Below are 115,343 nucleotides of genomic sequence, written 5' to 3'. Positions count from 1 at the left end.
CAGGAAGTTGCAAAACAATAGTTCCATTAGAGATTTACATGGTAAAAGAAATAATTATTAACTCATCCTCGTCACAGAACCGTGTAGCTATCACCGAGGATGGCAATCTGGTAGATTTTTTTGTCGACCATCCGGAAAAAAGAAGAATGGTCGGGGATATCTACCTTGGCAAAGTTGCACGGATATTGCCCGGCATTAAAGCCGCCTTCATCGACATCGGGATGAAGCACGATGCATTTCTGCATTTTTCCGATATAGGTGACCGCCTCGAAGGCCTCCAGAGCGTTCTGGATGACGATTCAGAGCTGGAAGACGTGGCCGACGATGTGGCAGAACATAACGCTCCTGCCAGAAATACACAGCAGCAGGTTGACGCAGAGGTAAGAAGAGAGCCTTTTATTCCCAAACTGCATAAAGGACAGGAAATATTAGTCCAGATCACTAAGGAACCTGTCGGCAATAAGGGCGTAAGGGTCACTTCTTCAATATCGCTGCCGGGCAGGTTCTGCGTACTGCTTCCTTTCGACAGCAAAATTGGTATATCCAAGAAAATAGCCGAGTTCAGGGAACGCAGGCGTCTAAAAAGCATTGCAAAGGGCATACTGCCCGAAAACTGCGGACTTATAATACGTACCGCAGCTAAAGAACAGTCGGAAGAATCCCTTTCGGATGACCTGAAATACCTCGTAAAGACATGGGAGGAAATTTCGGCAGCCGCAAAGACGGATACCCCGCCGGCACTTTTATATCAGGACTTAAGCACTACTTCAAGCGTAATAAGGGACCTTTTTACGCCGGACATTTCAAAGGTATTTATCGATTCGCGCAAGCTCTACAAACAGATTAAGAGCTATGTGCACCTGGTTCAGCCCGCGCTGATGGATAAAATTGAGCTTTTCAGGGAAAACCAGTCGATATTTGAAGCCTTTAAGATCGATGAAGCAATTAAAACCCTCATGGGAAGGAAAGTCCCTCTTCCCTCGGGAGGCTACCTGATAATAGACCATACAGAAGCTATGGTTGTAGTTGACGTCAACAGCGGGCGCTATGCGGCTAAAAAGGAGCAGGAGCTTAATTCACTTAAGACCGATCTTGAAGCCGCGCGAGAGGTTGCACGCCAGCTGAGACTAAGGGATATAGGCGGACTGATAGTCTGCGACTTTATTGACCTGGAAGACGAGAAGAACAGGAAGAAGATCTATGACGAGCTGAAGAAGGAATTCCGCAAGGACAGGGCAAAGGTTTCTGTTCTGCCGATGACAGATTTCGGGCTCATACAGATCACGCGTCAGAGAATAAGGGAGAATATTCTCCATACAATGAACGAGGTCTGCCCGTTCTGCAACGGATCGGGGCTTCTGACCAAGAAATCAAATCTTCTGCATGAAATTGAGACGTGGCTGAAGCGTTTTAAGAGCCAGTCGCCCGAGAAGTTCCTCGTACTCAACGTTCATCCTTCGCTTGGCATCAAGTTAAGGGAGGGCAGGGTAAAGAGGCTTACAAAACTTCAGTTCAAATATTTTGTAAAGATAAAACTTGTTGAGGATGAAAATTTCAATCCTGCAACATTCCGTTTCCTTTCAGCCAAAACAGGCAAGGACATAACGGCGGAATTTATTGGTTAAATAAAGTTTTAGTACGGTTAAATTTCAGTCAAACAAGCCGAAGCTCAGCTTCGGCTTTCTTATTTATGCTCAATCAAAAAAATGTGATCATTTATAACAACGCACATTGTAAGTCCTTCGAAGAAGTACGCAACCTTATTAGCCCCGGGTTACAAATCCACTTTAGGGGATGCCGTAACCCTGGGGAAATGAATCCCCCACACACCACAGAGCGCCGGCAGGGACGACACATAAGATTGTTCCCGGTTCAAAAGATAAAGATCATCACCGGATCTAATTGATCCACATTTCCCGAATAAAAATGAATGCATTCGCCGGATTAAATTCACATGCGGCGGATAAATTAAATTCATATCCTCCGGATATAATTCATCCACATTCAAAAACATTTGATTGGGACGGATTTTTATGTGACGCCCCTGCCCGGGGCTTGGGGGATTTTTTAATTATGTTACTATGCCGGTATGGTCAATTCCATGCCGGTGATATTAATTAAATTTTCGTAATTTGGAACTAACATATTTCTTAGTTGGGTGATTTATGAAAAAAACTACTTTCGTACTTATTGCTATTCTTTTTCAGCTCATCTCTACAGTGGTATTCTCTCAGGACAGCCTTCACTATGTTACTTCATTCCATGGGACTTCATTTGCTGACGGCCTTTGGAAAAGTTCCGGTGTGGGGGACGTAAATGGCGACGGGCTGTCTGACTTTATCGTGCAATATGTAAAGCACACTGAACTTTACTACGGCTCTAAGAACCTGAAGGACTTGAAGCCTGCCCAAGTGTTCTATTGTGAAGACATCGCCCCGATTGGTGACGTAAATGGGGATGGATTTAGTGACATTATGACAAGAGAAAAAGATACGGTTAATCCCGGTTATCCAAATCTACCAAACATATTCAGGATATATTATGGAGGTAAAGATTCCGATACTATTCCTAAGTTCTCCTATAAATTCCCGAATTACTTCAAACATCCTTACACAATGGGCAGGAACATTGGTGACGTAAACGGCGATGGATACGGTGACTACATTATATGTTCGGTAGACGACTGGGATAATGGAACAGGACGGATTTTTGTATTCTTGGGAGGAAGGACCCTCTCTGCAACTCCCGCTCTTCAGATTGACCTTCCCGTTGATTCATTAAAGCATAGGGGCTATTTATTCGGGAAAGAGATTATTGGTGTAGGCGACGTAAACAACGACAAGTATCAGGATTTCCTTGTAAGCGGTTCATTTAGCACAGGATCTTCAGGAATGGCTTTTCTCTACTTTGGAGGCCACACACTCAGTGATAAGCCCGGTAAAATACTCACTGACCCCCTTGGAATATCCGGTTTCACCCGTGCAATCAGAAACGCAGGTGACTTGAATAAGGATGGGCGGAATGATTTTATTATTACTGATTTTGCATATAATCACGTTTATTTTAGCCCAGACAGTGTGGTATCCTTTTCACATACGGAAAATAATGATGATGTTGCCTCTGGTGGGGACATTAATGGTGACGGTTACTATGATTTTATAATTGGAAATGGAGAGTATATAAACAAGGCCGGCGTAATGGTTGGAAAGGCTTTCGGGTATTATGGCGGAAGTGTCATTGATACCATGGAATCCTTTAGCTTGGAAGGAACTAATAAGTGGTTCTATTATTCATATAATATGTCAATTGTTGGAGATATAAACGGGGATGGATGTGCCGAGGTGTTGATTCATGAACCCCTATGGCCTGATTATAACGACTATAAATGTTCCGGAAGAGCAATACTCTATTCATATAAAAAGCTCACAGATGCCGTAGAAGAAAAAAACTTCAGCCCTGAGGAATTCAGCCTTCTTCAGAACTATCCCAATCCGTTTAATCCATCTACTACAATAAGCTATAATATGCCTTATTCCGGCCATGTGGAGCTTAAAGTCTACGATATGCTGGGAAAAGAGGTAATGCATGTTTTCAGCGGTGAAAAGCCTGCGGGAATTCATAAAACAAATATCAATGCCGCCAGTCTTCCAAGCGGAATATACGTCTGCAGAATTCACGTCATTTCAGAAAACAATTCCTTTGAGAAATCAATCAAAATGACCCTCCTTAAATGAGAATGTTGATCATATTTTTTCTAAAGAACCGGGTATTACCATTAATCCCGGTCCTTTTACTCTTAAGCAGTCTGCTGCACTCCGAGGATAACAGCGTTACATTGAGAAAGATAAAAGAACACGAAAAAGAAATCCTGAGGGCTTCAAAGCTCTTTGACATTAGCCCCCTTTACCTCAAGGTCATCATTTACACGGAAAGGACTCTCAACTATAACTGGGAAGACGAGGCTTTGGATGAAATCATTGCACGCTCGGGACTTAACAGTTCCCTCGGGTTCTGCCAGGTGAAGATGAAGACGGCATACTGGATAGAGTTTCAGTTGAGTAATTCTCAGAATGAATTCTACCCGGGCGATAAGTACAAGGGGGTACTCAGTTTAAGTAAAAGTCCTGAAGAGATAATCAGTAAACTAAGTAATGATTCCATGAACATACTTTATGCAGCCGCTTACTTAAGAATATTTCAGAGCTGCTGGAAGAAATCAGGCTTCCCGATTGATATGGCCCCCGATATTTTAGGTACACTTTACTCTTCAGGACCCTATGATTCTGAAGGGAAGCTCAGAAAACCAAACCGGAATCCAAGACCCAACTACTTCGGAAGCAAAGTCATTGAGGCTTTGAAGAACTTGCAATAGCAAAAAAGGTATTCATGACTGAGCTGTAGTGTCTTGTTAAGGCCATGAAAAATGATAAATATTTATTATGTTATCTAAAGATTTTGTGAAATTCATTCTCCTGGCTCCAGCTTGCTCTTACTACAGTTCAAGTATTTTGTAAAGATCAAACTTGTTGAGGATGAAAATTTCAATCCTGCAACATTCCGTTTCCTTTCAGCCAAAACAGGCAAGGACATAACGGCGGAATTTATTGGTTAAATAAAGTTTTAGTACGGTTAAATTTCAGTCAAACAAGCCGAAGCTCAGCTTCGGCTTTCTTATTTATGCTCAATCAAAAAAATGTGATCATTTATAACAACGCACATTGTAAGTCCTTCGAAGAAGGACGTAACCTTAGTAGCCCAGGGTTACAAATCCCCTTTAGGGGATGCCGTAACCCTGGGGAAATGAATCCCCCACCCCATCCAAGCTCCGATCAGGAGCGACACATAAACCATGATCAAAACATGATCCGGCAAAACACAAACCCAGGATCGGGACATATAATTGTGCCCCGTTTCACACAGTTGCAATTACAGCCGGATTAAATTGTTTCATATCCAAAGCCACATAATCCCTTTCCAAACCGCATAAATAGGAGCAGCTATGACGCAAACATTTAGCCAGATCTACATCCATCTGGTATTTGCAGTCAAATTAAGAAATTTTAGGATAAGCCCTTCTTTTTCTGATCACCTGGAGAAATACATTACAGGGATCGTAAAGAATAAGGGCGCTAAGCTGATGGCCATAAAGGCAATGCCAGATCACATGCATATATTCATATCTATATATCCGGATACCTCTATTTCTGGACTGGTAAGGGACATAAAGGCATGCTCATCAGGATACATAAAGAAAACCTTTCATTATAGTCTCTTCTCCTGGCAGACGGGCTACGGGGCATTCTCATACTCCAAGAGCCAGTCTAAAGAGGTAATTAAATATATTCTCAGCCAGGAGGAATTCCACAGGCACAGGTCCTTCAGGGAAGAATACACAAAGATCCTCATGGACTTTGGTGTGGATTATGATGAAAAACGCCTCTTTACCTGGATTTCTGAGGATGAAATGTCATCTCTCATGAATCGTTATCACCAATGACCCATCATCTTCATGAGATGTGTCGCTCCTGACCGGAGCTTGGATGGGGTGGGGGATTCATTTCCCCAGGGTTACGGCATCCCCTAAAGGGGATTTGTAACCCTGGGCTACTAAGGTTACGTCCTTCTTCGAAGGACTTACAATTTTTCTTGGCAAAATCGAAATACATTGTATTTGCTCTCTTTGAACCCTTTATCAGGAAAAGGCTGAAATTCCATCCAAATTAATGAACCTGCAAATCGCTTCTTTACCCCATTACTGCTTTGTACTTTGTCGGTGAATTTCGTAACTTTGTGCCTTAGTAATTCGTTTATGGGTAATAAGTTATCAATTTGATTTGACTTACACCTGACATATGCATGATGATTATAAAATGAGGAGCTGCTAATGAAATTTTTCATAGATACCGCCAGTATTTCAGAAATTAAAGAGGCTGCGGCCCTGGGTATTCTTGACGGCGTTACTACTAACCCCTCCCTGGTTGCTAAGGAAGGCAAAAACTTCCGCCAACTCCTGGATGAAATCCTTAAGATCGTAGACGGCCCGGTAAGCGCCGAGGTCATTTCTACCGATTACGACGGAATTGTAAAAGAAGGCCGCGAGCTTTCACAGATACATAAAAATATCGTTGTTAAGGTCCCTTTAATTAAAGAAGGCCTTAAAGCCGTTAAAACCTTAAGCCAGGAAGGCATAAATACAAACGTTACACTCTGCTTTTCACCTTCACAGGCACTCCTGGCAGCAAAGGCCGGGGCAACTTACATCAGCCCCTTCGTAGGCCGCCTGGACGATATTAGCCACGACGGAATGGAACTCATTAGCCAGATAGTCCAGATCTACCGCAACTACGGCTTTAAGACCGAGGTTCTGGTTGCCTCCATACGCCACCCCCTGCACCTTGTTGATGCAGCGCTCATCGGCGCCGACGTTGCAACCATGCCCTTTAACGTAATAGACAAGTTATTTAAGCATCCCCTGACCGACTCCGGCCTGGAGAATTTCTTAAAAGATTGGAAAAAATTGAACCAATAATTGAAGGAAATATGAAAAAGACCACATTATTCCAGGTTCACGAAAATCTGGGCGCCAAACTAATCGACTTCGCAGGCTATATGATGCCTGTGCAGTACAGCTCCATTATCGCCGAACATAAGGCGGTAAGAAATTCGGTGGGTGTTTTTGACGTTTCTCACATGGGCGAAGTTTTTATTAAGGGCCAAAAGGCGCTGGATTTCGTGCAGTATATTACTGTTAACGACGCCTCAAAGCTTACACCGGGCAGGGTTCAGTATTCAGCTATGTGCTACGCCAATGGCGGCATCGTAGATGACCTCCTGGTCTACAAAGTTTCCGATGAGGAATTCATGCTCGTTGTAAACGCATCCAACAAGGATAAGGATTACAACTGGATGAAGGAAAACAACACCTTCGGCGTCGAAATCCTCGACGAAAGCGATGAATATTCTCTTCTTGCCGTCCAGGGCCCTAAATCGCTGGAAACAGTGCAGAAACTCTGCGACAAAAAGATCGATCTGGAGTACTACCACTTCTTCAAGGCTAAAGTTGCAGGCGTAGACATGATAGTCTCACGCACTGGCTACACAGGAGAACTGGGATATGAACTCTATTTCAAGGGCGATACTAAAGTTGCCGAAAACGTGTGGAATAAGCTTTTTGAAGCCGGTAAGGAATTTGACATTCAGCCCGTGGGCCTGGGTGCAAGAGATTCACTGCGCCTTGAAATGGGCTTCTGCCTCTACGGGCACGACATAGACCAGACTACAAACCCTCTTGAAGCAGGACTTGGCTGGATTACAAAACTTAACAAGCCCAGTGACTTTATTGCAAAGGACGTTCTCTTAAAAGTTAAAGCTGAAGGACTTAAAAGAAAGCTCGTTGCAATGGTTTCAGATGAAAAAGCTTTCCCGCGCCAGGGCTATGAGCTTACAGTTGACGGAAAGAAAGTCGGCTGCGTAACAAGCGGAACCGTAAGCCCTGTGCTGGAAAAGCCTATTGCCATGGGTTATGTTGACGCGGAATACGTAAAGGAAGATGCCCAGGTTAATTTCCTCATCAGGGGAAAAGAGATCCCGGCACAGCTCGTAAAACTTCCTTTTGTAAAAAAATAAAATTAATTTGTATTTTGTGGCATGCGCCTCTGAGGCGTATGCCCGGTTATCTTTAGCGGTGATGCCTGTCTATAATCAGTGAATATTTCCGAAATTAACGCTAAGATTTGATTACAAAGTACCGGAATTGAACATTAAACTTAAAGACTATGAAACTAAACGTACATTTTTCACCCTCACAAACCGACGAGCTTTACTTTTCAGGTAAAACTTCAGTTGTTATTGATGTCCTTAGAGCCACTACAACAATTGTTACTGCTCTTTTTAACGGAGCAAGAGAAGTTATTCCCGTAAATTCAATTGAGTTTGCGATGAAAGTCTCAGGGAATGCTTTCGGAGGACAGACGCTTCTGGGCGGTGAGCGGAACACAAAAAAGATCGAAGGTTTTCAGCTCGGAAATTCTCCTTTTGAATACACGCACGAGGTTGTAGCCGGTAAATCTATAATTCTTTTTACTACAAACGGTTCGAAAGCTATTGTCAGGGCAAAGTTTTCGGAAAATCTCTATATCTGTTCCTTTCAGAACATACAAAGCATTGCTCAGCACCTTTTTGAGCTCGGTAAGGATGTTGAAATCGTCTGCTCAGGGCGCAATGGGAGTTTCTGCATTGATGACACCATATGTGCCGGGAAGCTGGTAACGGAAATTCAGAAACTCAAAGAAGACGTGGAACTTACGGATTCCTCCAGGGCCAGCGTGGTCTTAAGCAAATCCTATGGAAAAAGCATTCATAAAATACTTGCCGAATGCGAACACGGGAAGTTGCTCATTGAAAACGGGTTTGAACAGGATATTGCATTCTGCGCCAAGGCAGGCGGTATGGAAGTCATACCTTATTTTACGGGCGGAATGGTAAAAATCCTGAATAAGCCCCGTACTAACGAATTTCAGGGCTAATTGAGTATTTAGAATAATGGCAGTAAAGAAAAAGACCGGCAGCTCACCTGCAAAGGGAGAAAACTATTTTAAAATCTCCATGGAAAAAAAACAGAAGATACTCGGTATTTTTCTTGTGGTTTTTTCCCTGCTTATACTGCTGAGTATTATTTCTTATTCGGCCGCGGACGAGGCTTTCCTTACAAACAGCCTCTCAGATGTCTCGGCAGAAAGAAGCCAGTCTACACACAACCTGGTGGGGCTTGCCGGGGCTTATGTAGCCTCGTTTCTCGTTAACTCAATTTTCGGCTTTAGTTCCGTCGTTTTCCCCGTGATCCTTTTTATCTGGGGCTATTCAATTGCCGTAAGCAGAAACTACCGCCTGGCCTTAAATCTCTCAAATTTCCTTCTGGCCTCGGGGGCACTCATTTCCTCGTTTTTCGGCGTACTGCGCTTTAAGCTTAACCTTTTCCGCGACGTCAATGAGCTCTCGGGCAACGCCGGTGGATTCCTCGGTATCTCTTTAGGCAAAATGCTTGGAGGCCTGGGAAGCCTTATACTTATCTCCACCTTAATGCTCGTTACACTTATAATTGCCTTTGACGTAAAACTGGGCCCCATCCTTCAGTTCTTCAGGAGCCTTTTTGAGCATTCAGAGGCGATGCTTGAAAAAGCAAAGGAAAACCTGCAGGAGAAAAAGGAATCGAAGACTGCCGGGAACCTGGAGAAAATTAAAAACCTCAAGGCGGAAAAGCCTAAGAAACAGAAGCCTCAGAAGCTGGACATTGAGGACGTTTCTGAAGATCCTATGCTGGCCGCAGGAGAAGAGGAAGAAGAAACCACAATTAAAATTGTCCGTTCAAATGAGCCCGAGCTGGAAGCCGTGGAAGACCATGTGCCCCAGGTGCTCTTAGACGGGGAAGTTCCTGTAAAGGAAACGGGGAAAAAGGAAGAAAAAAAGAAATTTACCGACATTCCTGAAGACGTAATTGACAAGGATGAGGAAGCAAAGCTTCCGAACCAGTGGGAAGAAACAATTCCATATAAAAAGCCATCCCTGGCGCTTCTGGATCAGGCTCCTGAAGAAAGCTACAAGGTGGCTGAAGAAGAACTGAAAAGAAATGCCGAGCTCCTGAAAGAAAAACTGGCCCTTTTCGACATAAAAATTGAAGACATAACCGTTACCCCGGGACCTGTTGTTACTTTGTATGAGATTGTCCCTTCGCCGGGAGTTAAGATCAGCCGTATTGTAAGCCTTGAAAACGACATAGCCCTTGCACTTGCAGCACGCGGAATTAGAATTATTGCCCCTATTCCGGGCAAAAGCGCAATAGGCGTTGAAATACCGAATGCCGAGGCGGCACTAGTAAATGCCCGCTCCGCAATAGCAAAGATAAACGATGTTAAGGCTGAACTTCCGCTTGCACTTGGAAAAACCATTGCCGGCGAGGTCTATATTACTGATCTTGCCAAGATGCCGCACATGCTTATTGCAGGCTCCACCGGATCGGGCAAAAGCGTCGGTATAAACATGATAATTACAAGCCTTCTGTACGCAAAAGATCCCTCGGATGTAAAGTTTGTAATTGTGGACCCGAAGAAAATTGAGCTTTCCTTCTACGGGAAATTAAATAAGCATTTTCTTGCCGTTTCTCCCGACCTGGAAGAAGAGATAATAACAAGTCCGCAGAACGCCCTGCTTGCCCTGAAATCTGTTGAATATGAGATGGAAAAGCGCTATAATAAGCTTGCTAAGGCGGGTGTAAGGAACATTGTGGACTATAACCTGAAGGTATCAGATCCAAAGCGCAAGCCCAAGGATACCGAGGACATGCAGCACTACAAGCTTCCCTATATAGTAGTGATTATTGATGAGCTTGCAGATCTTATGATTACGGCGGGCAAAGAGGTTGAAGAGCCTATTGCGCGCCTGGCACAGCTGGCAAGAGCCGTAGGCATTCATCTGGTGCTTGCAACACAGAGGCCTTCGGTTAACGTTATTACGGGTGTTATTAAGGCTAACTTCTCGGCCCGCGTGGCCTACCAGGTAGCCACAAAAATAGATTCACGTACAATTCTGGACATGAACGGCGCCGAGCAGCTCTTAGGACGCGGCGATATGCTCTTCCTGCCGAGCGGAACCCCGAAGCCGATCAGAATCCAGAATGCTTTTATCTCCACCGACGAAGTGGAGAAAATTACAAATTACATTTATTCGCAGGAAGGGTTCTCAAAACGCTACTTCCTTCCTTCTTTATACGAGAAGAAAAAAGAAGCGCAGGGGGAATTTCTTGCCGATAAAGACCCGATGTTCGAAGATGCCGCCCGTGTAATTGTAAGGCATCAGCAGGGCTCGGTTTCTCTTCTTCAGAGAAGGCTTAAACTAGGATACTCCCGTGCGGCCAGAATTGTAGACCAGCTTGAAGAAGCAGGCATTGTTGGAGGCGCAGACGGAAGCAAGGTAAGGGCGGTCTTAATTGAAGATGAAGAACAGCTTGAAACAATATTAAGAGCTTTATAAAACAATAATATATTAAAGCAGAAATTTCAGAGTCAGAAAAATGTTTAAGAAAACTTCAGCAGTTTTAATTTTTTCACTGATCCCTTTTATGCTCTTTGCACAAAGTAATCAGGTATTGAAAAACCTGCAGAACAAGTATAAATCGATCAGCACACTTACGGCCGACTTTGTACAGACAGGCGCGCTTTCAAAGGACAGGCAGCTTTCCTCGGCAAAGGGCAGGCTATACTTCCAGAAAGACAATAAGTACAGGATAGAATTCCGCGGCCTTGAATTTGTATCCGACGGCAGTACCGTCTGGAGCTACAATAAAAAGAACAAGAAAGTAATAATTAATGACGTCAACAGCAGCGACGCTTCGTCATTTTCACTCAGGCAGCTTCTTTTCGACTACCCTGCAAACAGCAGTGTGGAGTCACTTCCCTCAGAAATGGTAAGCGGCACAAGGTGCGAAGTTATCCGCCTTAATTCCAAAGGGGGAAGAGGAAACTTCAAATCTGTCAGGATCTGGGCAGACAACAGCAGCATGGTAAGGAAAGCCGAGGTTACGGACAAGTCGGGAGCAGTATATGCTTTTGAGCTTTCCAACATCAAGGTAAACCCGCAGCTTAATTCCGGCATGTTCACCTTTGAAACACCTAAAGGAAGTGAAGTTATTGACCTCAGATAAGACTACACCGGTCAAGGGGAATAAAGCTAAGGCAAGAAGGTTTGCCGGCATAATATTCTCCTTCATACTGACGGGGATTTTTCTTTATATAGCCTTCTATGGTGTCCGCTTCCGTGATGTCATGGGAATTATAGGCAAAACCCAGTGGCACTGGGTTCTTGTACTTATAGTATCTCTTTTGTTTTCCCACTTTTTGCGTGCCGTGCGCTGGAAGGTTATCTTGAGATCCGTTAAACCCGGGGCCTCGGTAGTAAATCTTTTTGGCTCACTCATGGTGGGCTACGGCGTAAACTGCGTTATACCCCGCCTGGGCGAAGTCTCGCGTGCAGTGCTTTTAGGGCGCTGGGAGGAGCTTTCCGGGACCTCGATGTTCGGGACGGTGGTTGTTGAAAGGGTAATTGACGTGGTGGCATTTATTGCGGCCTTGCTGATAAGCGTGTTTATTTATCACGGCAACCTTTATGAAAGCTTCCCATGGCTTAAATCAAGTCTTTACCTGGCTTCAGTTTTTATGGCGGGGGTAATTATATTCCTGTTCCTGGTTATAAAGTTCAAGGAAAAATTTTACAGCATAATACTTAAGCTGGTAAGCCGCATTTCACTGAAAACAGCCCACAAGCTGGCTAATATTTTCAGCATGCTCATTGAAGGCTTTGCGAGCCTCAAGGGCTTTGATAACATCATTTATACGGTTCTTCTTACGGCATCAATTATACTGGCCTATTCACTCAACGCTTATCTGGGGTTTTTGTGCCTCGGGATGCAGAACATGAAGGACGTAGGCTTTACCACGGCCTGGGTGCTTATGGCAATCAGCTCGCTTGGCGTTGTAATACCTACTCCCGGCGGTACAGGTTCATATCACGTTATTACGCAGACGGCCCTTGTGATCTTATTCGGATTTACGAGCGAGATGGGGCTTGCCTATGCGGTCTTAAACCACGCCGTTTCCACGATTGTTTTTATTGTTGCGGCACTCTTCTTTTTCTTCTTTCTTAATTACAGGTATTCAAAGAAAAGCGGTAAAAAGGAAAAACTGGTAGATTTTATCGAAACTAACATGGACAGCTTATGAAAAGGATAATATTTTTTGTTCTTCTGCTGTTTTCAGTCAGGGCAAATGCCCAGAGTCAGCTTTTCGAAATCAACGCCGGAATGGGCATAGACATGAGCGCAACGCCCTCGCTTAATGATTATATTAATGCGAGTTTTGCCACAAGTGAGGATCAGCGTTCTTCCGTAAACACAAACGTGGAATTCTACGGCGAAGTGGGGCGCCAGATCTCAGAGCACTTCCAGATGGGAGTTGAGTACGCGCTTGCCGTGTCTTCCTACAATACGGTAAACTTCAAGGCGGGTAAATACGACATTTCCTACACCATTCATATGCCTTCACTAATGGCATATTATGTCATTAACGGGAATGGCTACAAGTTTAAGTTCGGCGGCGGCGCGGGCTACAGGCTGGCATCGGTGGATGAGACTCTTTCCTACTATTCTTCTGCCGTGAACTACACATCTTCAGGCATAGGACTCCTCCTTAAGGCCGACGGAAGCACGTCGCTTGGCGGCAACCTTTATGCAAACATCCAGGGGCTAATAAGAATGGATTTTATAGGCACGCCTAAAAGCGGCAATACAAGGCTGGCCTACAATAACATAGCTAATGAAGATGTAAATATGAACTCAATTTCAGCCGGAATAAGACTCGGCCTTACATACATGTTCTAAAAATGGAGTAATAGTGAACGTATTTGAAGCAATAATTCTGGGTATTATACAGGGATTATCCGAATTCCTTCCTATAAGCAGCACGGCACACCTCATACTTGCAGGCAAACTGATGGCCGGGCAGATGATTGAACAGTTTCCCGAGCGCTGGACCGCCTTTATGGCAGTCATTCAGCTTGGAACGCTCCTGGCTGTACTGGTTTATTTCAGGAATGATATCATTCATATCATCTCTGAATTTTTAAGGGATAACCTGACGCAAAGGAAGAAGTTTACCGAACAGAGCCTGAACTCGCGCCTGGGATGGTTCATTATAATAGGCACAATTCCGGTTGTAATTATAGGCCTTGCCTTCAAGCACCAGATTGAAGGGACTTTTACAAAGAACCTGATGGTTATATCTTTCAGCCTAATAATCCTGGGCATACTGCTTGCAATTGCAGAAAAGGTAAGCACCTTCAGAAAGGACATTAAAGAAATTACATGGCTCGATTCATTGCTGGCCGGCTGCGCTCAGTGCCTGGCACTGATACCCGGTTCATCACGCTCGGGCACAACAATTACAGCCGGGCTTTTCCTCGGCTTTACGCGCGAGACTGCGGCAAGGTTTTCTTTCCTTCTTTCTATTCCGGCCGTTCTGGCCTCAGGACTCCTGGAATTCAAGGAATCGCTCCCGTACCTGGATAAAGGTGCAGCCTTAAACCTCGTCCTTGCTACTGTTGCCGCATTCATATCGGGTTATCTGGCAATAGATTTTCTGCTTAAGTTTTTAAGAAAAAATTCTACTTTTATTTTTGTGTTCTATAGAATAATATTAGGAGTTACAATTTTAGGCTTAATTGGTTTTAGTATTATTAAACCCTGAAAAAGGAGAATTCAGAATGTACAGATATTTGGTCTCAATTCTTTTTATGGCACTGCTTCTTGGATGCCAGAAATCGGATTCATCTGGCAAGAAAGCAGAAAATGAAGCTCAGGTTCAGGATTCATCAAAAAAGAGCTTCGATATAGACATGGCGGCAATCGGCAAGCTCATGAGCAAAAGCCAGGACTCGATTACGGTTGCAACCGTTAAGACGAAATTTGGCGACATAGAAATAGAACTCTATACAAAAGAGGCTCCAAAGACCGCGGCTAACTTTATAGGCCTCAGCCTTGCCGGCTACTACAACGGTGTCATATTCCACCGCATTGCAAAGGGCTACGTGCTTCAGGGAGGCGACCCGACAGGTACAGGTGCCGGAGGATCGAGCATTTACGGGGCAACTTTTGAAGACGAGCTGAACCCGGAAACACTGAGCTACAAGGAAGGCTACGTCAGAGGCGTTGTGGCTATGGCTAACCGCGGCCCGAATACTAATTCCTCGCAGTTTTTCATCATTTTAGACGACGCTCCGCAGCTTCCTAAAAATTATACCATTTTCGGCAGGGTCATTAAAGGGATGAACGTTGTGGATAAAATTGCATCTGAGAAAATAAAGCCCCAAATGGGCCCCAACGACGGAAGACCTATAAATCCGGTTGCAATGGACAAGGTTACAGTAGAAAAAAGATTTAAGAAAGTAAACAGTATATTTGAAACCCGCTGATAAATGGCAAAATCGAAAGTTCCCGTACCGTCTATATATACAATAGGAAAGTTCCTTAAGAAGGATACTTTCCTTCCCGTTTACTTCTTCTATGGCGAAGACAGCTACAGCATTGAAAACGCTGCAAGAGCCGTTGAAGTGGCCTTGCAGCCTTATCTTTCCAGCGACTTTGACAAGGAAGTAATAAGCGGAAGGGAAAGAACCGCAATGGAGGTAATTGATGCAGCCTCCGCCTTCCCGTTCGGAAGTGAAAAAAAACTGATGATTGTAAAGGACTTTGATGAGTTAAAGGGGGATAAAAAAAAGCTGAAGGCTTTTGTAGAAAATCCTCCCTCCTTTACGACAGTAGTTTTTACAAAGCTGGGCAATATTACAAACGTAGAGGCCGAGCCTTATTTTACATTTCTTAAGAAAGGATACCTTTTCGAGGCCAACGAGCTCAAAGGGAATGAACTGGCTTCCTGGATTGTCAAATACGCAGCCAAAAAAAGCAAGGTTATCTCTCCGGAAAACGCGGCGCTTCTTATCGATACCATAGGGGAGAACAGGAGCCTCATTGAAATGCAGCTCCAGAAGATCTTTGCTTACCTTGGCGAGGGAAGGGAAATTACGCGTGAAGTGATTTTTAATATCTCTTCGGCCTTAAAAGAGTTTACAATTTTCGACCTTCAGAATGCACTGGGTGCAGGCAATAAAACAAAGGCTCTGGAAACAGCATATAACCTCCTGGACAAGGGGAAAGAAGTTCTTTTTATTATCTCCATGCTGAACAGGTACTTTACGGCAGTTGCACAGGTGCCTGAACTTACAAGGAGCAATGTACCCGATAACGAGGCTGCAAGAATTATTGGAACCCATCCCTTTTATTACAAGGACTACAAAAAGGCAGCCATGTATTACAGGGACCAGAGGCTCTTAAGAATTGCACGTGCCCTTTTTAAGGCTGATCTGACGGTAAAAACCTCTTCAGCCGACCCCAAAACCGTCATTACGATCCTTCTGGCGGAGATTTTTCAGTGATTTTGCCTGAAAACCGGTAATTTTACTGTAATGGGAACTAAAACCTCCGCTGTAATATTTTGATTTATAAATTCATTTGCTTAAAATTCTTACACTGTCTGAAACATTTTTTTAATTATTAGAGTATAAATATCAATTGGCAACCAATTTATCTGAACTAACGGACGAAGAGCTGATAGGTGAATTCCAGGCCAACAATAATGTTGAGGCCTATGAGCTCCTGGTTAAGCGATATAAAGATCCGTTAACTAACTTCGTCTACAGATTTGTAGGGGACCGCGACGTCTCTACAGATGTGGTGCAGGATACGATGATACGCTTCTACCTGCACAAGGATTCATATAAGTCGTTTGCCAGGTTTTCAACATGGATCTATACAATTGCCACTAATCTGGCCAAAAATGAGCTGAAAAGAAGGAAAAGAAAGAACCTCTTTTCAATTCACAGCGGCGAGGATGATGAAACTATCGATATTATGGATAAGTCAGCCACGCCCGATGTTCTGGCAGACAGTGAAATTAAAAACAGGATAATTCAGAAGGCGCTTTCAAAGGTTAAGGAAGTTTACCGTGAAGTCGTGATTATGAGGGATGTTCAGGACCTCTCATATGAGGAAATTGCTGAGATTACGGGATTGTCAATCGGAACGGTAAAATCGCGCATTAACCGTGGAAGGGCACAGCTGCAGAAATTATTAAAGCCAATTTATAAAGAGTAATGCCTATGACTAAAAGATACGATATTGAAGACGAAAACTTTAAGGGTGTAATCAAATCGCTTAAGGAACTGCCGCATGTTTCAGCTCCCCCGGATTTCGAGATGAATCTGAGGAGGAAGCTCAACAGCCTCGGCGCCCCGCATGAGGAGCGCAAAAAGCCGTTCTTTACGTTTAATTTGAGGAATGTCCTTATTCCCGCGGGTGCTTTAGCTGCAACTGTTGTTCTTGCTTTTCTAATCATTGGGCGCCCTGGGCCGGAGGCGGAAAACCCATTCATGTCCACCCCTTCGGTGCGCACTCAGGCACAGAATGAATCCCTTAAAAATGATGGAAAGCAGAACCTGCTCATCAGCCCGGGCGAGATTTCTTCAACCGATGTGGTTGTGAAAAAAACAGCCCCGAAGGCTAAAGAAGAAAAAGTAAATGCGCCGCAGAAGGATCAGGATCAGATGGCGGCCAACGACAGGCTCCTCAGAAGGCTGAGGGATCTGAATATGCAGGAGGATAACGGAGGCGATATAGACAGGAGCCTGCGCGAAAAACCCTCTCCCTATGGATCGGGCCAGTATGGAAACGGCACCAATACGGTAAATTTCGACGGTTTTAACATTTACCAGGGAGACGGGAGCATGGACCAGCTGCGTGCCCGTATGGACTCAATCCGCAGGATAATGAGGAGTAGAAGATAAGGTCCAACGTCCAAGGTCCGACGTCCGACGGTCAAAATGAAAATTAATTCACCCAATAGCCTCAAAGGCGGTTTATATGACTGCTTTTGGGGCTTTTTATTTTTTCCGGCTCATTTTTTAATTTTTAATTTTTTATTTTTTAATTCCGATTATTCTTATTATTGGAGTAATTAAATCCGGGTTCCCCCAATTTGCGCTTTATACGAAATAAGAGAGTTAACAATGAAAAAAAGCTATTACATCATAGGACTTATATTCCTGACATTCTTTGTCATTTCACTTCTTACAAATATTTTAGGTCCCATTATTCCCGATATAATTAAAAGTTTTAATTTAAGCCTTACGCTTGCTGCCTTATTCCCGTTCTCATTTTTTATTGCATACGGCGTAATGTCAATCCCTTCGGGTATGCTGGTGGATAAATACAAGGAAAAGCCTGTTATGGCAATAGCCTTTCTGGTAGCCTTTGCCGGTGCTTTCCTGTTTGCAGTTATTCCTTCTTACACCGTAGCAATTGTATCTCTGTTTTTAATAGGGGCCGGAATGGCAATGCTCCAGGTTGCAATAAATCCGCTATTAAGGGTTGCCGGAGGGGAAGAGCACTTTGCATTTAATTCGGTTTTTGCGCAGCTCATCTTCGGCCTGGCATCATTCTTAAGCCCATACATTTATTCCTACCTCGTACGGAATATCCATCAGCCGGTTGCGGAGAAAGGCTTTATAATTACGTCGTTTGAAAAAGTAGTGCCCGTGGAGCTCCCATGGATATCGCTATACTGGGTTTTTGCATTTGTTGCCGCAATAATGGTAGTGCTGATGGCTGCATCGAGGTTCCCTGAAGTTAAAAGAAAAGAAGATGAAATTGCAGGCGCCTGGGAGACTCACAAGAACCTCTTTAAGGAGAAGACCGTAATTTTATATTTCATCGGAATTTTTGCCTATGTAGGTACAGAGCAGGGTGTGGCAAACTGGATTTCACAGTTCCTTTACACCTATCACGGCCTCGACCCGCAGACCTCAGGCGCCTCTACGGTTGCATGGTTCTGGGGCATGCTGACGGCAGGATGCCTTTTAGGTATGCTCTTCCTTAAATTCTTTGACAGCAGGAAGGTTCTCTTAGGGTTTGTAATATCGGCTATCTTCTGGCTCTCGGTTGCATTTTGGGGAACCAGCACCATGGCGCTCATAGCATTTCCGATGGTAGGTTTTTCAGCCTCTGTAATGTGGTCAATTGTATTTTCACTGGCTTTGAATTCAATCGACCGCCATCACGGATCGTTTTCAGGGATCCTCTGCACAGCAATTATAGGCGGGGCTATTGTGCCTCTTGTTATAGGATGGCTGGGTGACAAGTTCGGCCTCAGGTTCGGAATGTTCTTCCTTTATCTTACACTAGGCTACCTGTTCAGCATAGGCATCTGGGCCAAGCCGATCATTACTAATGAAACTATCAGCATGAAGAAAAAGAAAGCCGAAAGCCTCCAGGAGAACAACTGATGAAGCTACTTGGTATAGATCTGGGCGGTACAAACGTAAGGGTAGGGCTTATTGACGAAAAGAGCCTGAAGAAAGTTGTCTCTTCGCCAATCAGTAAAAATTCAGAAGAAAGTGTGGTCCTGAATGAGATCTGTGCTCTTATAGACCAGCTGATGGATAAGGACATTTCAGGAATAGGTGTGGGTGTTCCAAGCGTGGTTGACACTGAAAAAGGGATTGTATACGATGTGCAGAATATCCCCTCGTGGAAGGAAGTTCCGTTAAAGGAAATCCTGGAGAAAAAGTACGGTGTGCCGGTTTACATAAATAACGACGCCAACTGCTTTGCCGCTGGTGAAAAGTACTTCGGAAAAATGAAAAACTGCCGTAACGGCGTGGGCATCATAATGGGTACAGGGCTTGGCGCCGGCATATTTACTGACGGAAGGCTTTATTCCGGCACAAACTGCGGAGCCGGCGAATTCGGAATGATTCCCTACAAAGAAAGCATATATGAAGCTTACTGCAGCGGCCAGTTTTTCAAAAACGAGTTTAATACTACGGGCGAGGAAGCCTATAAAAGGGCTGTAGGCGGAGACGAAGAGGCGCTTAAAATGTTCTGCCGGTTAGGTGAGCATCTTGGTAACGCCATAAAAGTAGTCCTTTACGCTTATGACCCGGAAATAATCATTCTTGGAGGTTCAGTCAGCCGTGCATTCAGCCTTTTTAAGGAAAGCATGTGGAAAGAAGTTAGGACGTTTGCATACCAGAACTCACTTAAGAAGCTTGTAATTGAGCCCTCTGAGCTGGATCAGGTGGCGCTGCTTGGTGCTGCGGCCTTGTATTATGATGCCGTAAGCAGGTAAATTTGTAAAATAAACTTAAGTAAAACCTTAAAAATATGGATTATGATTTTTTAGTCATCGGGGCAGGTGTTGTAGGCCTTGCGCAGGCGGAAATCCTCTCAAGGAACAACAACCGCGTGCTTGTAATTGAAAAGGAAGGGCGCATCGGCACCGGTGTCTCCAGCCGGAACAGCGAGGTGATACATGCAGGCATTTACTATCCCCCGGGATCGCTGAAGTCACGCCTCTGCATCAGAGGTAAGGAGCTCCTTTACGACTGGTGCCAGAGAAAGAGTGTGCCGTATTCCAATATTGGCAAATTTATTATTGCCGTTAATGAAGAAGAAATGGAGAAGCTTGAATCCGTAAAGCGCAACGCGGCCGAGGCAGGGATGTGGGACCTCCACACGGTTACAAAAGAGGAGATTAAAAAAGAAGAGCCTTACGTATTCTCCTCCGGAGGTCTTTATTCTCCTACAACCGGCATTATCTCAGCACACGGGCTTATGGACAGCCTTAAATGTGCTGCGGAAGAAAAAGGTACGGATTTCCTATTTAACGCAAAACTGACCGCATTTTCAAAGAATTCTTCTTCTGGATACATTGCAGAGATCAAGGACTCAACGGGCGAACTGACAAAAATAGAAATAGGCGGCGTAATTAACGCGGCAGGGCTCTATTCTGACCAGGTGGCTGAGCTTCTAGGCGTCAAAGACCCCTCGTATAAGCTGAAAATGGTAAAAGGGAATTACTTCCGCTTAGGAGGAAGTAAAGAAGTTTTCCATCATCTTATATACCCGGTTCCGATGCCAAAGCTCCACGGTTTGGGCGTTCACGTAACGCTCGACTTAAATGGCGGCGTCAGGTTCGGTCCCGACGTGGAAAAAGAGCCTGTGAAAGAGGAAAAGTACTTTGTGGACGAAAGCCGCAAGGGTGACTTCTTTAATGCAATAAAAACATACTTCCCATTACTTCAGTACGATGACCTCTATCCCGATATGTCGGGCATCCGTCCGCGCCTGGCAATGGACAGGGACTTTAATGATTTCATAATCAGTGAGGAATTGTCCCATGGGCTGCCTCATGTAGTAAATTTAGTGGGAATTGAATCTCCCGGCCTAACGGCCTCAATGGCAATTGCAGAATATGTATATGGGCGGTTTATCAGTTAAACTTTCTTAAGAAAGTTTCGATTAATTAATCTATTTTATATTTTGCTTTTTGAATTTATTAACAAAATCGAGCTTTTATGGCAGAAATTCAGTCCGGATTTGAAACAGAGATCAACACCTCAGAAAATACCCCTGGGCTTTTGCCTCTTTCACGTAATAATACTGCTGCAGGAAAGAGCCGCCCTAAAATCTTATCCGGAGCTGAAGCTGACCATGAGTCAGCCGAACTTAAAAAAGAGCTTGAAAAATACCGCAGAATAACCTCAAATATTGATGAATTCCTCTGGTCTGTGAATATTGAAAACGGGCTTGAAGAGGTGTTCTACACAGAATCCATACAGAAAATGACAGGCTATGCGCCCGAAGAAGTGATGAATATGCCCGGGCGGGGCCTTTCGCTTGTACATGCAGGGGATGCCTTCGAAGTCAGGAAAAGCCTTACCGCCTTTGAACAGGACACTTCGCTTAAAACGCTGAACCTGCAATACAGGATTGTTACCAAAAATCAGGAAATTCTCTGGATCAGGGAAAACATTGCCGTTGAGCGCGATATGAAGGGCCGGATTACACACTGGGACGGTATAGTCTTTAATGTAACAGAACTCAAGAAAACTGAAGAGGATTTAAGAGAATCTCAGGAAAAGCTCCTTCAGCTTAACGAAGCAAAAGACAGATTTATCTCAATTATTTCCCACGACCTGAGGGCGCCTTTTACAAGCATACTCGGTTTTGCCGAAATCCTTCTTTTTGAGGCCAGCCTTCCTGAGGCAGAAAAGCACGAATACCTGAACTATATTTATGAGGCATCGCAAAGCCAGCTTCAGCTTGTAAATTATCTCCTCGACTGGTCGCGCCTGCAGACAGGCAGCGTTAAAATTGTGCCTCAGCGCCTGAAGGCAATTACGCTTGTTTATAACTGTGTTTCTTCGCTGACCGGAAATGCCATAAGGAAGAATATAGATATAAAAATAAATGTACCTGAGGATATAAGCATACGTGCCGATGAGAAGCTGATTACGCAGGCTGTGGCAAATCTTTTAAGTAACGCTATCAAGTTTACAGAAGAAAATAAAAAGATTGAAATTACGGTAAACCACTTTAAGAAAGGGTTTATTGAGTTCACGGTTAAAGATGAAGGTGTGGGGATTTCCGAGGCCAACAAGAGCAAGATTTTCCGTTTCGACCAGAAGTTCTCTTCAGAAGGAACAAAGGGGGAAAAAGGCAGCGGGCTGGGCCTGACACTGGTAAGGGAAATTGTGGAAAAGCATGGCGGCGACATATGGTTTTATTCGGAGACAGGCAAGGGAAGCGAGTTTCATTTCATAATACCCGAGGCCCCGAATGTGGTGCTCCTGGTGGAGGATGACCCTCATGTGCGCTCCTTATGGGTAAAATTAGTTAAAAAGGCACTCCCTGATTTTGAGATCATACAGACCTCAAACGGCTATGAGGCAATAAGCATTATTCAGGAGAAGGTTCCTTCTCTTGTTGTAACAGATCACAGCATGCCTTTAATGAACGGAATTCAGCTCATTGAATCTATGCGCAAAAGGGATGAAAGCAACAAGATCCCGGTAATTGTAATTGCAGGAACGCTCACGCCGGAATTAAAGGAAAAGTATTACAGGCTCGGTGCAGAATCTGTATTGGCCAAGCCGGTTGACGTGAAAGAATTTATGAATGCCCTGGCGGTTCTAATAAACTAATTATTTATTTTTATATAAAATCATTCGTGTAAAATCACATTTTCCTTGTAAATTTCGGGTATTTGGGCTTATATTACCGGATAAGCTATTATAAACAGATATCATTCTAATGGAGTATAATTACAAGCCGGAAAATAACATCGGCCAGGCAAAACACTGGTTTGCATTATATACCAAACCCCGTCATGAGTTTACAGCCGCAGAGCATTTAAGCGACGTCAGTATCGAATATTACCTTCCGACTGTAGTAAAAATCAAGCAGTGGAGCGACAGGAAAAAGAAGATCATAGAGCCGCTCATAAAAGGCTACATATTTATACATTCAACCGAGAAAGAAAGAATTGTTGCGCTTCAGCAAAGAGGCATTGTAAGCTGCGTGTTTTTCAACGGGCGCCCGGCAACAATTCCTAACTGGCAGATTGACAACCTGCGCCTGATGCTTGAGACTGAATCCGAGTTCCAGATTACAGACCAGATAGAAGCGGGCACAAAGGTAAAGATAATTTCAGGCCCGTTTGAAGGCGTTCTTGGTGTTGTTAATGAAACCACAAACGGCAAAGTCCTCTCAATTACAATTGACCTTCTCAAGCGCTCCGTAACAGCAATCCTCCCCGCCGAAAGTGTCATAAAAGTTGTAGACGAAGAGCCGGAGAAGAAAAACAAAGAGTTTGAAGAGTAAATTTCTCTTCCATGAATAGCCGCAAGCCTCAGGGGGCGTGGCCATAAACCGTGATCTATTCAATTGAGCCCTCCTTGGAGGGCTTTCTCAGCCTGAATTGCCATGAGCTTTAGCTCGTGGAAACCTTCCGGAAATGAAACCCGTATATGGACAGATGAATTGCCAGTGAAAACAGCCTTGGGCGCCTGAAGAGCGACCAGAAGAAAAGCTTCCAGAAGTAAAACCTCTCTTTGCCCAGTACACCCATGAGTATTATCGATTTCCAAAATGCATTAAAGTAGGCAGACCTGAAATGAAAAATGTGCTTCTGCCGGGGCTTGAATTCCTTCAGGAAACTGAGAACCCTGGCATAATAATGCTTAGGAGAATAGATAGTATCAAGCACTTTTTTGTATCCCGCCATGAGAGTTTCAATGTTCATTCTGGGAATGAAATTTATTGAAAATGCATTGTCCCCCGAAAAGGCCCCAAGAAGCCGTCCTTCTTTCAAAAGGCGGTTATAAAGCTTTGTACCCTTGGGCGCGTTAAGCAGGCCTACCATTGCCGTTACAACTCCGCTTTCCTGAATAAAAGCCGTAAGGCGGTCAAATATTGCGGGGGGATCGTGGTCGAATCCCACGATAAACCCGCCCTGGACCTCGAGGCCCGAGTTCTGAATTTTCTTTATGTTAGAAATGAGGTCGCGGTTTCTGTTCTGACTTTTTTTTGCCTCAAGAAGGCTTTCCTCATTCGGGGTTTCAATCCCGATAAAGACCGCTTCAAAGTCGGCTGCGGCCATCAGCTTTAAGAGCTCGTCATCATCGGCAAGGTTTATTGACGCCTCTGTTGTAAACCAGAACGGATGGCCGTGGCTTTCAAGCCAGTCCTGGATGGCAGGAAGTATTTCTCTTTTCAGCTTCTGTTTGTTCCCTATAAAGTTGTCATCCACAAAAAACACCGGCCCCCTCCAGCCCATTTCGTACAAATTATCAAGCTCTGCAATAACCTGTTCTTTTGTCTTGGTCCTGGGGCGCCTGCCGTAAAGGACCGTAATGTCGCAGAACTCGCAGTCAAAGGGGCATCCCCTGGAGTACTGGATATTCATGGATGAATACTTGTTCATCCTGGCAAGCCTCCACATCGGAAGAGGAGTTGCTGTTATGTCTGCCCACTCCTGAGTGGTGTAAAACTTTTTCAGCTGCCCTTTTTCCAGGTCGCTTAAGAACATGGGGACGGTAATTTCCGCCTCATTTAAGACAAAGTGATCGACCTGGGGAAACGACTCGCAGCTGCTGGTAAAAAGAGGGCCTCCTGCAACAACGGGTTTATTGAAGCTATGGCACCTTTCAATTACCGATTTTGCCGATGCGGTCTGAATAGACATGGCGCTTAAGAAAACGTAGTCGGCCCAAAGTATGTCAGCGTCTTCAAGCGTTTCAATGTTCATGTCTGTAAGTTTCAGATCCCATTCCTTCGGGAGCATTGAGGCCACGGTCAGCAGGCCCAAAGGGGGAAAGGGGGCTTTTTTCCTGATAAACTTAAGTGCGTACTTAAAACTCCAGAAGGTTTCCGGATACTGCGGATAAACAAGAAGGACTTTCATGGGATCTTGAACTCCATATTATTTTACAACTTACATTTCTTCCGGTGAAATGAAAGCACAAAATTAGCACAGTGGCCCCGCGGAATCCCGAAAGGCGGAAAGAAATGTATTTTTAAAGGGCATTTTTTCGGAACTATTATCAAAAATTTATTATCTTATGCAGAAATAATAATTCGTATTAATTTCCAAAGAAAGTCTTCCAAACATTATGCTGAACCAGAAAGCCTTATCGAAACTAGTCAAAGGAGACAGCGTTCTTCACTTTTTGCTGCTGAAAAGATGCGAGCTTAAAACAAGTGCCAACGGGCAGAAACAGTTCCTTCTGCTTGAGGTGGGCGACCAGTCTGCTTCTTTTGCGGCTTTTATGTGGAGAAACTATGAAGAGCACCTTCGTTATCTGGCGCCTGGCTGCCTGGTGAAAATTGCAGGAACTGTTGAGGAATATAAAGGGCAGTTTAACATTAATGTAGCGAAGATCAGGGCCGCTCTTCCGCAGGACGGCGTTTCAACCGAGGATTTCCTTCCAAAGTCCAAAAGGGAAATCTCAACCATGGAAAGTGAGCTTCAGGCAAGGATAGAAAAGCTTAATACCCCCTGCCTGAGGGACCTCATGCGTATTGTACTTTCTGAAGATGCATATGAAAAGTTTATCAGGGTGCCGGCAGGAAAATCGTGGCACCATTCCTATCTTCACGGACTTTTGGAGCACACGCTTGAAATAGTGCGGATCTGTGACCTCATGTGCGACATTCATCCCGAGGCAAACCGCGACCTGCTTGTCTGCGGCGCTATTCTGCACGATTTCGGGAAAATTGAGGAGCTTACCTTTGAGCAGGGGTTCGACTATTCCGAAAAGGGAAAGCTTTTAGGGCACATTGTAATTGCGGCTATGGCGGTTTCAGAAAAATCCTGCCTCGTGGAGAATTTCCCCGAGAACTTGAAAAGCCAGCTCATCCACCTTATATTAAGTCATCAGGGGAAACTCGAATTTGCTTCGCCTGTTACTCCCAAGACTCTGGAATCCATTATCCTTTACCAGGCCGACGAGCTGAGTGCAAAGACAAACGCTTATAAATCTGCCATTATGGCAGACGCCAACGGGATAAACAGATGGACAAAATATCTGCCCCTTATAGCCTCTTCGCTCTATATACCCGAGAACTTTGAAAAAGAAGATGGCGAAAAAGAAGAGCTTGCAAAAGAAGATCCTGAAACCTCAGGACTTCAGGATCTGGAAAATATATCAAATGAAACAGTACTGGACTAAAAGAATGAGTAAGGAGACAATGTGAAAACTTTCAGGAGGGATTTTCTTGAGGTGTTAAAAGAAGCCGAAAATGTGGTCTTCTTTACCGGTGCCGGCATCTCTGCTGAAAGCGGTATCTCAACATTCCGCGGCACAGATGGCATATGGAATAAACTTAAACCCGAGGAACTGGCCAATTTCGACGCGTTCCTTAAAAATCCAGACCGCGTGTGGGACTGGTACCAGTACAGAAGGCATATAATAGATAACTCAAAGCCGAATCCGGCCCACCTGGCCATTGCAGAAATGCAGGATTACTTCAAAAGCCTTAGCGTTGTAACACAGAACGTGGATAACCTGCACAGGCGCGCAGGCAGCCGCACGGTTTATGAGCTTCACGGCAATATTGAAAGAAATTACTGCATTGAGTGCAAAACACCGTACAATTCGCCTGAATTTGCTTCGGGCGGTAAAGTGCCCAGGTGTGAAAAATGCGGGGGGCTCATAAGGCCCGACATCGTATGGTTCGGGGAGATGCTGCCGGAGGAGGATTTTTCGATGTCCGAAAAAGCCGCCGAAAAATGTGACGTTATGTTTGCCGTCGGGACTTCGGCTGTTGTTTACCCTGCGGCCAGAATTCCCCTGCTGGCCAGAAGGTTTGGGGCGTACCTGGTGGAGATAAACCTGGAGGAAACTGAGCTTTCACCCCTTGCAAACTACGTCCTCCTTGGCAAGGCAGGCGAAATACTGCCCGGAATACTTGAAGAGGTCAAAAAATTTAAGGGGGAAAAGCCCGAAAACGGCTGAAAATCAGGAAAAATAAATGTCAGCAAAAAAATAGTATAAAGTTGACATAAAATCAGTAAATGTATATATTTAATTTTCAAAATAAAAAAATTAAGGTAAGAGATGGCTCATCATAAGTCAGCGAAAAAAAGAATTAAGGTCAGCGAAAAAAGAAAAGTTGAGAATAAAGCTGCGGTTTCAAAAATTAAAACTTTAGTTAAGAAAGTTTTATCCACTGAAGATGTAACTGAAGTCGGCACAAGTTACACAGAAGCAGTTTCTCTTATTGATAAGAATGTCTGCAAAGGCAGATTGCACAAGAATACCGCTGCCAGAAGAAAATCTGCATTAACCAGGCACTTAAATACATTAAATTCTGCTGCTGCAACTGCTACAAAAGCAGAATAAGCTTTCTTTTTTATTCGTAGAAATTAAAAAAGCAATGTATGTGATGTTTACATTGCTTTTTTTATTTTCTGCCTATAGTTATTAAATTTACAGGTCTTCTATAGTATCTGCTCCTTCAGGCATCGGGAGATAGAACCTTACCTTCTGCAGGCTGCCGTCTTTCTTGTATAACCTTTCCACTTTCTTTCTTATAAGCACGCTGTGTTCGATAAAGATCTCGTCTTCAATTATTGAACCGAATATGTAGCTCGTTCCTTTAATAAGAACATTTTTCCCTATTACCAGCGGGTTTTCATCGCTGCCTGTCATGTTAACGCTTGATTCTATAACGGAGTTGTCGCCGATTATAATGTTTCCCTTAATAATGTCTCCCCAGAGGACTTCGACGTTATCTCCAACGATGAATGTCTGGTGCGGGAAGCACGACATGTGCACGTTTTCCCAGATGGTGACGTTTTTGCCGAAAGTTACGTTGCAGTTGACAAAAGCGTTTTTCTTCAGCGTAAGGTTATAGTTCAGCTTTACGCCTTTGCCTATATAAACCCCCTTGCCGATTTTAATATCAAGCGGAATACCCTTGCTGTCCATTTCCAGAATATCTTCAATAACGCTTTCATCGATAAAGAAATCTTCGGGGTCTGCTATCTCAATTACGTCCTTAAGTTTTTCATACGCGTTTTCACGCGCCACGGCTTCCATTTCCCTCAGGACCGACTTATTGTTAAAGCCCATAAGGACGTACTGCTGTTTCGGGCTTACGGCGTTAACAGAGTAGCCGCTCTTGTTGAAAAGGTCTATCAGGTCTGTAATATAAATTTCTTTCTGGACGTTATTGCTGCTCAGTTTTGAAACCAGGCCGATGAGTTTTTTATAGTCGAATGCATAAACGCCCGAATTGAACTCGTTATTTTTTATTAGCTCTTCTTTTGAATAGCAGTATTTCCTGTTGTTATAGAAAAGCTCGTAAGGTTTATTCTCGTCGAGGTGGAGTATGTCCTTGTGCTCAATAATTTCAATTACCTTTCCGCAGTCATCGCCAGAATGGTTGCCGTCGGCATCGGTTTCCTTAACGCGGACAATTCTGCCGTAGCTGTTTAGTTTAGGGTCGCCTGAATAGATGCCGGTTAGGACCATCATGTCGCTTTCCGAGTGGCGGAATTCGTCCCTGAACATTGCAATTGTCTCAGCGTCAATAAGTCCCATGTCGCCCGGCAGAACGTAGACGGTGCCTTCGTATTTTTCAGGAACAATTTTCTCTAAGGCCACCTGCAAAGCGTGTCCTGTACCGTTCTGCTGTTCCTGGAAAGCAAAGAGTGTACTTTCCCTTTTACCTATCACCTGCATTACGTCTTTGGCTTTAATGCCAACGACTAGAAGAATATTCAGTCCGTTTAATGCCTTGCGGCAGGCGTTGTAAACTCTTTCAACAGTCGGAACGCCCCAGATCTCATGAAGCATTTTTGAGGTATGCGATTTAATTCTTTTACCGTGGCCTGCTGCCAGGATAATGGCAACTTCCTTATAATTGTAATTGAACCTGGATGAGAGTTCCTCAACCATTCCCTGAACGCTTCCTGGTACTTCTTTCAATTCCATTAATTCCTCACTTTATTAACTAAAATATATTTTCGCTTACCTGTAAATTGTCGTTTGAAGGGCAGTTTAGCGGTAATTTGTCCGGTTCATTGTGACTTATTTTTCAAGTGACACAATTATAAAAATAAATGCTGGATAAATCAAAGACAAATTTTGTGGGGTAAACCGGCTCCATGGCCGCCAGAATGACCATAAGAATAGAAAAAAGTTGCATAAAATAAGAGTTTTATTATTTTATAGATAAAATGTACTAACGCTTTAGCGGCTACCTATTTATAGGGGTGAAATGGAGACTGAGAAATTAAAAGTGCTTCTTATCGAGGATAACCTCGGTGACGCCAGGCTGATCAGTGAAATGATAAGCGACGTGGCCGGAAGTAAAATTCAGATTGATCATGCCTTCAGGCTTTCAACGGGCCTCGAGAGGCTCTCAAAGTGCCAGTTTGACGCGATACTGCTGGACCTGGGACTGCCGGACAGCACGGGGCTGGACACGCTCAGGAAAGTGCACGCCAGGGCAGGCAGTGTGCCTATAATAATTATGACATACAACGAGGGGGAGGAAATTGGCCTTAAGGCCATGCAGACAGGCGCGCAGGATTACCTTATAAAGCTTCAGATAGACGGCGTACTTCTGGTGCGCTCGCTCAGGTATGCAATTGAGCGCATGAAAAGTGAAGAAAAGCTGATGGAAAGTGAAGACCGCTTCAGGGTTACATTCGAACAGGCGGCAGTTGGAATTGCGCACGTGGACTTAAACGGCAAATGGATCAGGGTGAACCAGAAGTTCTGCAGCATGATGGGTTATACGGTCTATGAGCTTCTCCTTCTTTCGATGGATGACGTGACATATCCGGCAGATATTCAGACGGTCCTTGAACTCAAGGAGAAACTTCTTTCAGGAGAAATTAAGTCCTGCACGCTGGAGAAAAGATTTCTGAGGAAAGATGGTTCGGTCCTGTGGGCGTCTTTGACGGCATCGCTATACTGCGGCCAGAACGGGGAAGCGAAATATTACATTATTGTTGCTGAAGATGTAACAGAGCGCAAGCATTCCGAAAGGAAGCATAGCGAAACAATACAGCTTCTTAAGGGCATCACCAGTCACATGAATATGCTTGTTGTCTCAATGGACAGGCAGTTTAACATTATAGAAGTAAACTCTGCTTTTACCGCAGCCTTTGGAGGCAAGGCAGAAGATTATGCCGGCCGGAATTTCTTCAGCATATTCCCAGTGGAAGAAGACAGGCTTCTTTTTGAGAATGCGCTTGAAAAGGGTGAAGGCTATTCCTATTACGGCAAAAGCATGCCTATGGATCCGCACCCTGAGAAGGCAGATCACCTCTGGGATTTCAATCTTATCCCGATTACAAACGAGGCAAGTATTTCAACCGGGGTGGTACTAACCCTCATGGATGTGACTGACAGGATGAAAGAATTAAAAATTAAAAATTAAAAAAAATCTGACATACAGAATCAAATTAACGATTCTATCTTACATATCTTCCGGGAAACTGCAAAGAAAACTTGACCAGGCCCATGTAATCAGATTAGCAAGCCCCGAAGGCAGTGCTCTGTTTGTAGCCCGGAGGTGAGAAAGCCCCCGGCCATGGCAGCACCCGTGGAAAATATTCAAATCCCCCAATTCCCCCAAAAAAAATATTTTCACAAAATTTTCCGAAAACGACTCTCGTCACCATATATATATTATGTAAGTTTACCTGTTACATTAAACTCTCTTAAAACGGCATGAAAAAAATACTTGGATCAATTACACTATTAATTCTACTGATTTTTAATCTTTCCTGCAGTAAAGATCCTGTCACAAGCGAACAGGTTGACAACTCCACTCCGGGAAGGAGGGATTACACATGGACCGTCGATACACTCAAAGGCGAGTGGCACGCTTACATCTCAGGACTCTGGGGTTCAGGTCCAGATGACCTCTGGGCTGTTGGAAGCGCCGGGGCAACTATTGATGCCATATGGCACTTCGATGGAACAAAGTGGGAGCAGAAATGGCCTGGGGTTTCGAGCAATTTAATGAGTGTATGCGGATTTGCTCAGAATAACGTCTGGGCAGCCGGTGCTCCGGGGGAGCAGATCTATAAGTTTGACGGGAGCTCATGGAAAGCTGCGGCAACTCTGAATATTCCAGGCTATGTACCGGGATTTAACCAAATCTGGGGCGATGCTCCATACAGTATCTTTGCTGTAGGAGTGGCTGAATCAACGGAGGGCAAGTCCTATAAAGGAATAATCGCTACGTATTACGGAAATGTGTGGAGCGTATTAGATATCCCTGATCTAAGGGTCGGCTTTACCGGAATAAAAAGAGGAATAAAGGAAAGCTCCAATTACTTCTTATCGGCTACACGTTATGAGAAAACAGGGTATACTAACAAGATCTATTTGTATGACAGCAAGTCATTAAAAGAATTATACAGCGGGGCGGATTTAGCAACGGTCAATGAAGTTGACGGTCAGGCATTTATAATAATAGGGAAAAAGATTTATAAGTATCAGGATAATAAACTGGTTCTCTGGAAGGATTTCACCGGGACACAATTTGCTGGACTGATGTATGGAAGAAGTACAAAGGACTTTTTCTCAGTAGGATACAACGGTCTTATGCACTACAACGGTACGGACATAGAAACAATCTACCCTACGGATATGGGTATCTGGGCAATGGCAATATTCCCGAACGATATATTCTTTGCCGGGAATAGAGGCGGCATTTCAATAATGGTTCATGGAAAACTGAAACAGAGGTAAATTGAATGATTAAACTGGAAATTGGAAACTTACACCATTCAATCAAAATGGCAGTATCCTGGCTTCCCGCCTTTCTTTTGCTGATAGCTTTATCAGGATGTGCGAGCACGACTGATATTGGGAAATATCAGAATAAGGATGAATACTATAATACCATAAATGAACAGTCTCAAGGCCGATATGCCCTGATTACATTGCTGGATGGGCAGTCCTTCAGGGTTCATAACCTGAACATAGGAATTGATGCCACTTCCTGGTCAGATGACAAAGCAGATGACATAAAATTCATTCAGACCAGTAAGCTTTACTCCATACAGGTTACGGACAGGACAGGAGGTTTAACACATGGCCTCGGTTACGGAGTACTGGCCGGAGCCCTGGCGGGTGCTTCTTATGCTCTTTTAATAGGTAAAACCTCAGAGGTGCAGGAGCCGCCTGTTTTACTTGGGGCAATTGGAGGTGCTTTGCTCGGTGCAGTTTCCGGCTCAATCATAGGAGTTACTGTTGGAGAACCCTCTTATTTCATTATCAATCAAAGGGAATCTAAATAAAAATAATAAAGAATTAATATGTGCTTTCCCTGTAAGCCGCTATTCTTAGGGCAGTGTGCGCAAAATCCCACTCTTTCCGCTGAAGAAAGAATATTGCCCGGAGACAGTTACTTTTTGCTGATTCCGGGCTTTTTGTATTCTGAAACCCACCAGGACTTACCCAATTGCGCCTTACCTTTTAATTTTGCATTGGGACCAATTAAAATTTTTCGAACCTTTTTTTATTTATTTTCACAAAAAATTTCCGAAAACGACCCGCGTCACCATAAATATAACAAAATAATCTCCCGGATTATGTTGCCGGGGGAGCTTTTTAGGCTATTCATATGTGCCGCAATACCCGGAATGGTATATAGAAATAAATACAACTATAATTTCGATCTGTAATATAATTTATTATTAATAACTCAAACCTATATTGGGACATTTGTTACGAAAATAATCATAACTTTAGGATTATGGTAAATAATATTAGAAAAATGAACGAATTAGCCTTGGATTATGTTACAAATTTGAGTATTATATAATATATGTTGCTATTTTGTAACAAAACAATTATTTTTCCTACCCTTATGAGGAGGTAATATGGAAAAACAGACTATTATTGGGGAAAATCTTAGGGCATTTCGCGAGAAAATGGGATTGTCGCAGCAGGAGGTGGCAGATTTTCTTGGAATTCAACGGGCAAATATCAGCTATTATGAAACCGAGGCAAGAAATATACCCCTCAAACACCTTGAAAGCTTGGCTGACCTCTTTGGGGTCGAACTGGCAGACCTCCTGGAAGAAAACCCTTCTCAGAAAAATGTAAATATTGCTTTTGCTTTCAGAACCGGTACTTTGAATAGCCGGGATTTGGAGGCTATTGCGGGTTTTAGAAAAATTGTGAAGAACTATATTAAGCTTACTAATATTGAGAGAAAACATGCAGTCAAAGCTGGCTATTAAGAAGGCCGCAATTGAGTTCAGGGAACTAAAAGGATTTGGATCCTGTGATTCAATAGACACACATAAATTGCTGAAAGACAATAATGTGATTACAGTTTTCAGAAAACTGGACCCCGACTTCTCCGGAATGGCTCTAAAAGCAGATGAAATGAATTTCATCCTGATCAATGCATCCCATTCAATAGGCCGGCAGAACTTTACAATTTTGCATGAGATGTACCATCTTTTTATACAGACAAGCTTCAGCTCTATGTTATGTAATGCCGGTGCATTTGATAAGCAACAGGGCATTGAGTATGAAGCCGACTGGTTTGCGGTCAATGCTTTAATGCCTGAGCAGGGAATACTCGAACGAATTCCCGCTTCCGAACTGAAGAAAAACATCTCTCTTGCAACAATATTAGACATCGAACAATATTTCGCATGCTCACGCTCGGCTTTACTAATTCAATTGAAGGAAATGAATCTTATTACATCAGAGCAGTTCCATGAATTCAAAAATAAGGTAAAGTATAATGCGAAGCTTTATGGGTATGATACTGCATTGTATAATGAAGGCAATGATGGCATGGTAATAGGCGATTACGGGCTAAAGGCCAGAACCCTGTTTGAAAGGGAATTTATTTCGGAATCAAACTATGCTTCATTAATGCGGGAAATCGGAATAGATGTTGATTCTGAGGAAAGTGAGTAATGTCGGGAAAGCAGCCGGGAAAAACCATACTGCTGGATGCGGATGTAATTATTCACTTTATGAAAGGGGATAAAATATTAAAGTTAGCTGGCATCTTTCCTCATAGGCTTGCCGTTCTGGATGTAGTAAAAGACGAAGTGTGCAAATGGCACTCGCGAATTGCAATGTTCGATCTCTTTGTAAGGAGTACGAAGGTGCCAGTAATTCCTTTTCCCACCGGAGATATTGAAATATTCAAAGAGTATGCTTTTCTGCTAAAAAGTTTTGGCCCTGGTGAATCTGCGTGTATGGCTTATGCCCGGTATAAGAAAAACATTATTGCAAGCAGTAATTTAAAGGATATAAAAGAATACTGCGAGCATAACGGAATCAAATATCTGACGACTATGGCAGTTTTAGCTGAGGCTATTAACGGGAAAATAATGGATGCTAAAGAGTGCAATAAATTTATTGCTGAGGTAAAATCTAAAGGGAGCAAGCTGCCTTTTGATACTATTGAAGAATACATGGCTTCCCCGGAGTATCAACCCTTTGAATAGCCGCATCTAAAATTAATGTCCGACGCTAAATATTTTACTTCAATTGCCACCTAAAAAATCATACAACGTTCCCCAATCCAGCAAAAAAATAATTATTTTCACAAAAATTTTCCGAAAACGCCCCCCGTCACCATATATATTATAAAGGAGTCTCCCGAATTATGTAACCGGGAGCGCTTTTAAGCATAAATATTACTTTTAACCGATAAAAAATGTAAATTATGCTCCGTAATTTCAGTATTTGGCAATGAATAAGAATCCGGAACAGGAAGCTAGAGATAATATCGACCGCCAGCTAATAGCCTGCGGCTGGGTGATCCAAGATAAGAAGAAAATTAATCTTTCTGCCGCCATGGGCGTTGCCGTAAGGGAATACCAGACCGATGCAGGCCCGGCCGACTATATCCTTTTTGTGGATAAAAAGCCCGTAGGGATAATTGAAGCTAAAAGGGAAGAGGAAGGGCTTCACCTTACATCCGTGGAGGACCAGTCCTCCGGGTACGCCGAAAGCAAACTCAAATTCCTGAACAATGATCCTCTTCCGTTCGTGTATGAAAGCACAGGACTCATTACGCGCTTTACCGATTACCGCGACCCTATGCCCCGCTCCAGGAATACATTTTCATTCCATAAGCCTGAAACTTTCCGCGAGCACATTAAAAGGGGAAATTCGCTCCGCAGACGACTGAACGACCTGCCCGGCCTTCCAACAGACGGCCTGCGCTACTGCCAGATAAACGATATAAACAATTTTTAAATAAAGAAATTAATGAGGTTATTTCAATGAGTAACTTTATTCTTTAGATCGAAAATTCTTTCTAATTCAAAATTACAACTAACTATATTCGTTAAATACTCAAAAGTGGGTGATAATAATGGCAAATCGTGGTGGAGTAGCCGGTGGTAGGGGGTATAGCTACCAATACTGGTTTATTGCATACCAATTGGGGAAAATGTTTTTTGACCAGTCGATGAAAATACAGGCAGAAGCCAATGTCGTTTATTCCAACGCCGATCAAGAAAATTCCAAACAAAATAGTGCTAGTCGTAATTTTATTGATGATCTAATAATATATAAGAAGAATGAGATAACTTCCTATAATATTAAATATATCGCACCTTCTGAAACAAAATGGACTTCAGGCCGGTTGAGTAATCAAGGGGTGATTTCTCAAATCAAAAATCAATATAAGAATAATCCCAGCGTTAAAATTACCTTTGTAAGTCAAAGCCCTTGCCCCTTATTTAGCTCTATTTTCCCTCAACTTTGTGAATGCAACTCGCTTAAAGAAATAAAATTACGTGTTTCAGCACAAAGTGATTTTGCAGAATTAGAAAAGTTCAAACATTATATAGGCCTTAATTATGAGGAAATTATCGAATTATCAAAGCTCGTAAGATTTAAGCGTGGATATGAGCAAGATGAATATATAAATCTGATCGGAAATTTATTTAAAGGCAGGATTACAAATGAATCGGGAATTGCATATTATTTATATCAACTTGCTAAAGACATTGGAGGCAGGGGGATTGTTGATCAAGAATATTTAAAAAAGATGTTAGAGAAGGAGGGATTTTGCTTATTAAGTTCCATTGACTTTTCGGAAATTAAGAAAGAGTTTGATAATATTTCCCGCTCATTGATTAATTGGACAAATATTTTTGGGAAATTATCAGATTCGCATAAGATTAGAGAAGAAGTTTTAAAAGTTATTGAATGGGTTGATAAACCCAAAGAAGAACTTAGGAAACCGATATTACTATTAACAGGGAAAGCTGGTTGTGGAAAAACAATCATATTACAAGATGTTGTTAAGAAATTGAAAGAAAAAGGCAAATGTATACTGGCTATTAAAATAGATCTGATAGGTGTTACAAATTATAATGAATTAAAACTGAAATTAAATCTAAGTGATGATTTAATGAAAATTGTTAATACGATTACTGAAAAAGAAATGTGTGTTGTGATAATAGATCAAATTGATTCATTATCATTAGTCCTTTCAAATGATAGAAGTTCTATTAATTTTTACTTCGATTTTATAAACCGTATATCAAATATCAAAAATCTAAGAATAATTATTTCTTGTCGGGACTATGATTTAACTTATGATCCGTTATTAAGGCACTTAGATCAGCAATCTAGAATCTCAATAGGCGAATTGCATGATGAAGAAGTCAAGAGTGTTACAGATATGCTGGATATAAATTATGATCAAATTCCGAAAGTCCTAAAAAAGTTAATTGCCAACCCCCAGAATCTAAATATATTTTGTACAATTTATGGAAAAAATATAGATCTAGATTCAATACATACTTTGCAGGATTTGTACAATGAGTTCTGGATAAAAAAAATTCTTTCAATTCCTGAAAAATCAGGAGAGTATGTTCAACTTTTGGAGAAAATTGCTATTGAAATGTCAGAAGACCAAAAGTTAAATGTTCCGAAATTGATATATGAAGATGAATTTACCTCTGCATTAAATTATTTATTAAGCGAAGGAATTTTGAAAGAGGAAAGAAATCAGCTGCAATTTTTTCATCAGTCATTCTTTGAGTATTGTTTCTCAAGAGCGTTTGTAAAAGGGCGGAAGAATATATCGGAATATGTTTTAGAACAGCATCAAGGCCTGTTTGCTAGATCAACAATAAAAAATGTTTTAAGTTATTTAAGAGGAGTCAATCTAGAATCGTATAACGAAAACCTAATTGTATTACTTACTTCCCCAAAAGTACGATTTCATATAAAATTACTCATACTTAATCTATTGGGGTCGGAAGAAAATGTGCTCCCATCTGAATGGGAAATCATTAAAAACAAAGTATTAACCAATAATAAGGATGTAAAGTATTTTATTGAGTCCATTTGCACTATTGAGTGGTTTTATTATCTCGATAAAGAGGGATTTATCATGAAATTTCTTAACAGTTGCGATAATTTGTTAAGTCGCTCATGTGAATGGATGATAGAATACAGGCTGATTGAAAGCAATCCGGGTCCCATCCTGAAATTTCTATTCTCCTTAGAGAATAATGAACGAAACAATAGTATTGTATATTATACAATACTATATCTTAAAGAATGGGATAATCCAATAGCATTACAACTATTTGATAGAGTAAGGGATTACTTCTTTTCAAGAAATCAATACCATTTATCTAAAACGTTATCTCGAATTACTAAAATATCGCCAACTTATGCAATAAAAATTCTCAATGAACTTATAACTAAAAAAATATCATCTTCTGAGTTTAGACAATCTGTTGATAGAAATATTATAGGATATGAGATAGGTGAAACCTTTGAAATATTAGCAAAGGAAGAACCAGTTTTGTTTTTGGAATTTGCATTACCATTGATAAAAGATATTTCAGAAAAGACCAGACTATTGGAATTAGAAGGTTATTACATAGATAATGCATTTTTCCTTCACGAAGAATTTGATAACTTAAAAACACACTGGGGTTTGATAAAACTTGCATCCCAACTTCTATTTGATAATGCAAAAACTCCAAAAATATTTAAAAAATTCTTTGAGGAATATAAAGATGATTATGCATTAAGTATTTTGTATGTACTAACTGAAGGACTTCTTTGTGATCCCGTTTGTTATTTGGATGAAGTATTTTATCTGCTTATAAGAGAAAATTTAATTAAGCATTGTGATCTAAAATCAGGATTAAAATACAATATTTTAAAATTATTAAATCAAACCTATGCCTATTTTGATGGTAGTAGACAAGAACAAATCAACTTAGTCATTTTAAAATCAGAGGATCTAAGAATTCATAAAGGTGACTTAAGAAAGTATAAGGGAGCCAGTATATTTGCACTACTTTCATCCATCCCCTTATCCGAACGAAATAAATATTCCCACATTAGAAGAATATATTATGAATTGGAAAGAAAATTTGGACAATTTCAAAATATGAAACCAAAACCCGCTCAGATTTCGTGGGTGGGACCTCCTATTCCTGAAACGGCATACTTTAATATGCAATTGGTGGACTGGGAAAATTCATTTAAAAAATATAATGATAGAACTGGATGGGATAAAGGCTATCAAAATAAAAAAGGTTTTCAATATGGTGGGTTAATTGAGCATTCAAGAATGTTTGGTAGATGCATAAAAGAAGACCCCGATAAATTCTTCCCATTTTTGCTTGATCTCAAGAAGGAAACAACTGCAAATGAATACTTTGCGGAGGCTTTACGCGGATTGTTAGCATGTAAATACGATTATAAAAAAATAAAAGAATTGGTGACTTACCTAATTAATTTTAATAATGATAAGTTTCTTCGAACGGTAATTATAGATTGTATCAAATACATAGATGAATTTGAGATCTTAGAGCCATTTCTCTTTACAAAGATATGTGTTTATTCCATCGACTTTGAAGAAAATAATAATTTGGAGCCGGAAGAAAGTATAAATGACTCCTTACAAAAAGGAATCAACACATTACAAGGCTATGCTGTGTTTACTCTTGTTACACTTAAGAGTTGTGCATATTATAAAAAACAGATTTTGGGAACATTGAGTAAAATAGCAAATTGTAACAATATTTCTGTGAAATGTGCAGCAATAGCTAATCTACATCATTTGGTAAATCTAGATCCAGAAAAAATTTATGAAATTTACAAAAGGTGTTCAAACGACTTAAATGACGATATATTAATAAATTCAGTTTATTTGTTAGGCTACTATATAAATGAGAAATTCAACTATTTGAAAAACCACCTTAGAGCTATTGTTAGGATTAAAGGAAGTGATAGGGTGAGAGAAAGACAAAATTATGTTGGCCAAATCGTAATGTATTTATATATCAAAAACGTTAGGGGTGCTAAAAAATTACTGGAAGAATTGTATAATGACTCGATTGATTTTCAAGCGGGTTTATTAAAACAGGCAATTTATAATATTCCACATCAAAATGACACTGCATTAAAGAAAGCAGAAACTATATTCAAGAAATTGTTATTATCCGAATCCCACATAATACAAAATGAATATACATATGCTTTTAGAGAATTTAAACCTGAGGATTTTAATAAGCTATATAATTACATATTACTCTATTCAAAAAATAAGTCGGGAAAAGGTAATAGAACAGATAATCGAATATTTGAGTATTTATTGCAATGTGTTGGATATGAACCTAAAAAATGTCTGGATGTTTTAGAAAATTTATTAGAAACGAGTAATTTTGATCTTCAGGAAAGTTCCATTTCTGATGAACCTGTACAAATATTAATAGGAGCATATAATAAATTGCTGCTTTATTCCAAGGAGTCCTATTGTGAAAAAGCAATGGATATCTTTGATAAATTGTTACAAATTCCGGAACTTCAATTCAGTGTACGTAAAGTCTTAGAAAGTGCGGATTATAGCTGAAAGGATTTTGCGAAAATTCTTTTGGCGAAGTCTTATTTTTTTTCTGATTGACTTAATAAATTATGAGGAGTATCAGTTCTGTGTTTGTCGCAGAAATTATATTTTCTTTAGTTCTTTTTACATATAATAAATCGGGAGTTAAATTATTTGATTGGTAAAGACGAATGAGTATTAAACTGTTTGAACTGAATATCAGGCATGGTGGCGGCAAACGAATTCCCCAAATCCTAAAAAGAATTATAGGATACAATGTTGATGTTATTGTCCTTACTGAGTTCAGACATAACCAGAATTCTGATACTATAAAAAATAAACTGCTTGACGAAGGCTACCGGTGGCAAACCACCGTACCGGAAAGCCGCAGGACGAACACAGTATTTATAGCCTCAAGGTTGCATTTCGAATCTGTACCTTTGATTGATCTGCCTGTTGAATGCACCGAAGAGCAGTTCTGATAAGATTTGAGCAGTTTTCTTTAATGGGTGTTTACTTTGCTCAAAAAAAAGGAAAGAAGCTTCTTTTCGATTTTATCGTAAATAATATTATTCCGGCCTTGGGAAGCAGATGATTGATTATTGGCGACTTCAATACAGGCAGGCATTACATAGATGAACCCGGCATAACATTTTATTGCGCTGTTTCCTTTGCTAGTCTGGAAGGTTCCGGCCTGATTGATTCCTGGCGAAAACGGAATGTGGATAGGAAAGAGTTTAGCTGGTACAGTCCTGCGGGAAACGGCTTCCGCATAGATCATGTGTTCAGTACGAAAGAATTTGATAAAAACATTTCATATGTAGGAAATGACCATGCTCCAAGACTGGAAGGGGAAACGGACCATTCCGCATTAATAACTGAATGTAATAATCTGTTCGAAATAAATTATAACCTTATAAGGTTATAAACTGGAATTATAACCCTGTGAGATTATAACATGAAATAAGTTAATGAAAAATATGTAGCCCATTTGCTTCATTATTCTTTTACCAAATACATAAACAAAAAATCCTGATTCAACTAAAAATGAAAAAACTCATTATTTTGTTTGCCCTTTTTCTTGTATCTAATTTAACTGCACAAGACGGTATGACCCTGATGTTTGGTTCATCATTTAACAGACAAAATAATTATAGAATGACATTTGGCCTTTCTGATGCTCATGAATCACCATATATGGAAATATATTTGCCAAATCTTTCTATTTCAGTAATCCGGGATCCTGAAAATGAAAGGAAGTATTTTGTTTCGGCAAATTCTTTGATTTGGCCAATTGTAAAAATTGTAAACCTGGAAGCTCCAAAACGTTCTCCAATAAATGCTCCTTTTTACTTAGCATTAGCGTTGCTTCAGGAAATGCCTAATATAAAGTTTGAACCATATCTGTATAAAAATAATCTTAGATTAAGGTTCGGCTTTAATACTGACTATTATCTGTTTCAAAGTCCTTCAAAAGTGTACTCGGAAGTTATATTGGGATTAGCCTATTCAAATAATAACATCAAAATTCTTTGTGACGGCAGTTTCCCTTTACTCAAAGGATACCTTAAAGATAAAAACAAGGGATTCCTAAATTTAAGCCTGTCTTATACCTTTGATGAAACCCCATTGACCCATAGCTTAATCTACCTGGATAAGGAAAGAGAAACAGACAATTGAAGTCTTCGAGATAAGTTCGTTCACTGTTGATGATGGTGTGGGCGCAAACATCAGCAGCAGAGCAGGTAATCCTAACACCTATATAAATTTTGTTTCATTCTATTCTTTTTGAGTACCAGAGTAGTATGAAATGTTACAACAATGAAAGCTACCATCGCAGCAGTGAAACGGGAGAAAATGAAAAAATTAATACAGGTCCTGAGGGAATTTCTTAATTGAACTGGAGGGGGAAACAGATCATTCTGCATTGATAGTTGAATGTAATAACCTGTCCCCGTTATAAATTTACATTCAAATCAAACCCGTACTTCTGATAGCTGATAAAACCCTTCTTCTGGTTTTCATTTATCCAGCCGGTCTCTTTGTGACTCATCTCTTTTAACTCTTCTGTGGAAAATCCTTTGAACTTTTCATATACCCCGCCTAAAATTGCAAGCTCCTCTTTTGTGAAAACACTTTCATCAAAATCCTTTGCCCCGGCAAATTTTTCGTGATACTCATCTTTAATTAAAACCGACCCGGCTTCCAGGTACCCGTTCTCCTGCAGAAGATCGAAATTTGAACCGTACCTGTAAACTACGGGTCCCATCTGTATGGCCTGATATCTTAAACCCGATATTGAATACCCGCTGTACTTGAAATTAAGGAAGTCGGCGTAAAATAATAATTTATTCAGCCTGACCTTGAATTGTGCAATGCTTAAAAAGTAAAGCACCATGTTTGCAAACTTTTCAAAGGAGGGAATTGTATATCCCGTATACTCATTCGGAATTTCTGCTTCATTCCATAAGACGCTGATTTCAGCCGGACATTCAGGCTCGTTTTCAATAAGGGAGTTTATGTAAGAAATCACCCTGGCGTATTCGTGGCTGTCAAACAGCTCTCTTTTCATTTCAAGAAGCTTTTTGAACTCTGCTGGCGACTGAATAAGTTTCAGCAGTGTGGCGTTGCTTTGATTGGGAACTTCACCTTTTTCATAATTCTTGTATATGTTAATGCCGAAACCTAATATTTCCGACATCTTTGGGGCCGAGAGCCCAAACTTTTCTCTTAAGGATTTGATCTGAACGGGGAAGAGAATTTTGTACTTTTCCCTGTATTGATTGTATACCTGGAGAGTATCAATCTCGTCGAGTTCTGTGGTTGTAAAGTCCTCACCGCAGGCTGTACACTTATAATAATGTTCCGAAATTGCAAATTTTTCTTTCCTGAACTCTCTTTCCCTTTTCTCTGTAACCAACTCTGCCTGCCCGTCACATAAGCCGCATTGAACTATCCTGTCCATATTATCCCTCTTATGCATTTTTATATGGGTACGTTATCTTTCTTTCTGCTAAATGAAATGACATGCAAATTACTGGCCTTGCTGCTTTGCCAATGGAAATTTTTATGTATACTTCACGTGCTTTTACTGTAATTCCAAACTCCCAGTAATCCGGCAGGGTGACGTCATTTGTATCCGGCTTGGGACCGCCAAAGTAATCCTCTGCTTTCAGGTTCCTGATAAACTCATCCCTTTGCAAAGGAGTAATTTCCAGGTCTAATAAAGCCTGTTTATTCTTTTCTCTGTTATAATAGAAAATCTTGTAAACCGATAATTTAGCACGCAAATCATTAAGAAATGATTCTACCTCATCTTTACTTGTCATCTATAACTCTAAAATAATTAAAATACAATCTAAAATCAACCATAAAGTGAGAAATGGATTTAAAAATGCCTCATATGTCACTATGAAGTGAAATGCTCCCGGAGTTATATGCATTCCACATAGTGAGGCATAAAATAAGGAATTTGGGATACAGACCCAAATTAATATTTAGCGGTTTGAATATTTCGCCCGCCAATGAGGGGGTCGCCAAAATTTCAGGGCCATGAATAGCGGCATGCCCGGTCCCGATCCATACATCGCGCCCCCTCAGGGCTTCATGGGGTTGGGTGGGCGCTCCTTGCTATAGACAGAACGCCCCTTCGGAGCTTCTTGGTGTAGGTGGTCCGGCTTTTCTCTGGTAAAATCTATCACTCCCCCGGAAAATCTGGGGCTGAAGCCCCGAAGGAGGGAAGGGAATTCCCGGGTACCCCGCGACCTGAAGGTCGGGGTTAGTCATAAAACGTTGAACGTTGAACATCGAACGTCTTCCTGAAATCGTTTGGAATTTTATCCTTTTTTTGATATTGTTACAGCTAACTTCCCGGAATATTTTTATATTATAGAGAAGTTTAATAAGGAGTACATAAGATGGAACATACTTATAAAGAACCCGCTCCTATTACCGATAAAATGAATCCGTTTGAATCTATGATGGCCCGCTTTGAGAAAGCAGCTCAAATCCTCGGCCTTGAAAATGGTGCTTATCAATACTTAAAGTCTCCTGTTAAGCAGGTAATTACCTCAATCCCTATAATAATGGATAACGGCAATATCCAGGTCTTCGAAGGCTACCGCGTGATCCATAACGATATTCTCGGCCCTTCAAAAGGCGGCCTGCGCTTTGCTCCCGACGTCAATCTGGATGAAATGAAGGCCCTGGCGGCCTGGATGACCTGGAAATGCGCCGTGGTCAATATCCCTTTCGGAGGCGCCAAGGGAGGCATCAGGTGCGACCCTTCGAAGCTTAGCATGAATGAGCTTGAAAAATTAACCCGCAGGTTTACTTCAAACCTGCTGGACATTTTCGGCCCTGAAAAAGATATACCTGCTCCCGATATGAATACTAATGAGCAGGTTATGGCCTGGGTTATGGATACATACAGCATGCATACCAAAACCACTACCAGGGCCGTGGTTACGGGTAAACCGCTCATTTTAGGCGGCTCTCTAGGCAGAAGGGAGGCTACAGGAAGAGGCGTCACCATGGTCTCCATTGCGGCCCTGAAGAAAATGGGCATTAACCCCGAAAGTGCAACGGCCGTGGTTCAGGGCTTCGGCAACGTCGGAAGCGTCTCGGCACAGCTCCTGCACGAAAAGGGTATTAAGATCGTTGGCCTCGGCGACATAAGCGGCGCTATCTATAATAATAAAGGGATCAGCATCCCTCAGGTAATGGAGTATTTTTCTAGGAATAAGGCGCTTTCGGGCTTCCCGGAGGCCGAAGAAATAACAAATGAGGAGCTTCTGGAACTTCCCTGCGACGTGCTAGTGCCGGCGGCAAAGGAGGACCAGATTACAAAGTATAATGCGCCTAAGCTCCGCTGTAAAATTATTACCGAAGGCGCAAACGGGCCCACTACCGCTGCAGCCGACCCGATTCTGGAGGATAAGGGCATTCTCGTTATTCCCGATATCCTTGCCAATGCGGGCGGGGTTACTGTATCCTATTTTGAATGGGTGCAGGACCGCACCGGCTATTTCTGGTCGCTTAACCGCGTAAACAGGCGCCTTGAAAGAATGATGCATGAGGCTTTTGACAACGTTTATCATCATGCCGAAACTTATAAAGTGTCCTTAAGACTGGGCGCCTATGTGCTCGCAATTAATAAAGTAGCCAATACACTGAAAATTCGCGGTATCTATGGCTGATAATAATTCCGGCAGAAAGACTTTTTCATTAAAAAGTGAGTAAAATGAATTTTTATAAAAGGAGAACGAAAGTACAAACAGGAAATTCTAACTTCTTTTGGACTTTTTCATTGAAGGGGCTTAAGGCTTTTATAGCCCTAAGCCTGTATTTTTGCCTGCTTATGCCCCATGAGGCCTTTTCGCAGAGCCAAAGTAATCTCGACGTTTTCTACAGACTTGCAGATTCTTCTGTTGTAAAGGTTATAAAAGCATTGCCCGGTGAAAGCACGAAGCTTCATCTGAGGCTCGACATTCCCGAAGGCTATTCGGTTTTCAGAAATAGAATAATTCAGGATTTTAAGCAGGAAGGAAAAGATGTCCTGCTTTCAGGCGACAGCCTGGCCTCTTCTTTGAACATAACCATAGACCGGGCAAAGGTAAGTTATTCAGACCTCTTCCGTCAAGGGCTCTTCGGGAGCTACAGGGCAGAAAGAACTTTTACCTTTGGCGGCAGCTACGTCCTCTCTTCAGAGGGAATGGTAAGAAAGACTGACAATTTCACTTTTGCGGTAAAGGACACAGTTCTTTTTGATGAGATCCGCCAGCTGGAAAACCCTTCAATCCCTTTTACGCAGGGAAATATCCCATCCGAGCCCTTGTTCTCGACGCTTTGGGAGCCCGTTGTGGCCCTTGGAACCGCCGCCGTTGCGGTCTACCTGTTCTTTACCGTAAGGAGTAAGTAGATTGCCTGTGTTCTTTTTAAGGAGAGGAAAAATTCTTTGACAGGAACTTAATTGTGCCCTGCGGTTTATAATCTGTGCGGCTTCGGCTATGAAAAACTTTTGCCTTTGAAGATGGCGCATTTTTCTTTAATTTTGTTAATTATTTATTACCTAATCAACACTTTGGATATATGAAAAAACTTTTGGCTTTGGTTATTTTATCTGTTGCTTTATGGGGCTGCGCAAGTACCGTAAACACAACAAACATGAACGCAGATGAACATCTGAACTATGCAATGAAACTGTTTAACGACGGCGATTATGTGGAATCTATAAATGAGTTCCAGGCCATCCTCCTGCAGTTTCCCGGAAGCGCCGTTACAGACCAGGCACAGTACTACCTAGCTGAAAGCCATTTCAAAAGAGGTGAATATATTCTTGCGGCTTACGAATACAGCCGCCTTATTAAAGACATCCCGGCAAGCAAACTTGTTCCGCAGGCCCAGTTCCAGCTCGCAGAATCTTATTATAAGCTCTCTCCCGATTTTCAGCTCGACCAGCGCTATACAAACAAAAGCGTTGAGGAATTTCAGGCGTTTATTGATTTCTTCCCCACGGACCCCAGGGTGCCTGAGGCTGAAAAGAAAATTAAAGAGCTGAATGACAAACTCGCTGAAAAGGAATTCCATACGGCTGAAATCTACGAAAAGATGGAATATTACGAAGCGGCTATTTATTATTATAATATAGTTACCGATACATATCACGATTCCAAGTACGCCCCGTCGGCACAGTATAACAAGATCAGGACACTCGTCCAGATCAAGGAAAACAAGACTGCGCTCAAGGAAATTGCCTCTTTCTTACAGAGGTATCCTTCAGACGGAAACGTAACGGCAGTTAAGAAACTTCAGGAAACTTTAAACAAAAACGGTTGAGCTTAAAAATAATGGGAACTGAGGGAAAGAGGGCTTCTGACTCTGTAATAACAATGACCGAACTGGTCCTGCCTAATCATACAAATCAGTTAGGCAATCTTCTGGGCGGGCAGCTTATGCACTGGATAGATATCTGTGCGGCTATGTCTGCTGCAAAACATACCAACAGGGTATGCGTTACCGCCTCGGTTGACAGAATAGATTTTCACCACCCTATAAAACTTGGTGATGCCGTAACTTTAACTGCCTGCGTCAACAGGGTTTTTAATACTTCACTCGAAATCCAGGTTGAGGTTTTTGCCGAAAGCTTCAGAAAAGGAACCAGGGTGCACGCAAATTCCGCATACCTGACTTTTGTTTCTGTCGACGAGGAGGTAAGACCCGTAAAGGCCGTTAAGGTTATTCCGGAAACTGAAGATGAAATACGCCGCTACAATGAAGCTTTACACAGAAGGGAAAATAGACTTAAGACGCGTAACCTTAACAGCAATTAGCCTTTTACTTGCAGGATATTTCCTTGTTCCGGTAAATGCCCAGATCCCGGTAAATGGCTTCTGCAGGTATCAGAGCTTTCCTGTCCGCGAAGGCTTCCACAGCTTTGCCTCACTTAGCTTTAATGGCGATGCTTACACCGACCTTGCCATGTTCGATCCCCTTAAAAAAGAAATTTTTACCTTCGCAGGCCAGGCCGAAGGCTCATTTAAGCCGGGCAAAACGAGCCGCCTGAAAAATGAAATATCTTTTATTGAACCGATTGACAAAAACCTGCCAGGCACACTCTGCGCCTTTATTTCCAGGAAAAACAGAATTGCGGGCCTTCTTAATTTCTCCAATTCCGGCAGCCCGAATATCCTCTCTGAACTGAGGCTCGATTCTTATCCAGGTGGCATGAGCCTTATGGACATAAATTCCGACGGGCATGAGGAGATCCTTTTATACGGCGAGGCCTTTAACGGGCTTTCAATTATCTACAGGAATCAGGGGCGCCTCAGGGAAAAAAAGATTCTGAATGGAAAGATCTATTCGCATGCCGTCTGGACCGACTTAAATCACGACTCATACCCGGACATAATAGCTGTAGAGCTTGTAACCAACTCGCTGAAATTCCTTTATAACAATTCCAGGGGTGAGTTCTATGAAGCCCGTGAAATGAAAGGGCGCGGAAAGATCACTTCTTTGCTTGCCTACGACTTCAACCTGGACGGGCTGCAGGATATTATTGCTGTGCAGGGAAACGGGATTTATATTCTTTATGGCGATTATGTCTCCTCATTTAACAAGACACAGACCATAGCAACAGATTTCAGGCCCGATGAGGTTGTAATCTCCGACTTCAACCGCGACGGACTTAACGACATCGCCTACCTGGACAGGAGCCGTTCAGTGGTATCTGCGGCCTTTTCCAGGGAAAACGGTTCTTTCTTCAGGGAGATAAATTACCTCGCCCGGCAAGGGATATCCCATATAGCACCATATTACAGTAAGTTTCTTACAGGGCTGTTGTCCCTGGACTCCGGTGGCAAATTGTACCTTATCAGCAGCTTAAGCGTAATTAAGGATAACGTAAGCCTGTCGCTTGGAGCCTCCCCTTCGGATATTTCTTATTTTGACGCCGGGAACAATGACATCATCGACCTCTGCGCCGTTGACCGCTTCCGCCCGGCACTAAACATAATGCTAAGGGACAAGAGCGGCATCCCTTCGCATTATTATTCTGTCGATCTTGTGGAGGCGTGTACAAATCTGGAGATATACGATAAGAAAACTTATGAGAAGACATTTTACTGCTACACAAGGGGTAAGCGCCTCATTCAGGCTGTTACCGTAAACTTTAAGTATAACCGCATTTCAAAAAATAACTTTTACGCTGCCGGCCCCATCTTTGACCTTAAGGCAATTGACGGCCAGGGGGCAGACAGAACGAAGCTTTTCGCCGCGCTTATCAGTAACGGAAACCTCAGGCTTGAGGTGTTTGACTACGTTAACTATAAATATGCATCTCTTATCTCAAAGACACTGGAAACCGGAACGGCTGACGCTAAAATAGACCAGTACAGCCCTTTTTCCATCTTCTACTGGAAAGAGGGGAAAGGCTGCTTTTATTTTAAGAAGCTAATCCTCGACAGGGAGCTGAAGCAGCAGAAATACCTGAATGAGTTTACCCTGAAGTCAAAGGTGCCTGCCTGGATTACGGGCGATATACTCAACCAGGATGAGGGCAGCTCGGCAAATTTTATATTTGATAGTAATAATTATTATGCTTTTATTTCAAACATAAATAAGAACGTAAAGTTTAAGCTTAAGGGGAGTTTTTCAGCCTTTAAGATCAGAAACAGCAATATGCTCTCTCTCGGGGAAGTCCGGTTCAACGGCCTGAAAAAACTTCTGGTCTATAATGATGCCGACAGAACTTTAGAAAAACTGGATGTATTAAATAAGTCCGGAATCCTTCTTACAACCAGGCTTATTGAGGCCGGGGATGTTGAAAGCTATTTTGTGAAAAACATGAACTTCAGGAAGTACCACTTCGTTTATGCGGATAAGAGTGAAAAATGCGTGACAATAAAAGAACTGCCCTGATAGCGGCATGCCTGCTTCTTTTTACATGCTGCATCCAGCCTTTGATGGCGCAGGAGAACAGCGTAAAGCCTAATCTGGATTCTCTTTACAATGCTTATCTGGGCCTGAGGGGGATGCAGAACATGATTCCTCCGGCGGGTAGACCGGGCCAGACAATGACGCAGAAAGGTGAAGTTCCGGGTAAATGCGGGTTTTCACTTATGGCCGCGGTGCGCAATAACCTCAATAGCTTTTCTTCAGGACAGAAAATTGTACTTAAAAAACTTCTTGAGGACCGCCCCGTGCTCCAGAGGAGCATTGTATCGCCGTCGGGATTTTTCAGGATCCATTTTAACACCACAGGCGACAGCATTCCAGCCTACGATTCATCGCTTTCAGTCATGCAAAACATCAGCCGGGTGGCCTTTGCCATGGATTCGGCATATAATTATGAGGTGAATTACCTGGGCTTCCTTCCTCCTCCTTCGGATAACGGGGCCGGGGGCGATAACCTATATGACGTTTATATTATGGATATTCCCGATTACGGCTACACACAGACCGGTGAGGCCCTGGATTCCAGGGGAATGACGGTTACAAGCTACATGGTAATTGACAACGATTTCAACCGGAGCGAACATTACTATTCCTCAGGAGTGAAAGGACTTTATGTTACGGCTGCACATGAGCTCAACCATGCAATACAGCTGGGAAATTATAACGCCCTCATGCAGGACAAGGATATCTATTTCTACGAGGGCACATCCTCCGCAATGGAAGAACTGGTCTTTGATGATGTGGAGGACTACTACCAGTACCTCAGAACCTACTTCAACCAGCCCGATAAGCCTTTTTATCTGTATACCGGCAACCAGACATATACAACAGTTCTCTGGATGCTCTTCCAGCATTACGGTTTTGGAAAGGATATTATTAGGGAGGAATGGGAAAACTTTAACCACGAAGCGAGCCTTAAGGCTATGAATACCGCCCTGGCCAGCCACCGCTCATCCTTAAAGCAGGCGCTGAATACTTTCGGCAGCTGGACATTTTTTACGGGCTACAGGGCTAAGCCCGATAAGTACTTCAAAGAATCTGCAAATTATCCCGTACTCAAACCCAACTACTCACTTACACTTACGGGAAGCGAGCAGATGGTGGACCTTTTTACAGATCCGGTTTCCAATAACTTCGTCCGCTTTCTTGCCGATAATGGACAGACAATTGACACCACGGTAATAATTCTGACCAACGGGGATATTCAAAGCGCTCTTACAAACCAGGATAATACCTCCGGCGCGCCCGACATAACGGAAAATGCAAGGCTGACCTTCTACAATTACGCGGCTCCGGGCGCAAATAAGGTGGCAAATAACTACTATTTCAATCTCAGCGCCGAAAATCCAGACATTTTCCTCGAAAGCGATATTTTCAACAATAACCCGGCCGGCGGCGGTACATTTTCAGTCGCGGAACTGGATTTTGCTTTCCCAAATCCTTTTAATTACAGCAAAAACCAGTATGTTTACCTCCCGGTAACCCCAAATAAACTGAACTCGGCCTCTCTTATCATTTTTACTTCAAGCATGGATTTAGTATTTTCGGGCAATAAGAATATTATCCCTATGTACGACTCTTATACACTGCAGTGGGATGGCAAAGATTCCAAAGAAAGGCGCCTGCCTTCGGGAGTTTATTTTTTTGTTACTGATTCAGAGGGAAACCTGAAGAAAGGGAAAATAGTAATTCAAAATGAGTGATTACCAACTGACAGCCGAGGCTGTGGGCAAAACATTCGGAAGAAGGTTAATTTTTAAGGACGTTAATTTTTCATTCGAAAACCAGGGCACATTCGGTATTGCCGGCCATAACGGCAGCGGAAAATCTACACTGGTTAAAATTATAACAGGCATACTGGGACCATCCAAAGGGACAATTTCACACCTTAATGGGGGCAGTAAGATACCGGTTGAAAAACTTCACGATTATATAGGTTTTGTAGCCCCTTACCTTGTACTCTACGACGAGTTCAGCGCCGAGGAAAACCTGCGCCATTTTGCCAATATACGCGGCGTTGAGTATAATAAAGAGAGAATTGACTACCTTTTTAACGCTTTCCTCCTTTACGACCGTAGGCTCGACGAGGTTAAGGCTTATTCCTCCGGCATGAAGCAGCGCCTTAAATATATCTTCGCCCTCATGCACAGCCCGAAGCTCCTGGTGCTCGATGAACCGACCTCAAACCTGGATTCTGCGGGCAAGGATACGGTTTATAAGCTTATTGAGGCTGAAAGCGCGTCTGCCGTGGTGCTTATTGCATCAAATGAGGAAAGCGACCTTGCGCTCTGCAAAAGCGTTCTTCAGCTTGAAAACTATAAAAACAATTCAAAATAAAATTTACATACAAATGAAATCATTTGCTCTTTTTAAGAAAGACCTGCATTCTGAACTCAGGACCCGTTATGCCATAAATGCCCTCGTCATGTTCATACTGGTTACAATTAGCGTAATACTGTTCTCAATCGGGAGTGAAAAGATCTCGGAGACCTTAACAGGGGGGCTTTTCTGGGTCGTAATCTTCTTTTCGGCCATGTCGGGCCTGTCGCGCGCCTTTGTTTCAGAAGAGGAAAGGGGCACAGTCCTGACCCTTCACCTCATAGCCTCTCCTAACACCATATTCTCAGGCAAGCTGCTTTTCAATTTAATTCTTGTCTTTGCAATGAATTTAGTAATAGCCTTGTTATATTCCGCGCTTTTTGATTCCTTTATTATAAGGAACTTTGCCCTGTTCTTGCTGGCATTTGTCCTTGGGAACATCGGCATTGCAGCCGCCTCAACAATTATTGCGGCAATTATTGCAAAGACCGGCTCCAAAGGAACTTTATACCCGGTTCTTTCATTTCCTATATTATTACCCCTTATTTTAATTTTGCTGGAGCTGACCAAGTTTGCAATTGATGGCACGGTAATTGGGGAATCAATGGTAGAGTTAACCGTTCTTGTCTGTTATGATGTGGTAATACTGACAGCCTCTTACCTGCTGTTCGATTTTATTTGGAAAGATTAGTATATTTAAAGACAAAATATCGGAATTAAATATGATTTGGAAAACCGTCCTTTTTCTGTTGATGCTTTTTGTTATAATCGCGGGAATTTCCTTTCCAATTGTTGAGAATCCTGCTGCCTGGTACCAGTTCCCGATTATTCCGGGTCTGGAAGAAAAGGCCAAAATTATATTCTTTCACGTCCCAACGGCCTGGCTTACGGTGGTCGCATTCCTGGTCTCTACAGTTTACTCCATAAAATACCTGAAAAACAAGGACCTCGATGACGATGCAAAAGCCATTGCCGCAGCGCAGATAGGAATTATGTTCTGCATTCTGGCTACAGTTACAGGCTCCATATGGGCCAAGTTCAACTGGGGCAGCTACTGGAACTGGGATCCGAGAGAAACGAGCATATTTATGCTGCTTTTAATTTATGGTGCCTTCTTTGCCCTCAGAAGTGCAATTGAGGTGGAGGAGAAAAGAGCAGCGCTTTCAGCCGTGTATTCAATTATTGCTTTTGTTACGGTTCCGTTTTTTATCTTTATAATGCCCAGGATCATGACCGGCCTTCATCCGGGCAGCGCCAACGACACTAATGCCGGTCCGGTAGTCAATTTCAAAATGAACGGCAATATGATGATAGTTTTCTTTACTTCGCTTGTTGCCTTTACGATACTGTTCTTCTGGATGTGGACGCTTAACTACAAATCAATTATCTATAAAGATAAACTAACTAAAAACATACTTTGAGGTAAATTTTGGAAAGTCTATATAAATTCCTGGAAACAAACTCCATCTACATAGTACTGTTTATTGTCCTTGTCATTTGGGTCGGAATCTTTTTATTTTTGTCCAGCATGGATAAGCGAATTAAGCAGATTGAAAAGGAAATTAAAGGGAGTAAGGCTTAAATATGAAAAATAAATATATGTTCGGCGGTGCTATTATTGTAGTTTTCCTGGGCGTAATGATATACCTCTTTACACAGACAAACGTGCAGTATGAAGCCGATTTTGCCAAGATTCAGGCAAAGTCAAAAACCTTCAAGGCTACAGGCACCTGGGTAAGGGAGAAAAACTACGAAGTTAACAAAGACGACAGGACTTTTTCCTTCTATATGAAAGACTATACAGGCCGCGAAATGAAGGTGGTTCTGGCAGGCAATATGCCTAATAACTTCGAAAGCGCGCAGAGCGTTGTAGTTACTGGCAAATACAAGGACGGCTGCTTCTATGCTTCCGACGTACTGACAAAATGCCCGTCCAAATACGAGGGTAAGCCGCAAATAAGCTCCGGTATGTAAGTTTTATATAAAGTCTCATTCCGGGAGAAGATAGGGCACAGATTCTCCCGGACCTTTTCAACAATATCAATATGACAATAAGGATGTGAATAAATGATAGGCAGTATTTTTCTTACCCTGGCTTTAGTAGCCGGACTGGCCTCGACGATAATGTATTATCTTACATTCCGCGGGCAGGAGAATACACTGAAAATTGCCAGGGTGAGCTACCATGCCATGGCTATTTTCGTGATTGTGGCTGCAACCCTGCTTCTCCAGGCAATTCTTACTCACCAGTACCAGTATAAATATGTTTATGAGTACAGCGGAAGCGGGCTTTCTTTGGGTCTTTTAATTTCCACTTTCTATGCCGGACAGGAAGGAAGCTTTTTCCTCTGGACGTTCTTTACCGTTGTCTTCGGCCTTATACTCCAGCAGTACGCTTCAAAAAGAGGCGACCTGGAGCCGCGCGTAATGAGCGTTTACACTCTTGCAGCCTCGTTCCTTCTTATGATGATCTCGCCCATGCTGAAAAACCCGTTTGCCTACATCTGGAGCGAGCCTAATTTCATTCAGGCCGCAAACATCAATCCCGCAATCCTTAATATGCCTTTTATGCAGAACTTCTTCTTCCAGGACGGGCAGTCGGGACAGAGTTACGTCAAGATGAGTTCTGAGCTGCATGCAATGCTTGTTCAGAGCGGCATAGCAATAAACGATTTTATAATTCAGGGTAAGGGCTTAAACCCGCTTCTGCAGAACTTCTGGATGCAGATCCATCCGCCAATACTTTTCATGGGCTTTGCTCTTTCAACTGTTCCTTTTGCATTTGCAATCTCGGCCCTGATGAAAAATGAATATAAGGAATGGATTAAGCAGGCTTTCCCGTGGGTGCTTGCAGGATCGATGGTCTTAGGGCTTGCAATCATGCTCGGCGGCTACTGGGCCTACGGCGTTTTAGGATGGGGCGGATACTGGGGCTGGGACCCGGTTGAAAATTCAAGCCTTGTCCCGTGGTTAGTCGGCGTGGCCTCGATCCACACGATGCTCGTTCAGAGAAAGAGCCTCCAAAGGCACGACAGCGACGGAATAGGTGAATTTGCCAGGACAAACCTGCTCTTATGCATTCTGACCTTTGTGCTCGTTCTTTACAGCACATTCTTAACCAGAAGCGGAATTTTAGGCGATGCCTCGGTGCATGCCTTTACAGACCCCGGCAAATCGGTTTATATCTTCCTCGTAATTTTAATACTCAGCTTTACGGTCCTGGGACTTGGAATGATGCTCTACCGCTGGAAGTTTTTAACCAAGCAGGTTGAGCCTTACAAGAACCTCCTTAACCGCGAGCTTGCGCTTTTTACCGGTTCAATCGCCCTTATGGCCTCAGCCGTAATAGTAATTGTAGGAACGTCGGCTCCCTTGTTCAAGACCTCGGTTGAGACAAAGTTCTACAACGATATGAACCTGCCTATTGCAATTATAATAGGGCTCTTAAACGGACTGAGTCTTCTTGTAAAGTGGAGATTTACGGAAGGGAAGGAAGTTTTTAAGAAGTCGGCCTTCTCCGTTGGGGCCTCGGTTGTTCTTACCATTCTTATGGCCACTTTAGGCGGCGTGCACGGCCTTATGATGAACATTCTGACGTTTGCCTCGGCATTTGCGCTTTTTGTAAATATTGAAGTGGCTTATAAGATCATACGCGGCAACAAGCTGATGCTTGGTGCATACGTAGCTCACATAGGAATTGCGGTATTTTTGCTGGGTGTTGTGGGCTCTTCAGTTGCAAGCGATCAGAAAGCCCTGGAGCTTCCGAAGAATGAGCCCAGGCAGGCATTCGGCTACACGCTGACATTTAAGGGATACCATCCGATAGAGAACGGGCAGAAGTTCGGCTTTGACATTGAAGTTGCAAAGGGAAACAATAAAAAAGTTGTTTCACCCGTAATGTTCTTCAGCCAGTTCAACAACGGGCTTATGAAAGAGCCCGACATAATTTCAGAGCTTTCAAAGGACTTCTACGTATCTCCTGTTGGTTTTGATGACGGTTCACAGCAGCAGAAGGGAAGCCAGCTGACCTTAAACAAAGGTGAGGCTGCGCAGTTTGAAGGAGCAAAGATCACCTTCTCGGGCTTCAACTTCCCGAAAGACGCAATGAACACAATGATGTCGGGAGGCGACTTCCAGATCGGTGCCAAAGTTGCAGTTGAATACAACGGCAAATCCTTTCAGACCGAACCTTTAATGAAAGCCGCAGGCGGGCAGAAGGAATTTATTCCTGTTGAAGTAAAAGATGCAAACCTGAAAATTCAGATGGAAGGCATGGATGCATCAGGCAAAGTCAACCTGATAGTAACAAAGCTGGACGGCCAGGCGGTTATGAGCAGTGCTCCAAAAGAAATCCTTTCAATTGAAGCCAGTGTAAAGCCTTTCATAAATCTTGTCTGGACGGGTGTTCTTGTAATGGTGCTCGGTTTTATAGTTTCCGTTGTAAGACGCTCCAGAGAATCCCTCGCATAAAGCCATTCATAAATAAATTCTAAAAAAAGAGCGCCTATGCAGAGGCGCTCTTTTTTTACTTCATCTTTCCACCGTACATTTTTTTGTTTATAAGTTTCATCACTTCCGTAAAAGCTATGCTTACGAGTGCTGCCAAAAGGCATGTAAGCAGGTCGTTCATATGGAGGTAGCTGAAGCGGAACAAAGAGTTAAGCTGCGGCACAAATAAGGCGGCAAACAGAAAAGTAACCGCCCCAATGGCAATCCAGTTAAATGCCGTGTTGTTTTCTCTCAGGAGTGTAAACGCATCCACGCTCCAGGACCGGTTGGATAATATCAGTCCCAGGTTTGCCAGTATTAAGGTTACAAAAACCATTGCTCTTGCCTCATCCTGCCCTTTATTGCCGGAATCCGCGATAAAATATACTGCAATTGAAACCGTCAGTGCCGTTATTCCCTGCAGCAGGCTGAAAAGCACATTTTTCTTCCCGAAAAGAGGTTCCGTTACCTTCCTCGGCGGCCTTAAAAGCAAATCTTTTTCTTCCTTCTGGACTTCGAAGACAATTGAGCAGGCAGGGTCTATTATAAGTTCCAGGAAAACTATGTGAACAGGAAGAAGGATAAGATCCCTGTTAATTACCAAAGGCAGGAGTGACAAGCCTGCAATAGGAACATGTATGGAAATAATGTATGACATGGCCTTCTTCAGGTTGTCGAAAATTCTTCTTCCCATCTTAACCGCGCCTACTATTGACGAGAAATCGTCATCCAGCAGCACAAGCGATGCCGACTCGCGCGCCACGTCAGTTCCTCTTCCGCCCATGGCAATACCTATGTGTGCGGATTTTAACGCCGGGGCGTCGTTTACGCCGTCGCCTGTCATTGAAACAATTTCGCCCATGGATTTAAGTGTATTTACAATCTTTAACTTCTGTTCCGGCACCACGCGGCAGAAAATGTTCGTATCCTTAATTCTTGAGGAGAGTTCCACTTCGTTCATTTCCGAAAGTTCCTGGCCGGTTATAACCCTGTCGAAATTTCTCAGGCCGATCTGCTTTGCAATGTTCCTGGCCGTTCCCGGGTGGTCGCCCGTAATCATAATTACTCTTATGCCGGCCTTATAACATTCTTTAATTGCCCCGGGTACGGCAGGCCTTGGGGGATCTGCAAAGCCTATAAAGCCTATAAACCTGAAGTCAAAATCGTGCTGATTATCCGGAAGGCCGGATATGCCAAATGTGGCGTTTGCCACTCCCAGTACCCTCAGCCCCTCGCTGCTCATTTTATCGATAACAGATAAGAGTTCCTTTTTTTCCTCCCCGCTCAGGTGGCAGAGGTCCAGTATCGCCTCCGGAGCCCCTTTTGAGGATATGGTAAACTCCTTTCTGCTTTCCGACTTCCAGACATTTGACATTGCCAGGAGCTCTCCCGAAAGAGGATACTCCTCCACCAGCTGCCAGCCGTTATGCAGATGCTCCGTTCCGGAGAGCTTAAGTTCGCCTAAGACTTTTAATGCCTTTTCCATCGGATCAAACGGGTCGGGACGGCTGGCAAGAATGCCGTATTCAACCAGCGAGTGGAATCCTTCAGGGATGGGGCATTTTTCAATGGACTTTGCATCCAGGTATTCTCCGCAGGAATAAAACATCCCTATCCCCATTTTATTTAATGTAAGCGTGCCGGTTTTATCGACGCATAAAACAGTGGTTGCGCCAAGTGTTTCAACAGCCGGTATCCTTCTGGTTAAGACGTTCCTTTTGGAAATCCTCCATGCCCCAAGTGCCAGGAAGATTGTAAGCACTACAGGAAACTCCTCCGGAAGCATAGCCATTGCCAGCGTCAGGCCTGCAAGAAAACCCTGAAGCCACTCATTTCTGACGAGGCCCATAATGAGGATTACGGCAATGCAGAGCGAGGCGCCTATTACTGCTATATTTACTACCAGTCTCCCTGTCTCTTTCTTTAACGGCGTATCCTGAATTTCAATACTTTTAAGCGCCTTGCCGATTTTACCCAGTTCAGTGTATTGCCCCGTTGCAATTACGCGTGCAATTGCCTGACCCTGAACGATCATCGATCCGGAATATATATATGGCTGGTCGTCCCCGCCCGGGGGTACATTAGCAAAAAGGAGGGCATTACACCCAAGATCGGCTTTTCTGACCGGGACGGATTCTCCCGTTAGAAGAGACTCATCGGCACTTAAATTAATGGACTGCAGCACAACGGCATCTGCCGGCACCCTGTCGCCCTCGCTGATTACAATGATGTCATCTGGTACAACTTCTCTTCCTGCTATTCTTTTTTCCATTCCGTTTCTTATTACCAGTGCCCGCGGGCTCGAGAGGTCCCTTAAAGCTTCAAGCGCATTTTCAGTTTTTCTTTCCTGGAAGAACGTAATTGCCATTATTACGAATACAAAGCCAAGGAGCAGAAGAGCTTCCTGCATATCGCCCAGTACGAGGTAAAGGACGCCGCAGGCAACAAGTAAAATGAACATCGGTTCTTTAATCACTTCCAGAGCGACCGTAAAAATGCCCCTTTTCTTTGCTGCGGGCAGTTCATTGTACCCGTTTTTCTGCAGCCGTTCGGCTGCTTCGTCTGTAGAAAGGCCTGGAAAAGCTGAGAGATCAAAATTTTTCATAAATATTCCTCCGGGAAACTTTATCTCTTTTCTGGCGCCGCCAAATTATTATCTTACGGCAGCCAGGTCTGAATAAGTCCTTAAATGATTGATTCCATCTTCTGTAATCTGAACCTTCTTTACTGTAAGTCGCTGGTTCAGTTTACCGGTAAAATTCAGCCCCGAATGAAAGGGACGTCTTAGTACCGGGAAGTATTACTTAATCTGTAATAAGCAGAATTGTTTTTAGCAGGAAATACCGGATATTACCGCGGGGGTTGAAATATGTTGCAGATTTCATCATAAAAAGCCTGCCCCTGAGCATTTGCAATTTTCAGATTACAGGAAAACGAGGTATTGAACAAATAAGAATAAATCATTCCTTCTTCATAATCCGGGTGTGCTGCTTCCTTTTCCATGGCACCTGGCATTTCAGAAAGAATTGAATATTGATCTGGACACAAGTAATTGCCCGCCCGGGCATCCGGCTTTCCGCATGAAATAATAGTAATTAAAATTACAGAGGCAAACAGCAGTTTTTCCATTTTTTTTACCCCGGGGTGAACTCATAGTCCGTTTGTTGATGCAAAAGAAAGTTTATTCACTATACATGTCTTCAAAAATCTTGAATATTGAACTATTTGGCTATATTTTAATCTATCGTTAATTTGCTCAATTAATTGCTTTTCTCTGGTATTATAATAAGTAAAATGCGACTTAATTTAAACATATTTTTTCTTTTTGCATTACTCCTGCTGGCAGTATCGGACCCCGGGCGCAGCCTTCTTTCTGAAGGTCAGTTTCACGAGTCTGCTGAAAATTCCGGTATAGCCTATGATGACGAGGGGCACGATATCCAGGAGGACGATTACTCATGTACTGAGAGCTCCTATAGAAAAATATTTTTAATTCCCGGAGCAGCAGCGTTTTGTGATAAGGCATTTAAGACAACAATTCTTGATCTTGAAATCTGGAATCCTCCCAAAAACAACCCGTAAAACCCTTACCGGAATAAATAACGTGCACCAGTCAATTTCCATCAGTTTGCGGTGCACGGCAGCACTTAATTATTAATTACAAATCAGAGGAGAACCAAAATGAAGAAGTGTCCTTCATGTGACGTATTCATGAATGAGGTAATAAAGACAGATGTTCTGATAGATATTTGTCCCAAATGCGAGGGGATCTGGCTGGACAAGGGGGAGCTTGACAAGATAATTGCCAGGAACAGGCAGTTTGAGGAAAATAACACGTCCCGCTACTATGATGATGACCACCATGAAAGGCATCATCATGATGATGACGACGACTATTATGAAAAGGGCCGCCACAGGAAAAGGACGGGCGGGTTCCTGGAAAACTTATTTGATTAGGAATTTATTGTTCCTCTTCCAAAAGTAAAGTAATTTGAGTTATTTACAAGAGCGCCTGAAAAAGGCGCTCTATGTTTTTGGTGACATTATTATTTAACGAGAAGGATTTTCTGAACCTTTGCAAAGCTGCCTGAGCTCATCCGGCAGATATACATTCCCGAGGTTAAATCCCGGCCGTCGAAGGCAACTTTATACTGCCCGGCTTCCTGCACTCTGTCTACAAGTGTCGTTACCTCGCGTCCCAGAATGTCGTAGATCCTGACTTCAACGTGAGAGCGCTTGGGGAGCCCGTAGCTTATCACGGTTGACGCGTTAAACGGGTTGGGGAAGTTATTGTAAAGGATGTAGTCCGCAGTCGGGATGCGGAGTGTATAATCCTCCTCATCAGAAATCTTATAGCGGTAGTCGCCAACAGCAAATGCAGGCACCAGAATCCACTCAACTTTCTGTTTGGATAAAGACTGTGTCACTATCTTAAGGTCGATTAAGGTGGAATCGGTTTCTAAAAATTTCCCGATGTCTGCTGTGCTGGTAAGCGTCGTGTCCTCACTGAATGTCCTTTTTCCTATCTTAACCTGCTCCCATTCCTGCGAGCCGTTTTTCTTCAGGTAAAGTCTTGTCCAGCTGGTATCTATCTTATTCTTAAAATTCTCATCAAGTGATGAAACACTAAAGGAAATTTTTCCCCTTCTTCCTGCAGTCAGAATTCCGGAGGGTGTGCCATTAGAGTTCAGAATCTGCAGTGATACAATATGGGGCAGTTCAGCCTTATTCTCTGCGGAACTCATTTCGGTATAGTAGCGGCCTTTCCCTTTTACTCCTGCAACCATAAAATTACTTGTTGTGAATTCCAGCTTGAACCTGCCTTGCGGAAATTCCATTGCCGATAGAGGTCCATATGAAATTATATTCCCGTTTTCGTCGTAAGATGTATAAGTTGTATAACTTTCGTCACCTGTCCTGAGCTCATTCATCCTGCCGTAAATGGAAACATGGGGGCATAATTGGATGCTGGATCCCATGAGCGCCATTCCATAGTAAAGATCGGCATAAACCGGGCCTTCACCGAAACTGATTGCCTCATCAGGATCGGTTATGAATGGAGCTGGCGTGTAGTAGCCCATTGGCGTAACCCCCACGGCACCGTACCGGGCCAGGAGGCTCCCGCTCGTCCAGTTAGGGACTCCGTTTTCTTTTAAGGACTGAATAATTGCCGAGTGTGCAAAACTGTTATCCGTTTCAGGAGTCATATACAGAACCCCTTTCCATTTAGGGCTTTTAATTCTGCTTGATGGATCATCAATAATAATTTTATTCAAGGGGGCGTTGAAGCAGTTGCTGATTGAGGCTTCCGATCCTTCCGGCTGGTTAATTGTAATAGTTCGCTTCAGAAAACCGGAAGGGGAGTTCGTAAGGTTAACGCTGTCAGTCACGTTGGACATGAGCGGGAAACGAAGAATTCTTACGGCGTTATCCATTGCCGGGTCGAACTGAAACTGCCCCGCATTAATTGCGGTAAAAATAGTTGTATTGGAAACTTTCAGTATATAATCGGAAGAAAATGAATAATAGAGCCCCTGCCTTGCGTTTGAGAAAACTCCGTAATTTGGAAACGAAAAAAAGAAGTTATTCCGCGAGTTGGGAAGGCTGCTGAATTTTCTGCCCGATTCATCCACCCCGTTGACTCTTATGGAATTGCCGGCATCAGATGGCCCCGCATAAATGCTACTGAATCCCCCTAAGCTGAAGGGCTTGTCAACAAAGTACAACGCGGGTATTCCGTTCTCAGTGTCTGAAAATATAGAGATCAGTGAATAGCTTCCTTTAGAAAGAAGAATTTCAGCCTGGTTGAGATCATTTGACGTCCACTCATTTTCAAGTGTACGCCAGTCGTGGGTTCCATAGATGAATGAGAAAACGGGAGGTTTTGCAAAATTCACCTGAACGAAAGGACCCCTTACAAACGCCCAGGGTATGGCAAGTGTGTCTGCACTACCCCGGATGTTAACTTTCCCGCCGTATGAGTAAGACTCCATGTACATATGTTCAATAGTCTTGTTGTCCACACTGAGTGTAAAGACTACTTTGCCAGATTCCCCGGGCTGAAGCAGGAGCACGTTACGGTCCACGTCGAGCGTGATACCTGAAGCAAGTCCATCTACGGTGATATTGTAGCTCTGTGTTGAAGTGGACTCATTGAGTATTGAAATGGTATCTTTTCTTATCCACGCTCTGCTGTTCATGCTGTCTATGCCGAAGCTTAATCCTGAAGGAAATGCAAATGACTTCACATCCATTGCCTTAGGTGCATTTAAGAATCCCGCCCCGTAGCTCATGGGGCACAGGTTATAGTCCTTGGCCGTAGCCATTATGGCCGACTTTATCATTTTTGGGGTCCAGTTCCTGTGCATGTGTTTAAGAAGGGCGCAGACGCCTGCTACCATGGGGCTTGCCATGGAAGTGCCATCTAAGGTCTTATAGTCCCCGTTAAGAAAGCAGGAGCGGATGCCTACTCCAGGGGCAAGGATTTCGGGCTTAATGGCAAAAAGTCTTTTTGAAGGCCCTTTTGAGCTGAAGTAGGCCAGCCTGGTCGATTTGTCGGTTGCTCCAACGGTAATTGCGAGCTCAGAGGATCCGGGGCTTGAGATGCGGTAATCCCGGCCGCTGTTGCCGGCTGAGATGCAGAATGTAACACCGAGCCTTACGGCGTTATTTACAGCCTGGCTCATGGGGTCAAAAGGGTTGCCCTCTTCAGCCCCCAGACTCATATTCACAACGTCCAGCATGTCCTCAGTGTTATTGTCCTCATTCGGGTCAACGGTTCTTTCCACGGCTGCAATGCAGTCAGATTCAAAGCCTTCGCCATCTTTGTTTAAGACCTTATAAGCCATAAGAAGAGCCTTTGGAGCAACGCCCTTAATTTCTGTGCCATCAGCGGCGGCGATGCCTGCAACATGTGTCCCGTGCCCGTGGTCATCCATAGGGTTATTATCCCTGTTTACAAAATCATATCCTCCCATAACCTTAAAGCCCTTTCCAAATCCGCCTCCCAGTGCCGGGTGCAGATAGTCGACCCCCGTATCAATTATACCAATAACTATGCTGTCGCCCTCATCGTTAAATTTACTCCAGACAGAATCTGCGCCTATAAGCCTTACGCTTTCACGGAGATTAACTTTGAGAATTTTATCCATGTATACTTTTCTGACATAGGGGAGCGAAGAGATCATTGAGATCATTGCCCTTGGAACACTGAGGCTTGCGCCGCTGAAGAGCTTGAAATATTCTCTTTTCTTCTGCGGAAGCCCGAGCTGCACGTTATAGGCTTTGTTTGCTTTTTCATAAAGCCCCGGGAGGTCTGAAGAAAACTGCGTCTGCCTCGACATGTATGAAGCAGTTACAGGCTTTTTGATTTTGCTGTCTATCTGCAGCATGAACAATGGGGTATCCTTGTACTCAACAATTATATTAACCATTTCGGTCATATCGGTATCAATTACCTTAACGCTGTCATTGATAATAAGAGCGCCTGTGATATGGCCTGGTTTTTCCTGTATAAAGCTCTGAGACGCGGAATTTCCGGAATAAGGAATTGCCTCCTGTGCCTGTGAAATTCCGGTAATAAATAAAACGCTGGTGATAAAAAGAAGGAAAACAAAACGCATTATTAGCTCCTTATTAAAATAAGATTAAAGCCCGGGGTAAGTTCTGTTTTCAAGGATTACTAATCCTTTTCAAAGATTCTACAGGTGCAAAATAGTTAAATTACTATTTAATGTGAATAATTCTTTTCTATCCCTTAGGGGAAATGTTGAATTTCCACCGCCTAAAGCTTAGTTTTGGCAGGAAATATCTTTATTCAATTATCTAAAGGCACCCGGGAATGAAAATTTTTACTTTTATCTTACTCCTGGCTCTTCAGGCAGCTATTTCGGCACAGATTAAGTTCGACGCAAATTTCGAAAGCGGAAATATAAATTCTGTGGCAACTATGGACTCTGTAAACTATACCGTTACAACAAACAGTACTGATGATATCGGCGGCAGATGGTTTTACTTCCGCATTTCCGGGGTGAAAAACAGGCATATTTCTGTTTATATCCCGACAACTGACGTGAACAGACCATTCTATTCTTACGACAACAAGGAGTTCTACCGCTTTACAATGTTCGAAAGCCCAAGGCAGAACTACTTCGAAAAAACATTCGAGCAGGATACGGTCTATGTCTCCTATTACATACCTTATAACTACAGCTACCTCCAGCAGAGAATTAAGGAGTGGGAAAAACATAGCGACGTAAAGGTGGATACAATAGGTTTTACAAAGCACAATCTGCCGCTCCAGATGCTCACCATAACAGATAACTCGGTCCCACTGAGCGAAAAACGCGCAGTCTGGATACACGCCCGCACACACCCGAGCGAGACCCCGGGCTCCTGGCACCTCGACGGAATTGTGCAGGAACTCTTAAGCAATAATGACGTGGTGAACTATTACAAAAAGAAACTGATATTCTACATTGTGCCTTTTACAAATCCCGACGGCGTTTTCTACGGCAAGTCAAGGACTAACCCTGACGGCGTCGATGTTGAATCCAACTGGGGGCTTCCTGACGACGGGACTACACTTGAAGTCGTGGCTTTAAGAAATAAGATGAAAGAAATTAACTCTAAGGGACAGCTGGCGGTTTTTCTTAATATTCATTCCCAGGCCTCAAAGTTTGCAACTTTCTGGATCCATACTGCCGCCTCGACAACGCAAAACTTTTACTTAAAGCAGAACCAGTTTGCAAACCTTAATACTTCAGACAATCCGTACTTTACAAAGACGGACTACAGCTATTCGAATATCGGATATTACTTCCCCGAAGGATGGCTGTACCAGAATTACGGGCAGTCCGTTATGGCGCTTACTTATGAAACCCCTTATGACCAGTATTCAACGGGCTTCTGGGTTACTAACGAAAGCCTTTTCCAGATAGGGCAGCGCACGCTTTATGCGGCTGCGGAATACCTGGGGCTCTCACATCCAAAACACCTGCAGTTGGATAACTCGCAGGCCGTAGTTGAAGGCGCGGCAAAGGCTGATTCATCGGGACTTTTATTCTTTGGTAATAATTATCTTTTTATGAATAAGAGTACCACAAAGGCTTCAGTATCTTATCATACGGAGAGCCTTCCTGCCGGAATTTACAGCATCTCCGGATGGTGGCCTTCAACTGCAGGAGTATCCACAAATACAAAAATTGTAATGGAAGCAAACGGCAATAGTGTAACTGCCTACAGAAGCCAGCAGAAAGACGGCGGGCAGTGGAACCTTCTGACCGACAGCCTTACGCTTTCTACTCCTGCCTCAATTACAATCAGGGTGGAAAATAATGAAACTGCTGCCGTGGCTTCAGACGCATTCAGGGTAATCTATAAAGGGCAGTTGAGCCGCGTTGAGGAAAAGCTGATACCAACGGATTTTGCCCTTTACCAGAATTATCCCAATCCCTTTAACCCTTCTACTACTATCAGATATAACCTCACCCAGGGCGCAAATGTCAGACTTACGGTTTATGACATTCTGGGAAAGGAAGTTAAAATAGTTGAAGAGGGCTACAGGTCAAAAGGCATGCATGAAGTTCATTTCAGCGCCGGGGACCTTTCAAGCGGCATTTATATTTATCAACTTAATGCCGGCAGCATGTCGCTGTCTAAAAAGATGCTGTTCTTGAAATAAATCCCTGCCGCATAAATTAAAGGAAATAATCCTATATTTGAAAACTGAAACTTATAATTATCCATTGCAGAGGAATATTAAAATGTCTCTTAAACTTAAAAGTGTAATATTTCTGATTGTCTTTTCGCTCCAGGCAACTTTTGCACAGACAGTTAAGATCTCAAAGGTGGAACCCCCTAACTGGTGGAGCGGCATGAAATATAACCATGTGCAGCTTATGGTTTATGGGGAAGGTCTTAAAGGCGTTAAGGCAAGCTTCAACTCTCCAAAGCTCAAAGTGGTAAAGGTTAATAATACGGATAACCCGTCATATGCTTTTATAGATATTGTTATTCCGGATAATACAACTCCCGGCACTTACACTCTTACGCTAAGAAAAGGAAATGAGAAAGCTTCAGTTGATTTCCCGGTCCTCAAAAGAGAAAACCCTTCCGGGCGCTGCCAGGGTTTCAGCCCTAAGGACGTAATTTATATGATTACACCCGACCGCTTTGCTAACGGCGACAGGACGAACGATGAAGTCTCCGGAATGAATGACCACTACCTGCCCGACTCTGCCTACGGGCGCCACGGGGGCGACATTCAGGGGATAATTGACCACCTTGATTATATTAAGGACCTTGGTGTAACAGCTGTCTGGGTTAACCCTCTTGTTGAAAACAACACGCGCCTAAGCTATCACGGCTACGCTGTAACGGACCATTATAAAATTGACGCACGCTTCGGTACAAATGAGTTGTATAAAACGTTTGTTGAAGAAGCCCACAAGCGCGGCCTTAAGGTTATTTTAGACCACGTGAACAACCATATCAGCAGTTATCACCCGTGGATGAAGAACCTGCCGGCCAAAGACTGGCTTAACGGCTCTAAAGAAAGTCACAATATTACGCGCCACATCAACTCCTCGGTCTACGACGTCCATAGCGATCCTGCCGTAAGGGATTTTAACAACCACGGCTGGTTCGTCAATGAAATGCCCGACTTAAACCAGAAAAACCCGTATCTTGCAAAGTACCTGACAGAAAATACACTGTGGTGGGTTGAGTTTGCAGGGCTGGATGGAATAAGGGAAGACACGTATCCTTATCCCGATCAGGAGTTTCTGTCCGGGTGGAATAAGACCATCCTTACCGAATATCCCAATTTTAATATAGTGGGCGAGGTCTGGATGGGAGATCCTGCGTTCCTGGCACCCTTCCAGGCAGGAAGCTTTATCCCTCAGAAGTTTAATACTAACCTGCCCAGCCTTACCGACTTTTCTTTCCGCGATGCCGCGGCTGACGCTTTTGCAAACGGACGGGGTCTAAGAAGAATGTATGACGACATTGCCAAGGACTACCTTTTCCCGAACCCGTCGAACCTGGTTACTTTCCTGGATAACCACGACGTGGAAAGAATAATGTACCTTCTGCATAGCGACATGAACCAGTTCAAACTGGCCATGGAGCTTTTACTTACAACGCGCGGAATTCCGCAGATCTACTACGGAACAGAGATAGGTATTGTAGGCGGACCCGATGACGGGCGAAAGCGTGCCGATTTCCCGGGTGGATTCCCTAACAGCAGCCACGACGCTTTTACAAAACAGGGGCGTACAGAAAAAGAAAATGAAACGTACGACTTTGTGCATAAGCTCCTTGAGATTAGAAAAAACAGCGAAGCCATTCAAACGGGAAAGCTCATTCATTTCCCGCCCTTTGATGAAGTCTACCCTTACCTCAGGGTTTCGGATAATGAGACCGTGCTCGTTGTCTTAAACGGCAATAAGGAGCCTCAGAAACTCAGCATAGCATCCCTCGGGGATCATTTTAAGAATGCAAAAGTCTTAAAAAGCCTTATGACTGGAAAAGAGATTAAATTTACTCCCGATCTCAAGCTCGAAATGCAAGCCCTTACCGGGGACATATTCGAGGTAAAATAAAATTGTTCTTCCTATGACTAGCCCCGAGCTTTTAGCTCGGGGTTTAGGAAATGCCCCTATCCAGCGGGGCTTCAGCCCCCGATTTTCCTCCGGTATCTCACCCAAAAATCAGCCCTGTATTTTGCCATGGATTACCAGCCATTTTTTCCGTTTCTTTGCCGCTTGTAAGTTGAACTTTTTCTTTGTAGAATTGTTCAAATTTATAGCATGTTGTCTTTCAATTTATTTAATTTAAGATATGACCAACCAGAATAAACCCGTTTTTTCAAGCGAATCCGATAAAAGATGGAGAGCTTTTAAGGGAACAGTACGCTTTGTCCTCGTCTTAATTCTCCTTGCAGGCTTTGCGCTTGCTGTAGATGTAATAAGCGAAAGCGGCACCTCGCTTCCAAGGCTGCGCGAGCAGAACGAGCTCTACAGAAAAGTGCTCAACCCTGAGCATATTACAACGATCTCCACAAAGGAAAATAAACTCTACCATAAGAGCCGCAGGGAGCTGATGAAGCTCGTTTCACAGAACCACAGGCTGAACCATAAGCCGAGCCAGATGAAAACTAACCAGATCCGTGCCGGGTTCTATGTCAACTGGGATGCGCAGTCATTCTACTCGCTGAGGGACAATATAGATAAAATGAATATGGTTATGCCCGAATGGCTCTTCGTTTCCGATTATGCCGATACGGTTGCCGCAGATATTGACTTCCGCGCCCTTGCCCTCATGGAAAACCATAAAATAAAAATCCTTCCCATGGTCTCTAACTACTTTAATGAGAAATGGAACCCGGGCAACGTGGAACGGATTATTTCATCGCGTGAACGCCGCACAAAGTTTATTGAAAGCCTGCTTAGAATGCTGGGCAGGTATAAGTTTGCAGGGGTGAATATAGATTTTGAAAGCCTGGATGTGAAAGATAAATCCAACATGCAGGAATTCCAGAAGGAGCTTTATGAAAAGCTCAGCCGGCAGAATTACATTGTAACGCAGGACGTTCCCGTTGGCGATAATGCCTATGACTATGGCGAGCTCCAGAACTATAACAATTATCTCATTCCCATGGCATACGACCTGCATTACGCCGCCAGCAATCCGGGCCCTGTTGCAGACATTAAATGGGTTGAATACAACCTCTTAAACATCATTAAGAAAACCTCACCCGGGAAAATAATACTCGGCATTCCTGCCTACGGCTACGACTGGCCGCAGAATGACGAGGGGGAGGACATTACATACCAGGAAGCACTCGTAAGAGCCAAGGAGTCGGAGGGAAAAATAGATTTTGACAACAATAATTATAACCTCGACTATACTTATTACGACGACAACGATAAGCCCCATACAGTCTGGTTTACAGACGCCGCAACTTGCTATAACCTCATCAGAACGGCTGAGGACTTCGGAACCGCCGGCGTTGCACTCTGGCGCCTTGGCGGGGAGGACCCGAGGCTCTGGACGTTCTACAACAAGAGCCTGAGCCTGGATTCAGTAAGCCGCAGGCCCCTGGACTTATCGAAGCTTGAGACGATTGACCATACGACTAGCCTGGACTTTGAAGGAGAAGGGGAGATCCTGGACATAGTCTCAACGCCGCAGAAGGGCTTAATAAACATTGAATATGACAAAAACGACCAGGTGATCTCGGAGGAAAACTACAGACAGCTGCCGTCTTCATACCTGATCCGTAAGTTCGGCAACGCCGCAAAGAAAGTTATTGTGCTTACCTTTGACGATGGTCCCGACAGGCGCTACACTCCGGCCATACTGGATATCTTAAAGCGCGAGCACGTCCCGGCTGCGTTTTTTGTCCTGGGCGTTAACGCCGAGAACAACCTGGGCCTTATTAAAAGGATGTACGACGAGGGCCATGAAATTGGCAACCACTCATTCATGCATCCGAACCTTGCAATTACAAGCCTTGAAAGAACACGCTTTGAGCTTAATTCCACCAGGCGCCTGATTGAAAGCATTACGGGGCACTCCACTGTACTCTTCCGCCCCCCGTACGACGCCGATACGGAGCCCGAGCACATACAGGAAATACTTCCTATTATTGAAGCCAGGAACCAGAACTATTATACCGTGGGGGCTTCTATTGACCCCCTGGACTGGCAGGAAGGCGTTCGGGCAGATTCTATAATGGCAAGAATTAAACGCGAGGAATCCTTCGGCTCCATTGTGCTTCTGCACGACGCCGGGGGCGACCGCTCGCAGACCGTAAAAGAGCTGCCCGCAATAATCAAATATTTTAAGGACAGGGGATACACATTTTCTTCAGTTGCCAGCCTGCTCGGCAAAACACGCAACGACGTGATGCCGCCTCTAACGAACAGAAAAGACGTATTCTTGTCCAAGGTTAACTGGTCCATTGCAGAAGTCATATACTGGATGAACCGTTTCATATTTGCCCTTTTCTTCCTCGGGATCATTCTTGCATTAGGCAGGCTTATTCTGGTTGGAATATTTGCCGCAATGCAGAAAAAGAAAAGAGAAAGTGAAGAGACGGCATCAGCAAAGAATCAGCCCGGGGTGAGCCTTATTGTGCCGGCATTTAACGAGGCGGTGCATGCGGTTAAAAACGTCAGGAACCTATTAAGGTGCAGCTATCCGTGCTACGAAATTGTTTTTGTAGACGACGGCTCGAAAGATGAGACATATAATGTGGTAAGTGAGGCTTATAAGGATAACCCCAAAGTAAGGGTTTTTACAAAGCCAAACGGCGGCAAGGCAACGGCCCTAAACTACGGAATTGCTCAGGCCAGGGGTGAAATTGTGGTATGCATAGATGCCGATACGCAGCTTTTGCCCGATGCAGTTTCAAGGCTCGTTGAAACTATCCTGGAAGATGAAAACATTGCAGCCGTTGCAGGCAACGTTAAGGTTGGCAATGAGAGGAACTTCATCACTAAGTGGCAGTCGATTGAATATATTACAAGCCAGAACTTCGACCGCAGGGCTTTTGATCTGCTTAATGCAATTACCGTCGTGCCGGGTGCAATAGGGGCTTTCAGAAAAAAGTATATTCTTGAGGCTGAAGGCTTTACTTCAGACACGCTGGCAGAGGACTGCGATATTACGATCAGGCTTTTAAGGCAGGGGCACGTTGTGCGCTACAATGAGCACGCTCTGGCCTATACTGAGGCTCCCGAGACGATAAGGATGTTTTTGCGTCAGCGCTTCCGCTGGTCGTTTGGAATTATGCAGAGCCTCTGGAAGCACAGGGATGCAATATTCAACCATAATTATAAGAGCCTGGGGCTTGTTGCCCTTCCTAACATTCTTCTGTTCCATTTCCTTCTGCCTCTTTTTTCTCCCCTGGCAGAACTGATGATGGTGCTTGGAATAATAGGCGGCTACTGGCAGCAGATACTGGGATATTATGCATTGTTCCTGATACTGGATTTTGTTTCGGCCGCGGTGGCTTTTATGTTTGAAAAAGAAAAGATGAACCGCCTCTGGCTCATTTTCCCGCAGAGGTTTTTATACCGGCAGCTGATGTACTGGGTCTTAATTAAATCCTTTGTTGCCGCAATTAAAGGTACCCTCGTCGGCTGGGGAATATTAAAAAGAACGGGCAAGGTACAGGTGGATCCTTCACCAACGGGCGGAAGAGCGTAAAAGAAGTTCAGGACGTGATGGGGCTGGTGAGGCTAGTCGAAATCCAGCCCATCTCCATACGACTCGTAAAACCTGCCCTTTAAGCCCATGATAAGAAACTCAAAGAATAGAACTATTACAGGGATGAATGTGAGGGCCATTGCCATGTACTCAAGTATATTCGGCCCCCATGCCCCGTCTGTAATTGTCCCGATTGCATAAACTATAGCCGAATACATCATAACGCTCAGGTTCAGAAGCCCCACAATAAGGCGCCACCTGGAATTTGCAAAATACCCCCAGACGAAGACCAGTGTGAGAACAATATTAAGTGCGTCCATTATTCCCATTGCAATAAGGAAGTTGCCCGCCTGCCAGTGCCACCCGTCTGCAGGAGGGGAGGCGGGGAAGACAAAAATCTTATACTGGATAAGCAATTGTGCCGCCCTTAGCAGGAATGTTAAATGTGCCATCTGAAATACTGCGTACCAGATTACGAGGAACCTTATAAAACTACTGTTGAGATTTTTCATACCTAATTTATTGCTGTTACAAAAGCTGTCATACGCACCTGTTACAGTAAAGAAAAAAAGAATTTGATAAAACGAAAGGCGTAAAGACGGGTCCGATGTCCGAAGTCCCGGGTCCCGGAAAAAGAGGAACTATCGGGAAAATATTCGGGTTTGGATTATCGAAATAATTCCTTATTTTTTATCGTATTTTTGTTAAATTTGACAAAAGTAAAAAAATAAACCGGACAATATGGGTTACAAGAAACAATTTCTGCTTTTATTTCTGCTCATTGTTGTATGCGGAATTCTTTTTTATTCTACATACAGCGACGTAAAGCGGGCAACAATAGATCAGTTTGATTATGAGCAGACTATCCATGCCAGGCAGGCTGCTACAGGAATCCGGACTTTCTTTAGCCATTATAAAGATATGCTCGATTATTTCTCCGCTCAGGATGAAATCGTCAACATGAACCAAAGCGGCAAAGAGCTGCTTACGCATTTTTATCTGAGCCACTCCCATGAAATAAAAGCCGTAACCCGCATCGATTCATCCGGCAAAGTACTTTTTACAGTCCCATACAATAAAAATCTTATCGGGCGCAATATATCATACCAGGAACATGTAAGAAGATTTCTGGACAAGCGTAAAAATGTACTGAGCGACGTTTTTGATGCCGTTCAGGGCTATAAGTGCGTGGCATATTATGAACCCATATTCGAAAACGGAAAATTCAAAGGCGGAATTGCTGCCCTGGTGCCCTTTGATAATTTAAGCAGAAATTATCTGAAGGATATAAAAGTTCGCCAGAGCGGTACGGCTTGGATCGTAAGCCACGAGGGAACGATTCTCTACGGTTCTGCTGCGGAAAATAACTTCAAGCCGGTTTCTGAAGTTTTCAAGGAATCCCCTTCCGCGCTTTCGATGATAGGAAAGATCTTAAGCGGAAAAGAGGGGGCGGATGATTATTACTACAGCCCCGGCAAAGGCGGTAACAAGGAGGTGCTTATGCGCTCTTATTACCTGCCGGTTCATATAGCCGACCAGTTCTGGTCGATAATAGTTTCAACACCCGAAAAGGAAGTGCTCGCAACTATGAGCGGCTTCATTATAAAATGGCTCATCGTTGTAATTCTTCTCTTTAGCGGCATTCTGGTTTATGTGAATTATGCCATTAAAGCAAAGGCAATCATAAAGGAAGAAAAAAGGCGCAGAATTGCCGAGAAGGCACTGAAGGACTCCGAGAAAAAGTTCAGAACACTTGTTGAACTTTCTCCTGATGCCATTACGCTCCTGGATATGGATTCAAAAATACTGGCCTGTAACCAGCAGGCAGCACGTATGCTGGGTTATAATGCGGCATATGAGCTTATTGGAAAGAATTCACTCGACATGGTGGTCCCCGGTGACAGGCCTGAAGTAGAAAGAAAGATGAAGCAGCTTTTAAGAGAAGGAAGCCTCAGAAATGTTGAATCGAGATTTCAGCGCACGGACGGGCAGGAGTTTCCCGTTGAATTCAGCCTTGGGCTTGTCTACGATTCAAGCGGAAGGCCAATCTCTTTTACAACGGTCGCACGCGACATTACAGGCCGCAAGCAGGCCGAAGAGGAACTCCTTCTTGCCAAGGAAAAAGCTGAAAAGTCAGATAAGCTGAAATCGGAATTCCTTGCCCAGATGTCGCACGAGATCCGCAGCCCAATAAATTCCATACTAAGCTTCTCAAGCCTCCTGGAAGAGGAGCTGGACGGTAAAATGCCCGAGGACCTTGAAACCAGCTTCTCCATCATTAGAAATGCGGGGAAAAGGATTATCAGAACGGTCGATCTCATTCTTAACATGTCTGAAATTCAGACGGGGACCTATGAGCTGCTGCCGAAGAAGTTTGATCTTATGAAAGATATACTTGAAAAGCTGCACATGGAATTCTGCCATCAGGCAAAGGAGAAAGGAATTGAGCTTACGCTTGAGAATAAAACCGGCAAAGCCGATGTAAGGGTTTTTGCTGATGAGTACACGGTAGGACAGGTCTTCAACAACCTGGTCAACAACGCCGTTAAGTATACCGAGCAGGGTAAAATAAGCGTTATCGTTGAAAAGAATGAAAAGGATGACCTGGTAGTCAGCATCCGCGATACAGGAATTGGGATTTCGGAAGAGTACCTGCCGAATCTTTTCAAGCCTTTTTCACAGGAGGAGCAGGGCTACACTAGAAAATACGAGGGCAACGGCCTCGGCCTGGCACTGGTCAAAAAGTACTGCGAAATGAATAACCTTTCAATTGAAGTGGACAGCAAAAAGGGTGTGGGCTCGGTATTCAGGGTAGATTTTAACTAGGAAAAGCCATTAATACGTTTTTATTCCGGATATTTTGCTTTAATTAATTCTTGTATTTATTATTAAAAGCGTATATATTCATTATATACATCCTGAGCATTTGCGACATGTTAAAGATTACGAAATCGACCGAATTTGACTGGGATATCGGGAACTGGGATAAAAACTACTACAAACATAATGTTACTAGAACAGAGGCGGAGGAAGTGTTTTTTAATCGTCCAATTTTGCTTAGTACTGACAAAAAACATTCTACTACAACCGAGAGACGATACCTGGCGCTTGGTAAAACTAATAGGGAAAGGAAATTATTTATTTCATTTACTGAAAGAGAAAACATGGTGAGAATCATATCTGTCAGAGATATGACTCCCAATGAAAGACAACGTTATGAAGAGCATGAAAAGAAAAGAACGCAAACTTAAGGAAATTCCAGCCTTCAGGAATGAAGATGAGGAAAGAGAATTCTGGGCGGAAAATGACAGCACCGATTATATCGATTGGGATCAGGCAGAGGAAGCTGTATTTCCCAACCTGAAACCTTCAACACAAACTATTTCTATAAGACTGCCTGTTTCTCTTTTGGATGATTTAAGATCCATGGCCCATCAGCTGGACGTTCCATATCAGTCCTTAATAAAAGTAATGCTGGATGAGTCTGTGAAGCATAGATTTAATAAAACCCGTAAATCATCCAGAGGCAGAATAGCAGAATAAGATTAGGGAATTTAATATACAAAGGCATGGCTGAATGAATTACAATCAGCCATGCCTTTTTGTTTTTTAAAGGATGGGTTATAACTTAAATATTTTGAATCTGTCCTTAGGCGTCATTGAAATTCCGCACCTGTTCGGGGCGGGGCCGTCGTAAGTGTTGCCGCAGGTTGTGCATACGGCATAAGTGCCTGAAAGCGAGCTTTCCTTGCCTGCCTCAAGCTGTTCAAGAGCGTTTTTATACATCTCCTTGTGCTTCTTTTCTGTAAGGTACGCATAGTTAAGCGATATCTTTTCAATATTCTCATTGGCGGCTTTTATAAAATCAGGATACATTGTTGTTACTTCGTATGTCTCGCCGTTGATTGCATCCTGCAGGTTTTCCTTTGTGGATTTAACTTCAAACTTCGGGGTTATTTTTCCTACCGACTGCCCTAATTCTGAAAGAGCCGATTTATGATTGTTTGCATGGGTTGCCTCCGAGAAAGAGGCGGCTTCAAATAACAGCGCGATCTGAGGATGACCTTCTTCTCTGGCTTTCTTTGCATAGGCTGCGTACTTGGCGCTAGCTGTGGATTCCCCTTCAAAAGCAGCCTTCAGGTTTTCAATTTTTAATGCCAGGGCATTATTTGGCTTTGCGGCGTAAGTAATGGAAGCGGCGAACATCATGGCAATTAAGATAATGAAAGATCTTCTGAACATAGTTTTTCTCCTTTTGTTATTAGTGATTACTTAATAATTATACCAGTTTTCCTAAAAAGGAGGTTAATGGATTCTTAAAAATTGCTTAAAATCTTCAGGCGTGTCTAATCATTAAAATAGATGGAAAAAGTGGTGCCATTGCCGGGTTTACTTTCTACTCTGAGGCGGAGCTTCTGCAGGTCGGCCAGTTTTTTAACTATTGCAAGGCCAAGCCCGCTTCCGCTGATCCTGGAGCTGCGCGATTCATCTATACGGTAGAACCGGTCGAAGATCTTTTCAATTTCCTCTTCTTCCATGCCGATACCGCAATCCTGAATTGTGCAGACGGCCTTTCCGTTATCGGTCTTCAGCGTTATGTTTATTGACGTATCCATTCCCGAATATTTTACCGAGTTTGAAATTATGTTGTCCAGTATTATCTCCAGCATCGCCTCGTCAGCGCTGGCATAAACAGGGGCTTCGCTGTCAAAACTGAGTGAGATCCTTTTGGCGTTTATACCGTGCTGCATTCTTAAAATTGTGTGCTCAATAATTCCTGCAATATCTATCTTCTGCATCTTAGGCTCTGTTTTGCCGCTTTCATATCGCGCCAGCATAAGGAGCTGGTCTACAAGGTTCGACATGCGGTTAACCTCATCAATGCAGTATTTAATTTTTGTCTCGTACTGCTCAGTGCTGCGGGGTTTCCTCACCAAAACCTCCAGCGTTCCTTTTAATACTGCCAGAGGCGTCCTTAGCTCATGTGAGGCGTCTGAGGTAAACTGCTTTTCCCGCAGGACCGCATCCTGCAGGCGGTCCAGAAGATCATTTATTGTATATGTCAGTGTGTAAAGCTCATCCTTGTGCACCGGGAGTTCAATTCTCTTATCAATGTTTTCCTTTGTAATCTTCTCTGCCGTTGAAATTACTGTGTCTATTGGAGCCATGCTCTTGCCTGCAATAAACTTTGTTATGAAATATAAAAGTATAAGTACAAGCGGAATTGCCACGGCTAAAACGTTGCGAAGGTTTCTTAGTACAAGAGCCGACTCTTCAAGTGGGATTGCAATAATAAGGTATCCAAGCGTCAGGCCCGAAGGGTTCTCAATCGGCATCTGAAGCTGCCTTATGGGGGCTCCTGAAAGCCTGGCGTCAAAAAACTTTTTTGTTTTAATTGAGGGATCGAATTTAAGGCTTCCGTAGAGCAGGTTGCCGGTTTTCTTTGTGAGGTTCCCATTCCTGTCAACGATCTCAACAAAGGTGGGGTTTACCTCTATCTGGCGGTGCTCTTTTTCCATCCACTCTTCTGAATTCGTAATTACAAAGCGGTCGTTTAAGATTACAAGATTCCTGTGGACTTCAATTGATTCTGCCTCGAGATCTGAATCCAGGTGGTTAAAGACAGTATTATACACCACAACGTAAATGGTTGCAAAAAGCAGTGTAATCAGGACAGCCGTAGCGATCATGAAGAAGAGGGCTATCCTGTTTTTTATGCTTAAATTATTCTTCACGTGCAATATAGCCCGAGCCCCTTACGGTGTGAATAAAACTTTTGCCGCTTCCATTATCCAGCTTTTTTCTCAGGAAGTTAATATACACGTCTATAACTGAAGTATCGGCTTCAAAGTGAATATCCCATACGTGCTCAATTATCCGGGTCCTGGTGCACACCTTCCCTTTGTTTCTGAGCAGGAATTCAAGAAGTGCAAATTCCTTCTGCGTTAAAATTACTTCCCTGGAGCCCTGGAAAACCTGGTGCGTATCAAGGTTAAGTTCCACTCCTCCGAGCCTCAGGATTGAATGCTCCTCAGAGCCTGATCTTAACTGCACTCTTATTCTGGCCAGCAGCTCCTCGAAGGCAAAGGGTTTCCTTATATAATCATTAGCACCGCTTTCGAGCCCGAAGACCGCGTCCTGTGCGGTATCTTTTGCAGTAAGAAAAATTATGGGAGTATCATTTTTCTCTTTGCGGAGCTGCCGGCAGAGTTCAATTCCGCTGATCCCCGGGAGCATCCAGTCCAGGAGTATTAAATCGTAATCGTTTACTTCAGCCATCTGCAGGCCCGAGCGCCCTTCGGGAGCCAGGTCCACCGCGAAGGCTTCTTCTTCAAGTCCATCCTTTAAGAATTCGGCAATTCCTTTTTCATCCTCAACAACCAGAACCCTCATATATTTCCCGCTCCGGAATAGTTCAATAGTGTTATTCTTTTTCGGAATCCCCCGCACCGGAATCAAGGCCAAGATTAAACTGGACTCCTGCTGCATGGCGGAACACCAGGTCCCCCCCGTAGTAGCCGGTTCTTGCTATTGCCAGCACGCCAAGTAAAAAGAGAAATACAACGGCATACTTAAATCCGCCTTCATATTTCTTTGCAATTACGAGGGCAATCCTTACAACAGCAGTTATTATCATGAGCCAGAGGGCCAGTTCTGCCGCCCCTTCATGCGTTTCAAGAGCCTGCTTAAGCGATCCCGCCTCGCTTATTCCGCCCCCGGCATAAGAGCCGGTAAAAAAGGCCGCAACGACGCCAAGCGTACCAAGTATCAGCAAGTAGAAGCCCGCGGTGCTGAAGAATTCTTTCTTTACAAACAGGCTGACTGCATCAAATAAAAATCCGACTATCAGAAGTGCAATAGGGAAGTGCACTATCATCGGGTGCAGGTGTGACGTATCAAACATTTTATCCTCCTTTAATGTGTTTTAATTTAAGGTAGAAATGATTTCTTAAATATCTCTAAGGAGAATCTTAAAATTTGATTAAAAATCGTGCCCGCTGCATCAGCCCGCTTCAGATAAAAGATAGCGCATAAGGGTATAAATATCAAATTCCACGGCGGAGATAATTTCAATCCTGTTATGAATATTGTGCTTATAATTAAAAATTAATACTCTTTACCGGGATTAATTCCCCTGATTTTCATATTTTTGCAAATAATTGCATACCTGAAATCGCGCTCACAAAATTTATTCTCTTTTTATGCATAAATGTGCGCCTAATAGGTATAATTATGTATAATAATGCATAATTAATTTGACAATTCTGCATAAAGGCCATATTTTTATGTATATGAAAATCAGACACTTACATATTACCGGATCAGAGTACTCTTGCAGCAAACACTCCTGCATCCGTCTTCTACGACGACCTATCAGGGCCTAGCACACAGGCTTCACCGGTTCATTCTAACGTTTAATCTATTTACATATTTACTTTTTATTTTCAGGAGAACAGATCCTTAATGATTTCTATTGGAATTATTGGCGGCAGCGGCTATGCAGGAAAAAAATTAGTTGAGATTTTATCTCTGCACCCTTTTGTGGACAACTTCACCATATACGGAAATTCTACGGCAGGCCAGAGCCTTTATTCCGTTTTCCCCGACCTTTACGGCAAGACGCCCGACAGCGTTATCCTCCCGGCGGAAAACGTCTCTTATGACCACGACCTTTATTTCCTGGCCCTCCCGCACGGGGAAGCACTGAAGTATGTGCCTGAGCTGATTGCAAAGAATAAAAAGATAATTGACATAGGCGGCGACTACAGGCTCGATACAGCTGAACTTTATGAGAAGTGGTATAAGCTTAAACACACTTCACCCAACCTCCTGAAGGAAAAACTTTACGGACTTGCAGATTTCATCGGCGATGAATATAAAGGCGTAAGTTTAGTTGCAAACCCGGGATGCTATCCCACTGCAACACTGCTTTCGCTGCTTCCCCTTGCTTCAAAGTTCGGCGGGGATATTCTCTCTGCCAGCACAATTGCATACTCAGGCACAAGCGGGGCAGGCAAGTCGGCAAAAACAGAAATGCTAATGTCTGAGATGGACGGCAACGTCAGGGCATATAACGTCAACGGCCACCGCCACCAGCCGGAAGTGCTGCAGATGCTGAACAAAAACGGTTTTAATTCACCGTATTCATTTACAACGCATCTTCTTCCAGCGGCAACAGGAATTTATGCCACTTCCTCAGTTCATCTGAAAAAGGATATTTCTGAAAAAGACGTGTTAAGTGAATACAAAAATATATACGGCAATTCAAATTTTGTAAGACTTCGCAACGTTCCGCCGAACCTCAGCTGGGTGGTGGGAACAAATTTCTGCGATATCAATGTGTCGGTTTCAAACAGGGTTGTTGTCGTTACTTCAACTATCGACAACCTCGTAAAAGGCGCTGCCGGACAGGCAGTACAGAACATGAACAAATTATTCAATTTTGACGAAAGACTGGGGATATTACACACGGGAGAAAAAAATGTATCAATTTATTGAAAACGGAACTGTAACAACCGTTAAGGGCTTTAAGGCAGCAGGCATCCACTGCGGAATCAAAAAAAGAAAGAAGGATCTTGCTCTAATATATTCGGAACTTCCATGCTCGGCAGCCGGAACATTTACAATCAACAAGGTTAAAGCCGCGCCGCTTCTTATTTCTAAAAAAGCCATCGGCGGCAAAAAACCGGTAAAGGCCGTTCTGGTCAACTCCGGAAATGCAAACGCATGCACCGGCGATGAAGGCCATGAGGATGCAAAGATTACACAGAAGCACTGCGCTGAACTCCTGGGCATCAAACCTTCAGAAGTCCTTATAAGCTCAACCGGCGTCATAGGAAAAAGACTTCCTATGGATACATACCTTGCAGGAATTGACAAGATTGTACCCCATCTTTCTGAAGAAGGCGGGCTCGATGCGGCTCAGGCAATTATGACAACCGACAAGAAAATGAAATCCTATGCCCTCAGGGTCAAGCTTGAAGGAGGATCGGTTAAGATCGGCGCCATTTGCAAGGGCAGCGGAATGATCATGCCGAATATGGCAACAATGCTCGGATTTATTACAACCGATGCAAAGGTAAGCCAGGCACTACTGCAGAAGATGCTTAAGAAATCAGTTCAGAATTCTTTCAATAAGATCTCTGTTGACGGCGAGACCTCCACAAACGATATGGTAGTCATACTTGCCAACGGTCACTCGGAACTTAGCATTAAGGCAGGCTCAAAGAATGAAGCCCTCTTTCAGGAAGCTCTCGATGCTCTCACAAAAAAAATGGCAAAGGCAATTGTCTCCGACGGCGAAGGCGCAACAAAGCTCGTTACAATTAACGTAACAGGCGCAAAAACAGAAAAGGACGCGGACCTTATAGGTAAGTCGGTTGCAAATTCATCGCTCGTTAAAACAGCAATTTACGGCCGCGACGCCAACTGGGGACGCATTATGTCGGCTGCCGGAATGAGCGGCGCAAAGCTCGACCCCTCAAAGGTGAGCATCAGCTTCGATAAGGTGCCGGTACTTCTTCCGGGCTACAAGATCGTACTCGATGAGGAGAAAGCCCTGGAAGTTCTCTCAAAAGATGAATTTGAAATAAACATCAGTCTTGACTCCGGAAAGAAGGCAGCCACTTGGTGGACATGCGACTTTACAGAAGAATACATTAAAATAAATGCTGATTACAGGACATAAGGAGAGGAGAAAATGAAGATAGCTGTATTGAAGATAAGCGGAAAGGCATTAAATGAAGTGCTTACCGATGATGCCTGGGTCAACTCAATTAAGTCGCTGCAGAAAAGCTACGGCGGCGTGGTAATAGTGCACGGTGCAGGAAGAACAATTTCAGAATGGTCAAGCGCACTGGGCCTCGAGGTTAAATTCCATAACGGGCAGAGGGTTACCTCCGCCGGCATTATGGAAGTGGTTGCTGCCGTTCAGGCAGGCGTTCTGAATGCCAAGATCGTAAGCCGACTTATTACTGCTGACATTAATGCCGTGGGACTTACAGGAATTGACAGAAACACTTTTGTTGCAGAAAACGTGAACAAGGACCTGGGATTTGTTGGCGTACCCCGCCAGGTAAATTCAACTGGCTGGATTGAAGAGCTCCTGAACAAGAACATTGTCCCGGTTTTCTCCAGCGTGTGCCGCGACTTTGAAGGCAACCTGATGAACGTTAACGCAGACTTCTTTACAGAAATTCTTGCCGAGTCGCTTAAGGCCGATTCAGTATTCTTTGTTTCGGATGTGCAGGGCGTAAAGCTCGGCGGCTCTTTTCAGCATTTGATAGATGAAGGTAAAATTGCCGAAGGAATTAATAGCGGCGAAATAACAGATGGTATGATCCCAAAGCTCAACAGCTGCGTGGAATTATTAAACAAAGGAATTAATAAAATCTGGATTGGATCAAAGAATCCCGAGGAGATGACAAATGAGAACAACAGCACTAAGGGCGGTAGCGGAACCTGGGTCGTCCAGCATTCAGCCTGAAAATATTGCACAGGAAATACAGAATAAAGAAAATAAACCGGCAGGCACAAAAGCCTTAATGCAGAACTATTCACGCTATAGCGTGGAATTTGCAAAAGGCAGCGGCGCTTACCTCTGGGATACCAATGGAAAAAAGTACCTCGATTTCTTAAGCGGAATTGCAGTTACAGGCTTCGGCCACAACCACCCTGTAATTAAAAGAGCAGTTGAAAACCAGCTTAACAATCTGTGGCATGTATCAAACTTATTTGAGGCTTCAGGACAGGAATCACTTGCTTCAAAACTGGCGGAAAAGTCGGGCCTTTCAAGCGTGTTTTTCTGCAACTCAGGAACCGAGGCAAACGAGGCCGCAATAAAATTTGCAAGAAAGTGGGGTAAAGGAAGAAGCCACATCATAACCGCCGTCGGAGGATTCCACGGAAGAACAATGGGAAGCATGTCGGCTACAGGACAGTACAAGGTGTGGGATGGATTTCAGCCCCTTACACCGGGCTTCAGCTACCTCCCCTTCGGCGACAGCAGTGTGCTTGAAGACGCATACGACAGGAACCTCGTGGCTGTAATGGTTGAACCGATTCAGGGTGAAAGCGGCATTATAGTTCCCCCGAAAGGCTACCTAAAAGCCCTCAGGGAATTCTGTGACAGGCACGACCTTCTGCTCATATTCGATGAGGTGCAGACTGGCATGGGAAGAACCGGCAAATTCTTTGCACACCAGTGGGAAGAGTTAAAGCCCGACATCATTACGGTTGCAAAAGGCATCGCCAACGGCATTCCGCTTGGAGCCGCAATCTGCTCTGAGAAAGTTGCAAAAGAGATCACCCCGGGATGCCACGGCTCAACGTTCGGAGGCAACCCGCTGGCAGTTGCGGCAGCAAACGCTGTTGTTGACATGCTGGACAGTGAAACGCTCTTAAAGAATGAACGCCTGGGCAATATGCTCATGAATGCCATTGAATCGCTGAACCTGGAGTCCATAAAAACCATACGCGGCAAAGGCCTTTTAATAGGGCTTGAGCTCACCGAAGGATGCTCGGCAAAGCAGGCCGCTAAGAAGCTCCTCGAAAAAGGAGTCATCGTCGGCACCTCAGGCGACACGGTAATAAGAGTGCTTCCTCCTTTTGTTATTTCAATGGAGGAGATTGTGGCATTTACGCAGGCGCTTAATGAAGTGCTGAACGAAAATTAAATAAATATCTTAACTGGTAGAATATATGTCTGCAAAACTTAAAAGACAGAACAGAATAAAAGAAATATTAAACAACAAATTCATCTCCAATCACGAGGACATGCTGAAGATCCTTGAAAAGGAGGAGGTGCACATAACACAGGCCACCTTAAGCCGTGACTTTGCGGAGCTCGGTGTTATACGTACCTTTACAGATACCGGCACCCGTTACGTCCTTAACCTTTATGAATCGGGCAAGCAGATTGCGCGCCTGATAGGATTTGAGATACTGAATGTTGAGAATAACGAATCCATGATCGTTATCCGCACGCTTGCCGGAAGGGCACAGGGTGTGGCGCATTATATAGACCGTCTGAACCGTGTTGAGATACTGGGTACTGTCGGAGGTGACGATACGGTAATTGTAATTCCAAATTCACACAAAAATGTAGATAAAGTTGTTGCACTGATAAAGAATATGATGATGCAGCAGCCGGACTTTAAACTTAAATAGGGAGAATAGATCAATTGGCTAAGAAGAAAATTGTAGTAGCGTATTCAGGAGGATTAGATACTTCCGTAATGGTTAAATGGCTGAATGATAAATATGATGCCGAGATAATTACAGCAACTGGAAACCTGGGCCAGCGTTCGGAACTGGAAGGCCTGGAAGAAAAAGCCTTGAAGACCGGTGCGGTAAAGGCTGTTATAAAGGACTTAAGAGAAGAATTTCTTACAGAATACGTATGGAAGGCTCTGAAAGCAGGCGCTCTTTACGAAGGTGTTTACCCTATGGCATGCGCAATAGGCCGCCCGCTTCTGGCAAAGATGCTCGTTGAAATTGCTCAGCAGGAAGGCGCCGATGCAGTCTCCCACGGCTGCACAGGAAAAGGAAACGACCAGGTGAGAATGGAAGTGGGAGTTCAGACACTCCTGCCGGGAATTGAAATTATTGCCCCGCTTCGCGAATGGGAATTCAAAAGCCGCGAAGAGGAAATTGACTATGCAGTAAAGCACAATATACCGGTTAAGGTTACAAAATCATCACCTTACTCAATTGATGAAAACCTCTTCGGTATAGCAATTGAATGCGGCGTTCTTGAAGATCCTACGGTTGCACCGCCTGAAGATGCATACCAGCTGACAACAAGCCCCAAGAATGCTCCTTCGGAGGCTGAGGCTGTAACAATTACTTTTGAAAAAGGTGTTCCGGTAGCAATAAACGGCGTAAAGCTTGGCGCAATTGAACTTGTTGAAAAGCTCAACGTCTTAGGCGGAAAACACGGCGTAGGCAGAATGGACCAGATTGAAAACCGCGTCGTCGGCATCAAGTCGCGCGAGATCTATGAAGCCCCTGCAGCAATAATACTCCACAAGGCTCACGCTGAGCTCGAAAAGCTTATACTTGACAAGGAAACATTCAGGTACAAGCAGGACGTTTCAAACAAGGTTGCTAACCTGATCTATGACGGCCTCTGGTTCAGCCCGCTTTTTGACGCCCTCATGGCATTTGTTGATTCAACACAGGAAAACCTCTCAGGCGATGTAACGGTTGAACTCTACAAGGGCGGTACAAAGGTCCTTTCAAGAAGCTCAAAATACAGCCTCTACAGCGTTGAACTGGCAACATATACAGACGAAGATCAGTTTGATCACAAGGCAAGCGGCGGCTTCATGAAGATCTACGGCCTTCCGTACAAGACCATAACACAGGTCAAACAGTCAGCCGAAAAGAAGGAAGTTGCCTGATGCTCTGGGGCGGAAGATTTAAAGACAAGCTGGATAGTGCAGCAATGAAGTTCTCCAGTTCTCTTTCCTTCGATAAGACGCTGGCGCTGGAGGACATTCAGGGAAGCAAAGCCCACGCTCAGATGCTCTGCGCGATAGGTATACTTACTGAAGCTGAATATAATCAGATTACAAACGGGCTTGATCTCATTGAGGCAGAATGGACTGCAGGCACCTGGAAGCCCGATGAAGATATCTTTGAGGATATTCATTCGGCAATTGAAGCCAGGCTTGGAGAAGTTATAGGCACGGCTGCCGGAAAGCTCCACACCGGGCGCAGCAGGAACGATCAGATTGCTACGGCAATGAGGCTCTGGGTTAAGAAAGCATGCAGTGAGGTCTTAAGTGACATAAAGCTCTTCCAGCGCTCACTTGTTGAAATTGCTTCCGCCCATACCAGGACACTTATTCCGGGCTATACGCATCTTCAGAGGGCTCAGCCTATATCCTTTGCATTCCACCTGCTTGCCTACGTGGAAATGCTGGAACGGGATAAAAGCCGCTTTGAATTTGCTTTGGAAGAGGCAAATAAGATGCCGCTCGGATCGGGCGCTCTGGCAGGCTCTACACTTCCTTTGGACAGAAATCTTACTGCAAGGCTCCTCCAGTTTGAGGAGCCCTGCAGAAACGCTCTTGATGCGGTCTCGGACAGGGATTTCCTGCTGGACTTTCTTAATGCCTGCTCAACGGGAATGATGCATCTAAGCCGCCTTTCCGAGGAGATTGTGCTCTGGTCAACCGCGGAATGGAAGTTCATCAGGCTTTCGGATAAGTATTCAACCGGTTCATCTTTAATGCCGCAGAAGAAAAATCCCGATATGGCTGAACTCACCCGGGGCAAGACAGGCAGGGTATTTGGAAACCAGACTTCGCTTCTTACGACGATGAAAGGGCTGCCTTTAAGCTATAACCGCGACATGCAGGAAGACAAGGAGCCTGTTTTTGATTCCTTTGAGACCTATCTGAACAGCCTTCTTTTGGGAAGAATGATGGTTGAGACGATGGAAGTAAATACAGGCAGGTTTACCGAAGAGTTAAAGGGCGATTTTTCGCTTGCAACGGATCTTGCCGACTGGCTTGTATTAAAAGGGATTCCCTTCCGTGAGGCTCATAAAATTGTAGGGCATCTTGTAGCGTATGCAGAAGGTAAGGGCGTCAACTTCAGCAGTATAACGCTTGAGGAGATGAAAGGGATAAATCCCGTTTTTGACTCCTCGGCAGTGGAATGCCTGAATATTTCTTCGGCGCTCGAGCGGAAGAAAACCTACGGCTCGCCCAATCCTGATATGGTTACCAATCAGATAGATCTATGGAAGAAAAAATTAGCAGGGTAATTAAAAATTACCTTTAATATAGATCCATCAATGCCCGCCCCAGGCGGGCATTGATGTTTTAAATACAATATGACTACCCCCGATCCTTCGTTCGGAATCTGGGGCTAAAGCCCCGGGGGTGTGTCTGGGGTCATTAAACCCCGACCTTTTAGGTCGGGGTACCCGGAAATTCCCCTCTCTCCCATTTGGGGCTTCAGCCCCCGATTATCCGTTCGGGAACTTGTCTCCCCGGCTAATTAAACACGATTTTGTCTTTATGACTAGCCCCTAGCTTCAGCTAGGGGTATCGGATAATCATAAATGAAATCAATTAACCGGAAAAATATAAAACAATTAGTGCTAAAAATAGAAAAGGCGGAACCTGTTGGTGATCCCGCCTTTTTTTTCGCTTATTCTTCTTTAATGAAAGAATTTCATTATACTCCGGCCACTCTTTTCTTGTATTCTGCAAGAGCTTCTGTGAGCCTGTCTTTTGCAGTTGTGTCGCCTGGAACGTTGTGTGAAGGATGAATGTAGAGCTTAACACCGCGGTCAGCCAGAATTTCAGCTACAGTTGTAATTGTCATCCATACGGCTGTTACAAATGCCAGTGTGGAAATAGGTCCGATCTTATCCTGATGGTTCTTCAATGGAACTGAAGCATCTTCAATCGGAGCGCATGAATCAACTACGATGTCAGCGATATCAAATATGGTTTTGCCTGATGAGTGTCTTGTCTTCTTGCCCTTTGCAGCTGCAGCTGAACCGAATACAATTACCTTCATGCCGCGTTTTTTAGCTTCAAGTGCAATGTCGATATTGACGTTGTTGATTCCTGAGTGTGAGAATATCCACATGCAGTCGTCAGAATGGAAGTTGTAGCTTTTCATGATTTCAACACCATAGCCTTCAACTCTCTCTAAGAATACGAACTGATGGACGCCCATTTCGCCTACAATATGTGTGAAGAATCCAAGGGGAAGTTCAACCATAGGATGAAATCCTACGAACCCGCCGATCCTGGGGTACATTTCCTGAATTGGAATTGTAGCGTGACCGCATCCGAATGTATGGACCCAATGACCCTTTTCTATTGTGTCGGCCATGGCTTCTGCAGCCTTTCTGATGTTTTCCATCTGAGTCGATTCAATATTATCCATCACGCCTCTTGCGTTATCTAACCACTGCTTTGCTAACGACATTTCTTATCTCCTGATATACTTTGATTATTTATATTGTTGTGAAAAAAATCCAGCTTAATCTTTCTGAACTACAATCGAAATTTATCTGATTGCATAAAAAATCGGCAGGAATAATTTTCTTTAAAAAACTTATTGACATTTTCTACTTAAATAATTAAAACTTTTTCATCGCCAGGTTCCCGGCCCCTATAAGGCCTGCATTCGAGCCCAGCTGAGAGCCTACGATCTTAACCTGCTTCATAAAAAGGGGCTGTGCCCATTTTGCAGTCTCCTGCTTTATCTCTTCCAGGAACTGCTGCGCCGGTCCGAAGACGGAGCCTCCGAAGATTATCATCTCGGGATTAAAAAGGCTGATCAGGTTGGCTGCGGCAATGCCCCAGTATTTCTGGCTCTGATGGAGGACTTTCCTGGCAATTGAATCCTTGAGGCGGTATGCTTCAAATATGTCGTGCAGTGTAATCTGGCGCGGGTCCTTCTGCGCAAGCACGCCTGAGGAATCCTTTTTCTTTTCGAGCTGCGTCCTTACAGAATTCAGTATGCCGTTGCCGCTGGCGTGGAATTCGAAGCTTCCGCGGAGCTTATAGTCAGGCACAAATGAATCGTTAAGAGCAAGCCAGCCCGCGGCGCCCACGCCGTCGTTAAAACCGTGGAGCACGTTGCCGTCTACAAGTATCCCGGCGCCGATGCCTTTACCAATAGAAAGGTAAATGGCGTTTCTGGACTTCTGTGCGGCCCCCAGCCACATTTCGCCTAAAATATAACACGTCCTGTTGTTTGCAATTTTTACGTTAACGCCATGCTCGATAAGAAAGAACTTCATTTCCTGCTTAAGGGGATATTCCTCCCACCCTTCTATGTTGGGCGCCCAGACGCAGCCTGTTTTTGAATTATATATGCCGGGGACAGAAATGCCTGCTGATTTTATCTGTATCGGCTTGTTCTTGTAAAGATTTAATATTTTTGTTATCTGGCCTTTGATGAGGCGGCTTACTTCCGCTCCCTTCAGACCCTCAATACTAAGAGATTCTTTGAACAGGACTTTGCCGGAGTTTCCTAAAGCCGCACTGGTAAGACCCGTAGACACCAGATCGATTGCAATTACAGCCAATTTATCTCCTGATTAGTTTTAATTATTTATGGCAAAAATAAGCGCTTAAACCTTAAAAAAGGCAAGGGAAAATTAACATTTATTTCACTAACTTGTTCAGTCTAAAATTAGTATATTCTTTAACCTGTTAATAAAACCGGCGGCAGAATGAAAAGAGGAAAACTTTCACTTCACGTTAAAATTTTTATCGGGTTAGCGGTTGGCCTCCTGGCTGGACTCCTGTGCAATATTTTCTTCAACGGCAGCCCCGAAATTCAGTGGATCGTTTCAAATGTCTCATATCCTTTGGGACAGGTTTTCTTAAGACTGATCTTTATGATCATTATTCCTCTCATATTTACTGCAATTGTCCTTGGCGTGGCAGATTTCAGCGACGTGCATAAAATTGGGCGCGTCGGCGTTAAATCGCTTTTCTTTACGGTCATCATAACGGCGCTTTCAGTCCTTATCGGAATTTCCCTGGTAAACCTTGTACGGCCGGGTGCGGGGATCTCAGGCACAAGCCGCGACCTTCTAATGCAGACACTGAACAATAACCAGGCTGTCTCGGGCATTGTCACCTCTGCACGGGAATCCAAAACTTTCCTCCAGATACTTGTGGATATAATACCCCGGAACCCGTTCGTGGAAATTGTAAGCGCATTCGACCCTAATTACCAGGGCGGGGGACTTTTATCCATCATGTTCTTTGCCCTCATCTTCGGCATCGCCATGACGCGCTGCCGTCCGGAACGCATGGAGTACCTGACAAAAACGATGCAGGGCGTCTACGACGTCGTAATGAAAATAATTGATTTTGCAATGAAGCTTGCGCCCTACGGCGTGGCGGCGCTCATATTTTCAACCGCCTCACAGCTGGGCTTCCAGATAATATCAATGCTCTTAAAGTATGTGCTCGTAGTAATGGGGGCTCTTACAATCCACCTCCTCTTTACCTATGGTTTCATAATTAAATATGCCGCCAAGAAAAGCCCGGTGCATTTCTTTAAGAATATAACGGAAGTCCTGGTCACCGCCTTCTCCACCAGCTCTTCAAACGCCACGCTTCCAACCTCAATCCGTGTAGCAATTGGCAAGCTGAAGCTGGATAAAGACATTACAAACTTTGTCTTAACCGTGGGCTCCACGGCAAACCAGAACGGGACGGCACTTTATGAGGGGATTACGGTGCTTTTCCTGGCACAGTTCTACGGAATTGACTTAGGCCTCGGGCAGCAACTCATGGTGGTGCTCCTGTCCATCCTGGCCGGCGTCGGTACGGCAGGAGTGCCGGGCGGGTCACTTCCTATGGTTGTAATGGTTCTTCAGACAATAGGCGTCCCGGCAGAGGGAATAGGCATAATCCTGGGCGTGGACCGCCTGCTTGACATGTCGCGCACAGTGGTTAATGTAACCGGCGACATTGTGCTTGCCAGCTGGGTGGATACAACAGAGAAAGGGTATGCCGCTGAGGCTTCACAAAGCGGCGCCTCCGGCAGCTAGTTTGCCCTTTGCATAAATAAAGGATTTATTTATTTTTATACATGAATAACACATCCCGGGATAAGAAATATGATGTTTCTTAAAGAATTATTTACAATTGGGAACGTACCTGAAGAGAGTGAAAACCCGGAGGATCTGAATTATATAAAGAGGATCCAGATTGCCACATGCGCTCTGTTCCTCGAGATTGCAAACGCCGACAATAATTTTGACGCCGGTGAAAGGGCAAAGATTGTCTCTGTTATGAGGTCCACATTCAAGATTGAACCTGAATACGTTCAGGAGCTGATGCTGCTGGCCGAGAACTCGGTTAAAAAAAGCAGCAGCATTTATGAATATACTTCACTGGTCAAAAATAGTTTTAACAGGAAAGAAAAATTCGATATACTGGAAAACCTGTGGCGGCTTGTTTTTATTGATGAGCTTCTGGACAGGTACGAAGACAAGATGATGAAAAGTATAGGCTATAACCTGGGTTTCGACACCAGGGAGATCCTCAGCGCCAAGCTTGGTGTTCTGGATGAGATGAAAAAAAAGAAGGAGCTTTAGGCACACACTAGATGCGTGTGTGCCCGGAATTGCTCACTTATTCCTATGCAACCTTTTCAGTCTCCTTTTCGGCTCCCTTCCCGATTTTTTCTTCTTCATACGGGAACAGTTTATCCAGCAGTTTGATTGCAATATAAAAGAGTCCCATAAATATGAATATTCCTGACATTCCCTGCCCCGTAATAACAAGGGCGTTCCAGAAGTTGTTAAATGCCTGCTGACTGATCATTTTATACTCCTTTTTACAGCATTGAGCCGACTAATGCCAGAATAAGGCCGCCTGCAACTACAGAGCCTATCTGGCCGGCAACGTTTGCGCTTACGGCATGCATAAGCAGAAAATTAAACTGATCCTCTGCCTGACCCATATTATGTATTACGCGTGCAGACATAGGGAAGGCCGAAATGCCCGCGGCGCCTATCATGGGGTTCATTTTTTTCTTTAAGAAGAGGTTAAGGAACTTGGCAAAGAGGACTCCGCCCGCGGTATCGAAAATAAAGGCAACAAGTCCCAGGGCAATAATAATGAGCGTCTGGGGCTGTAGGAATCTTTCGGCGGTCATCGTGCAGGCAATTGTAATTCCAAGGAGAATTGTAACCAGGCTTGCCAGCTCATTCTGCGCCGAAAGAGAAAGTTTATTTAAGACTCCGCATTCGCGGATAAGGTTTCCAAACATCAGAAATCCGATCAGTGCTGCCGATGAAGGAGCAATGATTCCGGCAAAAATTGTAATTATAATCGGGAAGCAGATAAGCACTGTTTTAGAGACGCTTTTGGCGTGGCTTTCCATCCTGATCTTTCTTTCACTTTTTGTTGTAAGGGCCCTGATTACAGGAGGCTGAATTATCGGCACCAGCGCCATGTATGAATATGCCGCAACCGAGATCGGCCCCAGGAGCTCCTTGGCGAACTTTGTGGCTACATAAATCGACGTCGGCCCGTCAGCTGCTCCAATGATGCCTATTGAGGCTGCTTCCTTCAGTGAGAAGCCGAAGAGTGTTGCAACCATCATTGTAAAGAAAATACCAAACTGTGCCGCTGCGCCGAATAAGAGCAGGTAAGGCTTCTTTAGAAGCGGCGAAAAGTCTATCATTGCGCCTACGGCAACAAAGATAAGAAGAGGGAATATTTCTGTAAGTATACCCGCATCAAAAAATATGTTAAGTACCCCTTTTTCCCCTCCGTGCGTAATTGCGGCAGAAAGGGGGATATTTGCAAGTATTGCTCCAAAACCTATTGGCAATAAGAGTGAAGGCTCATATTCTTTTGCAATTGCCAGGTATATCAGCAGGCTGCCTACTCCGATCATGACAATCTGCTGCCACGTGATGGACATCAGCCCGACGAATAAAGAACTCATAATAAAGATCTCCTAAATACTGAAAAAAGAATTAGACCAAAATAAAATTTCATAACCGGGCTTATTCAACAGCCTTTGCTTCTTTGGGTTTAATAATAACCGACATAAGTATTGAAGCGCTCAGGGTTAAAACGATAAAAAGAAGAGAGAAACTAATCGGAATCTGAATCCATCCCGAGATGATCATCTTAATGCCCACAAACAAGAGTATAACTGCAACACCCTGCTTTAAGTACCTGAATATGTGCATTATTCCTTCAAGGGCAAAGAAGAGGGAAATGAGCCCCAGTACTGCAAAAACGTTAGAGGTAATTACTAAAAATGAATCTGTTGTAATGCCTAGAATTGCCGGAATGGAATCCAGGGCGAAGACTATGTCTGTAGTACCTATAAGAATAAAGATCAGAAAAAGCGGAGTTGCATGGATTATACCTTTCTTTCTTATAAAGAAATGATGTGAATCCGGGTTATTCTCAATAGGCAGATATTTTGAAACTTTCTTGTAGAAGAAATTATTGTTCGGATCGATCTCTTCGTCGCCGGCAAAGGCCATTTTATAGGCCGTAAAAAGGAGCACAACGCCGAATACATAAATAAGCCAGTGGAATGTATGCAGAAGGCCTACTCCGAATAAAATAAAGAGTATCCTCAGGATTATTGAAAGCAGAATACCAATTTTAAGCATTCTGGGCTGGTTCTTCTGGCTTATTGCCATGGCAGAGAAGATCATAATAAAGACGAATAGGTTGTCAACAGAAAGTGAGTACTCGGTAAGGTACCCTGCCACAAATGCCGTGGCTTTCTCGTTTCCTCCCGGATAAAAAAAGTATATTGCAGCTCCGTATAAGAGTGCAACCGAGATCCATACGGCTGTCCAGCTTAGAGCCTGCTTTATGCCTATGGACCCATTTCTGTGGTCGGTGACAAACATATCCACCGTAAAGACTATAATAAAGACGAGCACAAATGCCGCCCAGAATATCATTTCAATTGTCATTATAATTCTCCATTAGTTACAAAATCGAATTTTCATGAAAATAGTTCATTTCCTTTCTTACATCAGTCTCAGGGAACCCTGTTGAGCAGACGGGCAGCATTCAGTATAAACATATGCAGGCATAAAGATGAGAAATGAGTCCCCTTTGGGCTGGAACTAATTCCAAACTGTTCCCGGTTTTTATTGAAAACTGAAATGGCGCTGTTTGAAACGGTACTATTTATTAAGTGAAGAAGCATTATTACCACTCATTTCTGCCTGAAGGAACGTTTATGTTAAAATGCTCTGATTCTAAGCCCGGACGAAAGAACGCCGGGGCTTTATGTATGCAACTTATTTCAGGAACGCAGGAATCAGCGTTATGTATATACCTGCTATAATTGCCGTAGTTATAACCCCGCAAATGTTTGCGCCAATTGCCTCTGGCAGGATGAGCGCTTCGGGGTTTACCTCGTTGACGGATTTCTGTGCCACCTTGGCTGTTGTCGGCACGCAGCTGACTCCTGCAATGCCTATTACAGGATTAAACTTGCCTCTGGTGATAAAGTACATTATATAGCCCCCTAATATGCCTCCTATTCCGGAGAGAAGAAGGGCAATTATGCCGAGAACAAGAAGAATTAAAACCTTGGGATTAAGTATTAAATGAGCTTCACAAAGCACTCCAAGCAGGAACCCTAAGAAGAATGTTGATCCGTAGAGGAGCGGGCCCCCTATAAAATCTATGAAATGCTTAAGACCCGACTCCCTTATTGCAACGCCCAGGAAAAGTGAAACAAACAGCGGGGCGGCAACGGGGAAGAGAAGGCACAAAACCGTATTTACAACCGCTGCAAAGGCCATCTTTTCTCCCGAGGTGACGGCGCGTGAGGCTTTCTTCGGGGGCATCTTTATTGCCCTCAGCTTCTTTGGCACCATCAGCTTAATTAAATACGGGTAGCCCCCGTACGTAAGCCCGAGATAAAGATAAGCTACTACAGTAATAGGTACAAAAAGATCTTTTGAAAGGCTAAGAGAAGTAAAAAGCACCATGGGCCCATCTGCTCCTCCTACCATGGCAATAGAGGCGGCGTCATTCAGACTGAGGCCCAGTGCTTTAGCGATTGGAATTGTTGCAAATGTGCCAAGTTCTGCGCACAATGCAAGAAACATGCTTAAAAACGGACGCGCAAGTAAAAACCCAACGTCCAGAAGAACACCTATGCCCATAAAAACAAAACATGCAATCAGCCCGTTGCTGAATGTAAGCGTATAAATAGGCTGAAGAAAGTCAATCTGCAGTATGTCAAGCAGAGCCTTGGGATCTGTAATTAGCGGATCGACAAAAAGGTTCCCCTGCTGCCCGTTGCTGAAGAAAAGCACTCCTGCGTTAATTGCAGACATGCCCAGACCCATTGGTATCATGAGCAAGGGTTCAAGAATTTCTCTTTTACCTAGATAAACAAGGAGCATCCCTAAGAAAATAAGGCTTATCCTTGCAATTATTATCTTCGGATCTGAAGCCGCCAGAGTGGCTATACCCTGAAAGAGATTTAATATATTCTGAATTCCCATTTTTTTGTCACACTGATTAAGAAGAGTCCGCCTGTTCAAAGGCCTCAGTTAAGTTTATGCTAATTTTTCTTAAAGATCCTTATCGACACGAATATCATTTTAATAATAAATGCGACAAAAAACGATATTACCGCTGCTATGCCGTACATGTATAAGGTCTGCATTATTACTGCATTCATAGCTTTTGCCTGCTGTCAGCTTCCGATTTCCATTAAAACGTCGCCTTCCAGTACGGAATCCCTTTCGGTGACCTTAATTGCTTTAATAAGGCCTTCCTTATCGGAGTTAATGTTGTTTTCCATTTTCATTGCCTCAAGCGTCATGAGCCTGTCGCCTATCTTTACAAAGTCGCCTTCCTTTACGTGTATCTTCAGAACCGTTCCGGGCAGGGGACTCTTAATTGTTCCTGTGCCTTTCGGTGTGGAAGGATTGCTTGTGCGGGCTACAGACTTGTGTATATCCGTCGAAGGCTCTGCCTTCGAACGCACGAGTGTTGGAGTCTTTGTAGTCTGGATCTTCTGTTCAACTTCCACGTGGTACGTAGTGCCGTTGACGACAACTTCAGCAACGTTATCCTCGACATTTACAATATCGACGTCATACTGGTTGGCGTTAATTTTAAATCTGAACTTTTTCATTTTATTATGCCGTATTTTTGTGCTGTTTTTGGTAATTTGTCAGATTTCAGTTTATTATCTGGGCCACTGGCGCAGCCCGTAAATCTTTGAACTCCATGGGGAATAAGGCCTCATAACCCTCTGCATTGTAAGCACCATCTTTTCATAATCGTGAATGTCCTGAAGGTACATATGCAGTGCCATGCCTATTGCCGCATAGACTTCTCCTTCCACCCCAAGGCTGTTGGCTTCCTTCTGAAGAACCTGCATCTCTTCCATTCCGTCGTGCTGCTTCAGAGTGGAAGACCCATTATTGCCCGGGAATATTTTCTTAAATATGCTTAACATACATCCTCTACAATGGTAAGTTGGAATGTTTCTTTGGAGGATTAACGTCCTTCTTTGTCGCAAGCGACTGCAGAGCCCTTATTATGCGGAAGCGCGTGTTGCGCGGTTCAATTACGTCATCAATATAGCCGTATTTTGCCGCAACATATGGGGATGCAAATTTATTCCTGTATTCCTCTTCTTTCTGTTTGAGGAATTCAACGCGTTTCTGCTCGTCTGTAATTTCCTGGAGCTCCCTGTTATGAAGGATTTCAATTGCGCCTTTGGGACCCATGACTGCAATTTCAGCCGTCGGCCACGCGTAATTGATGTCGCCTCTTAAGTGCTTTGAGCTCATTACGTCGTATGCTCCGCCGTAGGCTTTTCTGAGTATAACGGTAACCTTTGGCACTGTAGCCTCGCCGTATGCGTAAAGAAGCTTTGCTCCGTGAATAATAATGCCGCCGTACTCCTGCGCCGTTCCGGGAAGGAAGCCCGGCACGTCAACAAGCGTTACAATCGGGATGTTGAAGGCATCGCAGAAGCGTACAAAACGTGCGGCCTTCCTGGATGCGTTAATATCGAGCACACCGGCCAGATAGTTGGGCTGGTTTGCAACAATACCTACAGGCATTCCGTTAAAACGGGCAAAGCCTACTATGATGTTTGGTGCGTAATGGCGCTGGACTTCAACAAATTCATTGTAATCCACAATCAGATGTATTACGTCTTTTATGTCGTACGGTTTGTTTGCGTTGTCAGGCACTATTTCATTAAGCTGGTCTTCAATCCTGTCTATCGGGTCGTCGCACGGACTCAGAGGGGGATCTTCAAGGTTATTCTGCGGCATATAGCTTAAGATCTTCCTTATAAGAAGTATTCCTTCCTGCTCATCGTCGGCAACAAAGTGAGTAACGCCCGACTTGCTTCCGTGCACGGCGGCGCCGCCTAATTCCTCTTCTGTAACGGTCTCGCCTGTAACAGTCTTCACAACCTTGGGACCGGTAACAAACATGTAGCTCGTATCCTTTGTCATGATCGTGAAGTCTGTAAGAGCAGGGGAGTACACGGCGCCTCCTGCGCAGGGGCCAAAAATGGCGGAGATTTGAGGAATAACTCCGGAGGCCAGGATGTTGCGCTCGAATATGTCGGCATAGCCTCCAAGGCTCTTAACGCCTTCCTGAATTCTTGCGCCACCAGAATCGTTAATGCCGATTACAGGGGCTCCTACCTTCATTGCCTTATCCATCACCTTGCAGATCTTCATTGCGTACATTTCCGACAGGCTTCCGCCGAAGACCGTAAAGTCCTGCGAAAATACATATACCAGACGTCCGTCAATTGTACCATAGCCTGTAACAACACCGTCTGAAAGATAATCCTGTCCTTCCAGCCCGAAGTCGATGCACCTGTGAGAGACGAACATATCGAACTCCTCAAAGCTGCCTTCATCCAGAAGCATATCTATTCTTTCGCGTGCCGTAAACTTGCCCTTGCGGTGCTGAGACTCAATGCGCTTCTCGCCGCCGCCTAAGCGGGCTTTGTCGCGCATTTCGGTTAATTCCTGGAGTTTTTCCTCAATTGCCATTTTATCTCCCTAAAGCAGTTAAATATTTTACTTTAATCTTTGTGTTCGCACAGTTCTGTTAGTACGCCTAAAGTGGACTTCGGATGCAGAAAAGCGATATCAAGGCCTTCGGCGCCTTTGCGCGGAGCCTTATCGATTAACTGAACACCTTTTCCTTCCACTTCACCAAGTACATCCTTAAGTCCGCTGACTGCAAAAGCCAGGTGATGGATGCCTTCACCTTTCTTTTCAATAAATTTGGCTATAGAGCTTTCGGGGCTTGTTGCCTCAAGAAGCTCAAGCTTTGTCTGCCCAACCTTAAAAAATGCAGTCTTTACTTTCTGGTCTGTGACTTCTTCAATCGCGTAGCACTTAAGTCCCAGTACATTTTCATAATACTTTATGGCACTTTCGAGGTCTTTAACTGCAATGCCAATGTGTTCAATATGTGTTGGATTCATTTATTTCTCCTTATACTACAACATTTTCTTTATATTCGCCGAAAACTGCACGCATTGTGTTGCAGATTTCGCCGATGCCTGCGTATGCCTTTACGGCTTCAAGTATATATGGCATCAGGTTTTCATCACCCTCGGAAGCTTTCTTAAGAGCTTTCAGCTTTTCCTCTACGAGGGCGTTATTTCTTTCAGAACGAACCTTGTTTAAGAACTTAACCTGTTCTTCCTGCGCCTTCATGTCTATCTTAAGAAGTCCTTTCGGCTCTTCTTCCTTGATCTGGAATTTATTGACGCCGACGACGATCCTTTCGCCTGATTCCATTTCTTTTGTGAACTGGTAAGAAGCTCTCTGTATCTCGCTCTGTACGTAGCCTGTTTCAATTGCCTCAACCATGCCGCCGATAGAATCTATCTTATTGATATATTCTTCGGCTTCCTTTTCGATCTGGTCTGTCATGGCTTCAACATAATAGCTGCCGGCCAGGGGATCAATTGTATTTGCAACGCCGCTTTCGTTAGCCACAATCTGCTGAGTGCGCAGTGCGATCATAACAGATTCCTGTGTCGGAAGGGCAAGCGCCTCGTCGCGTGAATTTGTGTGCAGGCTCTGTGTTCCGCCTAAGACAGCGGCCAGTGTCTGTATTGTAACTCTGACGATATTATTATTTACCTGCTGCGCTGTTAGTGTTGAGCCGGCGGTCTGTGTGTGGAAGCGGAGCATCATCGATTTGGGTTTCTTTGCCCCGAATCTTTCCTTCATAATCTTGGCCCAGAGTCTTCTTGCTGCTCTGTACTTTGCAACTTCTTCCAAAAGATCGTTATGAGCGTTAAAGAAGAACGACAGCTGTCCTGCAAAGTTATCAACGTCAAGCCCCGCCTTTATTGCGGCCTCAACGTATGCAATACCGTCGGCCAGAGTAAAGCCTACTTCCTGTGCTGCAGTTGAACCTGCCTCCCTGATATGGTAGCCTGAGATGGAAATGGTATTCCATTTAGGAACTTCCTTAGAGCAGAACTCAAAGATGTTTGTTATAAGGCGCATAGAGGGTTTCGGCGGGAAAATGTAGGTGCCTCTTGCTATATATTCTTTTAATATGTCATTCTGAATTGTGCCGGAGATCTTATCGCGGCTTACGCCCTGCTTTTCGGCTACTGCAATATACATTGCCAGAAGCACCGATGCCGGAGCGTTAATTGTCATTGAGGTGGATACCTTGTCGAGAGGAATCTGGTTAAAGAGAACTTCCATATCGGCAAGCGTATCAATTGCAACGCCGACTTTACCAACTTCGCCGTAAGCCATCGCGTCGTCACTGTCGTATCCGATCTGTGTCGGGAGGTCAAAGGCAACCGAGAGGCCCGACTGTCCCTGCTGCAGCAGATAGCGGTAGCGTTCATTTGACTGCTTTGCGGTACCGAAACCTGCGTACTGCCTCATTGTCCAGAACCTTCCCCTGTACATTGTGGGCTGGACGCCGCGCGTAAATGGATACTGTCCCGGAAAACCTATTTTTTCAGTATATCCGTCGCTTTCATTATCCAGCGGGGTGTATAAGGGTTTTACAGAATTAAATGAAGCTGTAGTGAAGTTTTTCAGTCTTTCAGGAAATTTATCTGTAGTTTTCTTGTAAACCTTTTCTTCCCATTCCTTGTAGGCAGTTTGTACTTTTGCCCTAAGGTCTTCGTTATTTGTCATGTTCTTTTCCTCTCCAAAATTTGTAGCTACAATATAAAAGCAACTTGCGTGCCTTAATTTTTATTTTTCTTTCTGTCTTTCAAATGCTGATTAAAGTGCAATTTAACGACATTCCGAACCCAAAATTAAAGAAAAAAAGACATCATTCTCAAATTTTAGAATAATATATACTTGTTGTGAAAATATATAACAAAACCGGATTTTCGGACATTAAGTATTGTGAAATATTATTCCAAACACGGGAAGAATTGCCTCAATTTGTCTGTTTTTAGTGCATTTTTTGTTTTGTTTTTAGAAGATAACTTCTATTTTAATATTTAACTATATATATCAATATTCCGGGGGAACGCGCGTAATGAAGGTTCTTGTAGTTGAGGATAACGTATCGGGAAGGCTTCTTTTGATTAAAATCCTGAAAAAGGAAGGCTACGAGGTCCTTTACTCCAATAACGGCGCCGAGGCGGTGGAACTTCTTAAAAAAGAATCCTTTGATGCGGTCTTAACCGACTGGATGATGCCGAAGCTGGATGGAATAGAACTTATTCAATATATACGCAGGAATATCCGTCCCGTTCCCGTTGTAATGATGATTACGGCGCTCGACTCGAAAGAGGCAAAAGAAAAGGCCCTGGATGCGGGTGCCGACGACTACATTGCAAAACCCTTCCATGTGCATGAGATAAAAGAACGCCTTGAAAACTGCATCATGAGGCAGAAGTCGGAGCTTGAGGCTTCACCCGCGGCCAAAGAGCCTGGCTTAAAGAAACCCGGTTTCCCGGCGCTCGGCATTGCAGCCAGCACGGGCGGGCCTTCTACGCTGACGGAGCTTTTTGCTGCACTTAAGCCGCTGAAGGAAGCCGTGGTTTTTGTTGTGCTGCACGGCCCGGCATGGATGCTGAAGTCGTTTTCTGAAAGGCTTCAGAGCCGCACCGGGATGGATGTCCTCCTGGCAGAGGACAGGATGCCGATTGAAAAGGGAAAGGTTTATCTCGCTCCGGGGGATATACACATGATGATCGACCCCGCACGCATGGAAATAAAGCTCTGGGACGGGCCTCCTGAAAACTATGTGCGCCCCTCGGCCGACCCGATGTTCAGGACTATTGCAGGAACCTTCGGGAAAAACTCCGTTGCCGTAATTTTAACCGGTATGGGGCGCGACGGCAGCATCGGCGCGGGCTACATTGCAGCTGCCGGGGGCATTGTAATTGCACAGGACCCCTCGGGCGCCATAGCGCCATCAATGCCGCAGAGTGTCATTGACCTCAGGATTGCGGGTGTGGTTGCCCCGCTGGAGAAAATTCCCCCTGTAATTGAGGAGTCTCTAAGAAACCTCACACAGTCAATGAAGGCGGCCTCCTCCTGAAAAAGGGGATTACTTATTATTCCACTGCCGTTCTGAAGTAAAAAGATTAAATTAATCTTATATGGAAAGTTTTGAAATATGGAGAAAGACTTATGAAGTTTTTAAAAATTACCATTTTTTTTATTCTTTTATCCGGACTCCTTTCCGCTCAGAACAGCTGGAAATCCCAGGCTGAGTTTGAAAAGCTGACGGCTAAAGGAACACTTCAAAAACAGGCTTTTGCATATCCGGGGGATTCCACAATAGACGTTACATACTACAGGCTCGATCTCAACCTGACCTACAATCCGCAATACTTAAAGGGCGCCGTAACAGTTGGCCTCAGGAGCGCCGCCGCTTCTTTAAGCAGCTTCTTCCTGGATCTGCAGCCGGTTATGAATGTAGACTCCGTTACAATGAGCGGGGCAAAGCTGGCTTTTACCCATTCAGGCAGCAAACTTCAGATAACGCTTCCAAGAGCATACAACCAGGGGGAGAATGCAAGCGTTATTATTTACTACCAGGGTGTGCCAGGCTCAAGCGGATTCGGGAGCTTTATATTTTCCACACACGACCCGGCTAATATGTATCCTATTATATGGAGCCTTTCGGAACCCTACGGGGCAAGCGACTGGTGGCCGTGCAAGGATACGCCGGGCGACAAGGCCGATTCTTCCGACGTTATTGTAACTACATCCCAGTTCTTTACCGTAGCTTCAAACGGATCGCTCGTAAGTCAGGTCAATAACCAGGACGGCACAAGAACAACTCACTGGAAAAACCATTATCCCATTGCGCAGTACCTTATATCGGTCGCTATGACAAACTATTACCTTTACACTAACTACTTTAAGTATTCGCCCACAGATTCTATGATAGTAACTCATTATATCTATCCCGAAGAGAATACGCCGCAGAATATAGCTCTGCTGAATAAGACTGTGGATATGCTAAGGATATTTTCGGATAAATACGAGCTATACCCATTTATAAAGGAAAAGTACGGCCACGCACAGTTCGGCTGGGGCGGAGGAATGGAGCACCAGACAATAACTTCACTTGTCAGCTTTGGTGAGGACCTGGTCTCACATGAACTTTCCCACCAGTGGTTTGGTGACAAGGTGACGTGCAGAGACTGGAACGATATATGGCTTAATGAGGGCTTTGCAACATTCTCAGAAGGGGTTTATTTTGAAAACTCACAGGGAAAAGCAGCCTATGACTCTTTTATTCAAAGCATTATGAACAGGGCAAAAGACGCCCAGGGATCCATCTATTTAACGGATATCAGTTCTGAAGGCAGCATTTTCAACTACAGCCGCTCCTATGCCAAAGGAGGCACCGTGCTCCATATGCTAAGAGGCATAGTTGGCGACAGTACCTTCTACCGTATACTAAGAACTTACCTCGATGATACAAAACTAGCCTACGGGACGGCTGTAACGGCTGACTTCCAGGCAGATGCCGAGAAGGTTTACGGGCAGAGCCTCGACTATTTCTTCAAGGAATGGATATTCGGCGCGGGATACCCGAGCTACACCTACAACTGGGCCAGCACGCAGCAGAATAGCCAGTATCAGCTGCAGGTAAGTATAAAGCAGGATCAGAGTAAAGGGCTGCCCATCTTTACAATGCCCATACAGCTTAAAGTCTCAACCACGGCAGGCGATACACTTTTAACTGTAATGAACAACCAGGCAGATCAGAATTTTCTTATTACTGTGAAAGGGCAGCCGCAGTCTGTTACCTTTGATCCCAATAACTGGATCTTAAAAGACCTTGCCGGTCCCACTGCGGTTTCGGAGGTTACACAGGTTGCTAGCTATGGCTTGGATCAGAATTATCCCAATCCTTTTAATCCCGGGACAAAGATTAAATATCATGTAGGCTCGGCTAAAACGGCTGGCGCCCTTCAGCAGGTAAGCCTTAAGATATTTGACCTCCTGGGGCGAGAAGTTGCGCAGGTATTAAACGAAGAAAAGCCCTCGGGCAACTATGAAGTGGAGTTCCTGCCCGGAAGCTACAACCTTCCTTCAGGCACATACTACTACCAGCTTAAAGCCGGAAGCTACACGGCAACAAAAAAGATGATGTACATTAAGTGACATAAAAAAGCAGGAGCAGACAATAAGTCTGTTCCTGCCAATATTGAGCTGCTAGTCTAAACTCCATTCCCCCAGGAAAATTAACACAAATTCCTGAACTATCCGTTTATTCATCCCTTCATAGGCTCTGACCGGAAACTGATAAAAAAGTAAAAAATATCTTTCAGGTATGAGAGTTAGTGAAATTCCCGGGCTTTACAAGAATCTTTTAATTTAGGCTGAATTAGCATGAAATATTCCCAAGTACCGAAGAAAATTATATCAGATCGGTATTCAGGCAATAAAAATCTGATTATTTTTTTTTTTTTTTTTTTTTTTCTCTTTTTTCTTTGTAAATTTTTCCGAATTTGCCTTCCGTCACCATATATATATAAGTAAAAAGAAAATATTTTTCAGACCGGCTTTTAATTAGATATATGTCTGAAATAGGTTTCTTTCTAATTTCATCTGTGATAACAAATTCTTTTGGAATCAAAATGCGATACACTAAAGCCCTTTTTTCATTCTTTTTTCTATTCTGCCTGAATAGCTGCAATCTATTAGATCCACCGGTATCTGAAAGCGGTAAGTTTGAGCTAAGTGTACTCGATACCTCTTCAAAGGAAGTTTACCTCAGGATAAAAACAGGCGACCGGTTCAGAAATGAAGAAATAACGCTCAAAAGGAACGGCTTTTCTGTTATGAAACTTAGGGCTTCAAGAGATACTGTCATCTGTGACACTCTGCTCAGCCCCAACACAAAGTATACCTACCAGGTTGCGGAGTCCGGGGGGGTAGGCTTCCAAAAGCATAGTGAAAAGGTCATTGCCTCAACACTCAGCCCTACAAGCCACCATGTAAGCTGGCAGGTACATTACATCGGGGAGGCTGGGTTTGACAGTCCCTGGGATGTAGCAATAATCGATGAAAACAATATCTGGGTAAGCGGAAACTTTACCAGGAATGAATCTGGTGTTGAAAAATACTACAACCTTGTAAAATGGGATGGGTTGAAGTGGAGTGATGATGCTGCTCTTTACAAGGGAAGTATCTATGGTGTATTATATTCAATCTTTGCATTTTCAAAATCTGATGTTTGGGTAGGGAATAATACACCAGCGCATGGGGACGGAAAGAACTGGTTTTTTTATGGTGAAGAAGAGAATTATCCGGAAATGCATACATGGATAAGAAAGATCTGGGGAACAAGTTCATCCGATATGTACTTTGCCGGTGAGAATGGATCTGTATTAAAGTACGACGGCAAAAGTTGGAAGCTTCTGACCGAAGTCTCAAATGGATTTACTGCAGACATCTGTGGCTATAAAGACGAGATAACAGGGGAAAAAACCGTGTACTGCCCGCTTACATTTCCTTCTGACATTAAAGCCTCAAAGCTGATCTGTATATCCGGCAATGATCAGGCTGATTTCATCAGTTTTAATGCGGGTATGGAGCCATCTTCGGTCTGGACACACAGAGGGTATCCGGTATATGTGGCAGGAACAGGACTTTATTATTACACTCCGGGAAGATGGAAAGATGCCGGTCTTGTGACAAATAAATTTATTGACGTGGTACGCGGCAGCGCATTAAATGACATCTTTGTTTCAGGAGCAATGGGCCTTTTGGCTCATTATAACGGTATTGACTGGATGGTGTACCCGGAATTTTCAGACCATTGGGATGTAATAAGCTCACTTGATGTAAAAGGAAATACAATAGCGGCAGTAGGCATACTGAACAATAAAGTTGCCGTTGCTGTGGGTAAAAGAAATTAAAGAAAGAGGAGGATAGGCCCCCAATAAAATTCCGTGCCGGCGTTCGCAGCACCGGCACGGATTAACTGCACACAAAATAAGGCTAACTTTGGAGTTTAAGCAGCCTGGCCGGCTGCTCTGGCGCCTTTTTGTCTGCGGTTTAAAGATACTAAAACATTTCAAAATCTTAAACCAATTAATTTAGAGGTAATATGAAAAGAATTTTATTAGTCCTCATTCTTCTAAACCTGGCAACACATTCTTTTGCCCAGATGAGATATCAAACTCAAAGTATAAACATAGCAAAACATACTAATACGTACACGAAAGTTCCGGCACCATCAATATACTTAAACAGGGATCTGATAAATTCATCACCTACTTCACAATTTACAGTTGTTTTTGATGCAGCTGTTCCTGAAAATGCAAAAGCCGCAATAAATGAGGCTGCAAAAATCTGGTCCTACATTATTGATACTGGATATCCCAATAATACATCACAGCCGGCAATAACAATACAGGTTAAATGGGAAGACCTTAAGGATAACAATGTGAATGCTGTTACAAATAATCCTGAAAAATATATTAACTTTATTACAGAGGGAATAAAACAGAATGTAATATATCCTGTTACACTTGCCAATAAATTAAGCCAGCACGATCAAAATGGTTCTAATCCTGAGATTACTATTACCTTTAACAAAACACAGCCGTGGTATTATGGAATTGACGGCAACACGCCAACGGATAAAACTGATCTTATGACAGTTATGATGCATGAAATAATTCACGGGCTTGGATTTACTGGTTCGTTCCAGGTATCCAGCGATGGAACTGGGAGCTGGGGAGAAGTGATCGGTACTCAAAAATATCCCTGGATATTTGATTGTTACGTGGCAAATAATTATCAGAATTCAGTAGTTGATAATCCTTCGGTTTATGGAAATCCTTCAACTGATCTTGGAGCATTCTTAAAGGGCGGGAATGTTTTTTTTAATGGGAGTAATGCAATGAGAATGACGGGAAGCAGTAATCTTCCACGTTTATACGGCCCTTCGGAATGGTCCTCCGGATCGAGTACCTATCATTTGGATGAAGACACTTATCCGGCAGGTTCATCAAACTCGTTAATGACACCTGGGACCGGATATGCCGAAGCAATTCATTCTCCGGGTGAAATTGTAATATCTGCATTAATGGACATGGGGTGGGATGTTAACAGGCTCTTTACAATAACTTCGCCAAAAGCAGGCATAGCATGGCAATTCGGGACTACTCAAACAATTAAATGGACAGATAATAAATTCGGTTATATATCAATTGAACTTGTGGATATGTCCAATAACGTTATTAAAAACCTTACATCAACAACATCTGTAAATAGCAACCAGGGGACGCTTAATGAGTTTACATGGAACATCCCTTCAGACATTCCTGCAAGTACTTACAGAATAAGAATGCATGACATGGGAAATGATTACGGCTTTAGTGATCCATTTCAAATATCAAGTCAAGGCCAATGTCTTCCTGTAGCTATCAGTCCGGGAACTAATCAGTATTCCGACCCAATTACGGTTACTATGCAGAGCCCGGAGCAGGGGGTCACTATCAGGTACACGATGGACGGCTCAACACCAACATCAAACTCAACTCAATATACCAGCTCATTTACTCTGAACGCCGATGCTACTATAAAGGCATCAGCATTTAAGAGTGGCTATAAAGAAAGTCTACCTACAGTGGTCACATATAGTTTTTCTAGTTATGCACATATTAATGTGACATATCGTGATGAAAATAATAATAATTATGATAATGATATTAACTATTGGAGCTTGTGGGTGAATGGGCAATGGAAATCTACATGGTCGGGGTGGCGTCCAATTGCGATATCGCCAGCGGATAATATTTATATTAAAGTTGATGCACGGTATATCACAGATACAAAAAAATTCTATTCTATTAAGAATGATGGTGGTTTAGTTAAGTATGATAATTATTCAACATATGCTGCTCTTAACCCTACGGGAAAAGGAACTTATCAAAAGCAATATATTGCTACATTTATGAGTGCAAAAAAAGCCACAATCCAAAATGTCTTTGAAGATCCCGGTATTACTGTTAGTCCCCAAGATAATTCTGTCGAGTTTGCAGATCCCTGGCTTTATGACAAAACTGATGAAAAGGGATCATATAACAGCAGTTTGAATCCTTCATTTGCACCAAGGAAAGTACCGTTTACAGTTGATACTGATATTAATACTGAAAATGGAAAGCTATATAAGGGAGTCTTCCTGAATCAAGGTGGAAACATCCTTAGTCAAATTAAAATGCCATATTATTCAATTTCGGCGAAACCTTTTTATGATTTGACACTCCCGCAGACAGGAAAGACACACAGATTTTATTTCTCGAACTGGAGTGCTACAGGCGCCCTTGTAAACTTCAGCAGTTTAACTACTCCGGTTATTTTCCAACAGACAGATGCATCTGTAACCGCCAATTATAAAGGGCACCTTCTTTCAACCACACTAAATGCCACCGGGGGCAGCGGAAGCCAGAGGAAGATTGCAAAAGACTTGGGAGGGAAACTTCATATGGTATATGAATCAGTGGGAAAAGTGTGGTATACCACTTCAACTGACGGGGGAGCGACCTGGTCAGCCGAACAGCTTGTCTCGGGAACGGGAACAGCCACGTCTCCATCCATTGCATCTTCAGAAGAAGTTTATCCCTTTAATGATGTTTTCTGTGTATGGCAGGAGACTTCTGGAAGTACAAGGAACCTCTATATAAAGTCACTCCAAAACCCCGGAGAACCTCTTCTTCTGGATTCAGATGCCTCAACTGTGGACCTCCAGCCCTCAATTGGCGTTTCTTCAGATGATTATGGCGTACTTGTAGCTTATAAGAAAATGTACTCAGGAAGATACCAGATGCATTATAAGTACTCGGAAGACTGCGGAAACAGTTTCTACTATGGAGGGCCGGTTTCTATTAGCACACCAATAATGGATAACAATCCTTCCATAGCATGGAACCCTGATCTCTGGAAATTTATGGTCTCTGCAACAAGGAGTTCCGGATCAGTTCAGGTAAACCTCTATAGCTTTGATTATTATGGCACATCGTGGGATATGGTTGCAAATGTGTATTCTTCAAGCCAGATCCCCTTAGCCCCCGTCTATTCGCAGGTGGCTGTTGACGGAGCAGGAAGAACACACATAAGCTGGATCGCTTATGATGACTACTACGGTAATAACTCCGCATCTTTTCACAGAAGCTACAAAAACGGCGTTTTTTCAGGCATAAGCACATTCAGGGATGAGGCCATTTATGAGCCTTCAATTGTCTATACTACGGTCTCAGGCCATGAAAATATAAACAATACCAATCCTGATGGCGGTGTCTCCATTTTCTACAGCCCTGCAGAACTGGTAGGACTCTACAACATGGTTTCTACAAACGGCACTTCATGGAATGGGATAACATATATTACACCTTCGGCTCCGATAAAATATCCAAACTCTCTTGAGAAAGCTCCTGCCGGAAGTGTAACTTACGTTGTCTCCAAGGGAAGCGCTATGCCATACCAGGTAGCCATGCAGACAGTTAATAATACCCGTTCAGGGCTTTCATATGAACTTAAGTCATCTTCTGAGAACGTAACTGCCTCACAAGGCATGGAAAACGTAAAAACATTCAGGAGAATTGAGATAATTGACACCACAAATAAAACTCCGGGAAGACTCGTCGTCCAGATGGGAAACTTTAAGGGCAGTAGCCTTTCATTCTATAATCCCGATTCATTAAATAAGAAAGGAACTCCCCTCTTCTCATTTATGAGGACTGAAGGCTTCACATTTGACAAGGATGCCTCCTTTTCCACTAATCTCCGGGTTAAGAAAACAGGATGGAATGGTGACCTTAAGCTCAGGCTTGAACTGGTGGAAGAAGGAAGTGAAAAAATACTCCAGAAAGTCTATGAAGGAAGTCTTGGAAAGATGGACTCCACGTCAGAAGAAAAGACTCTGAAGGTCGCAAACAGACTTGGCAAGCTTAAGGCATACCTAAGAGTAAGTGTTGATGGAATTGGGAAAGAAAACCTAATTGTAAACAATATGGATGTATATCTCTTAAACTCTGGAAAGGGAAAAGCAGAGAAGCCAGAGAAGGAACTTGTGGAAAGTGAAACTGCTCCTGTGGAGTATGCTTTAAGCCAGAACTACCCCAATCCCTTCAATCCCTCTACAGTCATAAACTATGAGATCCCGAAGACTTCAAGGGTGACTCTTAAGATCTTTGACATGCTGGGAAAGGAAGTTACTACTCTTGTAAATGAGTATAAGGAGCAGGGGAGGTATTCTGTGGAGTTTAATGCCTCAAACCTCCCGAGCGGGACATATATCTATGAACTTAGGGCAAATGATTTCGTTAAGAGCGGAAAAATGATGCTCCTCAAGTAAAATTCACAATTTCAGGGGCAAGACCTCCTTGCCCCTGCATTTCCCGCCATGCGATGAACCAAATCCCAAAATACTTTGTTCTATACTGATTGCTTAAATTAAAGTTAGGGCATTACTTTTGGGATGGGTTTATCCCCCCCGGGGTATTAAAAAATCCTCCCAAAATCCGATAATACTTTACTAAACCTTTTATTTTTGTGAATCTTTATCATTTTGAATTTATTCGTTATGTTTATCTCATAAAAACAAAAAGTTTAATAATGAAAACAATACTCAACATCCTGACCTTAACTTTAATTCTATTTTCTAACTCAATTAATTTTGGTGCATCTGTGTATATTGCCGGTAATAAAGAAAATGATATACTGACTCTTGAAGAGTCGAAAAAAATAATTCAGTCGGACCTGAACCACTACTGCTCAGATAAAAAGCTGGGGTCCTTCGTTGAGAACGGGAAAACTTATTTCAGGCTCTTTGCCCCTACGGCAGACCGGGTAACTCTCGTTACTTTCAAAAAACCGGGGGATAAATCCTCCAACTCCTACCAAATGAAAAGCGATACTATGGGCGTCTGGGAAACTATCCTCGACGGCGAACAGTACGGACTTTTCTACGGCTTTAAGACTATGCGGCAGGGACAGAATCACCAGGACGTGATCTGCCTCGACCCTTACGCAAAGGCTGTTACTAGCTTCAACACCTATATGAATCCCCGACTGGCTATCGTGGTTAAAGACGACAATTACGACTGGGAAGGCGATGAGGTAATTGAACGCGACTGGCGCGACCTTATAATCTATGAGATGCACCTGAGGGATATGACCGCCCACCCTTCCTCCGGCGCTAAAGAACCCGGCACCTACAGAGGCCTTATTGAAAAGGGGATGAAAGGGGGCCTTAATTATGTGAAGGATCTGGGCGTTAATACAGTGGAGCTCCTCCCGGCACAGGAATTTGCAAACGTCGAAATCCCATACAGGGATTCAATGGCAGGACGCTTTAATACCTGGAACCCCTACGCCCGCAACCACTGGGGATATATGACTGCCAGTTTCTTTGCCCCCGATGCTTACTTTACCGAAACAGAATTTAAGTGGAACAGCTGGACGGGCCAGGAAGTTAAACAGGTTAATCAGTTCAAGGATATGGTTAAGGCTTTCCACAAAGAGGGGATTGCCGTTATTATGGACGTCGTTTATAACCATATCTCCGAATATGAGTTCGGCAACCTGAAGGAGATTGATTCAACCTACTATTTCAGGTTCGACGACAGGGGCCGCTACAGGGCCGAAAGCGGCTGCGGCAACGACTTTAAGACCGAACGCCCAATGGCAAGACGCATGATCGTTGAAAGCATCCTTTTCTGGATGAAGGAATACCACGTTGATGGCTTCCGCTTCGACTTGGGCAAACTGATCGACTGGGAAACTGTTGAGGAAATTATAAGGGAAGCTAAGAAGGTTAACCCTAACGTTGTAATTGTTGCTGAACCCTGGGGCGGCGGCTACGACCCGCAGGGATTTTCCTTAAGAGGCTGGGGAAGCTGGAATGACCAGATCAGAAACGGCGTTAAGGGCGAAAACCCCTTGAACGGCCACGGCTGGATTTTCGGCAAATGGTACGGCAATAATAACATGGGAAGAATTAAATCTTATGTAAACGGCACACTCGTGCGCGACAGCCTGGGACTTTTCCAGAAAAAAGAACATTCTGTTAACTACCTTGAAAGCCACGACGGCTATACACTTGGTGACTTTATTAGAATTGGAACAAAAGAAGTTGCAGCAGACCAGATTATAAAAGACATAGATCAGAATGCAAAGCTGAGCCCCATGCAGCTGAAGCTGAACAAGCTGGCGGCACTCTTCCTCTTTACTTCCCAGGGAATGACTATGATCTCGGAAGGACAGGAATTTGCCCGCAGCAAGGTTATTCCCCTAAATGTAAAAGAACCGGATGAGGAAAGAGGCCGTATCGATCATAACAGCTACAATAAAGACAACGAAACAAACTATATAAATTTTAAGCACGCCGATATGAATAAGGACCTTGTTGACTTTTACAAAGGCCTTATTAAATTAAGAAGCACTTACCCTGCTTTCAGGCGTGCAGCATATGAAGACGTCTCTTTTATTGAAGTGCCCGGCAAAGCTTTTGCCTTCGGCTTTAAGAATTCATTTGAAGGCGATGATTTTGTGGTCCTTTTTAACGCTGAGAACTCAGGGGACGTAAAGTTCAGTCTGCCTGAAGGCAGCTATGACGTACTGGTTGATGCCGATAAGGCAGGAATTGAGGCGCTCACTACAGTTTCAAAAGAAGTGAAGCTTGTTCCCAAGACGGGATTAGTTCTGAAAAAACAAAAATAGGATAATATATGAGCCGCAAATTCTACTGTGTGCCTGTTTTTCTTTTTGTTTTCAGTTCCTTTTTATCCGCTCAGACGGATTCGTTAAAAGCTCGCAGCGATACGTCCATTGTACTGTTGAAATCGGTGGATTCAACAATTGCAACGGATGTCCGCTATGCAACGCCTGATAATTTTACGCATAAGGTTCTTTATCCCACGGCAAACGTATATTTAAGAAAAGCCGCGGCCTTGAAGCTCCATGAAGCTGAAATGGAGCTTATGAAAAAGTACAATCTGAGGCTGAAAGTTTTTGATGGCTACCGCCCTTTATCGGTGCAGAAGAAGCTCTGGGAGATAATGCCAGATTCCCGCTACGTGGCAAATCCCAAAAACGGCTCCAGGCATAACCGTGGCGCCGCAGTGGACCTGACGCTCATAGATTCCACGGGGCGCGAGCTTGAAATGGGAACTCCCTATGATGATTTTACGGACAAGGCTCACCGGGATTACAGGGACCTGCCTGAGAATGTCCTTAAAAACCGCAAACTCCTTGAAGACATAATGGTAAAATACGGCTTTGAGCCCCTAAGCACAGAGTGGTGGCACTTTGATTACTCAGGCTGGAAAAACTATTCCATCCTGGATGAAGAGATCAGGTAGAATATTTAGAATTTTGTACATAAAAAGCCACGATAGTGGCTTTCCATCTGTAGCCCAGGGTCTCAAATCCCCGCAGGGGATGCAGACACCCTGGGTATGTTTGTTTCAGTAAAATAAGGCTTTCCTTAGCGATCTTTCAATTGCGGTCTTGAAGTTCGTGAGGTCTACCGGCTTCTGGAAGATGTACTCCACCTGAAGCTCACGGTATTCTTCAAAGATGTGCTTGTTTATGTCGCCGCTTAGTACTATTACGGGCGGCTTTCCTTTTATATCCATTCCATTAAGATTCCTGACCATGTCGTACCCGCTCATAAGAGGCATGCTGTGGTCCGTAATTACAAGCGCGGGCGTTTTCCTGACTATAATTTCAAGAGCTTCCTCTCCGTTCGAGGCTTCATCTATTATGTAATTTGGCACAATGTTCTTAAGTATCTTCTGGTATAAAAGGCGGTCCGTCTTATTGTCATCAACAAGAAGAATATTTGCCGCTGCGGCAGGGAGCGTAAAATGGAATTCGGAACCCTTGCCGAACTCGCTTTCAACGTAAATTTCGCCCCCGTGCTTTTCTATAATCTCACGTACTATGGAAAGACCAAGCCCTGAGCCTTTTTCCCCCTTTGTGCCTTCAAGCGTGAACTTTGAATCCACATGGAATAGTTTCCCCAGATCCTCTTTTTTTATCCCTACGCCCGTATCCTTTACAATAAAATGATAGTTTGTAAGCCCTTTTCCCGGGCGGCCTGAAACACTGATCGAGCCGCCGGAGTTTGTAAACTTAATTGAGTTTGAAATGAGGTTGTTAAACACCTGCAGAAGCAGGTTCTGATCGGCGTGCACGTAGGTGTCCTGCTCCAAAAGCATCTCCAGGCGTATACCCTTCTGCAGCGCTGTGCCGGCCATAATGGTGATAGATTTCTGAATAACTTCCCTGATGTTAAGCCTTTCAGGCTCAAACTTCATTCTTCCCGTCTGAAGTCTCGTCCAGTCAAGAAGTGAATTGACGAGCGCGAGCATATTCTTAGATGATTCCTGTATGAAGGTAATATACTGCGTCCGCTGAACCTCACTTAAGCCCTCGTCGGAAAGAAGGAGGTCCGTAAAGCCGAGTATTGAGCTGAAAGGGGTCCTGAGGTCGTGTGAAATAATGGACAAAAACTTGTCCTTTGTATCGTTGGATTCCCTTAAGGCTTCTGTAACCTTCTCCAGATCCTCGGAAGCTTTCTTGTATAGCGAGATATCGCTTACAAGTCCGAATATCCTCTGCGGGAGCCCCATGGAGTCCCTTTTTACCTTTATTTTATTCCTGACCCAGGTAATGTTGCCCGATTTATTGATGATCCTGAATTCTATTTCATCTGACTGCCTGGCGGGGTCTTGAAGCAGGTTCTTAAGCTTTTTATTTACGGTCTTCAGGTCGTCGGGATATATGAGCTTAAACCAGAGCTTTGAGTCGGAGAGGAATTCCTCCTGGCCGTATCCCGTAACTTTTTCAATTGAGGAGGTATAAAATACAGGCCTCATGTTCCTGTCTATTCTTTCTGCCGTCCAGAGGAAGTCGTCTATATTGTCTGTAATGCTTCTGTACCTTTCCTCTGAATCCTTCAGCGCCTGCTGTGTTCTTTTTCTTTCCGTAACGTCGCGGCAGACGGAAACGATGTGTGTCTTATTCTCAGCCTCGTATGAAGTTACAGAAACCTCGGCATAGAAAACTGATCCGTCTTTATGCCGGGCAAGAAATTCATAGCGATCCGGTGCAGGCTCTTTATTTTCGCGCGCTTTGATAAACTTTGCTACTTTGGGTATATCCTCGTTTGCAACAATGTCAAGAGAGTCTTTCCCGATCAGCTCAGAAGCACTCCCGTAGCCGAATATCCCTGCAAACGATTCATTTACAAGAATGAATTTCCTGTCGGCTTCAACAGAGATCCCGTCCTGTGAGGCTTCATAAACCGAGCGCACCATCTGGAGCTCTTTTTGCGCCAGCTTCTGTTCTGTAATATCCGTAAAGATGCAGTTGTGGTATTTAACCGTATCGTTAAGATCCATAATAGGGGAGAAGTTGGCAAGCGTTACTATCTTCTCTCCTGTGCGCGTTACGAGGCTCAGTTCTGACGGGCCCGACTGGCTGTCCAGCAGGCTGGAGAGTTTAAGCCCTTCTTCCGTCAGGGAACCCGGATAGATAAGATCCCGTATATTCTTCTGCAGAAGCTCGCCTTCGGTATAGTCGAATATCTTTAAGAATGCGGGGTTGACATAAATTATATTTCCATCCGTGTCCAGGTTGCAGATAAACTCATTTGCATTAATTACAATATTTCTGAAGCGCTCCTCAGAGATCCTGAGATCCCGTTCAACCCTGAGCCTTTCTTTAATTGAGGAGCAGAGGAATATATACGCGGTATCATTGGCCTCGCCGGTGGCGCTTACCTTTACTGAAACGTATTCCTCTTTTTTGTCCTTTGCCTCAGCCCTCAGCTCTGTTTCATAAGAAGAGCCGGGTAAAAGTTCATTTTTTATTTGGATGAAATTTTCCTCGTCAAAGGAATGGAATATCCTTCCTATGAACAGCTTATATATCTCGCTTTTGCAGTAGCCGAAAAGCTCTTCGGCGGACTTGTTCCAGAAAATTATATTGCCTTTTTTGTCTGTGGTAATAACGGCATCTGTTACGCTTGAAGTAATGAACTGGTACTGCTTAAGCTCATTAAGCTCGTACTGGCGCCTCAGGTTTTCATTTTCCTCAGATGTAATATCTTTTAAGGAAATATAGATCAGGCGCGGGGTGCCGGTAATTGAAAAAGGAATAAACGAGGCCTGGAATGAAACCCTCTGCCCGTCCAGTTCCAGTGAAACCTTCTCTGTTACCTTTTCTTTGTTTGCCATCAGCAGGTTTAATATCTGAGTTGTCTTCTGCTTTAGCAGGGGATAGAGCACCTCCTCAGCGCCGCGGTTTATGAGATCGCCTTCGGGGAGGATTCTTTGTACCAGGCTGTTTAAGTGGAAGTACTTGATCTTTAGGTCGTAACCGGTAATAAAACAGCTGTTGCCGGACTGCTTAATAATCCCGTTAAGAAGAGTGTCTTCAAAATTTATGTCGTCAGGCGATTTAGCTTCCAGCCTCAGGTCCTGGAGCAAAAGCATGCCTCCCTGGAATACGCCGCCGGTGTACATAGAGGAGCCCTTTACGAATACTGATATTTCACTGCCGTCAATGGCCCTCATGCTTTTAATTTTCTTTTCAAAAAACTTTCCCTCTTCCAGTCCGGTTATTTCACCGGCTATATCAAGCAGCTGAGGTATGGCTGAGTCAAGGAGGTTTTTCCCTGCGGGTATCCGGGCTGAATCCTGATCCAGGACGCCGAATTCAAAAAAGGTTTTATTTACATATGTCACTTCCCAGCCGGATGAAAATATCAGAATGCCCGCGGGCGCCTCTTCGAGGAAACCGAGTGTCTTTTCCGGGGATGATAAATTATGTAAATCCTGAGACATATGTCCTTTGCTGGAATTATTTGGCTGAAATATAAATAATGAATCTGAAATATAAAAATATGAAATCGTGGAGAAATTGCGGCACAGAGAATCCATTTCTTCTTTTGACTACCCCCGGGCTTTTATCTCTACGGTGTTGTGTTCCCATATGAAAGTAGAGCATCCGGAATAACGCAATCACTAAGCACCGGAGGTGCGCTTTGTTTGTAGCCGGGGGTGACAA

The 115,343-nt window shown here is 43.7% G+C and carries 93 protein-coding genes (1 of these 93 running past the window's edge); 70 read left to right on the top strand and 23 right to left on the bottom strand.

All coding sequences use genetic code 11. The features are described from left to right. The 22 genes from dusB to HF312_05440 form a co-directional block, all read left to right on the top strand. Positions 1-21 carry the 3' portion of a tRNA dihydrouridine synthase DusB gene (gene dusB / locus HF312_05545; protein MCU7519661.1) on the top strand. 1,053 nt of this gene lie to the left of the window's left edge, so 21 of the gene's 1,074 nt are visible here — the last part of the coding sequence; its start codon lies off the left edge, out of view; the stop codon is at positions 19-21. A gap of 17 nt (positions 22-38) precedes the next feature. Further along, positions 39-1,625 (top strand): Rne/Rng family ribonuclease, encoded by a 1,587-nt coding sequence (locus HF312_05540; protein MCU7519660.1) that lies wholly within the window; start codon positions 39-41, stop codon positions 1,623-1,625. A gap of 540 nt (positions 1,626-2,165) precedes the next feature. Then, positions 2,166-3,734, top strand: a complete 1,569-nt coding sequence (locus HF312_05535; GenBank protein MCU7519659.1) for a T9SS type A sorting domain-containing protein — start codon at positions 2,166-2,168, stop codon at positions 3,732-3,734. Positions 3,735-3,835: 101 nt separating this feature from the next. Beyond that, positions 3,836-4,372 (top strand): hypothetical protein, encoded by a 537-nt coding sequence (locus tag HF312_05530; GenBank protein ID MCU7519658.1) that lies wholly within the window; start codon positions 3,836-3,838, stop codon positions 4,370-4,372. Positions 4,373-4,999: 627 nt separating this feature from the next. Then, positions 5,000-5,497: an IS200/IS605 family transposase gene (tnpA, locus tag HF312_05525; GenBank protein ID MCU7519657.1), complete on the top strand. Its 498-nt coding sequence runs from the start codon at positions 5,000-5,002 to the stop codon at positions 5,495-5,497. A 387-nt stretch (positions 5,498-5,884) separates the two neighbouring features. Beyond that, on the top strand, positions 5,885-6,529 hold the full coding sequence (gene fsa / locus HF312_05520) for a fructose-6-phosphate aldolase (protein ID MCU7519656.1): 645 nt from the start codon (positions 5,885-5,887) through the stop codon (positions 6,527-6,529). 11 nt (positions 6,530-6,540) lie between these two features. Further along, positions 6,541-7,626, top strand: coding sequence for a glycine cleavage system aminomethyltransferase GcvT (gene gcvT / locus HF312_05515; GenBank protein MCU7519655.1), 1,086 nt, complete (start codon positions 6,541-6,543; stop codon positions 7,624-7,626). Between the two features lie 149 nt (positions 7,627-7,775). After that, entirely contained in the window at positions 7,776-8,525 is a 750-nt protein-coding gene (locus tag HF312_05510; GenBank protein ID MCU7519654.1) for a 2-phosphosulfolactate phosphatase, read from the top strand. Between the two features lie 16 nt (positions 8,526-8,541). Next, on the top strand, positions 8,542-11,025 hold the full coding sequence (locus HF312_05505) for a DUF87 domain-containing protein (protein ID MCU7519653.1): 2,484 nt from the start codon (positions 8,542-8,544) through the stop codon (positions 11,023-11,025). A gap of 40 nt (positions 11,026-11,065) precedes the next feature. Continuing rightward, positions 11,066-11,695: an outer membrane lipoprotein carrier protein LolA gene (locus HF312_05500; protein MCU7519652.1), complete on the top strand. Its 630-nt coding sequence runs from the start codon at positions 11,066-11,068 to the stop codon at positions 11,693-11,695. Next, a complete protein-coding gene (locus HF312_05495) occupies positions 11,682-12,770 on the top strand; it encodes a flippase-like domain-containing protein (GenBank protein MCU7519651.1) in 1,089 nt (362 codons plus the stop codon). The genes HF312_05500 and HF312_05495 overlap by 14 nt, the downstream gene beginning before the upstream one ends. After that, positions 12,767-13,426 (top strand): hypothetical protein, encoded by a 660-nt coding sequence (locus HF312_05490; protein MCU7519650.1) that lies wholly within the window; start codon positions 12,767-12,769, stop codon positions 13,424-13,426. Before HF312_05495 ends, HF312_05490 begins: the two co-directional genes overlap by 4 nt. A 13-nt stretch (positions 13,427-13,439) precedes the next feature. Continuing rightward, a complete protein-coding gene (gene uppP / locus HF312_05485; GenBank protein ID MCU7519649.1) occupies positions 13,440-14,291 on the top strand; it encodes an undecaprenyl-diphosphatase UppP in 852 nt (283 codons plus the stop codon). Between the two features lie 148 nt (positions 14,292-14,439). Beyond that, positions 14,440-15,015 carry a peptidylprolyl isomerase gene (locus HF312_05480; GenBank protein ID MCU7519648.1) on the top strand — a complete coding sequence of 192 codons (576 nt, stop codon included), beginning with the start codon at positions 14,440-14,442 and terminating at the stop codon, positions 15,013-15,015. A 3-nt stretch (positions 15,016-15,018) separates the two neighbouring features. After that, positions 15,019-16,035, top strand: a complete 1,017-nt coding sequence (gene holA, locus HF312_05475) for a DNA polymerase III subunit delta (protein ID MCU7519647.1) — start codon at positions 15,019-15,021, stop codon at positions 16,033-16,035. 136 nt (positions 16,036-16,171) lie between these two features. Beyond that, complete coding sequence (locus tag HF312_05470; protein ID MCU7519646.1) at positions 16,172-16,753, top strand: sigma-70 family RNA polymerase sigma factor; 582 nt, start codon at positions 16,172-16,174, stop codon at positions 16,751-16,753. Positions 16,754-16,758: 5 nt separating this feature from the next. Beyond that, complete coding sequence (locus HF312_05465) at positions 16,759-17,442, top strand: hypothetical protein (protein MCU7519645.1); 684 nt, start codon at positions 16,759-16,761, stop codon at positions 17,440-17,442. A gap of 222 nt (positions 17,443-17,664) precedes the next feature. After that, the gene (locus tag HF312_05460) at positions 17,665-18,939 is read left to right on the top strand and encodes a sugar MFS transporter (protein ID MCU7519644.1); all 1,275 of its coding nucleotides are present in this window, start codon (positions 17,665-17,667) and stop codon (positions 18,937-18,939) included. After that, positions 18,939-19,784 carry an ROK family protein gene (locus HF312_05455; GenBank protein MCU7519643.1) on the top strand — a complete coding sequence of 282 codons (846 nt, stop codon included), beginning with the start codon at positions 18,939-18,941 and terminating at the stop codon, positions 19,782-19,784. The genes HF312_05460 and HF312_05455 overlap by 1 nt, the downstream gene beginning before the upstream one ends. Positions 19,785-19,819: 35 nt before the next feature. Further along, entirely contained in the window at positions 19,820-20,935 is a 1,116-nt protein-coding gene (locus HF312_05450; protein ID MCU7519642.1) for an NAD(P)/FAD-dependent oxidoreductase, read from the top strand. A gap of 77 nt (positions 20,936-21,012) precedes the next feature. Then, positions 21,013-22,641 carry a response regulator gene (locus HF312_05445; GenBank protein ID MCU7519641.1) on the top strand — a complete coding sequence of 543 codons (1,629 nt, stop codon included), beginning with the start codon at positions 21,013-21,015 and terminating at the stop codon, positions 22,639-22,641. Positions 22,642-22,750: 109 nt separating this feature from the next. Beyond that, complete coding sequence (locus tag HF312_05440; GenBank protein MCU7519640.1) at positions 22,751-23,320, top strand: UpxY family transcription antiterminator; 570 nt, start codon at positions 22,751-22,753, stop codon at positions 23,318-23,320. A gap of 109 nt (positions 23,321-23,429) precedes the next feature. Here HF312_05440 and HF312_05435 read toward each other — a convergent pair whose 3' ends face one another. Further along, complete coding sequence (locus HF312_05435) at positions 23,430-24,902, bottom strand: B12-binding domain-containing radical SAM protein (GenBank protein ID MCU7519639.1); 1,473 nt, start codon at positions 24,900-24,902, stop codon at positions 23,430-23,432. 208 nt (positions 24,903-25,110) lie between these two features. Here HF312_05435 and HF312_05430 point away from each other — a divergent pair, with 208 nt between their 5' ends. From HF312_05430 to rpsT, 3 genes are all read left to right on the top strand, one after another. Next, positions 25,111-26,169 carry an HD domain-containing protein gene (locus HF312_05430; GenBank protein MCU7519638.1) on the top strand — a complete coding sequence of 353 codons (1,059 nt, stop codon included), beginning with the start codon at positions 25,111-25,113 and terminating at the stop codon, positions 26,167-26,169. Between the two features lie 21 nt (positions 26,170-26,190). Next, complete coding sequence (locus HF312_05425) at positions 26,191-26,955, top strand: NAD-dependent deacylase (protein ID MCU7519637.1); 765 nt, start codon at positions 26,191-26,193, stop codon at positions 26,953-26,955. 102 nt (positions 26,956-27,057) lie between these two features. Then, positions 27,058-27,342, top strand: coding sequence for a 30S ribosomal protein S20 (gene rpsT, locus HF312_05420; protein ID MCU7519636.1), 285 nt, complete (start codon positions 27,058-27,060; stop codon positions 27,340-27,342). Positions 27,343-27,429: 87 nt separating this feature from the next. Here rpsT and HF312_05415 read toward each other — a convergent pair whose 3' ends face one another. After that, on the bottom strand, positions 27,430-28,938 hold the full coding sequence (locus HF312_05415; GenBank protein ID MCU7519635.1) for an NTP transferase domain-containing protein: 1,509 nt from the start codon (positions 28,936-28,938) through the stop codon (positions 27,430-27,432). A 286-nt stretch (positions 28,939-29,224) separates the two neighbouring features. Between HF312_05415 and HF312_05410 the strand changes: the two genes are divergently transcribed. From HF312_05410 to HF312_05365, 10 genes are all read left to right on the top strand, one after another. After that, complete coding sequence (locus HF312_05410; protein ID MCU7519634.1) at positions 29,225-30,394, top strand: PAS domain S-box protein; 1,170 nt, start codon at positions 29,225-29,227, stop codon at positions 30,392-30,394. A 293-nt stretch (positions 30,395-30,687) separates the two neighbouring features. Beyond that, complete coding sequence (locus HF312_05405; GenBank protein MCU7519633.1) at positions 30,688-31,716, top strand: hypothetical protein; 1,029 nt, start codon at positions 30,688-30,690, stop codon at positions 31,714-31,716. A gap of 5 nt (positions 31,717-31,721) precedes the next feature. Then, on the top strand, positions 31,722-32,267 hold the full coding sequence (locus HF312_05400; GenBank protein MCU7519632.1) for a hypothetical protein: 546 nt from the start codon (positions 31,722-31,724) through the stop codon (positions 32,265-32,267). 585 nt (positions 32,268-32,852) lie between these two features. After that, positions 32,853-33,215 (top strand): helix-turn-helix transcriptional regulator, encoded by a 363-nt coding sequence (locus HF312_05395; protein MCU7519631.1) that lies wholly within the window; start codon positions 32,853-32,855, stop codon positions 33,213-33,215. Continuing rightward, the gene (locus HF312_05390) at positions 33,193-33,909 is read left to right on the top strand and encodes an ImmA/IrrE family metallo-endopeptidase (GenBank protein ID MCU7519630.1); all 717 of its coding nucleotides are present in this window, start codon (positions 33,193-33,195) and stop codon (positions 33,907-33,909) included. Before HF312_05395 ends, HF312_05390 begins: the two co-directional genes overlap by 23 nt. Further along, the gene (locus tag HF312_05385; protein ID MCU7519629.1) at positions 33,909-34,448 is read left to right on the top strand and encodes a hypothetical protein; all 540 of its coding nucleotides are present in this window, start codon (positions 33,909-33,911) and stop codon (positions 34,446-34,448) included. The genes HF312_05390 and HF312_05385 overlap by 1 nt, the downstream gene beginning before the upstream one ends. A gap of 247 nt (positions 34,449-34,695) precedes the next feature. Beyond that, on the top strand, positions 34,696-35,205 hold the full coding sequence (locus HF312_05380) for a hypothetical protein (GenBank protein ID MCU7519628.1): 510 nt from the start codon (positions 34,696-34,698) through the stop codon (positions 35,203-35,205). Positions 35,206-35,323: 118 nt separating this feature from the next. After that, the gene (locus HF312_05375) at positions 35,324-39,844 is read left to right on the top strand and encodes an ATP-binding protein (GenBank protein MCU7519627.1); all 4,521 of its coding nucleotides are present in this window, start codon (positions 35,324-35,326) and stop codon (positions 39,842-39,844) included. Positions 39,845-40,008: 164 nt separating this feature from the next. Continuing rightward, entirely contained in the window at positions 40,009-40,299 is a 291-nt protein-coding gene (locus tag HF312_05370) for an endonuclease/exonuclease/phosphatase family protein (protein MCU7519626.1), read from the top strand. A 565-nt stretch (positions 40,300-40,864) separates the two neighbouring features. After that, positions 40,865-41,497 (top strand): hypothetical protein, encoded by a 633-nt coding sequence (locus HF312_05365; protein MCU7519625.1) that lies wholly within the window; start codon positions 40,865-40,867, stop codon positions 41,495-41,497. A 277-nt stretch (positions 41,498-41,774) separates the two neighbouring features. On the opposite strand, the gene HF312_05360 is transcribed toward HF312_05365, so the two are convergent. Together HF312_05360 and HF312_05355 are read right to left on the bottom strand one after the other, a co-directional pair. After that, a complete protein-coding gene (locus tag HF312_05360; GenBank protein MCU7519624.1) occupies positions 41,775-42,782 on the bottom strand; it encodes a DUF4065 domain-containing protein in 1,008 nt (335 codons plus the stop codon). 10 nt (positions 42,783-42,792) lie between these two features. Then, positions 42,793-43,146 carry a toxin gene (locus HF312_05355; protein ID MCU7519623.1) on the bottom strand — a complete coding sequence of 118 codons (354 nt, stop codon included), beginning with the start codon at positions 43,144-43,146 and terminating at the stop codon, positions 42,793-42,795. A 588-nt stretch (positions 43,147-43,734) separates the two neighbouring features. Here HF312_05355 and HF312_05350 point away from each other — a divergent pair. The 12 genes from HF312_05350 to ccsA (HF312_05295) all read left to right on the top strand — a co-directional run bounded on the left by HF312_05350 (position 43,735) and on the right by ccsA (HF312_05295) (position 56,059). Then, positions 43,735-45,015: a Glu/Leu/Phe/Val dehydrogenase gene (locus HF312_05350; protein MCU7519622.1), complete on the top strand. Its 1,281-nt coding sequence runs from the start codon at positions 43,735-43,737 to the stop codon at positions 45,013-45,015. 110 nt (positions 45,016-45,125) lie between these two features. Next, complete coding sequence (locus HF312_05345; GenBank protein MCU7519621.1) at positions 45,126-45,737, top strand: hypothetical protein; 612 nt, start codon at positions 45,126-45,128, stop codon at positions 45,735-45,737. Between the two features lie 170 nt (positions 45,738-45,907). Next, complete coding sequence (gene bamD / locus HF312_05340; GenBank protein ID MCU7519620.1) at positions 45,908-46,654, top strand: outer membrane protein assembly factor BamD; 747 nt, start codon at positions 45,908-45,910, stop codon at positions 46,652-46,654. A gap of 11 nt (positions 46,655-46,665) precedes the next feature. Then, a complete protein-coding gene (locus HF312_05335) occupies positions 46,666-47,148 on the top strand; it encodes an acyl-CoA thioesterase (GenBank protein MCU7519619.1) in 483 nt (160 codons plus the stop codon). Further along, positions 47,072-49,234: a VCBS repeat-containing protein gene (locus tag HF312_05330; protein ID MCU7519618.1), complete on the top strand. Its 2,163-nt coding sequence runs from the start codon at positions 47,072-47,074 to the stop codon at positions 49,232-49,234. Before HF312_05335 ends, HF312_05330 begins: the two co-directional genes overlap by 77 nt. After that, positions 49,207-50,973 carry a hypothetical protein gene (locus HF312_05325; GenBank protein MCU7519617.1) on the top strand — a complete coding sequence of 589 codons (1,767 nt, stop codon included), beginning with the start codon at positions 49,207-49,209 and terminating at the stop codon, positions 50,971-50,973. Before HF312_05330 ends, HF312_05325 begins: the two co-directional genes overlap by 28 nt. After that, a complete protein-coding gene (locus HF312_05320; GenBank protein ID MCU7519616.1) occupies positions 50,966-51,607 on the top strand; it encodes an ABC transporter ATP-binding protein in 642 nt (213 codons plus the stop codon). Before HF312_05325 ends, HF312_05320 begins: the two co-directional genes overlap by 8 nt. Positions 51,608-51,620: 13 nt before the next feature. Then, a complete protein-coding gene (locus HF312_05315) occupies positions 51,621-52,280 on the top strand; it encodes an ABC transporter permease (protein ID MCU7519615.1) in 660 nt (219 codons plus the stop codon). A gap of 31 nt (positions 52,281-52,311) precedes the next feature. Further along, complete coding sequence (ccsA, locus tag HF312_05310; GenBank protein ID MCU7519614.1) at positions 52,312-53,010, top strand: cytochrome c biogenesis protein CcsA; 699 nt, start codon at positions 52,312-52,314, stop codon at positions 53,008-53,010. A 5-nt stretch (positions 53,011-53,015) separates the two neighbouring features. Beyond that, a complete protein-coding gene (locus HF312_05305) occupies positions 53,016-53,171 on the top strand; it encodes a CcmD family protein (GenBank protein MCU7519613.1) in 156 nt (51 codons plus the stop codon). Between the two features lie 2 nt (positions 53,172-53,173). After that, positions 53,174-53,563, top strand: a complete 390-nt coding sequence (locus HF312_05300) for a cytochrome c maturation protein CcmE (protein MCU7519612.1) — start codon at positions 53,174-53,176, stop codon at positions 53,561-53,563. 93 nt (positions 53,564-53,656) lie between these two features. Further along, positions 53,657-56,059, top strand: a complete 2,403-nt coding sequence (gene ccsA / locus HF312_05295; GenBank protein ID MCU7519611.1) for a cytochrome c biogenesis protein CcsA — start codon at positions 53,657-53,659, stop codon at positions 56,057-56,059. 55 nt (positions 56,060-56,114) lie between these two features. Here the strand turns inward: ccsA (HF312_05295) and HF312_05290 are convergent, their stop codons facing one another. Further along, positions 56,115-58,682 carry a cation-translocating P-type ATPase gene (locus HF312_05290; GenBank protein ID MCU7519610.1) on the bottom strand — a complete coding sequence of 856 codons (2,568 nt, stop codon included), beginning with the start codon at positions 58,680-58,682 and terminating at the stop codon, positions 56,115-56,117. Between the two features lie 689 nt (positions 58,683-59,371). Between HF312_05290 and HF312_05285 the strand changes: the two genes are divergently transcribed. Together HF312_05285 and HF312_05280 are read left to right on the top strand one after the other, a co-directional pair. Next, a complete protein-coding gene (locus HF312_05285) occupies positions 59,372-59,659 on the top strand; it encodes a hypothetical protein (protein ID MCU7519609.1) in 288 nt (95 codons plus the stop codon). Between the two features lie 99 nt (positions 59,660-59,758). Beyond that, positions 59,759-60,034 (top strand): hypothetical protein, encoded by a 276-nt coding sequence (locus HF312_05280; GenBank protein ID MCU7519608.1) that lies wholly within the window; start codon positions 59,759-59,761, stop codon positions 60,032-60,034. 89 nt (positions 60,035-60,123) lie between these two features. On the opposite strand, the gene HF312_05275 is transcribed toward HF312_05280, so the two are convergent. Continuing rightward, positions 60,124-63,699, bottom strand: a complete 3,576-nt coding sequence (locus tag HF312_05275) for a S8 family serine peptidase (protein ID MCU7519607.1) — start codon at positions 63,697-63,699, stop codon at positions 60,124-60,126. A 218-nt stretch (positions 63,700-63,917) separates the two neighbouring features. Here HF312_05275 and HF312_05270 point away from each other — a divergent pair, with 218 nt between their 5' ends. The 3 genes from HF312_05270 to HF312_05260 all read left to right on the top strand — a co-directional run bounded on the left by HF312_05270 (position 63,918) and on the right by HF312_05260 (position 71,293). Then, positions 63,918-65,759 (top strand): T9SS type A sorting domain-containing protein, encoded by a 1,842-nt coding sequence (locus HF312_05270; protein MCU7519606.1) that lies wholly within the window; start codon positions 63,918-63,920, stop codon positions 65,757-65,759. A gap of 82 nt (positions 65,760-65,841) precedes the next feature. Next, positions 65,842-67,680, top strand: coding sequence for an alpha-amylase (locus HF312_05265; GenBank protein ID MCU7519605.1), 1,839 nt, complete (start codon positions 65,842-65,844; stop codon positions 67,678-67,680). Between the two features lie 238 nt (positions 67,681-67,918). Then, positions 67,919-71,293 carry a glycosyltransferase gene (locus tag HF312_05260; GenBank protein ID MCU7519604.1) on the top strand — a complete coding sequence of 1,125 codons (3,375 nt, stop codon included), beginning with the start codon at positions 67,919-67,921 and terminating at the stop codon, positions 71,291-71,293. 32 nt (positions 71,294-71,325) lie between these two features. Here the strand turns inward: HF312_05260 and HF312_05255 are convergent, their stop codons facing one another. Beyond that, positions 71,326-71,805, bottom strand: coding sequence for a hypothetical protein (locus tag HF312_05255; protein MCU7519603.1), 480 nt, complete (start codon positions 71,803-71,805; stop codon positions 71,326-71,328). Positions 71,806-72,034: 229 nt separating this feature from the next. On the opposite strand from HF312_05255, the gene HF312_05250 reads away from it, so the two are divergent. From HF312_05250 to HF312_05240, 3 genes are all read left to right on the top strand, one after another. Then, complete coding sequence (locus HF312_05250; protein MCU7519602.1) at positions 72,035-74,119, top strand: PAS domain S-box protein; 2,085 nt, start codon at positions 72,035-72,037, stop codon at positions 74,117-74,119. A 107-nt stretch (positions 74,120-74,226) separates the two neighbouring features. Continuing rightward, positions 74,227-74,544 carry a BrnT family toxin gene (locus HF312_05245; GenBank protein MCU7519601.1) on the top strand — a complete coding sequence of 106 codons (318 nt, stop codon included), beginning with the start codon at positions 74,227-74,229 and terminating at the stop codon, positions 74,542-74,544. Then, complete coding sequence (locus HF312_05240; GenBank protein MCU7519600.1) at positions 74,519-74,836, top strand: hypothetical protein; 318 nt, start codon at positions 74,519-74,521, stop codon at positions 74,834-74,836. Before HF312_05245 ends, HF312_05240 begins: the two co-directional genes overlap by 26 nt. A gap of 78 nt (positions 74,837-74,914) precedes the next feature. On the opposite strand, the gene HF312_05235 is transcribed toward HF312_05240, so the two are convergent. The 4 genes from HF312_05235 to HF312_05220 form a co-directional block, all read right to left on the bottom strand. After that, complete coding sequence (locus tag HF312_05235) at positions 74,915-75,499, bottom strand: rubrerythrin family protein (protein ID MCU7519599.1); 585 nt, start codon at positions 75,497-75,499, stop codon at positions 74,915-74,917. 140 nt (positions 75,500-75,639) lie between these two features. Further along, a complete protein-coding gene (locus HF312_05230) occupies positions 75,640-77,028 on the bottom strand; it encodes a HAMP domain-containing histidine kinase (GenBank protein MCU7519598.1) in 1,389 nt (462 codons plus the stop codon). Continuing rightward, positions 77,018-77,686 carry a response regulator transcription factor gene (locus HF312_05225; GenBank protein ID MCU7519597.1) on the bottom strand — a complete coding sequence of 223 codons (669 nt, stop codon included), beginning with the start codon at positions 77,684-77,686 and terminating at the stop codon, positions 77,018-77,020. Before HF312_05225 ends, HF312_05230 begins: the two co-directional genes overlap by 11 nt. 31 nt (positions 77,687-77,717) lie before the next feature. Continuing rightward, positions 77,718-78,197, bottom strand: coding sequence for a DUF2231 domain-containing protein (locus tag HF312_05220; GenBank protein ID MCU7519596.1), 480 nt, complete (start codon positions 78,195-78,197; stop codon positions 77,718-77,720). A 560-nt stretch (positions 78,198-78,757) separates the two neighbouring features. Here HF312_05220 and argC point away from each other — a divergent pair. The 7 genes from argC to argH are packed head-to-tail and all read left to right on the top strand — an operon-like array spanning position 78,758 to position 86,069. Further along, entirely contained in the window at positions 78,758-79,792 is a 1,035-nt protein-coding gene (gene argC, locus HF312_05215; GenBank protein ID MCU7519595.1) for an N-acetyl-gamma-glutamyl-phosphate reductase, read from the top strand. Further along, positions 79,776-80,981, top strand: coding sequence for a bifunctional glutamate N-acetyltransferase/amino-acid acetyltransferase ArgJ (gene argJ, locus HF312_05210; GenBank protein MCU7519594.1), 1,206 nt, complete (start codon positions 79,776-79,778; stop codon positions 80,979-80,981). The genes argC and argJ overlap by 17 nt, the downstream gene beginning before the upstream one ends. A gap of 12 nt (positions 80,982-80,993) precedes the next feature. Next, a complete protein-coding gene (argB, locus tag HF312_05205; protein ID MCU7519593.1) occupies positions 80,994-81,779 on the top strand; it encodes an acetylglutamate kinase in 786 nt (261 codons plus the stop codon). Next, the gene (locus tag HF312_05200) at positions 81,721-82,968 is read left to right on the top strand and encodes an acetylornithine transaminase (GenBank protein ID MCU7519592.1); all 1,248 of its coding nucleotides are present in this window, start codon (positions 81,721-81,723) and stop codon (positions 82,966-82,968) included. Before argB ends, HF312_05200 begins: the two co-directional genes overlap by 59 nt. A 25-nt stretch (positions 82,969-82,993) precedes the next feature. Continuing rightward, positions 82,994-83,461, top strand: a complete 468-nt coding sequence (locus tag HF312_05195; protein ID MCU7519591.1) for an arginine repressor — start codon at positions 82,994-82,996, stop codon at positions 83,459-83,461. Positions 83,462-83,475: 14 nt separating this feature from the next. Beyond that, positions 83,476-84,696 (top strand): argininosuccinate synthase, encoded by a 1,221-nt coding sequence (locus tag HF312_05190; protein ID MCU7519590.1) that lies wholly within the window; start codon positions 83,476-83,478, stop codon positions 84,694-84,696. Further along, positions 84,696-86,069 carry an argininosuccinate lyase gene (gene argH, locus HF312_05185; GenBank protein MCU7519589.1) on the top strand — a complete coding sequence of 458 codons (1,374 nt, stop codon included), beginning with the start codon at positions 84,696-84,698 and terminating at the stop codon, positions 86,067-86,069. Before HF312_05190 ends, argH begins: the two co-directional genes overlap by 1 nt. Before the next feature lie 416 nt (positions 86,070-86,485). Here the strand turns inward: argH and HF312_05180 are convergent, their stop codons facing one another. Next, on the bottom strand, positions 86,486-87,250 hold the full coding sequence (locus tag HF312_05180; protein ID MCU7519588.1) for a sugar isomerase domain-containing protein: 765 nt from the start codon (positions 87,248-87,250) through the stop codon (positions 86,486-86,488). Between the two features lie 154 nt (positions 87,251-87,404). After that, on the bottom strand, positions 87,405-88,358 hold the full coding sequence (locus HF312_05175; GenBank protein ID MCU7519587.1) for an ROK family protein: 954 nt from the start codon (positions 88,356-88,358) through the stop codon (positions 87,405-87,407). A 147-nt stretch (positions 88,359-88,505) separates the two neighbouring features. On the opposite strand from HF312_05175, the gene HF312_05170 reads away from it, so the two are divergent. Next, complete coding sequence (locus HF312_05170; GenBank protein MCU7519586.1) at positions 88,506-89,840, top strand: dicarboxylate/amino acid:cation symporter; 1,335 nt, start codon at positions 88,506-88,508, stop codon at positions 89,838-89,840. Positions 89,841-89,909: 69 nt separating this feature from the next. Then, positions 89,910-90,389: a TerB family tellurite resistance protein gene (locus HF312_05165; protein MCU7519585.1), complete on the top strand. Its 480-nt coding sequence runs from the start codon at positions 89,910-89,912 to the stop codon at positions 90,387-90,389. Positions 90,390-90,432: 43 nt separating this feature from the next. On the opposite strand, the gene HF312_05160 is transcribed toward HF312_05165, so the two are convergent. From HF312_05160 to HF312_05120, 9 genes are all read right to left on the bottom strand, one after another. Next, complete coding sequence (locus HF312_05160) at positions 90,433-90,618, bottom strand: hypothetical protein (GenBank protein MCU7519584.1); 186 nt, start codon at positions 90,616-90,618, stop codon at positions 90,433-90,435. A 13-nt stretch (positions 90,619-90,631) separates the two neighbouring features. Beyond that, positions 90,632-91,750: a sodium ion-translocating decarboxylase subunit beta gene (locus tag HF312_05155; GenBank protein MCU7519583.1), complete on the bottom strand. Its 1,119-nt coding sequence runs from the start codon at positions 91,748-91,750 to the stop codon at positions 90,632-90,634. Between the two features lie 61 nt (positions 91,751-91,811). Then, positions 91,812-92,735 (bottom strand): TerC/Alx family metal homeostasis membrane protein, encoded by a 924-nt coding sequence (locus HF312_05150; GenBank protein ID MCU7519582.1) that lies wholly within the window; start codon positions 92,733-92,735, stop codon positions 91,812-91,814. Between the two features lie 345 nt (positions 92,736-93,080). After that, positions 93,081-94,295 (bottom strand): sodium ion-translocating decarboxylase subunit beta, encoded by a 1,215-nt coding sequence (locus HF312_05145; GenBank protein MCU7519581.1) that lies wholly within the window; start codon positions 94,293-94,295, stop codon positions 93,081-93,083. 200 nt (positions 94,296-94,495) lie between these two features. Beyond that, positions 94,496-94,939, bottom strand: coding sequence for a biotin/lipoyl-binding protein (locus HF312_05140; protein MCU7519580.1), 444 nt, complete (start codon positions 94,937-94,939; stop codon positions 94,496-94,498). 54 nt (positions 94,940-94,993) lie between these two features. Next, a complete protein-coding gene (locus HF312_05135) occupies positions 94,994-95,266 on the bottom strand; it encodes a hypothetical protein (GenBank protein MCU7519579.1) in 273 nt (90 codons plus the stop codon). A gap of 7 nt (positions 95,267-95,273) precedes the next feature. After that, on the bottom strand, positions 95,274-96,833 hold the full coding sequence (locus tag HF312_05130; protein ID MCU7519578.1) for an acyl-CoA carboxylase subunit beta: 1,560 nt from the start codon (positions 96,831-96,833) through the stop codon (positions 95,274-95,276). Between the two features lie 32 nt (positions 96,834-96,865). After that, positions 96,866-97,273: a methylmalonyl-CoA epimerase gene (gene mce / locus HF312_05125; protein ID MCU7519577.1), complete on the bottom strand. Its 408-nt coding sequence runs from the start codon at positions 97,271-97,273 to the stop codon at positions 96,866-96,868. A 10-nt stretch (positions 97,274-97,283) separates the two neighbouring features. Beyond that, positions 97,284-98,966, bottom strand: a complete 1,683-nt coding sequence (locus HF312_05120) for a methylmalonyl-CoA mutase family protein (GenBank protein MCU7519576.1) — start codon at positions 98,964-98,966, stop codon at positions 97,284-97,286. Positions 98,967-99,321: 355 nt separating this feature from the next. On the opposite strand from HF312_05120, the gene HF312_05115 reads away from it, so the two are divergent. The 6 genes from HF312_05115 (at position 99,322) to HF312_05090 (ending at position 111,628) form a co-directional block, all read left to right on the top strand. Beyond that, entirely contained in the window at positions 99,322-100,332 is a 1,011-nt protein-coding gene (locus tag HF312_05115; protein MCU7519575.1) for a chemotaxis protein CheB, read from the top strand. A 92-nt stretch (positions 100,333-100,424) separates the two neighbouring features. Next, positions 100,425-102,416 (top strand): T9SS type A sorting domain-containing protein, encoded by a 1,992-nt coding sequence (locus HF312_05110; protein ID MCU7519574.1) that lies wholly within the window; start codon positions 100,425-100,427, stop codon positions 102,414-102,416. A gap of 476 nt (positions 102,417-102,892) precedes the next feature. Then, positions 102,893-104,176 (top strand): hypothetical protein, encoded by a 1,284-nt coding sequence (locus HF312_05105; protein MCU7519573.1) that lies wholly within the window; start codon positions 102,893-102,895, stop codon positions 104,174-104,176. Between the two features lie 191 nt (positions 104,177-104,367). Continuing rightward, positions 104,368-108,621 (top strand): T9SS type A sorting domain-containing protein, encoded by a 4,254-nt coding sequence (locus HF312_05100; GenBank protein ID MCU7519572.1) that lies wholly within the window; start codon positions 104,368-104,370, stop codon positions 108,619-108,621. 260 nt (positions 108,622-108,881) lie between these two features. After that, positions 108,882-110,987 carry a pullulanase gene (locus HF312_05095; GenBank protein MCU7519571.1) on the top strand — a complete coding sequence of 702 codons (2,106 nt, stop codon included), beginning with the start codon at positions 108,882-108,884 and terminating at the stop codon, positions 110,985-110,987. An 8-nt stretch (positions 110,988-110,995) separates the two neighbouring features. Continuing rightward, entirely contained in the window at positions 110,996-111,628 is a 633-nt protein-coding gene (locus HF312_05090; GenBank protein ID MCU7519570.1) for a M15 family metallopeptidase, read from the top strand. A 105-nt stretch (positions 111,629-111,733) separates the two neighbouring features. Here the strand turns inward: HF312_05090 and HF312_05085 are convergent, their stop codons facing one another. Continuing rightward, entirely contained in the window at positions 111,734-115,120 is a 3,387-nt protein-coding gene (locus tag HF312_05085) for a PAS domain S-box protein (protein ID MCU7519569.1), read from the bottom strand. Positions 115,121-115,343: the final 223 nt, after the last annotated feature.

Source organism: Ignavibacteria bacterium (assembly GCA_025612375.1).
Taxonomy (GTDB): Bacteria; Bacteroidota; Ignavibacteria; order Ignavibacteriales; family SURF-24; genus JAAXKN01.
The sequence above is the reverse complement of the archived record's forward strand: the minus strand, read 5'-3'. Positions and strand labels throughout refer to the sequence as shown.

Excerpts from the sequence above, each read along its gene's own strand:
- HF312_05540 (MCU7519660.1), top strand. The coding sequence starts at position 39 with ATGGTAAAAGAAATAATTATTAACTCATCCTCGTCACAGAACCGTGTA.
- HF312_05535 (MCU7519659.1), top strand. The coding sequence starts at position 2,166 with ATGAAAAAAACTACTTTCGTACTTATTGCTATTCTTTTTCAGCTCATC.
- tnpA (MCU7519657.1), top strand. The coding sequence starts at position 5,000 with ATGACGCAAACATTTAGCCAGATCTACATCCATCTGGTATTTGCAGTC.
- fsa (MCU7519656.1), top strand. The coding sequence starts at position 5,885 with ATGAAATTTTTCATAGATACCGCCAGTATTTCAGAAATTAAAGAGGCT.
- gcvT (MCU7519655.1), top strand. The coding sequence starts at position 6,541 with ATGAAAAAGACCACATTATTCCAGGTTCACGAAAATCTGGGCGCCAAA.
- HF312_05510 (MCU7519654.1), top strand. The coding sequence starts at position 7,776 with ATGAAACTAAACGTACATTTTTCACCCTCACAAACCGACGAGCTTTAC.
- HF312_05505 (MCU7519653.1), top strand. The coding sequence starts at position 8,542 with ATGGCAGTAAAGAAAAAGACCGGCAGCTCACCTGCAAAGGGAGAAAAC.
- HF312_05500 (MCU7519652.1), top strand. The coding sequence starts at position 11,066 with ATGTTTAAGAAAACTTCAGCAGTTTTAATTTTTTCACTGATCCCTTTT.
- HF312_05490 (MCU7519650.1), top strand. The coding sequence starts at position 12,767 with ATGAAAAGGATAATATTTTTTGTTCTTCTGCTGTTTTCAGTCAGGGCA.
- HF312_05480 (MCU7519648.1), top strand. The coding sequence starts at position 14,440 with ATGGCGGCAATCGGCAAGCTCATGAGCAAAAGCCAGGACTCGATTACG.
- holA (MCU7519647.1), top strand. The coding sequence starts at position 15,019 with ATGGCAAAATCGAAAGTTCCCGTACCGTCTATATATACAATAGGAAAG.
- HF312_05465 (MCU7519645.1), top strand. The coding sequence starts at position 16,759 with ATGACTAAAAGATACGATATTGAAGACGAAAACTTTAAGGGTGTAATC.
- HF312_05460 (MCU7519644.1), top strand. The coding sequence starts at position 17,665 with ATGAAAAAAAGCTATTACATCATAGGACTTATATTCCTGACATTCTTT.
- HF312_05455 (MCU7519643.1), top strand. The coding sequence starts at position 18,939 with ATGAAGCTACTTGGTATAGATCTGGGCGGTACAAACGTAAGGGTAGGG.
- HF312_05450 (MCU7519642.1), top strand. The coding sequence starts at position 19,820 with ATGGATTATGATTTTTTAGTCATCGGGGCAGGTGTTGTAGGCCTTGCG.
- HF312_05445 (MCU7519641.1), top strand. The coding sequence starts at position 21,013 with ATGGCAGAAATTCAGTCCGGATTTGAAACAGAGATCAACACCTCAGAA.
- HF312_05440 (MCU7519640.1), top strand. The coding sequence starts at position 22,751 with ATGGAGTATAATTACAAGCCGGAAAATAACATCGGCCAGGCAAAACAC.
- HF312_05435 (MCU7519639.1), bottom strand. The coding sequence starts at position 24,902 with ATGAAAGTCCTTCTTGTTTATCCGCAGTATCCGGAAACCTTCTGGAGT.
- HF312_05430 (MCU7519638.1), top strand. The coding sequence starts at position 25,111 with ATGCTGAACCAGAAAGCCTTATCGAAACTAGTCAAAGGAGACAGCGTT.
- rpsT (MCU7519636.1), top strand. The coding sequence starts at position 27,058 with ATGGCTCATCATAAGTCAGCGAAAAAAAGAATTAAGGTCAGCGAAAAA.
- HF312_05415 (MCU7519635.1), bottom strand. The coding sequence starts at position 28,938 with ATGGAATTGAAAGAAGTACCAGGAAGCGTTCAGGGAATGGTTGAGGAA.
- HF312_05410 (MCU7519634.1), top strand. The coding sequence starts at position 29,225 with ATGGAGACTGAGAAATTAAAAGTGCTTCTTATCGAGGATAACCTCGGT.
- HF312_05405 (MCU7519633.1), top strand. The coding sequence starts at position 30,688 with ATGAAAAAAATACTTGGATCAATTACACTATTAATTCTACTGATTTTT.
- HF312_05400 (MCU7519632.1), top strand. The coding sequence starts at position 31,722 with ATGATTAAACTGGAAATTGGAAACTTACACCATTCAATCAAAATGGCA.
- HF312_05395 (MCU7519631.1), top strand. The coding sequence starts at position 32,853 with ATGGAAAAACAGACTATTATTGGGGAAAATCTTAGGGCATTTCGCGAG.
- HF312_05390 (MCU7519630.1), top strand. The coding sequence starts at position 33,193 with ATGCAGTCAAAGCTGGCTATTAAGAAGGCCGCAATTGAGTTCAGGGAA.
- HF312_05385 (MCU7519629.1), top strand. The coding sequence starts at position 33,909 with ATGTCGGGAAAGCAGCCGGGAAAAACCATACTGCTGGATGCGGATGTA.
- HF312_05380 (MCU7519628.1), top strand. The coding sequence starts at position 34,696 with ATGAATAAGAATCCGGAACAGGAAGCTAGAGATAATATCGACCGCCAG.
- HF312_05375 (MCU7519627.1), top strand. The coding sequence starts at position 35,324 with ATGGCAAATCGTGGTGGAGTAGCCGGTGGTAGGGGGTATAGCTACCAA.
- HF312_05370 (MCU7519626.1), top strand. The coding sequence starts at position 40,009 with ATGAGTATTAAACTGTTTGAACTGAATATCAGGCATGGTGGCGGCAAA.
- HF312_05365 (MCU7519625.1), top strand. The coding sequence starts at position 40,865 with ATGAAAAAACTCATTATTTTGTTTGCCCTTTTTCTTGTATCTAATTTA.
- HF312_05360 (MCU7519624.1), bottom strand. The coding sequence starts at position 42,782 with ATGGACAGGATAGTTCAATGCGGCTTATGTGACGGGCAGGCAGAGTTG.
- HF312_05355 (MCU7519623.1), bottom strand. The coding sequence starts at position 43,146 with ATGACAAGTAAAGATGAGGTAGAATCATTTCTTAATGATTTGCGTGCT.
- HF312_05350 (MCU7519622.1), top strand. The coding sequence starts at position 43,735 with ATGGAACATACTTATAAAGAACCCGCTCCTATTACCGATAAAATGAAT.
- bamD (MCU7519620.1), top strand. The coding sequence starts at position 45,908 with ATGAAAAAACTTTTGGCTTTGGTTATTTTATCTGTTGCTTTATGGGGC.
- HF312_05335 (MCU7519619.1), top strand. The coding sequence starts at position 46,666 with ATGGGAACTGAGGGAAAGAGGGCTTCTGACTCTGTAATAACAATGACC.
- HF312_05330 (MCU7519618.1), top strand. The coding sequence starts at position 47,072 with ATGAAATACGCCGCTACAATGAAGCTTTACACAGAAGGGAAAATAGAC.
- HF312_05325 (MCU7519617.1), top strand. The coding sequence starts at position 49,207 with ATGCGTGACAATAAAAGAACTGCCCTGATAGCGGCATGCCTGCTTCTT.
- HF312_05320 (MCU7519616.1), top strand. The coding sequence starts at position 50,966 with ATGAGTGATTACCAACTGACAGCCGAGGCTGTGGGCAAAACATTCGGA.
- HF312_05315 (MCU7519615.1), top strand. The coding sequence starts at position 51,621 with ATGAAATCATTTGCTCTTTTTAAGAAAGACCTGCATTCTGAACTCAGG.
- ccsA (MCU7519614.1), top strand. The coding sequence starts at position 52,312 with ATGATTTGGAAAACCGTCCTTTTTCTGTTGATGCTTTTTGTTATAATC.
- HF312_05300 (MCU7519612.1), top strand. The coding sequence starts at position 53,174 with ATGAAAAATAAATATATGTTCGGCGGTGCTATTATTGTAGTTTTCCTG.
- ccsA (MCU7519611.1), top strand. The coding sequence starts at position 53,657 with ATGATAGGCAGTATTTTTCTTACCCTGGCTTTAGTAGCCGGACTGGCC.
- HF312_05290 (MCU7519610.1), bottom strand. The coding sequence starts at position 58,682 with ATGAAAAATTTTGATCTCTCAGCTTTTCCAGGCCTTTCTACAGACGAA.
- HF312_05285 (MCU7519609.1), top strand. The coding sequence starts at position 59,372 with ATGCGACTTAATTTAAACATATTTTTTCTTTTTGCATTACTCCTGCTG.
- HF312_05280 (MCU7519608.1), top strand. The coding sequence starts at position 59,759 with ATGAAGAAGTGTCCTTCATGTGACGTATTCATGAATGAGGTAATAAAG.
- HF312_05275 (MCU7519607.1), bottom strand. The coding sequence starts at position 63,699 with ATGCGTTTTGTTTTCCTTCTTTTTATCACCAGCGTTTTATTTATTACC.
- HF312_05270 (MCU7519606.1), top strand. The coding sequence starts at position 63,918 with ATGAAAATTTTTACTTTTATCTTACTCCTGGCTCTTCAGGCAGCTATT.
- HF312_05265 (MCU7519605.1), top strand. The coding sequence starts at position 65,842 with ATGTCTCTTAAACTTAAAAGTGTAATATTTCTGATTGTCTTTTCGCTC.
- HF312_05260 (MCU7519604.1), top strand. The coding sequence starts at position 67,919 with ATGACCAACCAGAATAAACCCGTTTTTTCAAGCGAATCCGATAAAAGA.
- HF312_05255 (MCU7519603.1), bottom strand. The coding sequence starts at position 71,805 with ATGAAAAATCTCAACAGTAGTTTTATAAGGTTCCTCGTAATCTGGTAC.
- HF312_05250 (MCU7519602.1), top strand. The coding sequence starts at position 72,035 with ATGGGTTACAAGAAACAATTTCTGCTTTTATTTCTGCTCATTGTTGTA.
- HF312_05245 (MCU7519601.1), top strand. The coding sequence starts at position 74,227 with ATGTTAAAGATTACGAAATCGACCGAATTTGACTGGGATATCGGGAAC.
- HF312_05240 (MCU7519600.1), top strand. The coding sequence starts at position 74,519 with ATGAAAAGAAAAGAACGCAAACTTAAGGAAATTCCAGCCTTCAGGAAT.
- HF312_05235 (MCU7519599.1), bottom strand. The coding sequence starts at position 75,499 with ATGTTCGCCGCTTCCATTACTTACGCCGCAAAGCCAAATAATGCCCTG.
- HF312_05225 (MCU7519597.1), bottom strand. The coding sequence starts at position 77,686 with ATGAGGGTTCTGGTTGTTGAGGATGAAAAAGGAATTGCCGAATTCTTA.
- HF312_05220 (MCU7519596.1), bottom strand. The coding sequence starts at position 78,197 with ATGTTTGATACGTCACACCTGCACCCGATGATAGTGCACTTCCCTATT.
- argC (MCU7519595.1), top strand. The coding sequence starts at position 78,758 with ATGATTTCTATTGGAATTATTGGCGGCAGCGGCTATGCAGGAAAAAAA.
- argJ (MCU7519594.1), top strand. The coding sequence starts at position 79,776 with ATGTATCAATTTATTGAAAACGGAACTGTAACAACCGTTAAGGGCTTT.
- argB (MCU7519593.1), top strand. The coding sequence starts at position 80,994 with ATGAAGATAGCTGTATTGAAGATAAGCGGAAAGGCATTAAATGAAGTG.
- HF312_05200 (MCU7519592.1), top strand. The coding sequence starts at position 81,721 with ATGAGAACAACAGCACTAAGGGCGGTAGCGGAACCTGGGTCGTCCAGC.
- HF312_05195 (MCU7519591.1), top strand. The coding sequence starts at position 82,994 with ATGTCTGCAAAACTTAAAAGACAGAACAGAATAAAAGAAATATTAAAC.
- argH (MCU7519589.1), top strand. The coding sequence starts at position 84,696 with ATGCTCTGGGGCGGAAGATTTAAAGACAAGCTGGATAGTGCAGCAATG.
- HF312_05180 (MCU7519588.1), bottom strand. The coding sequence starts at position 87,250 with ATGTCGTTAGCAAAGCAGTGGTTAGATAACGCAAGAGGCGTGATGGAT.
- HF312_05170 (MCU7519586.1), top strand. The coding sequence starts at position 88,506 with ATGAAAAGAGGAAAACTTTCACTTCACGTTAAAATTTTTATCGGGTTA.
- HF312_05165 (MCU7519585.1), top strand. The coding sequence starts at position 89,910 with ATGATGTTTCTTAAAGAATTATTTACAATTGGGAACGTACCTGAAGAG.
- HF312_05160 (MCU7519584.1), bottom strand. The coding sequence starts at position 90,618 with ATGATCAGTCAGCAGGCATTTAACAACTTCTGGAACGCCCTTGTTATT.
- HF312_05155 (MCU7519583.1), bottom strand. The coding sequence starts at position 91,750 with ATGAGTTCTTTATTCGTCGGGCTGATGTCCATCACGTGGCAGCAGATT.
- HF312_05150 (MCU7519582.1), bottom strand. The coding sequence starts at position 92,735 with ATGATATTCTGGGCGGCATTTGTGCTCGTCTTTATTATAGTCTTTACG.
- HF312_05140 (MCU7519580.1), bottom strand. The coding sequence starts at position 94,939 with ATGAAAAAGTTCAGATTTAAAATTAACGCCAACCAGTATGACGTCGAT.
- HF312_05135 (MCU7519579.1), bottom strand. The coding sequence starts at position 95,266 with ATGTTAAGCATATTTAAGAAAATATTCCCGGGCAATAATGGGTCTTCC.
- HF312_05130 (MCU7519578.1), bottom strand. The coding sequence starts at position 96,833 with ATGGCAATTGAGGAAAAACTCCAGGAATTAACCGAAATGCGCGACAAA.
- mce (MCU7519577.1), bottom strand. The coding sequence starts at position 97,273 with ATGAATCCAACACATATTGAACACATTGGCATTGCAGTTAAAGACCTC.
- HF312_05120 (MCU7519576.1), bottom strand. The coding sequence starts at position 98,966 with ATGACAAATAACGAAGACCTTAGGGCAAAAGTACAAACTGCCTACAAG.
- HF312_05115 (MCU7519575.1), top strand. The coding sequence starts at position 99,322 with ATGAAGGTTCTTGTAGTTGAGGATAACGTATCGGGAAGGCTTCTTTTG.
- HF312_05110 (MCU7519574.1), top strand. The coding sequence starts at position 100,425 with ATGAAGTTTTTAAAAATTACCATTTTTTTTATTCTTTTATCCGGACTC.
- HF312_05105 (MCU7519573.1), top strand. The coding sequence starts at position 102,893 with ATGCGATACACTAAAGCCCTTTTTTCATTCTTTTTTCTATTCTGCCTG.
- HF312_05100 (MCU7519572.1), top strand. The coding sequence starts at position 104,368 with ATGAAAAGAATTTTATTAGTCCTCATTCTTCTAAACCTGGCAACACAT.
- HF312_05095 (MCU7519571.1), top strand. The coding sequence starts at position 108,882 with ATGAAAACAATACTCAACATCCTGACCTTAACTTTAATTCTATTTTCT.
- HF312_05090 (MCU7519570.1), top strand. The coding sequence starts at position 110,996 with ATGAGCCGCAAATTCTACTGTGTGCCTGTTTTTCTTTTTGTTTTCAGT.
- HF312_05085 (MCU7519569.1), bottom strand. The coding sequence starts at position 115,120 with ATGTCTCAGGATTTACATAATTTATCATCCCCGGAAAAGACACTCGGT.